Origin of the sequence: Pseudomonas sp. MYb60, from assembly GCF_002979555.1 — a bacterium.
Classification (GTDB): Bacteria; Pseudomonadota; Gammaproteobacteria; order Pseudomonadales; family Pseudomonadaceae; genus Aquipseudomonas.
This window is the reverse complement of sequence record NZ_PCOZ01000009.1, coordinates 1-112,424: the sequence shown is the minus strand read 5'-3', so window position 1 is coordinate 112,424 and position 112,424 is coordinate 1. Positions and strand designations below refer to the sequence as shown.

Here is a 112,424-nt window from a genome sequence, read left to right as displayed (position 1 = left end):
CGCTGATACTGACGAGCTGGAGCTGACGCTCAACGACGACGGCAGCGTGACGGTCAGGTGGGAGCAGCAGGAAGTCGAGGTAGCGGGGAGGGGAGAGGTCGAGTTTGAGCAGGAAGAAGAGGCGGCGCCGTTCTGACGGGCATGAAAAAGCCCGCAAATGGCGGGCGTCAGGATTACTAACTTTTCAGTTGTCGATGAAGACAAGCTTGGAAGAAATAGTAAAAAGTCTGCACGCGGCAGATTCTGTGAGACGTGGCTTAAGTTTCGCTTTCTAGGTCATTGACTCGACCAGGTCCGAGATGATTTTTCTTTGATTTTTCGTAAGCTTGGCGAAGTTCGCATTGAATTGCAGTGCATCAACGTCATCATCAGCATGGAACAATATAGAGCGGGTTCCGGTAAGGATGTAGCTGATGTCTACGCCAATTTTGATGAGGCGGACTAAGTAATAGGCTGTAGGGCTACGTTCCCCGCGCTCGTAGTTAGCCTGAGCATTTCCGAGTACACCGCCAACCTCACCAAACGCGCGCTGAGACATCCTGAGTCTGAGACGTTCGGTTTTGAGTCGTAATCCAATTTCATTCATGGAGCGCTTCCGTGCGTGCAAAATGATAGTCGGCTACTGATTTTGCATGATCAGATAGATAGCACAAACCAAAAGTCCCAATGTGCTGAACCCAGCTGAGACTCTCCCTATCATCCGCAGCTTCTTACGATACCTTGCAATGCCTCTATCTTGAATTCCGTAGGTGGTACGGCTCACTAAGTAAAAAGCAGCGATCGAAATGATTGGTGGGATCGCCAGGACTGCCCACACAATTCCATTTTCCAAAACTTGAATCTCCTTGACGAACTGGCCTGTCAGTTTGGGACTGCAATCCACTCGATGGCAAGGCGGTGATGCGCCAGAATTCATACAGAGAATTTCAAGTCGCTAGATGCAAGAAGCTCGGCGGTGGTATGGACGGATAAAGCGCAGACAACGCATGGCCGCGATCGGGAGGGCCGAGTGCATGGGAGGACCAGGGTAGGGCAGTCACAAGTAGACCTGCCCGGTTGAGGGCTAGCAAGTCGTTATCAGAGGGAGGTCGCGATTGCCCTGGCTAGCTGGGTGTCTGACATCAGCGGCGGTACGCCGGTAGAGCGGTAGTACCTAGAAGCCTGCTCAAACTGTGCGCCGCGAATCTCCCCATCCGACCCAATGAACGCCAGAGCGTCGGTCTTGGCAGATTTGAAAACCTTTGGTGGCTCGGTCGTGAGGGATGTGGTCGCCCCAATTAAAATGGTTGGCGAGGAAATTGTGATAAATATCGCGGCAGCGATAGGGTTGGCGCCATCACCTGATACGGCTTGAGTGCTGACCGATGCCAGCAAAGCGATTGTCAGAGCCTTCCATGAATCCATTCTTCGAAGCTTCCATTGCGGTCAGAGGTGGCCACCTTAGCAGAGCAGGGCTTGCCAGAAAAAAGAAGCCCGCTCAGTTGCGAGGTACGGGACCGTGATAGGGGGAGTATTAGCCGATTCCTAGGGCTTCTACCTAGTAAAGCCGTACTTCATACGCACGACGCTCTGGCCGACCGTCCCCCACCCTAGAACTGATCATTTCGGTCAGCGGACGAATGGGGGCGCGCGCGTGACTTCTATCGCAAGACAGTCAACTTGCTTTGGCCACAAAACAGCGGTTCGAAGTGGTGCTGAGTTTCTGCCCCCATGACGAAGCCACACTCAAGCTTCACTCTGGCTCCGTTCGGCAAGCTATCTCCGTCATCTAACGCGAACTGTACACGATCTGCAGTGACCAAATTTCCGATATCGGTTCGAACGGTGATCTGCTCATCAAGAACCAATACGGTGTATCCAATTTTTGCAGGAGATTTGATCTGCCCCTGCGGGTCGTTTGCCGCAAGCGTAAAAAACCGCCCCGTAAATTGCATGGGATTTGGCCCCGGCGGAGTAGGTGTCTCAGTTGCCGATACCGCAAATGAAAACAGCGCCGGAATTAGCAGAAAAAATTTCATGATTTCCCTTTCACAGGTGGAGTCCAGAGGCGTCGTCAGATATATGGCTATGAGCCATTGTGTGAGTCTATAGCATATACGGTTGATCGCTATGGCAGTCTGACACTATCCATGGCTTACGCCCATACGCATGTCTAGGACCGGGGCTAATTCGCCCTTAGGGGGGGCACCAGATACTAGAAGCCCGGCTCTGGGCCGGGCTTTCAAAGTTAGGCCGCGAGCGACCTTATATCTTCTATAAGCTGAGACGCGGTCTTGAAAACCAGAACGCTTGCGCTTTCTGCCAGTGCAGAAGCTGCCTTGCCAACGTCCTGAGGGTTGGCCGACTCAAGAATCACCAGGCGTCTTGCTTGTGGCGCGGCATTCTTAAGATCAACCATTTTCCCCAGGGTGCTGTAGACGGATAGCCAGTGCGGTTTGTCATCCTGAGCACTTACGGTTTGAATGATCTGCGGGTTGCCGGACTCGACGTCAAGCGCGAACTGGAACTTAAGGTTGTGGCCGCTCGCGCCCTGAACCTCATAGTCCCTTCTTACGCGCTTTGGAAAACCGGCGCGAAGAGCCTTCGAAACAATCTTCTCAAATTTAGATATGGGGGCAGGTCGCCAAGCATCGCAAGCTTGGCTGATCTGGCTCGCCGCTTCGATAAAACGAGCCATATAGTACGGCACATCTTTCTCGGCGCACGACGCATGCAACTCACCGCTTTCGGATAGTGCTATGTGACAGTCCGCAGCAATGTTGGCCAGTTTTGCGGCCTTATTTGCATTTGGGCTCACACCCATAGTCATCGCGTGGAACAGCGTATCTGCGTTGTCGGTGATGCGAACTCGACCTTGACCAATGTCCTGAACGTACGCCCCGATCAAGGTGCCGTCGAAGGATAGGGAGATAGGGCTTTCAAGGTAAACGAGGCCGCTATTGATATGCGTACACGCTAGACCGAAGGCCTCGGTAATATGTGTGCAGTTCATATCAACCTCATTTGTGGCTCATCGTTTTCCGTCGGAAGATTTATAGGTGGTGCGCCAATGATATTGGCACGACTTAGGAATACCTGCCACAAGCTTGAGACGGGCTGCGCTTCAAGGGGCTCGATGTAACCGTATGAAGCCTCAGGAACCGGCAAATGGATGTGCGGATGGGAAATTTTCTGCATGAAAAACTCCTTCCCGATACCGACCTTATTCACATGATTCGATGATCCGTTCTCATCTATCCCGAAGACGCGTGCGTTATTGACAAGCAGGGTCATGTAAAGCTTGTCCGGCACATCCTGAATTAGGCTTGGTTTGTAGTCGAGTTGCAGGAATAGCCCCTCTGGTCGCACATTGCCGACTAGAAGCGCGGTTCGGAATTTGAAGCTTGAAGGCCACTGCTTGACTGACGTTTGAACCCACTCGATGGAGTCGCCAGCAACCCAATGCTTTTCTACTTCAAGGCCAGCTATTGCTTCTTCATAGGATATTTTTGAAGGCTGTGCCATTCACGCAATGCTCCGCATCTGCATTCCTTTGGCATCCGCAATGGGCTGCGCTCGCATACATTAAAAGAAAACTACTATTCCGGTTTCGCCCTGGTGATGCGCTGATCCCTAACCTCATCCGCATACCCGGCGAGCTTTGCTTGCTGAACAGCGAGCAGGGCACACATCTTCATCAGGGCGATTGCTTCATCCTGTGATCTTTCGACCCCCGCGATAGCGGTCAGCTCGCTTACCGACCAGGCGATTACTGCCGAGGCGTCTTCAAGGTCGTAGAACAGTTCCTGCTGGGCGGTCCTGGGGCCGTCGAGCTTTTCCATGAGATCTGCCATTTACCTACGCTCCCCATAGAAGTGGTTCAGCGCTATCAGCTCAACCACAGCCACGATGGCACAGAGTACAACGAAGCCGGGGCTGAAGACTCGCTTGCGATTAGATGAACCATCACTCAGCCAGAACGCGCCAGTGCAGGCGATAAAGACGGTCATGAACGCCAGCCAGGCCCAGACCCAATACTTGCTCCAGAAGCTTTGCTCTCGCCATGCTGTCATTTGCGTTGTTCCACATCGCGATTGATACGCCCAGCTTTCACTTCCTTTGCATACGCCTCAAGCGTGTCAATGCACTCGTTGAGCTTTCCGATTCTCTCCATCTCTGAAAGGAATTCTGCGTCGGGGAGCTTCTTAGCCTTCGCAAACAAGGCTTGCGCTGCATCTTCAAGGAGTGCGGCAGCATTTTTCAGGTTGCGGCGTAGCTCTTGGTTAGGTTTGGTCAGGGACATAGCGTCACACCGGTTGTCCGTTCCACACGTAAAGCACTCGAGCAAGGATGTGCGTGTCATCCACCCGGATGTCCTCGGGATCGTGGTGCTTGTTGTCCGAAATCATCTTGAAGCGGTCTTTGCCTTTCTTCTGCAGGCGCTTCACGTACAGCATGTCATCGTGGGAGAAGAGATAGATGCCATCCCCGGTGAACTCCCTGATCGTAATGTCGACGAGCAACGGGTCGCGATCCTTGATCGTCGGCGCCATCGACTGACCCCAGCCGGTGATCATCTTGAGGTGGAAGTGTTCTTTGAAGGTGACGCCCAGGTCGCGCAGGTGCTTCGGGCTGACTCGTACGTCCTGAAGCATTTCCGGGTATTCGTGCGGGATCTGCCCGCCGCCCATCGCCGCACGCACGTCGTAGTGCGCAATCCACACCTCGTCGCCGACCTGGCCTGGGCGGGAGAAGTCGACATGGATAACATTTCCTGAGTCGCTTTGCTCTGCAGCTGCCAGCAATCTGGCGCGGGCGTCCTCCGAAAGGCTCTTGCCTTTCGTCGCCAACATCTGCCGAACCATGTCTGCCGCCGACAATAATGGGGCTTCCGCTGAAGACTCATCAGCAGGAATATCAATGCCAGGGGCAAAAGAAGCATCAGGCCCCTCGCCAGATCCGTGCTGCAACCACTCGACTTTGACATCAAGTGCCTGCGCAATAGCCTGCATTTTCGCAGGGCCTGGCATTGACTCGCCATTAAGCCATTTGCTGGATGCTTTCGGGGTGACCTTGGTTATTTCGGCTAAGCGAGCGCCTGCGCCCCACAGATCGATTCCGCGGGCGGCCAAGGATTTTTTCAGGCGCGCAACAAAGGCAGCGCGAATATCTTCTATCTGAACCATAGGTTCAATATCTCATGCGCTTGCATGTACTTTCAGTTCCGACATAATATGTACTGCAAGTTCATATTTCGCCTGGAGGCCACATGAGCCCGCTTAAAAAATCAATTGATGATGCCGGCGGCGTTCCGGTGGTTGCCCTGGCATGCGGCAAGACGCCTCGTGCCGTTTACAAGTGGCTCACAGCTGAATGCTTGCCCCGTACCGAATACACCGGAGAGACACGGTACGCAGAAAGAATCGCCGCCCTAGCTTCTGCGAATGGCAAGCCATTCGAGCCTTCTTGGCTTCTTTCAGAGGCCCATCCGAAGAAGACGGCAGCCTGAAACCCCTGTCCTCCGCTCCATTGACGCCAGATTAGAAGAGAGCAGTCCCCATGCAAACGTCCAGTTCCAGACACACCGTACAAACCCGTGATCAGGTGCTGGTCGCTCATGCTCAAAACCAGATCGCCCGCACCAGCTTGAGCCAGGACGACTTCGCCCAGGCGCTGAGCCGCGAACTGCACCTGTCGATACCAGATCGCGCCAAGAAGAAGGAAGTGCCGGATTTCAACTCGCCGGAACTGACAGGCGAAGTCGGCGAGTTCTTGAAGGCGACTAGCCGTTGGCTCAAGCGTGTACAGCGGTGGCTGAACGGCGATCAAGAAATGCCGTCCTGGCTGGAGGAGTCATGGGTCTGCGCCCTTGAGCCTGAATATCGAGATCACTGCCTGAACGAGCTGGCAAGCCGCCACGGCTTGACCGGCGCCCGCCAGATAACCAGCGACCAATGCGCCAACAAGAGCTTCGGTGCACTGATCCGCGCACTGGGCGATGTCATCGACACCGGCAGCGAAGTATTTGACGACCAGGTGATGTGCGAGCAGGACCTGCCGCACCTTCCAGCGTTCGCCAAGCAATGCCGCCAGGTTGAAGCGAAGGCTGGAGAGTTGCGCCGGAAAGCTGAGGCACTGCTCAACGCCAAGCCAGCACTGAAATCAATCGCCTGAATTCCAGACACAAAAAAGCCGACGGTCAAGGTCGGCTTCTTCTACAGCGGTTAGCGAGAGAAATCATGCCAAACATTGTTCCGATACACAACCCTCGGGGGTTCACCCGAATGGACAACAATTTGATGGAGTCTTTGGCGTCAGTTGATCTGCCAGCCAGAGAGCTTCGCGTCGTAATGGCTATTGCCCGTCAAACGATCGGCTTTCAGCTTGAGACTCGCCGCCTGACTGCTGATGACCTGGGCAAGCTGACGAATATGCGACGCGACGTTACTTCGAAGGCGATCAGCCATTTGCTCGAGCGCAAGATCATTTACCGCGTTGGTGGTAGCCGCGGTGAGATTGGCATTTCGCCAACCCGTGAGTGGTCCTTCTACGAAGAAAAGCCAGTCAATCTCACTGAGACCAAAACGTCTCACTCAGCCCAAATCGTCTCACTGAGACCTGATGTGAGTGAGACCAAAACGGCAACTTCCCTTCTTTATACAAAGAAAGAACCCCTATTAACTCTTTCTTCGAAAGAGATTAATCCGCCCCAACCAAAAACCGAACTGGCGAAGCTTGATCGCAAGGCTCCGTTCGGCATGGCGCAGTTGCTGGCCGACAACCCGCACAGTATCCCCGAGCAACTGCTGGCCGACTGGCTGACCCAGCGCAAGGCCAAGCGCGCCGCAGTGACCGCAACTGTCTGGTCGACCGTTAACGCCGAACTGGCCAAGTGCGCCGAGGCCGGGATCGCCGCTGACGCTGCAATCACCGAAGCGCTGAATTCGGGCTGGCAGGGTTTCAAGGCGTCCTGGGTGATCAAGCGACTAGCTGAATCCGCGCCGGTTCCGGCTTCGCAATCTCGCCACACCGGTTTCGCAGATCGCAACTACACCGACGGACTGATCCAGCGGGAGGACGGTTCCTATGCGATCTGAGCCCGCAGAGCAATCCACACCTGAGCTCCCACCAGGAACTCGCATCCAGCCAGGAGACTGTGAGCTTCACGGTGCTTTCGAGCAAAAGGTATTCCCGGTGCTTGGCAAGGAGTTGAAAAGTGCCTGCCCTGAGTGCAGCCGTCTCGCACGCGAGAAGACCGAGGCTGCCGATCTGGCAAACAAGGCGATGGAGTTACGCATGGCCATGGAGCGCAAGCTCGGTGCCGCACTGATTCCAAAGCGTTTCGCCAGTAAAACCCTAGATGGGTACATCGCCACAACCGCCGAACAGCGGAAGGCGCTCAACACCTGCCGCCGGTACGCCGCCGAGTTCAAGCAGATCGCCGAGGCTGGCCGCTGCCTGTTGTTGCTGGGCAAGCCCGGTACCGGCAAGACGCACCTGTCCGTGGCGATCGCCAACGAGATCATGGCCAGGTCCAGCGCCACTGCTGTGTACCGCACCATCGGCTCCGTGCTGCAGGCCATCCGGGCGACCTACGACCGCACCAGCGACCAGAGCGAAAGCCAGATCCTGTCGAGCCTGATCAGCCCCTCGCTGCTCATTCTGGACGAGATCGGCGTCAGCAAGGAGAAGCCCAGCGACTTCGAGCTGACCACGCTGTTCGCAATCATCAACGGCCGGTACGAGCAGATGCGCCCCACGGTGATTGTCTCCAACCTCGACGGCAAGGCTCTACCAGACGCCATTGGCGATCGTTGCATTGATCGACTTCGGGAGGGCGGGGTGATCGTCATCCCGTTCGAGTGGGAATCGCAGCGCGGCAAGGAGGGTTTCTGACATGACCGACTACACCGAGCTGAAGCGTGCAGCATCCGAGGCGAAGAACTGGGGTGGCGAAGTTGGAGAGGGGCGGTGGTACACCGCTGAGTGCTTCAAGCGTCCTTATTTCAGTATTCCGGATGCAGAGTTCATTGCGGCCTGTGGGCCCGGCGCGGTCCTGGCCCTGATCGCAGAGAACGAGCGCAACCAGCGCATGCTTCTTGCCGCTTGCATGGATATGGGCGCGATTGGCAATGCGCTCGACGCCGACATGAACAGCGACGGCGAAGCGTTGCTTGAGATGGTTGTTGAGCTCAAGGGCGAGCGCGACCAGCTCAAGGCCGAGAACGAGGCGCTTGCGTCAAGCCGCGCAAAGTTGGCTGGCGAACTGAGCCGCCTTCGGGCTAAGCACAAAGACTGGTCGGTCGACGCAGTCATGGGCAAGGGAGAGCAGCCATGAAGGAATTTCTGAGGATGTACAAGAAGACCTTCACCGGCTTCCCGTCCTACTGCCGAGACCTCGCGTTCGCCATCGTTGACCTAGGCGCTGCTTTGCTGATCGTAACCCTGCCGCTGACGTACCCAATTTTGTATCCGGCGGCTCAGCTTTGGAAAAAGGTGACGCGCAAATGACAGACAAGATCAGCGTCAACTGCCGCTCCATGCTCACCGAGGCCATCACCCGCATGTCCAAGATGTTCGAGGACAAGCACTTTGTGGTTGTGAGCCTTCGCCCGGGCAAGGACCGCACCCTGGACCAGAACCGCCTGTGGTTCGCGATGTACAAGCGCATCTCCGAGATGACTCAGATCGGCGAGCCGGAAGATGCGCGCCGGTACTGCAAGTTGCACTTCGGTGTACAGGTCCTGCTGAACGAGGACGCCGGGTTCCAAGCTGACTGGTACCAGGTTATGCGCCACCTGACGTACGAGCGGAAGCTTTCGCTGATGGGCGGCTGCAATCTGTTCGGCCCTGACGGGATGCCGGTAACAAGCCTCTTCAATCGATCCCAAGGCATTAAGTACACCGATCGCATCGTCAACTACTTCACCGGGCAGGGCGTGTACTTCTCTGACCTGCTTAGCCAGGAGGCCGCATGAGCCATAACTTCAAGTCGGGCGACCTGGCAATGATCGTTGATCGCCGCGCACGTGAAGCGAACGTAGGTAGAACTGTCTCCTTGGTGGAAAGCCTCGGTTCACCAGCTGTGTATTTCTGGGAAGGGGTTGAGTACCGGAATACGACTGGGAGCCAGATTTGGGTTATCGAGGTCGGTGGCGAGCCACTGGAGGCGCGCCGCAAGGCCCACGTCATGCGCGGGCCAATTTGCGAATACAAGTTGATGCCCCTCCGCGGCAACTTCACCTCAGAGCAGCAGAAAGCCAAGGAGGCGGTATGACCATCGAACGGAAGCCGGCCAAGCCGAAGAAGTGCCGCGTCGCTACGTGCAGGGCCTCATTCGTCCCTTCGCGCATGGGGCAGGCGGTGTGCAGCCCGGCCTGCGCAATGATCGACGCCCCAAGGCATGCACCGAGGGCACGTAAGGCCTTGGCCGATATCGAGCGCAAGGACATCAAGGTCCGCAAGGAGAAGCTGAAGAACAGGGCGGATCATTTGCGGGAAGCCCAGGCGGCGGTGAACGAGTACGTGCGCCTGCGTGACGCCCACTTGCCATGCATCAGCTGCGACTCGACGCCGAACGACAGCGACCTCATGACCGGCAGCCGCTGGGACGCAGGTCATTACCGCTCCGTCGGCGCCTGCCCAGAGCTGCGATTCGAGCCGCTGAATATCCACCGCCAATGCGTGAAGTGCAACCGCAACCTATCCGGCAATGCCGTGCAATACCGCATTCGCCTGGTGCAGCGCATCGGCGCCGAGAAGGTGGCCTGGCTGGAAGGCCTGCACCCGCCTTGCAAGTACACCGTGGATGAGATCAAGGCCATCAAGGCCAAATACCGGGCAATGACCAAAGAAATCAAGAGGACTGCAGCATGATCTATCCAGGCGTACTGAACGCAGTTGTTTCGGCCCTGGCCGCCGAAGCCATCGACAACACAAGCAAGCAGGCATGGCAGAAGCTGTACAACTCTGCCGACGAGGATGAGGGCGGCGACCTGGCGACACTGGTCCGCTCCCGTGGTGCCGACACAATCGACCGCACCCAGGTTGATTGCTGGGTATCAGCTCGCCTGCACAGTGCGCTCCAGCCCAAGCACTGGGATGCGCTTGTGGCGAAGTACAGCACGCACCGCGGGCGCAAGGTTCAGGCTATATCGGCCCTACAGTCCCTAATTAGTACCCCGGCGCCGAAGCTGTTTCTGTTCAAGGCGACCACCGCCTGGGCAGTGCCACAGCTGAAGGGCGCGCGCCTCAAGGTCGCCACGTCGGTATCCGTCGATATACCGCTGGATACACCTGACTGGCGCCGTGAGGCGGTAGTGAAGGCAGCGCTGGCCGCTGGCAAGTCGAAGGCTCGCAAGGATGAGTCGCGATCTGCTGACATGATCGTGCTGAAGGACAGCTTCTACGACATGAACACTTGGGACAACGACGGTACGCCAGAATCTACCCGTCGCCGGTGGCGCCAGGACATTGGCAAGGCTGCTGATGACCTAGTGAACGAAGCCCTGGCGCATGCTGCTGAGATTCTTGACGGGGAGGGATTGTTGATTGAGCGGGCGGCATGATTGCCTGTTGACATCAGTGAGCGGATGAGCGAAATTATCTACATCCTGTCATTCCTGCGCGTGTTGAGGAGTGAGCCAAGAGCCCAACCGCCTAAGTTGGGCTTTTTTGTGAGCGCAAAAAAATTCGAAGTATCGGCATTCACCACTTTAGTCTCACTGGTTGCAGTATTGGGCCCGTTCTCCTATGGGGTCCTTGCACTGTATGAAATCGGGAGATTAGGATATTTCAACGCGCCAGTTGATTTTCTGCAGTTGGGGTCGTTTGGCTTCGCCGATGTGATCCTGAAGGTATATCCAGCGGTAATGCCAATGGCCGCCGTCATTGCTCTTGCTTTCAGATTCCTATGGCTGAAGGGCATTCACCGAGCATATGCGGCGGTGCACTCAGTTGGTATGTTGTCTCTTTTGCTCGTGTATTTGGTTAGTACCCCCAGCTGGAAAGTATTTTGGGGGGTCATTGGTTTCGCTGCAGTGCTCTTCTGTGTTTTTAAAAATCCGCCATTACTACCTGACTTTGGTAATGAACAGGAAGACGCTGTAAAGCATTTGGAAACCCGTGATGAGAAATTTTGGCGAATTATGCAGGTGACGCCATTCGTTATCGTGATCGCTTTGATATTAGGCTGGATGATCTCTGCTTATGGGGCGAAGGCAGCGGAAGAACAGACTTACTACTGGTGCATTAAGGGCGAGGTAGTCCTTGGGTTTTATGGCGATAAGGCGGTCACAGCGCAGCTGGTGGAGGGCAATGTAGGTCATACGTTTTCGATAAAAGACATCAAAACATTGTCTGAACTCAGCTATCAGAAGATCGGGCCTCTGAAGGTCGCGCCACTTTGGAGGCCGTCAATCGGACGATGACTAGATCAGCATTTCGACTCTCAGCGTAATTTCAAGATCAATTTAAATTAGACCATTGCCCGCTTACGCGGGCTTTTTTTTGGAGTTTTAAATGGACCCTACCGACCTAGGCCCAGGCACAGCTACCTGGCTGGGCGGTAGCGCCACCGTAGTACTGGGCGGCCTTCTTTGGTTGCGCAGGTTTCTCTCCAAGGACGCAACCGACCGGGCAATGGATAGCGCCGACATCGGCACCCTGAAGCGGCTGAACGAACTTCTGAACCAGGAGCGCGCCGCCCGTAAAGAGGCTGAGTCCCGAGCCGATCAGTTCGCCAAGGAGCGCAACGACCTTGCCGCCGCAGTAGGCCGCATGGAAGGAAAAATCGAAGCCCTCACCAGTCAGGTGGGCCAGCTCACCGAGCGTGTCACAGAGCAGAGCGAAGAGATTCACCGCCTGCGCACCAAGCTTGGAGGTATCGCGTGATGGAGAGATGCGCAATCAACTTCATCGCCCGCCACTGGTGGAGACGATTCGAAGTGTGGGTAATAGCGCTGCTGTTGGTTGCTGGCGGGTTGATCCTTGGCTACCAGGCTGGTGTGTGGTCCGCCAGTAGCGAGCAGACCAAGCAGCTTGCCGAGGTGCGCGCCGCTTACGACGCTGCCCTGGGCAAGCGGGATGTTCGCCTGAACAGTTTGGCCGAGAAGACCCAGGACGCCGCAGTGAGGGTGCAAGAGGCGTCGAACTCTGCCGTCCAGGCCGCTTACACCGCAAGCAAGGCAGCCGAAAAGGTCAACGAAGCGGTAGAGCGGTAGAGCGGCAGGCGCCGTAATCCGCGCCACGTTTTCGAATGCGCCAAATCGTGGCGCGAGGTTTTGCAGATGAGCAATATCACCCGGCTGCGTCACGCATTGCCCATGAGCCAGGACATCAACAAGGTCCTGTCTGATCTGGATATCGCCATAGCTAAGGCTGTGGACGCCGCGAAATCAGCAGGCCTGCCCCAGGGCATCGTCGTGGCTATCCTCCACGGACAGGCACATGCTGAAACGGCTAGGATGGTGAGCTCGTAACTCAGGGCGTGCCGTATGAGTTAACGCTTCATCTTTGCGATCAGTGTGCAGCGGCAGTATTCACAGCTGCAACTCTGATCAGCCAAGTCATCAAAATCTTGTGTCACGGCTACCGACTTTCCATCCATAGACTTACACCAAGCACAATCGCGCTCATCCCCACAGCTAAGGACTGAATAGCTGTTGAGGCCAGCAGATTTGATACGTGAGATGCCTTCCCTGCGCAAATGTTTGTGAGTGGCTCTTAGGTAGAGACGATGCAGTACAGGCTTTGGCCCGATTGCAAGCCCTTCATCTGTAAGGGTGGCCAGATGCCCTTTAGTAATTTTCATTCGGGCATTGAGGCCCAGTGCACGTTTCTGTTCAGTAGTAAGTGCTTCTTCATCTGCAAGTTTTTTTGTGTGAAGAAAGTCGTTCAGGACTGCGAGCCTCCCCGACTCCTTGATGTGCGGAGAGGCCGCGATCTCTTTCCTAAAATACTCAGTGAGCTGGTTCGGAGCTTCGGTGGCGATCTGACGATTAATAGCGGGTCGACTAGATGGTTTGGGGCCGAACAGCGTTGCTAAAAGTTTCCTTAACATGGCGCCTCCTTTTTGTTTTCTCGACTGGGTGACTTGTAGCTAGTCGAAACTCTGTCGATTGGCGAGATGGGGGGGGCCGCAGGTGAGTGCGGCACGGCCTTAATTATTTGTCGGCGAAGGTAATCTTTGTGCTGACGACTATCTTCCCATCAACGGTGATTTTGCAGGCGGTCTCAGGGGCTGACTTATCGGCGTGGGTCTTGAGGGGGTCGCATTGAAGTAGCCCAGTCTTGTCGCCGAGCGGCACATTAATCCCTTTTGTCGTCTCACTTAGGCGCACTTTGAAGAGGCGGTGATAAGCGGGGCCAGCCATGATCACTGGATCGCCATCAGTAAGAAGTCCATTGATTGGTGCCGCGCATAGCATTCCGAAAACCCGTTCGCCGCCAATGATGTTGGCGTCTGCGTAGCAGGCTCTTTGCCCACGCTCTGTGGCAATTTCGGATGGGCCTTTATTGGTCCAGGTTTCCTTCGGGGCAGAGGCGCATCCGAGGAGAGTTGTAGCTGCCAATAGGCAGGTTGCAGCGGCGCGAACAAGAGCAAAAGACATGAAGGTGAGCTTCCTTACTTATGGAAGCCGCCATCAATACCGGCAACGCGCCACTATTTCAAGCTCAAGGTGATCCATGGATAGGCCATACCCTCCATCGTCACTGCTTGAGCTGTCCGACCTATCCGACTTCGGCATTCGCCTAACTCCAGCTCCCGATGTATGGGAATGGATCCAGGCCGGCATCCTTGCCGACACCGGCAGCATTCACAATGTAGACCATGCCCACCTGCTGGATGCAGACATCCGGATCATGTGGGCGTCGTCGAGCTTCGCCAAGCAGGGCCGCACAGTCCTGGGCCAGGCCGAACAGGTAGCGTTCCGCGCCGGTGGCTGGCAGAAAGCCCGTATGGAGCAACAGATGCGTGATTGGTTCGGCGACGTACCGGCCTTCATCATCACCCTGGCTGCTGACTACTGCGCCGAGTGCAGCGACACCGACTTCTGCGCCCTAGTGGAGCACGAGCTGTACCACATCGCCCACGCCACCGATAAGTACGGCCAACCAGCCTTCACCAAGGACGGCGCACCCAAGCTTGAGATGCGCGGCCACGACGTAGAAGAGTTCGTCGGTGTCGTCCGCCGCTACGGTGCAAGCCCTGACGTTCAAGCGTTGGTGGATGCTGCAAACAGTCCTGCCGAGGTGGGGAAATTGAACATTGCGAGGGCCTGCGGAACCTGTCTGCTCAGATCGGCCTGATTCTTGACAGGCTCTAGACGGATGAGAATTTATGGCAGTCCTGAAAAATGAGGTGAAGAGCTTCATCGTTCAGGCGCTGGCGTGCTTTGACACACCGTCTCAGGTGGTGGAAGCCGTCAAGAACGAATACGGGGTTGTGGTGAGCCGCCAGCAGGTGGAGACGCACGACCCAACCAAGTCTGCGGGCAAAGGGCTTGCTGTGAAGTGGGTGACCTTGTTCGGCGACACCCGCAAGCGCTTCCGCGAAGAGACTGCCGAGATCCCAATCGCCAACCGTGCGTTTCGACTCCGGGGCTTGGGACGGATGGCCGAAAAGGCCGAGAACATGCGAAACCTGGCGCTGACCGCTCAGCTGTATGAGCAGGCCGCGAAAGAAGTGGGCGACGTCTACGTGAATCGCCGCCTTGAACCTGAAAAACCTCTTGGCTCCCACGCGGACCAGCAGCACGCCGTTGCTGAATACACGCTGGAGCCTGATGAGTATGTCCCGACTTCCCCGCACCTTTGATCCTCCGGTCAAGCTGACGCCCAAGCAGGCGAACATTTACTGTTGGGGCTTTCAGCCTGAGGCCCGCTTCCGTGATGCAGTGTGCGGCCGTCGGTTCGGCAAGACGTTCTTGGGCAAGGCTGAGATGCGCCGCGCGGCAAGACTGGCTGCTGAGTGGGGTGTGAGCGTCGAGGATGAGATCTGGTATGGCGCACCGACCTTCAAACAGGCCAAGCGCGTGTTCTGGCGTCGGCTGAAGCAGGCCATTCCCGACGCATGGCGCGCTCACCGTCCGAACGAGACGGAATGCTCGATCACGCTCAAGTCCGGTCACGTCATGCGTGTGGTAGGGCTCGACAACTACGACAACCTACGCGGCTCCGGTCTGTTCTTCGTCTTGGTGGATGAATGGGCGGACTGCCCGTGGGCTGCATGGGAAGAAGTGCTGCGGCCGATGCTCTCGACCTGTCAGTACACGGTTCCAGGTATCGGGGTGCGAAAGGGCGGCCATGCGCTGCGGATTGGTACACCCAAAGGCTTCAACCACTGCTACGACACGTACTTGGACGGCAAGCCAGGTGGCGAGCCTGATCACAAGAGCTGGCAGTACACGTCATTGCAGGGTGGCAACGTTCCTCCTGAAGAGCTTGACGCTGCCCGTCGCAAGATGGACCCACGGACTTTCCGACAAGAGTACGAGGCCGGGTTCGAGAACTATGCCGGTGTCGTTTACTACACGTTCAATCGGACTGAGTGCCGCACCAGCGAACGAATCAAGCCAGGTGAGGCGCTGCACATCGGCATGGACTTCAACGTCATGAAGATGGCGTCCGTGGTCTACGTCGTGCGGGATGACCTGCCGATGGCATTGGATGAATTCCACGGGGTGCGTGACACGCCGGAGATGATCGAGAAGATTCAGGCGCGGTTCCCTGGTCACTCGGTGGCGGTCTATCCCGATGCCAGCGGACAGAACACCAGCAGCAAAAACGCGAGCGAGTCCGACCTGTCGCTACTGAAGAAGGCCGGGTTCACTGTGGTCGTTGACTCCACGAATCCAGGCGTTAAGGACCGCGTTAACTCAGTGAATGCCATGTTCCTGAACACCTACGGTGAACGCCGGCTGAAGGTCAACATCGATCAATGCCCACAGCTAATGCTGTGCCTTGAGCGACAGACCTACACCGACAAGGGTGAGCCGGACAAAGACCCGAAGAAAGGTCATGACCACATGAACGACGCCGCCGGCTACTTCATTGCCAAGCGCTACCCGATCAAAACACGCACAGGCGGAACACGCCGAATTGGAGGCTTGGCCTGATGCCAGTGCAATCGACAAACCCCGACTACGACTTGCACATCGTCGAGTGGGAAATGATGGACGCCGCGCTGGAAGGCGAATGTGCCGTGAAGCGCAACGATCGCAACCTGCCTAAACCGAGCGGTATGGTTGAGGCCGAAAAGCTCGACGCCGCCGGCAACAAGTACCTCTACGAGAACTACACGAACCGGGCTCAGTACGAGCACTGGGTGCGGGACTCTCTGCGCTCGATGATGGGCTTGGTCTCGCGGTTGATACCGGAAATTGAGCTGCCCACCGGCCTGAAAGGGCTGGAGGATAACGCCACGGCGGACGGCTTCGGCTTGAAGCAGTTGTTCTTCCGCATGGTGCGCCAGGCCATTTCTCACGGCCGGGTCCCGCTGGTGGTGAACATCGACGAGAGCGGCGAGCCGTACTTCTCGACGTATGCCACGCGCAACGCGATCAACTGGGACACCGCTGATCAAGGGGGGCGGCAGGACCTGGTTCTCTCGGTATTCCGCGAATTCCGCAAGAAGGGCGGCGATCGCTACAGCCATGACTGCGACACGGTGTTTCGTGAGTTTTTCATGCTGGGCGATGTTTGCTACACCGCAGTGCGGAATGAAGGCGGTGAGCTGGTCGAGGACGAGAGACCGCTGGGTACAACAGGTACGGACAACCGCCTGGTCAAAGGCCTGCCTTATTTGCCGGTGATCTATTGCGGCTCGACCGACAATTCTCCAGATGTCGATGAGGTGCCGCTGCTGACCATGGCGCGCGCTGCGTTGAAGTCCTACCAATTGAGCGCTGACTACTTCACGTCGCTGCATCAGACCAGCCACCCGCAGCCATGGGTCTCTGGCCTAGATGAGGCGGTGGAGTTGAGCGTCACCGGCCCATCGGCGGCATGGGATCTTGGGCCTTCCGGTTCCTGCGGCTACCTGGAGTTCCAGGGCGCCGGCATCGAAGCCGTGCACAAGGCCATGGATGACCAGAAGAATGCCGCACTTGAAGCCGGTGCGAAGGTCATGGACGTGGGCGGCACCGAGTCGGGCGAGGCGCGAAAGACGCGCCAGAACGACCAGCACGCCACGCTGCATAGCATCGTCATCACAGTGGCTGAGGCAGTTGAGCAGGGCCTGCGATACGCCGCCGAGTGGAAGGGTTACGACCCGAAGCAGGTCAAGTTCAAGGTGAGCCCTGAGTTCGTGACCCCAGAGGTCGACGCCCAGGTACTCGCCGAGCTGCTCAAGGGCGTCATGGCTGGCACGATCAGCGCCGACACCTACTGGCAGTACCTCACTACCGGCAAGCTGCCGGAGCGCCCCTACGACGAAGAAGCCGAACTGATCAGCGATGAGCGCGAGTCGGCCGGCATCAACCTGGACAAAGACGATGCCATCGACAAACCTGGCGCAGGCGGACAGCCAACTGCTGGAGCAGACGACCCGTCACTCGGTAATGCTGGAGCGACTTAAGGCCGGCGAGGTCAAGAAGTTTGAGAAGTACCTGCGTCAGATCGACAAGCTGGTGCGGGAGCAACTCACCCGCAAGGAGCTGACCACCTACAGCCGTAACCGCCTTGAGCAGTTCCTGGCCCGGGTGGACGGCAAACTGCTGGACATCTACAAGGCCTATGGCGAAGTGGTCCAGGCCGATCTGGTCGACATCGCGCTGTATGAGTCGACCTTCGAGGCCAACAGCCTGAGCAATGCGCTGTCCATCGATGCAGTGGTGCCCAGTAACACGGTGATCCGGGCGGCGGTGTTCTCGTACCCGCTGCAGGTGAAAGGGATCGACGGCGGCAAGCTGCTCAAAAGCTTCGTCAGTGGCTGGACACGCACCGAGACGATGCGCGTCACGAACACTATCCGGCTCGGCTTCGGCCAGGGCCAGACCAACGCCCAGATCATCCAGGCGATTCGAGGCACCGCGGCGCAGAACTTCACGGATGGCGTCCTGGCGGTAAGCAACCGCAACGCTGCCGCCGTGGTGCAGACGGCAATCCAGCATGTGGCCACCACGGCGCGGATGGAAACGTTGAAGGCGAATAGCGACGTGGTGTTGGGCTACCGCTGGGTGTCGACGCTTGATCGCAAGACCTCGCAGCAATGCAAAGGCCTGGACGGCATGCGTTTCGACCTTGGCAAAGGCCCGCTGCCGCCGGCGCACATCAACTGCCGGTCAACTACAGTGCCCACCACCAGGCTTTCGGAGTTGTTCGCAAAAGACGCCACGCGCGCCTCTGTAGGCGACAACGGCGGGGCGCAGGTTGACGCCGGACTGAATTATTACGAGTGGCTGGCAACCCAGCCGGCGAGCTTCCAGGATCACGCGCTCGGACCGGTTCGGGGCAAGTTATTCCGTGACGGCGGGCTTACGCCGCAGAAATTCGCCAAGCTGCAACTGGACAAGTCGTTCAAGCCACTGACCCTGGCACAGCTGAAGGCGGCAGAGCCTGACATGTTCATCCGCGCAGGCGTTACACTCGGCGCCCCACCAGGTTGAGATAGCCGATGCAGATCATCGTTGAGGACGGGAAGGGCAGGCCTGACGCCAACAGCTTCGTGCCGCTGGAGAAGCTCACCTTCTACCGCGACTACTATGGTTTCCGGATACCTGAGGCTGATGCTGAGCAGGTTGAACTGTTGCTGCGCGCTGCCGCTGACATCAACGGTCGCCAATGGAAGGGGCGCAAGTCCAATCTCGATCAGGCAATGGCCTGGCCTCGGCGTGACTGCAAGATCGAATACCAGACACTCTCCGAGACGTTCGTGCCCTTTGAGCTTGAATGGGGCCAGGTGCGGTTGGCGGTTGAGTTGTACGCCGCCGAGCGGGGCTTCCAGATCGAAGAGCCGACGCATTGCACTGAGCCCAATGGCCGGCGCGTCCGGCTGAATCGCGATACGCCCGGCCTGCGTATGCGGCCGCCGCCTTACGCACCCAGTAGGACGCAGTTCGCCGACTACCTGGTTATGCGCGGGCTCTCGATAGTCCGATAACCCACAGAATTCACACCAAGCCGCCCAATGGGCGGTTTTTTTATGCCCGTCAGGCGGGCCAACCAAGTCCCCAGGGGATACCCATGCCATTTGAATTTGACCCGGCCGCCGCTGGCCTCACCCTCGACGCAACTCAAACCGCAGCCCTCCAGGAGGCGCTTGGCGGAAAGGTTCAGGAATACCTGGACAAGGAAGTAACTGGTCTCAAGTCGAAGAACCAGGAGTTGCTTGGCTCTAACCGGACCATCAAAACCGAACTGGACAAGCTGAAAGGCCAGTTCGAAGGCCTGGATATCGAGGCGGTAAAAGGGCTGCTGGCGAAGGTTGGCCAAGACGAAGAAACCAAGCTCATCGCTGAAGGCAAGCTGGACGAGGTAATCACCCGTCGTACCGAGCGCCTGCGCAGCGATTACGACACCAAGCTGAGCGCCGAGAAGAGCCGCGCCGACAAGGCCGAGCAGTTCGCTGCCAAGTACAGCGACAAGGTGCTTGCTGATTCTATTCGCGCCGCAGCCATTAAGGCCGGCGCACTCCCTGAGGCAGCTGAGGATATCATCCTGCGCGCCCGGGGCACTTTCAAACTCAGTGAAGACGGTGAGGCAATTGCCACCGACCGTGACGGCGAGGTCGTTTACGGGAAGGACGGGAAAACCCCGCTGTCGCCGCTCGAATGGGCGGAATCGCTGCGTGAAACCGCAACACACCTGTGGCCAAGGGCCCAGGGCGCCGGACAGACCGGCGACAACGGTGGCAAGGCCACGAAAAAGTGGGGCGAGTACACGGAAACCGAGCGCGCTGCGATCGCCCGTGACAACCCTGAGCTCTTCAAGAAAATCCAGGCCACCAAAGGAACCTAATCCATGGCAACTACACAACTGACCGACATCTTCGTCGGCGACTACTACGCCTCCCTGGCGCCGGTTAACAGCCCGGAAAAGACCGCAGTATACGAGTCGGGCATTGTGACCCGCTCGCCTGTGCTGGACGCCATCGCCTCCGGAAGCCAGGGCACCGCCGAGATCAGCTACTGGCAGGATCTCAACGCCGATGAAGCCCCGAACATCAGCAACGACGACCCGAACGACCAGGGCGAAGTCGGCAAAGTAACCCAGGACAGCATGCGTGCCCGGGTCCTGTACCTCAACAAAGGCTACGGCGTTACTGACCTGACCGCTGAGCTGGCGAACAGCGAGCCTCAGCAGCAGATCCGCAACCGTTTCGGCACCTACTGGACCCGCCAGTGGCAGCGTTACACCCTGGGCGCGGCACGCGGCATCATCGCCTCGAACATCGCGAATAACGGCGGTGACATGGTCATCGACGCGGGTGCAACCATCAGCGCGAACGCCTTCCAGGATGCTGCGTTCACCGCTGGTGATGCCGCTGACCAGTTCGGCGCGATCGGCGTGCACTCGGTGGTGATGAACCAGATGGTCAAGAAGGACCTCATCGAGTACCTGCGCGACTCCGACGGCAAGATCATCCTGGCCACCTACCTCGGCAAGCCGGTGTTCATGGACGATGCTCTGGTCTACGGCGCGGGCAAGTACCTGTCCGTGTTCTTCGGCCAGGGCGCTTTCGGTTACGGCGAAGGCACGCCTAAGGTTCCGGTAGAGCTCGAGCGTAAGCCGGGCGGCGGTAACGGCGGCGGTGCCGAGGTGCTGTGGGAGCGGAAGACCTACATCCTCCAGCCGGCTGGCTTCAGCTGGAAGGGTTCCGAGGCTCAGAACCTCAGCCCGACCGCCACTCAATACGCCGCTGCTGCGAACTGGCAGCGCGTGTTCAGCCGCAAGCAGGTTCCGTTCGCCGCCGTCATCAGCGGTACCACCACGCCGTAATCCGGCCTACATAACCTGGCGTCTTTATGGGCGCCGGGGTGCTTTTGAGGTGACTCATGAAAGTGATCTACACGGACAAGCCGGGCAAAGAGCGCGGTGTTTGTTACCGGCTGCTGAGCGAATTCTTCGGTGTCATCGGCTCTGCTACCGAGGTGGTGGTCGATGGCGATGCCCCGGAGATCTTCGAAGCCTACCAATCGGCCGGCATCAAGGTGTCCGACGGCAAGGAGCCAGAGAGCAAAGAAACCGACCCTCTGAAAATGAAGGTTCCCGAGCTGAAAGAATGGCTGACCGAGAAGGGCATTGCCTTCGACCCGTCCGCCAAGAAAGAAGACCTGCAGGCCCTGGTGCCAGCGGAATAAGGACAAGCAAATGACCGACTTTATCACCGTTGCCGATGTTGACGCCCAGCTTGGTCCTGACTGGGCCGGCACGGGTGATCCGGTCCTTGCTGTGACCATGGCCAATGCCTGGCTCACAGCCAAGATTAAGCGGGCTGTTCCCGATCCGGTCCCGGCCGAGATCAAAACAGCCGGCGCCCAGGTCGCCAAAGAGGCGGCGGCGGGCAAGCTGTACACAGCAACGCAGAAGGAAGTGCAGAGCAAGGCGGTCTCGGCTCAATCCGGCACGTCGGTGAGCAAAACCTACGTGGCAGGCTCCACCGATCAGTCGGCGGGCGTGAACTTCGCCCTGGCGCTGCTGGAGCCGTGGATAAAGCGCTCCGGCGTGATGATGCTGAAAAGGATCTGACCATGGGCATGCGCGAAGAGATCCAGGCTGAATTGGCCGAGTCGTTCGACGATCCTGATGGCCTAGCCGATGCGGTCAAGCCGGTGGCGGGCGTGCGCAAGGTTGCGGGCGAGTATGACCCGGAGCTGGGTGGCGAAACACCGGAGACCACCGTGACGTACTCGGGGCGCGGAGTTCTGGGCGGCTACCTGTCCAAGGAAATCGACGGCTCCCTGATCCAGACCACCGACAAGAAGCTGCTGGTGCTGCAAAACGAGCTGTTCGTGTCGGAGGCCGGCGTTCCGACGGCGGTACCGGCTGCCCCGGCTATTGGCGATATCGTCAACGGGCTGCGGGTGATGAATGTGTCCGCCGACCCGGCTGATGCGACGTGGACGGCTCAGTTGAGGAAGTGACATGGCAAGTAAAGGCGCCGGCCAGTCCGGCAGCTTCGCCCTGAGCCTGGCGGAGTTCGCCGCCCAGGCCAGTGAGGCAATCGACGCGAGCCTGCGCGAAATCATTATCGAGATTGGTAGCAGCATCATCCGCATGTCACCGGTGGGCAACCCTGAGATATGGGCTGCCAACGTTGCTCACCGGGAATCCAATGCCCGGGCGGCTGATGACTACGACTTCAAGGTCGCAGTCCGCAACACGCTCATCAACCTGAATGAATCGAACTTCACGAAGGCGGGCAACCTCAAGCGCGGCGTGAAATATGCCAAACCGCTAATGAAGACCGAGCGCGACCAGAACTTCAGCGTGAATGGCTTGGTGGCTGGCCGGGACTATGTTGGCGGTCGCTTTCGGGCGAACTGGAATTTCTCCATCGGTTCTGTCGACAACAGCTTCCGTATTCACCCAGACCCGACAGGGACCGAGGCAACCGCAAGGCTTGTAGCGGGCGCTATTGAGTTCAAGGCCGGGCAGACAGCTTTCATCGTTAACAACTTGCCCTATGCGATCCCGCTGGAGTTCGGCCATTCCACACAGGCCCCTGGCGGCATGGTCCGGGTAACCGTGGCTCGCTTTCAGCAGATAGTGCTGGAGGCCATCAGGAACAACCAGGTATGAGTCACGCAATCATCGCCTCGATCTACGAGGCAAAGCTCATCGCCTGGAACGCTGCCAGGTCGGACAAGTTCAAGATCGTTTTCGAGAACACGGCCTACGCGCCGGCGGAGGGCGAGACGTACCTTCGGGCCTTCACCATCCCGGGCGACACCGCGAGCAACACGCTCGGCGGTGATCACCGACTGTTCACCGGCGTGTTTCAGGTCAGCATCATCGCGCCGGCGGGCACCGGCAAGATCAAGACCAACCCAATCACCACCGAACTTGTTGACCTGTTCCCGCTATACGCCAGGGACACGAAGGGCGCGGTGACCGTGGTGACAATGTCGCCAGTTGACCAAGGGCCTGGCATCACAGGCGATTCCACCTACACCGTGCCGGTCTCGTTCTTGTACCGAGCCGACACGAACTGATCCCGCCCATTGGGCATACCCAGAGACCCGCCCCTTAGCGGGTTTTTTCACATCTGCAAAGAGGAAATACCCCATGGGCTACAAACTCCCGAACGGCGGCACCTTCCAGCACGCCGCAACCTACGCGACCGCACTGGCGTTCACTGCCATCAGCAACGCTGCCGAAGCGGTGGCTACCGTTGTAGGTGGCACCATCGCTGCCGGCGACATTGTTCTGCTGACGTCTGGCTGGAGCAAGCTGGATAGCAAGGTGGTGCGCGTGAAGGCAGCCACGGCAACGGCGATTACCCTGGAAAGCATCGACACTACCGACACGCAGGTCTATCCGGTCGCGGGCGGCTCCGGCACGATGCGCAAGGTGCTGACCTGGGTGCAGATCCCGCAAATCTCCGACGTGGCCTTCTCCGGAGGCGAACAGAACTATCTGGATGTGGTGTTCCTCGAGGATGACCAGGGCAAGCAGATCCCCACCGACAAATCGGCGGCAAGCATGGTACTCACCATCGCTGACGATCCGGCCCAGGCGTTCAACGGAGTGCTGCTGAAGGCGGACGCCGGCAAGCAGATCGAGGCGGCTCGCTTGAACCTGCCCGGTAACGACACGCTGCTGTATGGCACTTACACGTCGTTCTCCAAACAGCCAGCGGTGTCCCGTAACAACCTGCTGACCCGCACCGTCAGCTTGGCGTTGCAGGCCGAGCCGACCCGCTACCTGACTGCGGTGGTTTAACCCATGGCTAAGATCCGTATTGCGCAGAACGCTACTTTCAATGCGCTGGTGCTGATTCCGATCGTCGGCAGCGCACCCGAGAAGGTCGAGTTCACCTTCAAGTACCGGGATCGCGCCGAGCTTGCCGCTCTGTTCGATGAATGGAACGAAAAGCGGAAGAAGGCACAGGCCGCATTGGGCGATAAGCCGTCATGGTCGGAAATTGTGGCTGTGGATACCGAGCAGCAGACTCAGCAGATCAAGGACCTGGTAGTCGGCTGGGGCTTTGACGACGAATACAACGACGACAACATCGTCGCATTCGTGAAGTCCTGCCAGGGTGCCGCCGAGGCTGTCGTTAAGGCTCATGAGGGCGCATACAACCAGGCCCGCCTGGGAAACTGACCGACGCTGCCCGCGCCATGTACTCGCCAAGCGTGCCCGACGCGATTATCGGCATGTTCGGCCTTGCCCTTGATGATCTGGTTGAGGAAGTGGAGGTCTGGCCATGCAACTGGCCGGCCTTCCTCCTTTTCAACCGCATGTCCACCCAGTGGCGAGCAGGCGCCGGCGGCGCGATCGGTCTCGACTACAGCTGCATACGCGACGTGGCCGGTTTCCTCGGCATCAAGAAAAAGAAACTCGCTGCAATCTTTCCTGATCTTCAAGTGCTGGAGGGGGAAGCCCTGCGCGTTATGGCAGAGGCAGAGTGAGCAAAGTGCCACTAGGTGCAAGAATCGTCATTGCTGCTTTAAAATAAGGGCTCCCTATTAATTCAAAGGAATGAGTTTGTGGTAAGTCAAAACTCCATCGCCTGTCCGCACTGCCAAGGTCAGAACGTCCAGCTTCTATCTGTCATCTACGCGGCTGGTACGTCTCAGATTCGGTCAACCCACCAAGCGCAATCCGGAATGGGCCCGAGTGTTACTGTCCAGACGACTGGTAGGCACCAGACAGACTTAGCCGCAAGCGTTTCACCTCCACCCGGTAAGCGCTTGCTCGGCCCCGTAATTCTTGCAGGCGTTGGCTCCATCATCCTTTACGACGGCATGAAGCTCATGAACACCTACTGGGGCATCGATTGGAGCAGATTCTTTATCGGTGTGGCGTTTATCGCAGTCGGTGTAATCGGCTTTGTTCGCCACTGGAAATTCAATGTCGCGCAATATGACAAATTAGAAGAATGGCGTCGTACTTGGCTGTGCCACGCCTGTGGTACGAGGTTCCAACCTTCTTAAAATGTAGTTTCCCCTATTTATACTTAAGCCCGCCTAGTGCGGGCTTTTTGTTGCCTGCCTGGAGCAGATCATGACCACAATTGCCGAACTGGGCATTCGGGTTGATTCCGGCGATGCAGTCCAGGCCGCTACTGACCTGGAGAAAATGACCAAAGCTGGCGGCCGGGCCGAGCAGTCCGCTGTTTCGCTGATGAACGAAATGCAGGCCCTGGAAAAGTCGCTGTCCACCAGTGCCAAAACCACCCAGGACCTGGCGAAGCAGCGTGACGCTCTCGCCAAGCTGACCAAGACCGGCGCCTATGGCGAGGCCGAGGCGGCGAAGATCTCCGCTCAGTTGGACAAGCAGCAGATCGCCCTGGCCAAGTCCGCCCTGGACGAACAGAAGGCCCTGAACAGCCTGCTGGGTGCCATCGACCCGGCCCGCGCTGCACTGGCGAAGCTGGATACCCAGGTCGAACAGCTGGGCAAACACCTGGACGAAGGACGCCTCAGCCAGGAGGACTACAACAAAGCACTCGGCAAGATCGACAAGGACTACGCCAAGCTCGAAAAGACGGCCACCGGTTTCGACAAACTGCGGCTCGGCACCCGCCAAGCGCAGGAAAACGTCGTTCAACTCGGCAATGCGCTGTCGTCGGGTGATTGGGGCAGTGGCGTGCGTGCCGTGGCTCAACTGGGCGCGGGTGCTGGTGCGTCTGCTGGTTCGCTGCTGGCGCTGGTAGCGCCGATTGGTTTGGTCGCCGCTGCCATCGGTGGGCTCGCGTACGCCTACTACAGCGGCAACAAAGAAACGGATGCGTTCAACAAAGCGTTGACGCTGACCGGCAACTTTGCCGGGACTACCTCCGGCCAGTTAAGTGATATGGCGCGCCAGGTTGCCGCGGTTGTCGGCACAACGGGGGCGGCGGCTGACGTACTGGCCACCCTGGCAGGGAGCGGAAAGCTCGCCAGCGGCAGCTTCGTGGATATCGCCGAGGCGGCTCTATCTATGGAGAAGGCCACCGGCAAATCGATTGAAGCAACCGTTGCCGAGTTCGTCAAAATTGCGGACGACCCGGTGGCCGCTGCCAAGTCGCTGAACGAGCAGTATCACTTCCTTACTGCCTCGGTGTACTCGCAGATCGTTGCGCTCAAGGATCAGGGCGACGAGATTGGCGCCACCAAGCTGTTGACCGAGACCTACGCCGACACCGTGCAAACCAGATCCCGCCAGGTGATCGAGAACTTGAACCTGTGGGAGCGAGCTTGGCTGGGCATCAAGAGTGCCGCGAGCGGTGCCCTTGATGGAATCAGCGATGTAGGCCGGCAGAAGAGCTACAACGACCAGATCAAAGAGCTGCAGTCCAAGCTAACTGGCTCGGAGGCGTTCGACGTTGGCGGCACGCGGATGAACGCCCAGGAGGTGAGCCCGAAGGAGCGCGCCCGAATTCAGGCGCAGATCAACTTGCTCACGCTACAACGCGATGCGGATGATGCTCGCGTTAAATACTTCGATGATCAGGGTAAGGCCCAGCAGGCGGCCATCGTCGCCGGTGAAAAAGTCGACTCGCTCACCAAGTCCTCACTGTCCAACGAGCAGAAACGAAACAAGGAGATTGAGGACTACAAGGGCTGGCTGGACACAATTCGCAAGGCAAACCCGAACGATGCGCGGCTTGAGGGTGGCTTGGTCACCAAAAACATTCAGAACATCAAGGACCGATACAAGGACCCGAAAACCGGCGGTTCGTCGGCAGTCGATCTCACCAGCTTCAACAGCGCCAAGAACGACCTGGCAGCCATCACCGACACCTACAAAAACTACCAGAAGGAACTGGAAGCAGCGCAGAAGGCCGGCCTGCTGTCCGAGGAAGACTATCTGCTGCGGCGTCAGGCGCTGATCGGAAACCAGCTCGACCAGACCACGGCAGCCTACGAGGCCGAGATTGCCGCGCTGGAAGCCGCCAAGGGCAAGAAGACCACGTCGGCCGCGCAGAGCATCCAGCTGGACCAGAAGATCGCCGACGCGCGCGCAGGGATGGTCAAGGCGCAGAAGGATGCGGATAGCCAGCTTGAAGTGTTGGCTGCCAACGAGACCGGGCGACTCGCCAAGCAGAAGCGGGCGATCAGTGCGTACGTGCAGGCGCTGGGGCAGCAACAGCGGGCCTTGGAGTTGGCCGGGCAACGCGCCGTACTGGGCGTAGGCCAGGGAGATCGCCAGAACGCGCTCAACGGTGAGCTGAACGGCCAGCAGGATCGGTTTGCTCAGCAGTCACTGGAACTGGAAAACCAACGCTCCGACCCTTCGCGCAACATGTCGGACGAAGAGTTCACCCGCAAATCGCAGGCACTTGCCGATGCGAATAAGAAAGCCACCGACCAGATCCGGCAGAACTATGCCGATGTGGAGGCTGCCCAGGGCGATTGGACCAATGGCGCTACGGCGGCGTGGGACAACTATCTGGATTCGGCGCGGGATGTTGCCGGCCAGACCAAGTCGCTTTTCGGCAACGCCTTCAGTTCCATGGAAGATGCCGTCGTCAACTTCGCCATGACCGGGAAGCTGTCGTTTGCCGACTTCACCAAGTCCATATTGGCGGACATGGCGCGTATCGCTACACGCCAGGCAAGTTCGGCACTGCTGGGCAGTCTGGTGGGGGCAGCAGCGAGTTACTTCGGCGGCAGTTCCGGCAGCGGTAACGGTATGGCGGCTGGGTCTGCGGGTGCTACGTCGTCGAACCTTGGCGCGTCGCAGGCTGGCTACTCCAGCACTTACTTTCCTCAGGCGCTGGGTGGGGCGTGGTCGGGCGGTGTGCAGATGTTCGCCGACGGCGGCGCCTTCACCAACTCCATCGTCAGCAAGCCCACGGCGTTCGGTATGGCCAACGGCAAAACCGGTGTAATGGGTGAGGCTGGGGAAGAGGCGATCATGCCGCTGGCCCGGACATCCGGCGGCAAGCTTGGCGTCATGGCGGTTGGCAGCGGAGGCGGGGGCGTGAACCTCAGGTTGAGCATGCCGATCATCATGAGCGACCAAGAGGCGGGGCGGCCGGACGGCGCCGAGTTCGACGCCGAGACCTTCCAGCGCAACATGGAGACGCGAACCCGGCAGGTCGCAGTCGAAGAAATCGCCAAATCATGGCGCCAGGGCGGCATCAGCAGCCGAAACGTAAAAGGGTGATCTATGGCAATTGAACGGTTCACCTGGGCAACGGAGAAGGGAGCGGAGGGCGAGATCACTCAACGCGTCCGCACCAAGCAATTCGGCGATGGATATGCCCAGTCGGTTGAGGATGGAATCAACAACCGGTCACAGTCCTGGCCGGTGACCTTCACCGGCCTGAAGGGACGCATCAAGGACATCATGACCTTCCTCGATCGGCACAAGGGGGCAAAGGGTTTCTTCTGGGAGCCGCCCCTCGGCGAGCTTGGTCTCTATAAGTGCTCCGGCTACAAGCCTGTGCACCGCGGCGGCCAGGTTTACGCCATCACCGCGACCTTCGAACAAACCTTTCACCCTTGAGATAATCGCCCATGGCACTGATCACGGACATCCAGAAACTGGAGCCCGGCGGCGAGATTCGCCTGTTTGAAATAGACGGGACCGAGTATGGCGCCGATTACCTGCGCTTCCATGGGCACGCCATACCGCATACGCCCGAAGAATTGTTGCTCTACGAACACTCGGACGAGGATCTCCCGGCGAAATCGATTTGGTGGCAAGGCCAAGAGTACGCAGCCTGGCCGGTGCAGATTGAGGGTATTTCCTCAAGCAGCGACGGCACCGCCTCTCGGCCGACTTTTGCCGCCGGCAACGTGAATGGTCGAGTCACGGCGCTGTGCCTGGCCTTCGAGGACATGCTCAAGTTCAAGCTGACGGTCCGTGAGACGCTGGCCCAATACCTGGACGCGGCAAACTACCCCGAAGGGAATCCAACTGCCGACCCGACCCAGGAGGCGCTGGAAATCTGGTACATCGACCAGAAAACCAGCGAGGACGGCGAGGCGGTGGTCTGGGAGCTGTCCTCCCCGGGCGAGATCGACAACCACGGACTTCCCGGCCGGCAGATGACGACCTTCTGCCACTGGGCCATGACCAATGGCTATCGCGGGCCGGACTGCGGCTATACCGGCGAGGCCATGTTCGACGACGAGGACAATCCCACGGATGACCCGGCACTAGACCAGTGCAAGGGCTGCCTGTCGTCCTGCAAGCTGCGCTTCGGCGAGAACGAAGAATTGGGATTTGGGGGATTTCCAGCAGTGAGCCTCGTGTCCAGATCATAGTAGAATTGCCTTGTGGCTAGGGCATGCAACCCGAAAAGTCGACACCTAACCGACCCGCCACTCTTCTTCAGTTGGGTCTCACGCTTTAAGGGTGTGATTTGAAGATGAAATACCCAAAAGATTTGGTGGGCTTGCAGTTCGGCAGGCTCACGGTCATTAGCCAAGCGCCAAACGATAGACCCTACAGGGTCAGTCTTTGGAACTGCCAGTGCGTATGCGGCAATTCCCGAGTCGTCCAAAGATCTGCGCTCGTATGTGGCGTGCAGGTGTCTTGCGGCTGCTTTATGAGGATGCGCGTAAAGGAAACCCACACCAGCCACGGGCTACATAGGCACTCTGCCTACGGCACATGGAAAGCGATGATCGCTCGCTGCTACAACCCCGATTCCAAAGATTTCAAAGATTATGGAGGTCGAGGCATTCAGGTGTGTGATGAGTGGCGAGACATTGCAGGATTCGTCGCTGGGATGGGAACGAAGGAGAAAGGCCAGAGCATCGATCGGCTTGATGAGAATGGCGATTACGAGCCAGGAAACTGCCGATGGACTGATGCGCTCGGCCAGGGCCAGCATAAGCGGAACAATGCAATTGTCGCGCGCCTTGGTAGCCAGAAGCATATTGCCGGTGTTTGGCGCGAGGCGGGGATAAAAGAGTCTACGTTCTATAACCGCCTCAATGCTGGGATGACTCCTGACGAAGCTGCTTCCTTGCCTGTACGCAAGCATAACGCTACAGCGGTGATCGATGGTGAGGAGCGCACACTTGTAGAGTGGGCAAAAATTGCTGGGGTCGATTCCGCCACCATGCGCAATAGAGTGAAGGCGGGGATTGTAGGTAGAGCATTACTTGCGCCACCGCGATCCAGAAAAATATCTGCTTAACCCAAGGGCGCTACGGCGCCCTTTTTAGTGGGCGCGAATAATGCGAAAACACATCATTGCGGCTATCCAGGCGCATGCGGCGGCGGAGTATCCACGCGAGTGCTGTGGCCTGCTGCTGACTGTCGGCCGGGCGCAGAAGTATTTCCCGTGCCGGAACATCTCGACCGAGCCAAGCGAAGAGTTTCGACTTGATCCTGAAGACTATGCTGCTGCGGAAGATTTGGGTGAGGTGATCGGTATCGTTCACTCGCACCCGGATGCGACCAGCAGGCCGTCGCCGCATGACCTGGCCATGTGCGAGGCCACGGCCTTGCCCTGGCACATTTTGAGTTGGCCCGAGGGCGATCTGCGTACGATCACGCCAACCGGACATACGCCACTGCTCAAGCGTCCGTTTGTACACGGTGCCTGGGACTGCTGGCAGGTTTGCGTTGACTGGTATCTGCGGCAGTGGGGGGTTGAGTTTGAAGCCTTCCAGCGCACCGATGGCTGGTGGGAGAAGGCGGAGAACGCCAGTCTGTACGAGCAGCATTACGAGGCTGCTGGATTCGTGAGGGTGGACCAGCCGCAGCGCGGTGATCTGATCGTCATGCACGTCGGTCGGACGGTTCACCCGAATCATGCTGGGATCTACCTGGGCGCTGATCCGTCGCTACCTAGTGAAGAGTCAGGCACTTACGGCCCAGGCCCGTTCCTGCTGCACCATCTTTACGGCAGGCCGTCCGAGATCATCGTCTACGGCGGTCCCTGGCATGACCGGACACGCCTGATCCTCAGGCACAAAGATGCTCAGTCAAAACCGCCCAGCGAATAGATCGAAAATCCGTCTTTTGTTAGATGAATGACCTCTGTCGTCCCGCCTATATAAACGCGATCACCGGACTTTTCATCCTCCTGTCGCGACTGGGCACGCATGATGTCAGGCGCACACGCAGGGAACGAATTCCAATTTATTCCCGATTTGTCCATAAGCTCTGGCTTTACGCCAAGCCCATAATCCAAACGCTCGGATTTGAAGTCCGACCCAGAACGGTATGCGAATCCATGGACCTTTCCCGAGTCGTCGGAAATCCCGAAGTGATAGATCGTTGCAGTTTGGTCTTGGAGGGCGGGAACATGGTGATTCAGTTCGCTCCAGAGGGCCTGAAGCTCCTGGGTGGCATGTGCATCGACCGCATCTACATTGAGGGCAAAACCTTGGTTATTCACAAGGCCGATCCATCGATTGAAAAGCAGGGCCGATCCCGTGCCGGCAATGATCATACGGATGTGCGGGATCGAGATGGCTTTGCTGGCCAACCCTGGGGGCGTGTCGACGGAATAATGTAAAAGCGTGTCAGTGGCTACAATTGCTTCGTTTTCATCCGTGTAGAACAAGAGCGAGGACATAGGGCCTCCTGGCCGACTTTGAGTTGGCGGAGGCTACTATCGCTTCCAGATCAGATTCCACTGGCATTCCATCCACGCTGGATGCCCGGCCAGGTCGATAGCATGTTGCGCGTCCGCTTTCGACCCTAAGCTGTCGTTCGCGAAAGGCAGCAATCGGCCAAAAGCAGTCAGTCATGACCGGCCATTCGACCCATTGCAGTTTTACCGCTGGCGCTTTGCACCCGCACGTTAAATCATGTGTGCCGGGCCGAAAGCAGCCTGTTGAAACCGATATCGTCGCGACGATTCAGCCACAAAATTTTCAACCTTTACGCAATGCGCCTTCTCTTTTGCGGTCTGTAACCCTGACTCCGCAAAAGGAAAGGCTTCATGTCGATACGCCCTCTGCTCTGCCTGCTTGCATTGCCGTTGTTCGCAGGCTGCCAGTTTTTGCCCCATACCAACTACTTTACCGCGCCCGAAAACGAGCCCAACCCTGCCTGGGTACGTATCGTCGACTACACGCAGCACGCCGAAATTTACCAATACGAAAACGGCAAACGTTCGGGCGGCGCCGTTCGCACCGGCCCCCTGCCATTCACACACACACAGGACGTGGGCATGCCAAAGGCAGGGCAAGACCTTACATGGGACTATTACGAAACGCAGATCCGACCCGGTATCGAAACGCAAGTGGATCTATTCTGGGAGGGGACACGCACTCGTTCCTGCTATGTCTCGACGAAGTTCACGCCCCAAGCCGGACGCTATTACCAGTTCAGGCTGACATCCGGCTCATCAGGCAACTGTAGGTTATACGCATCACTGATCGAGCGCGACAAGGAAGGAAACGGTTGGCATCTCACGCCAAACCCGCAGGTGACCTATAACGACGATGGACCTACGGCCAAAACCCATTACGAGAACAGCAGCTTTGAGAACCCCAATTATCGTCCACCCGCGGATCTCTATCCGGGGATAGACGTTTACTAAACAGGTAAACGACTACAAGGAATCGTTGATTGGCTAGCGCAAAATACTTCCGAATGATCGGTGAGCGAGCCTCAGAGGATCTGTTTGCATGGTCGGCATTTGTCGTGCAAACAGAATTCCTGTGGCAAGACACAGCGTCAGTCCAGGACGCCGTCGCTTGGCAGCGTGTTTGGTTCGAGCTGGAAATACTCAACGCGCTTGCATTGGCGCAATGGGAGGATGAGGGAAAGCCTGATAACTGGTCGTGCCGCTGGAACTTCGACTATCGACAAGAAGCGGCGGCCCTGGCGAATGAGTTGTTGGAGCTGCTGTGCGATTCATTCGACCCGTAGCGGTCACTGCGGAGAGATGCAACAAGAGTTCACTCCAGCCTCCCATACCGAGGATCAGCAGCTAATTAATAAGCTAAATTCCTTTCATCCGACCCAAGGGACGCGAGTCATGATTTCGACACTAGAGCTTCGCCACATTATTGAATGTGGATTCCAGCCGCTTTCCTGCACATGCTCGGCCAATCCGGACGGATCTTTGATGATCAAGGTATTCGATTCGACCTCTGGCCGGGTCGATCTTCTGGTCACTGCGGTTACGACCAGCAAACTGACGTCCAGCCGGGCCATTGCAAAGTTGATTGGTGAGCTTCGTTCTGAAATGGCAGCGCACCAAGCGACGGGCACGGGTGTATTAGCCAAATAGAGATCAGGACCATAAAATGGTGCTGCCGAAGAGATCGATAATGTCCAATCGCTAGCTACCGAGAAGGGCCGCGATCAACTCAAAGGTGTCGTTTGTCTCTCTCAATTAAGAGACATTTCTTCGCGGACGTCGGATCATTAGTTTCTCAAAAAATGGCTATACGGGAGGCGTCAAAACCGCATATGGCGACATTCGAGCAAGGAACCATTGGATGAACATAGAATGGGAAAAACTCTCACCCATACCCGGATGGGGGATCGTTGTTGAGGACGACCCAATACTTCGCGTGTTGATGGTCGATATTTTGGCCGAGATTGGTCTCCACTCCTTGGACTTTGAAACCGCAGATGAGGCTTTGATTTACCTGCTGAGTAGGCCGAATGATTGTCCGCTCGTCATCGCGGATCATGGTTTGCCAGGTCAACTGCAAGGCGCCGAATTTGTCGCGTTGGTCAAGACGAAATGGCCGTCCATCGCTACGATCCTCACTTCCGGCTACGCGCTGGATGCCTCAACTGTTCCCAGCTCAACGACGTACTTGGAGAAACCTTGGTCTTTGGAAGATCTGGTGATGGCTGTAGCAAACCTACTTCAACCTGGTCGCCCACTCCAAAAAACATCGTGACGACGGAGGAGGGATCGGCCAACAGCAGACGGTCACGACCGACCGCTTATGGCCGAAAGCTGTCTTTGGAATAGCCCAGCCCCGCGCTGGGCTTTTTACATCTCCCCCCTCAGTGCTACAGTCCCACCATACCAAAGAGGGAGCGACATGCGCGTGGCGTGGCATTTGATCCCAGACGGGTGGACACATGGATAGACTTGATCGTCTGAACGATCTGCTGCGAGAGCAGAACTGTGTTATGGCAATCGACATCAAATTCAACGACTTCAAATACGATTTGGAGTTGGTGCTGTCTGACAATGAGTTAGGTTTGGATGCGGTGTCGCTAATTTTTCATGATGTCAGCGCTCTTGAGCTGAACGGATTCGGTGGTGGTCTGACCCAGTTCATGCGCCTTGAAGCCTCTCGAGTAGATAATGGGCTCGACAGAATTCGCTTTGAAATGAGAGATGCGGGTGACGATAAAATATCGTTCAAGTTCTTCACTTTCGGCGGATCAATTTTTTAGGAGCAGGCATGCGGATTTTGATAGCGGCGGTAGCGGTGGCGATGCTGGCGGGGTGTGCCTCATCGGCGATCTCGGTGCGGGATGCGAAGCCAGTCCCGTCGGACGAGGTCTATGCCTTCCAGACTAAACCAGTTGGCGAGAGCGGAAAAATCACCGTGGTGCGCGACTCCGGCGCGGTTGGTTCTGGCTGCGACATCGTTGTTTATGTCGATGGCCGCAGGGCTGCAAAAATCGGGACTGGTCAGCGCGCCACATTCTACCTTCCACCGGGGTCGCCCAATCTCGGCGCAGGCCTGGCTGGCTCTGGCTTGTGCGCGGGCGCTGCAATTCGGACCATCGCAGCAACGGTGCAGCCAGGCAAGGAAAGCCTGTACCGTATCAGCGGCGACATGGCTGGGTTCTACATAGGGCCTTATGTCGATTACAACTGAATCAAATAAATCTTGAAGCCGCCTACGGGCGGTTTTTTATTGCCCCGGAGAAAGTGATGCAGGCATCAGCGATCAACTACCAACCCATGACGACGATTCGCCTGCACGGGCAACTCCGACAGTTCGGAAAGTCCTTCCGGCTCGCGGTGAAATCGCCGGCGGAGGCGATCAAAGCACTATGCGTGCAGATCCCTGGATTCGAGCAGTTTCTTTCGAATGCCAAGTCGCGCGGCCTTGAGTTCGCGGTGTTTCGCGATAAGCGCAACATCGGAGAGAAAGAGCTGAGCTACAACGGTGCCGGAGACATCCGCATCGCGCCGGTGGTCGTAGGCAGCAAGCGCGGCGGTGTTCTTCAAACCATCGTCGGTGCGATCTTGATTGTCGTGGGTGTTATTTTCTCTGCAACACCTTTCGGCACCCCGCTCATAGGTGCGGGAATTGGCCTCGTCGCCGGCGGTGTAATTCAAATGCTCAGCCCCCAGGCCGGCGGCCTCAAGACCAGCGCGGCGCCAGAAAATACGCCCGGCTACGCCTTCGGCAGCGCCAAGAACACCACGGCCTCCGGCAATCCTGTGTCGCTGTGTGCCGGCCGCCGGCGCTGGGGTGGCGCGATCATCAGTGCCGCTATTTACGCCGAAGACCAGATGTAGCCAACACCCGAAAAACTGAAGCTGCCTTATAGGCGGTTTTTTTATGCCTGGAGAAAAGCATGGGCGCAGCACGCAAGATCGATGTTTACGGCGCCAAGGGCGGTTCCGAGAAGCCTAAAACCCCAACCGAGGCACCAGACAGCCTCCGCTCCGTCGCCATTGCGAAAATGCTTATTGCTGTGGGTGAGGGCGAGTTTGACGGTGCTCCTACCGCCAAGGACATCTTTCTCGACAACACGCCGCTGCAAGACCCGCAGGGGAACATGAACTTCCCGAACGTGAAATGGGAGTGGCGCAGCGGGGCTGTGGACCAGTCCTATATCCAGGGCATTCCATCGATCGAGAACGAAACAACCATTAGCACCGAGCTGCGCAGCGGCACGCCATGGGTTCGTGCGATCACCAACACGCAGCTCTCAGCTGTCCGTGTGCGCTTTGCCTGGCCTGCGCTCCAATCGGTGGACTCCGGCGGCAACATCAACGGTTACACGATCGGGTACAAAGTCGAGCTCGCTACGGATGGGGGTACGTACCAAGAGGTTTTGAACGAGGCCGTGTCCGGCAAGACCACCAGCCTTTACGAGCGAACTCGCCGTATCAATCTGCCGCACGCGACAACCGGGTGGCTGCTGCGCATCACTCGACTGACTGCAAACCAGAACAACAACAAGATCTCCGACACCATGCAGATTGCTGGCTTCACCGAGGTGATCGACGCCAAGATCCGATACCCGAACACCGCGCTGCTTTACATCGAGTTTTCTGCCGAGCAGTTCCGCAGTATCCCGGCAGTCACGATCGAATGTGATGGTCGGAAATGGCAGGTGCCGAGCAATTACGACACCAGGTCGCGCACCTATACGGGAGTCTGGGACGGCACGTTCAAAGAGGCCTGGACCGACAACCCCGTTTGGCATACTTACGGCGTCACCACGAACGACCGTTTCGGCTTGGGCCGTCGCATCAAGCCGTGGATGGTGGACAAGTGGGAGCTGTACCGAATCTCTCAGTACTGCGACCAACTGGTTCCGAACGGCAAAGGCGGCATGGAACCGCGCTTCCTCTGCAGCTTGAACCTGCAGAGCAAAGCGGATGCCTGGTCGCTGCTGCGCGATATCTCGGCGATTTACCGCGGCATGACCTACTGGGCTCAAGGCCAAGTATTTACGCTTTCGGATATGCCGCGCGCTACCGACTTCGACTTCGCGTACACGCGGGCGAACGTCATCGACGGCAAGTTCACCTATTCGAGCGCATCGGAGCGCACGCGCTACAGCCGGGCACTGGTTAGCTACGACAACCCACTGAACAATTACGACACCGATGTTACTGCTGCGACCGATGCCAAGCTGCAGCGGCGCTACGGTGACAACCCGTTGGAAATCAGCGCAATCGGCTGCACCCGCGAATCCGAGGCTCAGCGCCGCGGCAAGTGGGCGCTGCTTACGAACTCGAAGGACCGGGCTGTCAACTTTAAGGTCGGCCTCGATGGCCGCATCCCTCTCCCGGGCTACGTGATCCCAATCGCAGACGAACTGCTGGCGGGCCGGCCGGTGGGCGGACGCATCTCGGCAGTGAACGGCAAAGTCATCACCCTGGACCGCGACACCCAGGCCAAGCCCGGCGATCGGCTGATCCTCAACCTGCCCGACGGCAAGTGCGAGGGCCGCACTGTGCAACTGGTCAGCGGCCGGCAGGTCGCAGTGACTGTTGCCTACTCGGTGCCGCCTGAGCGCGAACTAGTTTGGGCGTTGGACGCCGATGACCTGGCAATCCCGCTTTATCGCGTGGTGAGCGTGGCACGGCCTGAGCCTGGCGTGTTTGAAATCTCGGCCGTCCAATACGACCCGAGCAAGTTCGATCACATCGACACCGGTGCCCGCCTGGAGGAGCGGCCTATCAGTGTTGTTCCGATCACCGTGGTACCCGCACCGGCGAGCGTCGATATCACGTTGAACTATTCCGTGGATCAGGGTCTGGCGATCAGCACCATGAACATCTCGTGGCCCGCCGTGAATGGCGCGGTCGCGTATGACGTTGAATGGCGCAAGGATAGCGGCAACTGGATCAAGCTGCAGCGCACTGGCGCGACAAGCGTTGACGTTGCGGGGATTTATTCGGGTGCGTACCTGGCCCGGGTGCGTTCGGTCAGTGCGTTTGAGATTTCTTCGATCTGGAAAAGCTCCAACCTGACCAATCTGGAAGGGAAGGTCGGTTTGCCGCCGGCGGTAGCATTCCTGTCTACCACCAGCGAACTGTTTGGGATCGGAATTCGTTGGGGGTTCCCGGCCGGCGCCGAGGATACCCAGCGCACCGAGCTTTGGTATGGCGCTGCCAATGATTTGTCGGTAGCCACCAAGCTCGCCGACCTGGCGCACCCGCAGGCGGACTACAGCATGCAGGCCCTAAAGGCCGGCGCGCAGTTCTTCTTCTGGGCTCGGCTGGTCGACCGCACCGGCAACATCGGTCCGTTCTATCCGCTCGGCAACGGGGTGATGGGCATGGCAAGCGCCGATGCGGCGCCGGTGCTGGAGTTGATCGCGGGTCAGATTGGCCGCAGTGAGCTGGGCGACGAAATCAACGACGAGATCGACAAGATCCCGGGCCTGCAGGCGCAGATCGATGCGCTCGACGGGCTGTCAGCCTACGACCCAGAGGCCGTCTACCTCGAGGGTGACCTCGTGGTGGTCGGCAAGCGGATCTACCAGGCTACCCAACTGGTGCCAGTCGATACGTCGCCGCCGAACGCCGCTTATTGGGTGGATGTGGGCCAGGTGCTGGTTACAGCCAACGGATTGGCGCGGCAGGTGGAGATCAACACTACCAGCATCACCGAACTGGACGGCGTGGTCACGGCCAATGCGTCGAGCCTTCAAGCCCTTCAATCGGCTTATCGGGACGATACCGGCGAGGGCGACCTGGCTGACGCGCTGCAGGGCTACAACGCTTCGGCCAGCTTCGCACAGGAGGTGAAGACGCGCGCCACGCAGAACGCGGCGATGGTGCAGAGGCAGACCGAACTGTCCGCTGAGGTGGGCGATGTCAGCGGCTCTGTGAGCGAGTTGGAAAGCGTTGTCGTCTCTGATCGCGAGGCAACGGCGCGGGCTATCCAGCAGGTCAGCGTTGAGGTCGGCGAAACCTCGGCGGCTGTCCAGGTCGTGAGTCAAGCCCAGGCCGACACCGACGGCAAGCTATCAACCATGTACTCGGTGAAGATGCAGGTCAACGCAGACGGTCAGTTGGTCACCGCCGGCATTGGCCTGGGCATTGAGGAAAACGAGGAGGGCATCATCCAAAGCCAGTTCCTGGTGAGCGCTGATCGCTTCTCGGTTGTCAGCACGCTCGCCGGCGGGCAGACGTTTACGCCGTTCACGGTTGAGGGCGGCCAGGTCTTCATGCGCGCCGCGTTCATCCAGGACGGCAGCATCACCATGCTCAAGATCGGGCAGGCCCTGCAATCCGACGACTACGTCGCCGGCATTCAAGGGTGGCGCCTGGATAAGGCTGGAAATCTGGAGTTCAACGGCCCAGCACCTGGGGGTGGACGCCTGACGATGACGAACCGGGCGATCAAAGTCTACGACGAAAACAACGTGAAGCGGGTCCAGCTTGGAGATCTGACGGCATGAGCTTTGGCATGAGGATATGGGGGCCAACAGGGAAGTTGGAACTGGATGAAAACTCGTTCACGGTCCGGATCATTTATTCCGGCGTAGTTGCATTTATCACGGGCGGGAATAGATACATCAATATTTCCATTCCGGGAATTACTCCGGCAACGCATTCAGCAATTTGCATTCCCATTGGTGCATACCCTCAAGATCCAAATGCACAGAATAACTATGCGATCCAGTACGAGCCTTCAGTTTACAACGGTGGTGTAACAGTTTGGTTCGGCAATAGGTCCGCACCGTTCGACGCCATCAACGGCCTGGGTCCCCAGCGGCTGCTGGTTATGAAGGATAGGTAAATGGCATTCGGACTTGAGTTCGTAAATAACAACGATGTTGTCACTCTCGACTCTGAGTTCTCACGCCTAGTTGTTCTGCAGCAGGGAAGGTATTCAGGCGGGGCGTCGTTTTCTCCCCCTATCACGACCGTTGAACCTCCGCTGGTGTTCGTGCGACCTGACTCGACGACTACGTTTCAGTACACAACCATCAGCGGAGGGCCGGGGAACTGGACGGGGTTCTCTTTCAACTCTGCGGGCGCTGGTAATTACTTTTGCGCTGCTTTCAAGTCGCGTGAGCTGGCAACGTATGGTCTCCGACTTTGGGGGGCAGCCGGAAATCTTCTTTTCGATAGCGGTACTCCATGTGCCCAGTTTACCAGAACGATTACGGGTTGGACTTACATCGGGTCAAGCAACACTGGGCAGGGAACAACCAGATCTAACTGGACTGCGTACTCGCCGTTGGATACTGGTGATTACATGATGATAAATAATGTGGGTATGGACGTCGGAGGTAACTCAAGCAGAGCGGCAAAACTATACGTTGTTTGGAATTACGGAAATAACCGGCTTGAGCCCTACATTATCGGCGTGAATAACTCAGTTAACTTTTACATTCCTATTGTTTTCGCTAAACCTATTTCCTAGGGGCGCTCTATGAGCTGGTACAAGGTCGGAACGGTAAGTGTCACGCCTGGCAGCAATGCTGTGATCGGCACGGGAACATCCTTCATCGCCAACTCTCGTGTCGGCGATGCTTTTCGTGGGCCCGATGGTGGCTGGTACGAAGTCACAAACATTGCCAGTAACACAGCGCTGTCGATTTCACCCGGTTATCAGGGAGCGGCTGACGCTTCTGGCACCTATGCCCTCGCGCCTATGCAGGGATACGTCAAGGAGTCGGCTGATGCGCTTCGCGCCGCCACGCAGGTGATAGCGAGCGGCGTTGCCGACATGGAGCAGCAGGTCGCAACGGCTACCGAAGCAGCCCAGTCGGCCGCGCAATCGAAGGCTGGAGCTACGGAGCAGGCTGGTATAGCCACGTCCGCGGCTGGCGTGTCGACTGAAAACAAAAATGCCGCACAACTCGCGGCGGAACAAAGCCAATCCTCCGCTCAAGTTTCCGGTACGGCAGCTGATCGATCTGAGGATGCCAGGGATTCGATTGTCCAGTCAGAGCAGGCGGCGGCGGCCTCTGCTGAAGCAGCAGAGCAGTCTGCTGCCCAGGCTGAGCAGGTAACGATTGGGAAGGCGGACAAGGGCGATAACAACGACATTACCTCGCTACTGGCTCTGAGCTCAGACGGTTTTGACAAAATCAGGCTGGGCTTGTCGCCAGTGGTTGGAGCCACTGCAACGGCTGCAGGAAAGAAGGGACTTGTGCCTGCGCCAGGTATCGCAGACCGCGATAAATTCCTTAAAGGAGATGGGACCTACGGTGAGGTCGGTGGTGGTTTGCCGGTCGGCGCGATGACTCAGTGGAAGTTCAGTCGCGCAACGATCCCTGGCGGACAGCTCGCTTTGGATGGCCAGATCGTAACCAACGGTCGTGCGCTCTATCCTGAGCTTTGGGCACTGCTTCAACCCTTCTGCGTGACCGATGCCGTATGGCTTGCAGCGCCTTACACCAGTCGAGGTTTGCCGTCTTCGGGTAACGGGTCAACTGACTTTCGCCTGCCGGACGATAACGGCAAGCATCCGGACGGACTGACCATCGCGGCGATGGTTTTCCGGGGTGACGGCAAAAACTCCGCAGGAACGCCGGGACTGCATCAGGCTGACCAAATGCAAGGATTCAGGGTGGCCGTACCTTTTCACGCATTTCCAGGCGCGGCAGCTCAAGATTCATTCGGTAAAGTTCCCGCCTCCGAGGTGGACGGGACCGGAACCTCCGAATACGGGGCTGGCAACACAGCGGTGACCAACGGGTACAAGCGCTCAAGTAAGGCGGTTAATGACGGGGTTAACGGCGTACCGCGCACCGGGACGGAAACGCGGTCTGCAAGCACCACCGGTATCTGGTGCATTGTTGCAGCCAAGACCGCCGTTAACGCTGGCACTGTGGATGTTCCTGCGCTGGCCACGGCGGTCGCTACGCAAGGCGCGCAAATTCAATCTGTCGACAGCCTTATTGCAACGACATTTGTTTATCCGAACGGGGGAAGTGCGGCAACCCCAGCAAACGTTGCTGCGGGCGCACGATACATAGTGTCGAACCCCTACCCTGGATTCCAAGTTATCTGTGAGGCCCAGATTTTCTATAACAATACGTGGGGTACAACTGGTTATGCGGGAAATATCGGCTCAGGGTCGACCGCTCTCGGTACTTTTGCATCGCAAACAAACAATGGCGACATCGTCACTCAAGTATGTCAGAGCGGCACGATGTTTGGGCTTTCCGCTGTTACTGGCGGGTCGCACGGGTCTACAACAAACTCTGCGGTCGGAACGATGCCTTGCCGCGTCAAAGTGACAAAAACGAGGCTGCCATTATGATGAGATTCTACGGGGTCGTTGGGACGCCTTATTGCGAAACTGACGAAACAGATAAAGGCCCAGACGAGGGCTGGTTAGAAATGAAATATCAGCGGCCAGACTCAACGGACTATACCGCTCAGGAGGACGGAACCTGGGCGATAACCTTGGAAACCATCAATGGCAAGCTGATTCCAATCGAAGACGAATGGCGTGAAGCGGAGATGGGGCGGATCGCGGAGCAGTTGTTGATGCTCGAAGATGATGACCCAGGTGCTCAACCTGGCACAGCTGTGCAATGGCGAGCCTATCGAATTGAGTTGCGCAAGTGGACGACGGACAACCCCAACTTCCCTGACATGAACAAGCGGCCGATCCAGCCCAGCTGAAAGTCGCTTTACACCGCAACCCGCCCTGAGCGGGTATTTTTTTGTCTGGAGAAAAGTGATGTCTCGACTTTCTGAATCGCTCGCCGGTGGGCGCAATGTATTGGCCTTCCTCGATATGCTCGCTTGGGCTGAGGGAACCAGCACGTCACCGGCCACGGCCCTGGATGGCTACGACGTTATCGTCACCGGAATCGACCGCAAGCCTGAGGTGTTCAAGGGCTTCACCGACCACCCGTTCGCCCAAGGACGCCCGTCGAAGATCATCAACAGTAAAGGCCTGAAGTCGAATGCATCTGGCCGGTATCAGCAAATGCTGAAGGATTGGCCTTACTACAAGGCCTTTCTCAAACTACCGGACTTCAGCCCGATCAGTCAGGACCTGCTGGCTATCCAGCACATTCGCGAATGCCGGGCACTGCCAGACGTAGTCGCCGGCCGGATCGAGACTGCTATCTCGAAGTGCAGGAACATCTGGGCGAGCCTGCCAGGTGCTGGATATGGACAACGCGAACACCGTCTAGAAGATCTGCTCAGACAGTATCGGCTGGCGGGCGGGGTGATGTCTTGACGTCCGGGCAGATCCTCGCTGCGTTCCTGCTGGCCATGGCGCTTTCGGCGGGCGGCACCTGGTGCGTGCAGGATTGGCGCTACGGAAAGCAACTGCTCCAGATCGAGCTGGACCAGGCGATTGCCCTAAAGAATGCCGGCGACGTGGCTCGCCAAGAAGAACAGCGCCGCCAAGCGGCCGTGAACAAGGAAGCAAGTGATGCGCGAGAACAGAACAAGGCTGCAGCTGTGGATGCTGGTGCCGCTGACGTTGCTGGCGAGCGGTTGCACGTCGAAGCCGGCAAGCTTGCCGCCACTGCCTGCGTCGATCCCGGAGCTGCCCAGCGAGGCGCGTCAGCCACCCGCGCCGCAATGGTGCTATCCGAACTGTTCCAGCGGGCTGACAAAAGAGCGGGAGAACTGGCAGCTGCGTATGACCGAGCCCGAATAGCTGGACTAGCATGCGAGCGAAGCTACCAGTCGTTGGGCAATTGATGCAGATATTGCAATTCGGTCAGGCCTAGCGTTGACCTTGGAAATCGCGAGCTGGTCCTAGTGAACTACTCTTGCCTCTGGAGTTCGTATTGCGATTGGTGAATCTCTGAATGGGGTAACATGGATAAGCGGCTTGCAGGTCTTTCATTTCTGCTCACCCTCAGCTGGGTCACTGCCGTGATCTTTGTGATGTGGTTTTTCAGTTAAAGGTACCTGCTTTGTAAGTTTCGGCCCATGGTTTCGGACATAGCTCAAGGCTCCGTCAACAGGTAGATACCCAAAACCTGATCAGTAAGACCGTTGACACCTAATGATGCCAGCGCCTAAGAAACGTTGCGAGCAAGACAGTTCTTGCAAGAAGTTGCGCGTTTCTATCCGAATAAGAAGCCAGAGCTACATCACGACGCTGGATCTGCTGTAATCGATTGCCTACAAATAGCGATTATTCCGGCGCCATGAGGACCGCTAGCGTCAGCTTGATAAATTCTTCGTTCTCATCAATGGTGTGCAAGGCACCTCGAATATTTTCAGCCACGTCGGAAGAACCACGTTGTTCAACCCAGTTCGATAATTCCATGATGGAAGCTTCGAGTGCGAGTTGGTTGTCGTAGAGCTTGGAGAGCAGCGTAGGGATCAGGTCTGAGTTGGGCATCGGCATTCCTCTGGTGTAGTGAACAGCCTAGCAGTTGGCGATTGGGAGCCCATTCCAAGGTCATGAGTGTCTGCTTTCGGCCGAAAGCGGACATCAAGAACGTGTACGAAACCCACGGCTACTCACATTGCCTCGAGCTGCTACAAGCTACTCCGAACCTAAGAGATTTCTAACCTCGGCGATGATTAAATCGATATTAAATGGCTTTGCCAACACGGCATCAAACAGATCCGATCTCTGCATACCGATGTGCGCCTGGGCACCGCTCATCAAGATGATCGGCAAATCGTTAGCGGAAGGAAGTGCTCGTACAGCCGTCGCGAATTCAAGGCCGTCCATGACCGGCATCATAAAGTCAGTAATGATTAAGGAAGGCCTTTCCCTTTCGAGCACCTCGAGCCCCTTTCGACCATTGCTGGCGGTTACCACCATGAACCCCTCATCCTCCAGCGCGAAGCCGAGGATGTCAGCGATCAAATACTCGTCGTCGACGACTAGGATGGTGGTCATGTTAATTCAATCCGCACAAAGGCTTAGGATCTTGAACCGGGCAATGTCTCAGTGGGGACTGATGGTTCATGTCTTGAAGCCTTTTTCAGGAAAACATCATGATCGCGGATGACGACCTCAAATCGTGAGGGATCGTAAGAGCTGTCTCTTACTTTAAGAATGGATAGCGTCCGGCTTAGTTCAGAGTGATTCTCAGAAAACCGCATCAGCATTAGGTTGTCCACGATGCTAGACAGATCAGAGTTCGGAGCGCTGACCTCGGAGCCAAACAGATCGCGCATTTCCCAGGAGGCAAAGACAGTTACGCCCCTGGCTCGCAGCTCGTTCATCAGTGCACTAAAGAAGTCAGTAATCCGTGCGGGATTTGTCGAGACTCGGGTCATACCGCTAAGGCTATCGATGAACAGTCGCTTGATGCCCTTTTCTTCAACGATACTCAGCAGTCGTGCGCCTAACCCATCCAGCAAGCCTTCGGTAGTCGGCTGCCATGCAATGCTCAGGGCGCTGCTGTCCTCCATACCTTTGATATCGATGCCCAATGATTGGCCTTTGAGTCGCAACCGTTGTGGACTCTCGTAAAAGCCAAAATGCAGTCCTGGAGCATCCACCGTCGACTCGGCAAGAAACTTGAGACCGAGAGTCGTTTTACCTATGCCGGAGGGGCCCATGACCAGAGATACACTGGAACTGTATAGGCCCCCACCCAACATGCCGTCCAGTGAGCCAATGCCACTCGGAATGCGCGTCATGTCGGCGCTATCTGGGGCGGACGGGTGGCTGTAAAGGCTTTCGAGTCGAGGGTAAACCACCAATCCGTTATCGGTGATCTCGCACTCGTGAAGCCCAGTCATCGCTCCACTGCCGCGAGTTTTACGCAGTTGAATACGACGTACCGAGCGAGTACCAAATAACTCTTCGCCCATTTCAATAACGCCATCAACCATGGTGTGCTCAGGGCTGCCGTCGTCGAGACGGGAGCTGGTGAGAAAAAGCACTGTGCAACCAGCGAAAGCAGCGTGCCCTTGCAGCTCAGAAATGAATTTCTTAGTGTCAATGTGCGAGTCGGCTTTTGAGCGAGCATTGAGCAAGCCGTCTACCACCATCACTGTGGCTTTCTGACGGCTTATCTCTCGCCGAAGCAGTTTCACCACCTCGTCCAATCCTTCGTTTTCCAGAGTGTCGAACGCGCTGACAAACTGAATTTCAGCGCCTACTTTGGATGAGTCGAAAAAGCTCAGAGTGGAAAGAAACTGAAAAAGACGGTCGTGTGACTCGGCCAGCAGTGTGGCGACTAGAACCCGACCTCCATTGTTCGCATGATGGAACCCAAGTTGGTTGGCTAGGATCGTCTTGCCAGACCCTGGCCGCCCCTGAATTATGTATGAGGCGCCCGCGACCAGCCCTCCCTTGAGCAGAGCGTCGAGCCCTTCAATTCCACTTTGGAGGCGTTTTAGCTTTTCCACGATGCGACCCTGATCTGAAAAACAGGCTGTTTAAGCCAAGTGAGGCGGAATGCTAACGCCATTTTCGCTCTGGGGCCATTCTCGCCTAGAACGTGGCTGTTTAAAGGAGTGATAAATTGCAATTTAACCGCCTCCACCTCTGACTTCCCCCCTAAAGTTGGGTGAAATCAATTTTGCTAGTAGATGCCCCTTTAATCTCGCAGTGATTCAATTGTAGTAATTGACCCCAAGCATTTGCGTCCAAAACGCAGGGTAGAACCTGAACCCCTGGATTTCTTAAATGTGTTCGAGCGCTTCTGGTCGGAAGCGGCCATACGGACTTATCTCACGAGTTGGGGTTATTGGTGGCTTGTATTCGTCGGCAGGACGCCGAGGGAGGGGTTATGCATCTCCGGCATGGCCCAAAATCCCCCCGTTGGGACCACTTCTGGGACCAACGGGTGCATTTCGGTGCTTTACGAGTGATGACTCACGACGACTTCGCCCAATAAACGCTGATCACCGCTAATCACCAGTATGCGTTTCAGACCGCATGGTGATGTTAGCTGTGGAGATCAATTACTTTACCTATCAATGGGTTGCGAGCATGGCGGCAGGAGCCTTCAGGCATGCATCAACAGCGACATCGAGGCGCGAAACCCGGTCGCTGAGCAGAAAATGGGGGATGTCTGTTGGAATTTGGCGCGCATTGTCGCATATGTGAGGCGACAGTTGTATGGCAGGCGTCGATGGTTTGGAAAGCCCCCCTTTTCAATAGACCCCTGTGATCAGGGCTTGCCCGGGCGCAGGTGCGTTCAAGTGCCCCCTTCAGAAGAGGCAACCTCGGTGTCGAAACGTTCGCCCCCTTGGGAAACCGGAAGATCCCGGTAATGAGGGGGACGTCGTTGATGTATCGCGTTTGATACCGTTCGTCGGAGTCAAAGCACTATTCGAGAACCGCACGGGTCGATGAGTCACCACAATAAGTAGGCTGATATGCGATCCCTAATTCTTGAAATGCCCAATGGCCGCGAGCTCGTCGACGAGCTCGATGTTGCGACTGAATTGATGATGTCCATTCCCATCGAACTGGTCGGCGGAGAGGCGTGGCAGGCCGCATTTGCCAGGCAGCAGCAAGCGTTCAAGCAGTGGCGGTCATACCTCCTGTGCAAGGCCACGCATCCGATTCTCGGGGGGATGCGCAAGAGTGCTTGAGCGTGTTGTTCAGGTGGGGGCGGTCGTTTCGGCAACCGCGGTACGGTGCTCCGGAGCCTCTTTCATCAATGTCTCCGGCATCGCCAGCCACAACAACACCAATGCCGCGGTCGCAACACCCGCCAATGTCAGGAACGCAGCGTTGTAGCCCGCCTGTTGCACCACGAAACCCGCCAGGCTGCTGCTCAGCGCCGCCCCCAGGCCAAACACGGTGGACAGCGCGCCCAGGCTGACGTTGAAGCGCCCGGTGCCTTGGGTCAGGTCCTTGACGATTACCGGGAACAGTGCGCCGAAGACCCCGGCGCCGATGCCGTCGAGCATTTGTACGGCGACCAGCCAGTAGGGGTCGCTGGACAGCGTGTACAGCACGCCCCGTAGCGGCAGGATCGTGAAACCCAGCAACAACAGCGGCTTACGCCCCCAGATGTCAGCCTTGATACCCACCAGCCAAGCCATCGGCACCATCACCAATTGCGCCGCGACGATGCATGCCGAGGTCAGCGGCGTGGCCAAGTGCAGGTTGATCTGCGAGAGCTTCTGGCTCACCAGTGGCAGCATCGCGGCGTTGGCCAGGTGGAACAGCGCGCAGCAGATGGCGAACAGCAGCAGGGGGCGATTGGCCAGCAGCACGCGCAAGCCGGACGGTTGCTCGTGCTCGGTGGCGTGGGCAGGGTCGAAGCCGCGGGCGACGTCATGGTCAATGGCGTCGGCCGAGACGCAGCTGACCGCGACCACACTGGCCACGGCCATGAAGGCCATCAGGTAGAACACCACCACGGGTCCGAACAGATACGCGAGGCCGCCTGCCAGCAATGCTGCGGTCGCATTGCCGGCGTGGTTGAAGGTTTCATTGCGCCCGGTACGGCGGGTGAACGCACGCGGGCCGGTGATGCCCAGGGAGATGGCAGAAATCGCCGGGGCAAACACCGATGCCGCAACGGCACTGGCCGCCTGAGTCAAGGCCACCAGGCTGAAGGAGCTGACCCACGGCAGCAGCACGCAACTGGCCGTCACCAGCAGCGCCGCGATTGCGACCACTGCGCGCTTGCTGCGGGTGCGATCAATCAGCGCACCGGCCGGGCCTTGGGTCACCAACGCGGCAATGCCGGCAAGGGTCATGACCACGCCGATACTGGCGGGGTCCCACTGGTGCACGGCAAGCAGATAAATCGCGAGATACGGTCCAAGCCCGTCGCGTACGTCCGCCAGAAAGAAGTTCAGACTGTCCAGGGAAAGGGTATTGCGCAGGTCGGAGTGTCTGGCCACGGTGCGGTCTTCGAAGGCAAGCGTTCAACGGCTGAACACCCATTGCGTAAGTGACCTGCAGGCACGCGGTTAAGTTTCGCCAGGACCTCCGGGCGGCGGGCAAAAAAAAGCCCGCGAGGAGAGGCGGGCTAAGGGATTCACTGGAGTAGGTAGGCTTCACCCTATAGACCTGAAAGTGAAGGCTTTGTGAAAATGGTGTCGCCGATTCGGATGACAGGCAGATCAGCCTCGTCGGACGAAAGTGCGCATGGTTTGACCTGGGCCCGTCTTGAAGTGGAGGGGCCTGGGCATACGTTCATCCGCGGCGATGAACACAAACGCATCGCCATCAAGCCGATAGCTGGCGGGCAAGTGCTTGCCGGCGTCCTCTCCCATGGCATCGACCCAGGTGATGCTCTTGGGGGCGGTGCTGCTGTCCAGGACAAAACGGCCTGCCAGCAACACCTCGCCGCTCACGGTTTTAACCTCGAACTGGTCACCGGAAATCGTGGTGATTGCACCGGGTGCGCTGTGAGCATCAATCGGATTGAGGACGCCACTGTCCTCAAGCGAGATTTGTTCCCAGTGGCCTTGAAGGGCATGCAGGTCGGGATCTGAAATAGATGACATATAAAATCCTTTTTGTTGAAGGGTTACTTACCGTCCGTGATGGACAAAGGCACTTGTTCCACGCCTGTCGCGTAGCCAAGCGTAGGAAGGGTCTTATTTTTTAGATTTTTAACGCGAATCTCCTTTCAATACAGGCATTTATCGTTAGATAGCCTGGCGCAGGGCAACGTCTTGCAACGGAACGTCTATGCTCACAGCACCTGTCAGTAATGCCACCTCAGCCCCAGGCCATTGAGGTTCAGGGCTTCACTCAAAAAAGGTGCATTTCGTAACGGCAGAGGGCGCGCGTATCGCGGGCCCGGACGTTGCCCCCTGTTTATTCAGTTGTTATTCAGGCTTGTGATTTAGGGCGCTGGATTTCGACTCTCAGGGTGTATGAAATTTGAACAACACTCCCCAGCTGCATCGACATTTACCATCGGACGAAATCGACCTGTTCGAACTGTTTCACGCCATCTGGCAGCGAAAGAAACGGGTACTCGCGTGTACCGCGCTCGCTGGCTTGCTGGGCGTCGGCTATACGGTACTGACACCGGCAGTGTACCAAGTGAGCAGTGTGCTGCTGCCCGCCGCCATCAATGAACTCGATGCACTCAACCGCTCCGAGGTTTATACGCTACCGCCTGAGGATGCGCTGGCCAAGGTCGGCGCGCAACTGGACTCCTACGAGGCCCGTCTGAACTTCTTCAAGGCCAACCCAGCCCTGTTCGAGCCTTTCCAGCGTCCAGGGCAAAATCTGGAGCAGGGTTTCGAAGAATTCAACCGCAACGCCTTCAGCCTGATGTTGCCTGACCCAAAAAAGCCCGACCCACTGGGTCAGTTTGTACGCCTGGAAATGAACTACCCCCAGGGCATCGACGGGGTGGCGATTCTCAACGGTTTCATCGATTACGCCATCAACCTTCAGCGCGAACAGGTGGGCGCCGACCTCAAGGTCATCGTCAATAATCGTCTCAACGAACTGCAGGGCAAGATCGAAGCGGCACGCGCCAACTATGAAGCCGCCAAAGCCTCGAAGATTGCCCTGTTGCTGGAGCGCGACAAAGTCAGCCGGGCGCAATTGCACGACGAACTCACCGCCTTGCGCTTGCAGATGAAGATTGCACGCACCAACCGGTTGGCGGAGTTGGACGAGGCCATCTCGATTGCGCGGGCCATCGGCATCAAGACTCCGACCACGCCGTCTGCCATGGGAGCCGTCGCATCGCGCAGCGCTGGCCAGATCATGCGTACCGAGGTGACGAATCAGCAGATCCCGTTGTACTTCATGGGAACCGACGTGCTGGAGGCCGAGCGCAGAGCATTGCAACAGCGCACCAACGATGACTTCACCAGCGCTCGCGTGGCCGAGATAGGCAAGGAGTTACGGATGCTCGAGGTCAACCGTGACGTGGAAGTGCTAAACAACCGCAAGGATGAAGACCTGTTTTTGCAGGACGTCGAGCGCCTGCGAACAGAAGCGTCTCGTTTGCGCGCGCTGAACATTGATATGAGCACGTTGAAGCTGGTGACGGTGGACCGCCAGGGCCAGGAGCCTCTCAAGCCGATCAAGCCGCGCAAGGCCTTGATCATCGCGCTGTGTCTGGTGGTGGGGCTGATGGTGGGCACGCTGGCAGCGTTGATTGGACACTTTGTGCAGATACGCCGTGAAAACGGACCGTTCTCCATGGGCAGTGATCCGCGCCTGCCCGTGCGCTGAATCGCCTGACAAGGCCACCGGTTCGTCATCCGACGAGCCCGATGGCCTTGTTCTTCAAGACACAAATTCACAATTCTAGATTAACTTTTGGTTACAAACTGTGGCTAAATAACCGCCAATGGCCATGAGCCTGTTGTAAACCAACCGCTCATGCCGACTGTGTGAATTGTGATTTCAGGTGCTGCCATCCATCCTCGGCCGTCGTGGGCAGGCAGGGGCAGCCTGTTCTCTTCTGACGTGTGACGAAATCCCTTGAAACTCATTATTGTAGTGCTCTACGTTGCCTCCATTGCGTATGTACACCTGCGTGGCCGGGTGCGACACAAGTTGGGCCGCCAGTTGAGCGATCACTCGACGTTCCTGGCCCCGATCAACTGCTTCCTGTATCTGTTCTCCAAATTCCCGGGCCGCCCCTACCTGTCTCCCAGCGACTTTCCCGACCTGAGCCCGCTGCAGGAGCACTGGGAAGAAATTCGCCAGGAAGGCCAGGCCTTGATGCGTGCCGGTGAGATCAAGCGTTCGGACCAGTACAACGACGTGGGTTTCAACTCGTTCTTCAAGTCGGGCTGGAAGCGTTTCTACCTCAAGTGGTACGGCGACAGCCATCCCTCGGCAATGAAGCTGTGCCCGCGCACCACGGAGTTGGTGCAGAGCATCGGCTCGATCAAGGCCGCCATGTTCGCCGAGCTGCCACCGGGTTCCAAACTGGTGCGCCACCGTGATCCGTATGCGGGCTCCTATCGCTATCACCTGGGCCTGGAGACGCCGAACGACCCTGGCTGCTACATCAACGTGGACGGTGAAAACTATTACTGGCGCGATGGCGAGGCGGTGATGTTTGACGAGACCTACATCCACTACGCCGAAAACACCACCGGGCAAAACCGCATCATTCTGTTCTGCGACGTTGAACGCCCAATGAAGTACCGCTGGGCGACCGCCTTCAACCGTTGGTTCAGCCGCACCGTGATGGCGGCGGCGGGCTCGCCCAACGATGACGGCGACAAGACCGGCGGGTTGAATCGCGCCTTTACGCGTCTGTACAAGATCCGCTTACGCGGTAAAGAGCTGAAAAAACGCAATCGCACACGTTACTACCTGGAAAAGTGGGCGATCTTTGCCGCATTGGCGGCGATCTTCCTGCTCATCTAGTGCCCGTGCCTTGGGCGCCTCTCACTTTGGTGGGTGGGCGCCCAACTTGTCCCACATCTTCTTGCTGATTTTCTGCCGATTGGCATAACCCTCCCAAGGATCCGCCTTCAAGCTCTCCAGGCGCGCCATCACGTTGGCAACTGTCCATTGCTGGGCACCGCGCAAGGTCTTCAATTCTTCACGACTGACTGGCACCGAGACCGGCAGGCCCGGCCGCGCCCGCACCGAGTACGCCGCGACCGTGCTGGCGCCCCGCGCGTTACGCAGGTAGTCGACGAAGATCTTGCCCACGCGGTTCCTGGGCCCTGAGGTCGCCGTGAAGCGCTCGGGCAACTGCGAGGTCATGAAGTGGGCGATGGCCTTGGCGAATGCCTTGACGGTGTCCCAACCATCTCGACGTGCCAAGGGCACCACCAGGTGCAGGCCCTTGCCGCCGCTGGTCTTTACGAACGCTTGCAGGCCAAGTTCATCGAGCACTGACAGCGTCAGTTGCGCGGCCTCTACCATGGCCTTCCAGGGCAGGGCCGGGTCGGGGTCAAGGTCGAGCACGAACAGGTCCGGGGTTTCGATCTTGTCCGTGGTAGCGCCCCAGGTGTGAAACTCGACGCTGCCCATTTGCACGGCACCGACCAGCGCATCGGCGCTGTCGATTTCCATCAGCCGTGCGTGGCCCGGGTCGAGTGTCGGGTCGAGTTGCCTGATGTGGGGGATGGCCAGCCGTTCAGCGTGTTTCTGAAAGAATTGCTCGCCCTCGATGCCCTCGGGGGCTCTGAGGAGCGAGACCGGGCGCTTGCGCAGAAAGGGCAGGATCCACTCGCTGATGCTGGCGTAGAACTGCGCCAGCGCCTGCTTCTGCGTGCCGCTGAGGGGGTCGATGATGCGGTCGGGATGCGTGATAGCGATATTGTTTCGCGCTTTTGTCGCGGGTTTCGACGGCTGGGCCGTCAGCGGCCGCTCATGAATGATTTGACCGGCCGGTTTGTCGCTGCGCAGTCCGACAAAAGCCGCCTGGCGGACCACGCCCTCGCGTGTCCACTCGGCAAATTGCACTTCGCCGACCAAAGTCGGTTCTACCCAGTGCACGCCACGGGCCTGGGCACTGGTGAGTGGCTTCGACAGGGGCGAGGCCTTGCGTTCCAGTGGCTTGAGCCGCGTGTGGATGCTGTCGAGTGCAGCCTGATCGAATCCGGTGCCCACGCGTCCGGCGTACACCAGGCCTGCGGCGTCATTCACCGCCAGCAACAGCGCGCCGAACCCGCTACGCGACCCCCGTGGACGGGTATAGCCGACGATCACGAACTCCTGGCGCAAGCGGCATTTGAGCTTGATCCAATCGGCACTGCGACAGGACGTATAAGGGCTGCCCAGCCGCTTGCCGATCACACCTTCCAGCGCCAGGTTGCAGGCGCTTTGCAGAATGTCCTGATGGTGGGCGGTGAAGGCTTCGGAAAATCGCAGCAGTGTGCTTTTGCTGCGGTTGACTACCGCCTTGAGCGCCGCGCGGCGCTCTTCGACGGGCGCCTGGCGTTGATCCTCGTCGTTGAGGAACGGTGCATCGAACAGGTAGTAGACCAGGTCGAGGCTGCGACCGATGTCAAAGGCGTTTTGCAGCGCCTGGAAGTCCGGCAGGCCGTCATCGTTGAGGCTGACCACTTCGCCGTCGAGCCAGCTGTCCTTGAGCTTGAGGGCCTGCAGGGCCTTGACCTGGCGCGGTAACCGTTCGGTCCAGTCGTGCCCATTGCGGGTAAACAGCCGCGCCTCGCCGTCGCGAATGCGCGCAAGCATGCGGTAGCCGTCAAACTTGATTTCATACTGCCAATCGCCGTCGGGCGCGCGATCGACCAGCGTGGCCAATTGCGGCCCGAGCTGATCGGGGAGGGCTGCCGTGGTTTTTCGGGCTTTTGCACGGGTTCCGGTTTTACCCACCGTGGCGTCGCTGAGCACGCTATCGGGCTGGGCCTGGACGATATCGTAGTCCTTGCTCGATCGGGCCTGGGGGTCATTTTCCTTGATCAGCAGCCATTGCTCTTTATCGCCGCTGCCCTTCAAGCGGGTGCGGACCAGCGCCCAGTCGCCAGACAGTTTCTCGCCAATCAGGGTGAACTTGAGTTTTCCGGCAGCGTAGGCCTTGTGCGGGTCGTCAAGGGGTTGCCACACGCCGCGGTCCCATACGATCACATCCCCTGCGCCATACTGGCCCGCCGGAATATTGCCTTCGAAATCGCCGTAGTCCAGCGGGTGGTCTTCCACATGGACGGCGAGGCGCTTCTGGCTGGGGTCGAGGCTCGGCCCCTTGGGCACCGCCCAACTGAGCAGCACGCCGTCGAGCTCCAGGCGAAAGTCATAGTGCAGGTTGCGCGCGTCATGCTTCTGGATCACGAACGACAGCGCCGAGGCTGTGCGTTTGCCGGCGGGAGCGCTGCCCGACGGTTCGCCAGTGATGCCGAAATCGCGCTTGCGGTGGTATTCGCTGAGGGGCTTGGACATGGCTCAAGAGGCCTTGGTGGATTTCTTCGCGGCGGGCTTCTTGGCGGGCTTTCCGGCCAGGCTGCGTTTGAGCAGTTCCGTCAGGTCGATCACGTCGGCGGACTTGCGCTCTTCGCTGTCTTTGCGGGTTTCCACATCCTCGACCTTGCCGGCCTTGGCCTTTTTGGCGACCAGCGCCATGATTTTTTCCTGGAAGCTGTCGCGGTAGTCGTCCGGCTGCCAATCGGCGCTCATGTCTTCCACCAGGCGCTTGGCCATGTCCAGCTCGCCTTTGGCCAGGGTCGGCTTGGTCACGTCGCTGCCCAGTTCGAGTTCATCCAGGCTGCGCACTTCAGCGGGCCAGCGCAGCATGACCAGTACCAATGCAGAATCCAGGGGCATCAGCGCCGCCAGATGTTGCTTGGTGTGCAGCACCACATTGGCGAGGGCGACCTTGCGGGTTTTCTTCAGGGTTTCCCTTAATAACGCGTAGACCTTGCCGCCGCGTTTGTCCGGCGCCAGAAAGTAGGGGGTATCGATGTTCTGAAGGGGAATCTGATCGCTGGCGACGAACGCGAGGATCTCGATGGTCTGGGTCGACTTGGGATGCGCCGAGCGGATTTCTTCTTCGCTGAGCACCACGTAGCGGCCTTTCTCGAACGCCACCCCTTTGACAATGTTGTCTTTGGTGACTTCCTTGCCGGTGGTCTTGTTGATGCGCTTATAGCCCACCGGGTCCATGCTGCGCTTGTCCAGCCAGTCGAAGTCGACGCCCTGCGAGGACGTGGCCGACACCAGTGATACCGGGATGTGAACCAGTCCGAAGCTGATGGCGCCTTTCCAGATTGCCCTTGGCATGGCTGCGGTTCCTTGAACAGTGGGGGTGTTCTGGTGACTCGCCGCCCAGGTTAAAAGTTTCGAGGGATGGATGTGCGGACAGATTCAGTTACACCTGATGAGAAAGTATTTAGTTACCAAAGCCGAACCCTGGGGGTAGCGTGTTATCGAAAGCAGGTACTCCTCGCCCCAGAGAGGCTTTGTCATGAATAGCTGTGTGCGTCACGTTGCAGCCCTGTTGTTGGGCCTGGCCCTGGTTCCGCTGGCCCAGGCGCAGAACGGGCCGGGCAACAACACCTCCAACAACGGTCCCATTCACCGCGCCAACCCCAACAGCATGCAAGGCACCCAGCCCAATGCACCGGCGGTGCGTGGTATCCAGACCGGGCCGACCACGCGTCAACCCACCCTTGAAAACGGCGGTATCGGCAATCGCTATCCCAAGCGCGACGCGCCTCCCAGTCGTCCCGCTACCGAACCCAAAGCCCCCACCTATGATGCCAACGGCAATCGCCGGTAAGGATTCGTCTTATGCATGTACGTAAAACCCTTCTAGCCGTCCTGTGTGCAACCACGCTGCTACCCTTGGCCGCCGTCCACGCGGCCGATGCCCAGCAATTCCCCAGCGAGCAGGGCAGTGTGACGGCTACCCCGATTGCCAAGGGCCTGGAACATCCCTGGGCGGTGGCATTCCTGCCGGACCAGCAAGGTTTCCTGGTCACGGAAAAGCCTGGCAACCTGCGTGTGGTCAGCCCGGACGGCAAGCTCTCGGCGCCGTTGACGGGCGTGCCGCAAGTCTGGGCCAAGGGGCAGGGCGGTTTGCTGGATGTGGTGTTGTCGCCTGACTTCAAGCAGGACCGTCTGGTCTATCTCTCCTATGCCGAAGGCGGTGGCAAGGGCGGTACGGCTGGCACGGCGGTAGGACGCGGGCGCCTGGCGGCGGACCTCAGTGGCCTGACGGATTTCAAAGTGATCCTGCGCCAGGAGCCCAAGCTGTCCACTGGCAATCACTTTGGTTCGCGCCTGGCGTTCGACCGCGACGGCTACCTGTTCGTGACCCTGGGGGAAAACAACGACCGCCCGACCGCACAGGACCTGGACAAACTGCAAGGCAAGGTCGTGCGTATTTTCCCAGATGGGCGTGTGCCGGATGACAATCCCTTTGTCGGCCAGGAAGGTGTACGACCTGAGATCTGGTCTTATGGCCAGCGCAACCCGCAAGGCCTGGCGCTCAACCCGTGGAGCGGCACGGTGTGGGAAAACGAACATGGGCCGCGTGGTGGCGATGAGATCAACATCATCGAGCGCGGCAAGAATTACGGCTGGCCGCTGGCAACCCACGGCATCAACTATTCCCTGACGCCGATCCCCGAGGCCAAGGGCAAGACAGCTGAAGGTACCGTCGCGCCCCATCATGTCTGGGAAAAGTCACCGGGCATCAGCGGCATGGCGTTCTACGACGCAGACCGTTTCAAGCCGTGGCAGCACAACGTGTTCATCGGCGCGCTGGCCAGCCAGGAACTGATCCGCTTGCAGTTCGATGGCGACAAGGTGGTGCATGAGGAGCGCTTGCTCGGCGGGCTGAAAGCCCGGATCCGTGACGTACGCCAAGGCCCGGATGGCTACCTTTACGTGCTCACGGATGAAGACAACGGCGCGCTTTATCGCGTTGGGCTGAACCCCGATTGAATCAGGCCGGGAACCACGTCACCCTGTGATTGCCGGGCTTGCCCGCTCCCACAGGGGCTTTGTGGCATGGACCTACAGTCCCAGTTCTGACAACCCCGGATGATCATCCGGGCGCCGTCCCAACGGCCAGTGAAACTGGCGTTCACTTTCAAGAATCGGTAGGTCGTTGATACAGGCAAATCGATTGGCCATCAGCCCGTTGCTGTCGAATTCCCAATTCTCGTTGCCGTAGGACCGGAACCAGTTTCCCGAGTCGTCGTGCCATTCATAGGCATACCGCACGGCGATACGGTTATCGGTGAAGGCCCACAGTTCCTTGATCAGCCGGTAATCGAGTTCCTTGGCCCATTTGCGGGTCAGAAAAGCCTTGGCTTCTTCGCGGTTGTGCACGAACTCGGCGCGGTTACGCCACTGTGTATCCGGGGTGTAGGCCAGCGAAACCCGTTGCGGGTCCCGGGAGTTCCAGCCGTCCTCGGCCAGGCGGACTTTTTCAATCGCGCTGGCACGCGTAAAGGGGGGTAGCGGTGGACGGGTTTCGACGGTGGATGACATGGGGCGGCTCCTCAAGACAGTGGTAGGTATTTAACGTTGCCTGGCCTTGGCACTCACAGTGCCAATAACGTGCGCGCCATGCTCTGCGCTTTATCGGCGGCCGTTGAATCGCCCATCACCAGGGCAACGGTGATGGCGCCATCGATCAGGATCAGCAAGTGCGCGGCCTGCTGCTGCGGGTCGGGGGTGCCATGTGCTTTACACAGTTCAAGGGCGTACTCGAACAACTTTTGTTTGTGCGCCTTGGCCAGCAGGCGTACCGGGTCATGCGGGTCGCCGGTTTCGCCACTGGTATTGATGAAGGCGCAACCGCGAAAATCGGTGCTGTCGAACCAGGCCTTGAGCGCACTGAACAACGCCAGAATCCGCTCGCCACTGCCCTCGCTGCGTTCGACTTCACGGCGCAACCACTGCATCCAGCGCTCATCGCGTCGTTGCAGGGCGGCAATCACCAACTCGTCTTTGTTGGCGAAGTAGCGATAGATGCTTTTTCTCGAGACGCCGGCGGTTTTCACCAGCAAGTCCATGCCGGTGGCAGCGATGCCGTGGCGATAGATCAGCTTTTCGGTGACGTCGAGGATAATGTCGCGGGTTTCGTTGCCGGGTATGTCGTTCATATTGTTAAAGTAGAACGATCGTTCTTCTTGGTCAAGTCTATTTTCCCTCCCGGGTGGCGAGACCTGAGCACCCCCATGGTGTAAGCTCGGGGCCTCTTCGGATTCGACCCATTGCGAGCCTTATGCCGTCGTTCTTCAAACGCTCACTGTTGCCCAAACTGCGTGGCTTTCCACTCAATCCAGATGCCATCGAGGTGCTGTCCGGCGCCGCCGAGTATCGTCGCTGCCTGTTGGAGATGATCCCCCAGGCTACCCGGCGTATCTACATCGTTGCGCTGTATCTGCAGCAGGACGAGGCGGGGCAGGAGGTCTACGAAGCGCTGCACGCCGCCAAGGCTGCACGGCCGGCGTTGGACATCGTGGTGGTGGTCGACTGGTTGCGCGCGCAGCGCGGCTTGATCGGTGCGGGCAAGCAACCCGGCAACAGCGCCTGGTACCAGGCGATGACCCAATCCCATGCCACTGAGGTACCGGTGTATGGCGTGCCGGTGCAAACCCGCGAACTGTTCGGCGTGTTGCACCTCAAGGGCTTTGTGATCGACGATGCGGTGTTGTACAGCGGTGCCAGCCTGAACAATGTCTACCTGCACAAGTTCGACAAGTACCGCTTCGACCGTTACCACTTGATCCACAACCAGCCGCTCGCTGATTCCATGCAGCACTTGATCGAGCACGGCCTGGTGGCGTCCAAGGCCGTCAACCGCCTGGACCTGCCCAACCCGCCCACCACACGCAGTCTGCGCAACGACATCGGCGACTTGCGGAGCCGGCTGAAACACGCCACGTATGACACCACCGCAGGGCAGATGCCCAACGGCCACTTGTCGGTCAGCCCGTTGCTCGGGGTGGGCAAGAACAACCCGCTGAACCGGGTGATCCTCGAACTCATCGCCAGTGCGCAGCACCAACTGACCATCTGCACCCCGTACTTCAACCTGCCGCTGCCGGTCACCCGCGAAATCAACCGCGCCCTGGCGCGTGGCGTGAAGATCGACATCATCGTCGGCGATAAAACCGCCAACGATTTCTACATCCCGCCGAGCGAGCCGTTCAAGGTCATCGCGGCGCTGCCGTACCTGTACGAAATCAGCCTGCGCCGTTTCGCCAAGCGCCACCAGCCGATGATCGACAGCGGGCAGCTTAACCTGCACCTGTGGCGTGATGGCGACAACACGTATCACCTCAAGGGGATGTGGGTCGACCAGCGCTACACACTGCTGACCGGCAACAACCTCAACCCTCGTGCGTTCCGCCTCGACCTGGAAAACGCCTTGCTGATCGATGACCCCAAGGGCCAATGGCTCGAGCCGCGTCGTGTCGAACTGGCGCAGATTTTCCAGCACACCACTCGTATCGAGGGGTATCAGCACTTGCAGACGTTGCCGGACTACCCGGAAGCGGTGGGCAAGTTCCTGCGACGGGTCAGCCGGGTGCGTATCGAGCGGCTGTTGTACCGGATTCTTTAGCGCTCACGCGTTGCAACACTGTAAGCGGAGTGTTTCAGACTCCGCTTACAGTGCGCTCGCGGTTGTCTTTCTAATTTACTCCCCGACCGTTCAGGGAGGTACGGCATTTTCCACAGGGAATCAGCCAGTTAGAGGACCTCGTTATGCTTCCGATATCGCCGCATTCCCGACTCCCAAGCTTGCCCGCTGCCTTCCAGCCCCCGCTTGCCGCTCCTGCTACCTTGATGCGCAGCAAACGTTCCCCACCCGCCCCGGAGCCGGCGATTCCAACGCCTACCTGGACGCTGCTTGATTCAAGCACGGGTCCGCAGCCGGCTCCCGCTGGCAACGCAGCGTTGGCAGCGCGCCTGGCAGGTGCCTTGAAGACCGGCCAGACACGGGTCGCCGTACCCGGTCACAGCGGCGTGGCTGATGCATTACAGATCTACGCGCAAATGCTCAACCACGCGTCCACGCGCGGCTGGTTCACCAGCAAGGGCCTGGAGCTGGACACGCTCACACTGCATAAACACGGCGTCCAGGGCTACACCAGCCGCGACGGCGTGCGCAGCGCTGTAAGTTACAGCACGACTGATGACAGTGGCTGGTGGCAGGCGTCGGTCAAGGTCAGGGCGCTTCGCGATGTGCTTGATCCAGGGGACAGGGGCCTGCCTCACATTGATGTCGGCGAGGACCGAGTGCCGCTGCATATGATCGAGCAGGCCTACGGACTGGCGGCTGGCGAAGTGCCCGTGGGAGAGTTGACGTTATCAACGACGCTGGCAACAGGCCTGGAGGCGGTCAAGTCCGTTATCGCCGATCTCGACGAGCGTGAGTTTCTCGCGACCTTGCTGGAGCAGCGGGTACAGGGACTGGCCAATGGCCGGGCCATCGACTGGTCAACGCAACCTATCGCGATATCCCGGTTCTCCGCCCAGGGCATCGGCACGCCTGCGCCCCACACCGTGGCTCAATTGCTGGCGCACAAGGGCTTGGGGGCGCCCGTCAATGCCGGCGAGACGCGCAATGTGGTGGCGTGGTTGCGCACGACATTGCCGCCAGCCCCCGCGTTGGGTGATTACAGCGCGCCGGCCCTGGAGACGCCCGGCATGGCGGCGTTTCGAGCGCTCGAGAGCCCGCCCGGCACCGTAGGCGGTTTCGCGCTCTATGCTCCTGCGCACGCGGGACGCACGTTGGGCGAAGTGCGCAGTTCCCTGGCGCAGCATATGCGTGAGCAACATGGCCTCGATGCCAAACTGGCCCACCAGGTCGCGCAGATCGGTCTGGCGCAAAACGCGCCGGAATTTCTGGTGCGCGAGGTACCGGACGCCGTGAAGATCGGCACGCCGGCGTGGATGGAACTGCGTCTGGGCTGTGCGATGGCAGAGGCCGTTGCGCCGGGTACGTCGCGGGCGATGAATGAAGAGCAGGTCACCGCGCTGACGACACTGACACCGACCTCCAATGACCAGCGCACGCTGTTGCAAGTGCGAGGCACGGGCATGTTGCTGGATTGGGCAGTCCTCAACGGAATTGTGCCCGCCAGGCCCCAGGGGCAATTGACAGCACAGGACTTGAAAAAGGCGTCGCAGGTCTTCACCCGGCAACGGGCGATGGCCACCCGGGCGTTCACGGCGACCTGCACACCCGTGCCGACCCGCCGGCGCTTCGCGGTCAAGGAGCTGCTCAAGATGTCGCCGGGTACCAGTGCCGCACAATTGGAGGCGATGCGGGTCGAGTTGGTCGATCCCAATGAGCGTAGAAACTCAAGAACCTCCGAAGGGGGGAGTCGATCGTTGGTTGAGGCATACATGAGCGGTGACCTGGTGCCCGGCAAATGGATCTTGTGCAGCGATGTGCCCCAAAACGGTCGTGTCACGACGTCGCGAACGCCTTTTCAATTTCAGGACGATGCGACGTTCTCGGTGGCCGACCGCCACAAACTCGACAACCTGATCGAGCGTTTGCCTGCACTGGACGGGCTGCTCGAAAAAGCCGTCGACGTCCACTATCAGAAGCAGCAAGCGGCATTCGTAACCAAGCTCAAGCTGATGTTTGCCGGATTGCCCCTGGCGGATCGGCAACGAATAGAGCTGGGCGCGGTGGACCTGTTTACCCTGCGCAAAAAAACCGGCAAGCAGCAGGTGTGGGAGTCCGACGATGACCGTGCGGCCGTCACCGGGCGCCAAGGCACGTTGATGCGCGTGTTGCACGATCAAAACGTGACGTACTACGAAGTGCTCAACAGCGGCAAGATCATCTGCCAGGACGATCCAGCGGTCACCGGCTCGCTGGACCGGGTAGTGCGTGATACGAGCCACGTGGGCCAGTACAAGTTGCAGGGCGCTCATTACATGCGCGTTGGCCATGAAGTGCCGCTGGACTTCGAAGCCTATGGCAGCGGCAGTCTGCCTCGCAGCGGCGTCACATCCGCCGATGTCATCATCGACCGCCTTGGGCGATACGTAGAGGCGGGCTCACTGCCTGAGAACCAGACCTTGGCGTCCTTCGTGCCGGACACTTACCAGTCTGACCGCACCGAGTTCATTGCGTGCGAGATCGCCGAGAACAACTTCTACGAAACCCAGGCACAGATGCTCAAGCGGGCCAAGGGACAGTTGTCTATCGAGAAGAGCCGGGAGGCCCATGCCCGGGACGTGAACCTCGTGCTGTCGCTTGTGCCCTTCATCGGCGCCTATCAGGACTTTGCCGATGGCAACGTGGGCAAAGGTTTGCAGAGCCTGGCACTGGATGTTGGAGGGGTGGTGATAGGGGCCGGTGGCCAGGCTCGCGCACTGATACGGTCAACGAACCAGTTGGCGCGAAACACCTTGCGGCCTACGCTTGGCCGGTTCAGCGCCAGTGTCGCACCCCGCACACCCAAAGTGGCCTGGGCGTGGACGGATCCCAAGGCACGCTTCAGCGATGCCGCCTTCGATTTTTCCAAACAGACAGTGCAGTTTTTCAATGCGGTCTTCAACCCTGCAGACGGTTATCCACGCCTGATCAGCGCTGTCTCACGGGGCCTGGGCAAACTGCCGTCGGCGCTGGCCTCGGCCAATCTGGGATTGAGCAAGGCAATGCCGCACCTGATGTCGGTCGAGGAAAAGCTGAGGTGCTATTTACTGGTCTGCACCGGAGTGGTTGATCCCACAAAACCACCCGGCATGGCCAATCCATGAACCGAGGGCCGCTGCGGCAAGCAACGCTGAGCGGCCCCAACGTCGTCAGTTCAGGCCCAGCTTGCCACGCAGGGTGGACAGGTCTTCGGCCAGGGTGTTGACCGGTCCGACCAAAGCCTTGCGGTCGTTTTCCTTGACCTTGTCGTAGGTTTCAAAGCCGCCGCCCGGGGTCTTGTACTTGGCCAGGACCTTGTCCACGGTGGCGAAGTTCTTGTCGACCTTGGCCAGGAAGGCCTGGTCTTGCCTGTCGATCTGACCACGGAACAGGTCGACGATTTTTTTCGCGCCGTCGATATTGCCCTGGAAGTCATACAGGTCGGTGTGGCTGTAGCGGTCTTCTTCGCCGGAGATCTTGGTCGCGGCAACCTCTTCGAGCAGCGCTGCGGCACCGCCCACGACTTTCTCGGGTGGGAAGGTCAGCCCGTCGACACGGGTCTTGAGGTCATTGACGTCGGCATTGAGTTTGGCGGTCAGTGCCTCCAGGCCCTTTGTGGAGTTCTGTGAGAACAGCGCGTATTCGAGGCGGTGGAAGCCTGTGAAGTCTTCGGCGGTCACGCCTTTTTCATGGTCATCGACGCGGGAGTCGATCGACGCATCCAGGTCGCTGAACAACTCGGCAATCGGCTCGATGGACTCATAGTGCACACGGGTCGGCGCGTAGAGCTTTTTGGCGGTCGCCAGGTCGCCCTTGTTGATGGCGTCGGTGAACGCCTGGGTCTGGGTGACCAGCTCGCCGATTTCTTCGGTGACGTAGATCTTGTAGTCCGACACCGGGCCAACCAGGTCCAGCGGCGCCGTGGCTGCGAAGGCGGCCAGGGGTGAGAGGGTGATCAACAACGACAGCGCAAGGGTCGACTTCTTCATCATGGGAGGTTTCCGCGGTGGGGGTTGGTGTCAAACGTGAGGGTGAGAGGCAGCCAGCAACGTGCGCCCAATGAAATCCTGGGGTCCTATGACACCCGGCAAGGTAAAGAAATACCCGCCGCCGACCGGCTTGAGGTATTCCTCCAGGGGCTCGCCGTTGAGTCGGGTTTGCACGGTGATAAAACCTTTTTCCAGGTCAGCCTGGTAGCAGATGAACAACAGCCCCATGTCCAGCTGGCCGTTCTTGTTGACGCCGTTGGAGTAGTTGAACGGCCGTCGCAGGATCAGGTTGGCCTGGGTCTGCGCGGTGCGCGGGTTGGCCAGGCGGATGTGCGCATCCAGTTTGGTGAGCTTGCCGTGTGGGTCCTTGCTGTAGTCGGGGACCTGGCTTTCGCGTTGGCCGTCCATGGGCGCGCCCGAGGCCTTGACGCGGCCAATGATGCTTTCCTGTTCTTGCAGCGGAGTGCGGTCCCAGCGCTCGACGAAGTTGCGAATCAGGCGCACCGCCTGGTAGCTGCCGTGGGCGGCCCAGGCCGGTTCATCGCTGCCGGGTTGCACCCATACCAACTGGTCCATGGCCTTGTTGTCGTTGGAGTCCGGGTTGGCCGAGCCGTCACGGAAGCCCAGAAAGTTGCGCGCGCTCTGTGCCGGTTCACCGGGCTTGCTCGGCGCCTGGGGCGGTACGCTGCCTTCCTGCTTCCAGCGCACCAGCAGCAGGTCGGGCAGGTTTTTCACAATGTCGCGCAGGGCGTGGATATTGGTGTCCGGGGTGTTGGAACTGAACTGCAGGCTGAGGTCGCCATGGCACTGCGCGGGCTCCAGCGCGTCGTTGGGAAAGCCGACCATGCGGCTCAGGCGCTTGGGCTTCACGGCGGTCAGGCCGAAGCGTTCGTCGAACAGCGATTCGCCGACGGAAACGGTGATGGTCAGGTTGTCCGGGGTCACCACCGGGCCGAGGATGCCGGAGTCGGTGGGCGGCAGTTTCGGATCGACCTGAGGCACGGTGCCGCCGGTCATCAGGAACGCGATGCGCTCGTTCAGGGTGCGGAACAGGCGCTCCAGGTCTTCGCGGTCGCTGGCGAGCACGTCGAACGCCACCAGCATGCCGCAGGCCGGGCGCGGGGTGACGATGCCGCTCTGGTGCTGGCCGAAAAAGTCCTGGCGGTCCTGGGTCTTGTCACTGCGCGGCGCGGTGGTGACTTGCTCGGCCGCAGCGGCCATGGCCGGGCAGGCGAGGGCGCTGCCGGCTATGGCGGCGCCCGTGGCCGCCATGCCCAGCAGGACACGGCGGCGTTGCAGGTTGGTGCTGTCGGAATCACTCATGTGTGCGGTCGTCTTCACTGCAGGCCGGATAGGCCAAGGGCGGGGTCGATTCCATCGAGTGCGGCGGCCAGAGCCTTGGCCTTGTCGGCGATCTGCTGGCGCTGATCGGCGGTAATGCGGTCATACGTGCTGTAGGTGTTGCCGCTCTTGAAACCGGCAAGTTCGGCATCGAACGCGGCGAGCGCGCTGTCGAGGTTCAGCAACAGGTTGGCGGCGGATTTGCTCAGCAGCGGGCGCATCAGGTCCACGACTTTGTGCGCGGCGTGCAGGTTGGCAGCGAACCCGTTCAGGTCGGTGTGGCTGTAGCGTTCCTCTTCACCGCTGGTAGCCCGTGCATCCGCCAGGCTGTGGAGGTTGCGCACGACAATGCCGACCAGTTGTTCTGGGGGCAGGGATTGGGCCAGCAGCTGTTGCTTGAGTGTGGTGACGTCAGTGACCAGGCGCTGGGCAATCGGTGCCAGGCCGTCGAGGCTGCGTTGCTGGAACAGCCCATATTCGAGGCGGTGGAAGCCGCTGAAGGCGGGGTCCTGTTCGCGCTTTTCGAAATAATCGGCGCGGGCGTTGATGGCGTTGTCCAGTTCCGCCAGGCGTTGTGACGCCGGGGCGAGTCGCTGGTAAGCCTCGCGGGCCGGCACATAAAGCGCTTGAGCCTGGGTCAGGTCGCCGGTGTCGATGGCGTGCTGCAATGACGTCGCTGCCTTGATCAGCGCGCTGCCCTGGCCGCTCAAGTACACGCGGAACTCCGACAGCGGCCCGATAAACGCCACCATCGACGGCTTGGCCTTGGCCTGCGCATCGGACTCAGCGGTGGGGGTGACATGCAGGGTGCCGCGCGGGTTGCTCAGCAGGCCGCAGGTGATCGCGTAATCGCCGGGCAACAGGTTGGCGTTGATCACCTGGCTCAGGCCGGGAGCGATGTTTTCCCGTTCTTCCACCACCAGCACACCGTCGAGGATTTCCCACTCTACGGCCCGGTCGGAGCGGTTGATGATGCGGAAACTGGCGCGCCCGGCGGGCACCGTCAGCGCATTCGGTTCGCAGGCGTGAGCGCGGATGGTCACCGCGATTTCGTTGTGGTTGGTCTGGCGTTTGCTCGCCGCCAGTTGGGACGCGTAGTAGAACAGGCCACCGGCAGCGATCATCACGACCACCGAACCTGCCACGGCCCAGCGCAGTGCGCGGGGCGGGGAGGCCGGCTGAGGAGTTGGGTTGGACAAAGTACGGCCCTTACTGACTGGAAACGGAAGAGGATGTGACGGCAGGCTTGGCCGGCGGCGCGGGCAGGAAGAACATCACCAGCGCCACCACCAGATAGATCAGGTAGGCGCCCAGGGTGCTCACCGTTGGCGCTTCCTGATAGCCGAACATGCCGGCGAGGACCGAACCCAGCGGGCTGTCCATCGGCAGTACGGCGCTGAAGTCGAACAGTACGGTTTGCAGGTGGTTCCACACGCCGGCTTCGTGCAATGCCTGCACCGAGTTGGCAAGAATGCCGGCGGCGACCACCAGGATGAACAGGCCGGTCCAGCGGAAAAACGCACCGAGGTTCAGGCGCATGCTGCCGGTGTAGATCAGGAACCCGACGATCACTGCCAGGATCAGCCCCAGCAGGGCGCCGATCGGCGCCCCCGGGCCTTCGCTCTGCTGGAACACGGCCAGCAGGAAGAACACCGTCTCCAGCCCTTCGCGGGCCACGGCGAAGAACACCATCAGGATCAGCGCAGTGACCTGGTGTCTAGAGCCAGCCAGTGCGTGATCTAGGGATTGATGCAGAGAGTGTTTGATCGAGCGTGCCACCTTGCGCATCCAGAACACCATCGAACTGAGGATGCCCACAGCGACCAGCCCGACAATGCCTTCGAACAATTCCTGCTGCTTCTGCGGAAATTCCGCGCTCACCAGTTCCAGCCCACCGCCGACCAGCAGCGCGAGCGCAGCCGCGAGGAATACCCCGATCCACACGGCTGGCATCCACTGGCCGCGGCCGGTCTGTTGCAGGTAACTGGCGATAATGCCAACGATCAGTGCGGCTTCAATGCCTTCGCGCAGCATGATGAGAAAAGGAACGAGCATTCAGCACCGCAGGGTAATTAGATAGGGTGCTAAGTTGTAACATAATGATACTCATTGCTAAACAGGAAATCTTGACGTTTGCTGAACCCTGGCTGAACGGTGGTGGGGAATCCTCAGCGGCTTTATGATGCGTGCCACCTCGTGCACTGTCGGAACGTCCAACCTCTCATGTCGGAAAAAGACACCATCTCTACCCACCTGGTGCGTGAAGCCCTGTTGCAGGGTTGTCCGCCAGGGGCTGCCAGCGTTGAGCTGCTGGTCAAAGCCGGTATTGATCCCGTTTTGCTGGACCAGCCAGAGGCGCGCGTACCGGCGCTGGCCTATGCGCGTCTGTGGCGGTTGCTGGCGCGGCGTACGGACGACGAATTTTTTGGCATGGACCCGCGCAAGCTCAAGTCCGGCAGCCTGGCCTTCCTCTGTCGCACCGCCATTGCTCAGCCGACTGTCGGTAGCGGGCTGGAAACCTGCCTGGCGTTCTTGTCGTTGATGCTGGATCACCTGCCCGCCCAGTTGGTGCGCCAGCAGAACCTTGCGGAGATTGTGTTGCCGCAGACGCGACCGGATCCGCTACGGGCCTTCACCTATTTCACCTATTGGATGATCGTGCACGGTGTGGCGTGTTGGCTCGCGGGCAGGCGCATTCCGATCCTGGCCATTGAATTGCGGGGCCCGCGGCCGGTTTTCTGTGACGACTATCAGGTGATGTTTTCCGACAACCTGCGTTTTGATCGGCCACGCACCCGCATGATCTTTTCCGCCGACTGCCTCGACCTGCCGATCAAGCGCAGTGCCGAGGAGCTCAAGCGCTTTCTGGCCCACGCGCCGGCCAACATCCTGGTCAAGTACCGCGACCCGGACAGTCTTGCCTCGCGCATCAGGTACGACCTGCGCCAAATGCCGCCGGATACCTGGCCGGAAACCGATGGCCTGGCCGCCACCTTGTGCGTCTCCGCTTCGACCCTGCGTCGTCGCCTGGCGGAGGAGGGGCAGACCTATCAGGGGATCAAGGACAGTGTCCGCAAGGAGCTGGCGATTGTGTGGCTGGCGGAACCCCACATCAGCTTTGCGGACATTGCGGTGCGCTTGGGGTTTGCCGACACCAGCTCTTTTTACAAGGCGTTCCGCAAGTGGGTGGGATCCAATCCGGGGCACTATCGAAGTGTGATTCTGAATGAGTTCAGCCGGGGTTGACCGCTGGCATTGGCAACCAGGAACTACAACGTCCTGCGAAAAATCCGATAGGCCAGACAGGTCAACTCCGTAACGCTTGAGGGATCCTTTCTCACTCAAGAATGCGTCCGATGCCGCTGTCGATCAGTTCCACCCATCGTCCAACCGAGGGAGCGGCGCCAGGTGCCGGTTCGTCACTTCTGCGTACCGAAAACACAGCGCCAGGCGTCCCGACTGAAGCGCAGGCACTTCAGGCGGAACTGCGCGAGTTGAGCAAGGAAATCAAGCAGGTTTCCAATGCGCATCGCCAGCATCTGCGCCATGCGCGCTATGAGGATGTGCGCCAGTACCCGTTGAGCACCGGTCAGAAAATCAAGGACTTGTGGGACGGCTTTAAAATGGCCGGCTCGGGTCACAAACCCGGGCATCTTCCCAACCGTTCAATGCAGGCGGCATGGAAGGCCGAAGAGCGCCTGCGGCAATTGAACAAACGCTACATACCCCTCGCCACCGCGCAAGCATTGGCGCAGATGGGCGAACAGGTGCTGGATGCGGAGAGTTCGCTCAAAGGGCTCAGCGCCGACAAGGCTGCGGTCGTCCAGACACAGATCGATCGATTGAAAGAACGTTTTGAAGCCGCCAAATTCGCCTACGCCATTGACATCGGCCAGGCGCTGGCAAAAGACACGGCGCCCTTGTTGCCGTTGATCAATCTCACGACCTACCGCGGGCTGCAGGAGGCCGGGCAGGGCATCCAGGCGGCAGCAGACGCCGCCTGGGGGTTATACAACCAGCAATGCACACGCCCTGACCGCCTTCAAGAAAACCAGGCCGGATTATACCTTGACGATGCACGGCGGGCGGCAGCCGTGGATCACGGCAAGAATATTGTCGATGACCTGAGCGAAAAGCGAGCCGCCGCCATGCCAGCGGATAAGCAGTGGCTGGAGGCATTCACCGCCCAGGCCCGCCAGCTATTGAGCCCGGTTGATGCAGCGCTCAGTTTGCCGGGTGCTGAAGCTGCGGATCTTGAGGAAGTCCGGGTGCTGCTCAGGGATCTGGTGGGCAAGGCGAGCGCTGCGCCTTCTGGTGGCTATGGTGTGGCCAATGAGGTGTACCGGGAAACCACGTTGATCTCGCAGGCTCACGGCGCTGGGCACGAGATCCAGCACATGGCGGGCGCCTTGGGCGCCTGGTTGCTCGGTCGAGGACTGCTGATGACGCAGCGCGTGGGCCAGGCCATTGAGCAAAATACGTCATTGGCGTTGATGACCCTGCTGACCTATGGAGCCGTCAGTACTTTTTACAGCCATTGGTGCCTGCCGCCATCCCCGGGCCTTGAAGAGCCGGTAACACCGGGCGGGCTGACAATGTTGGATAAGGACGTGGACATCGCGCTTGCCACGCCAGTGCCCGGCCATCCTGATGCGTTACTCGGACAGTTGCTCAATGAGGCGCTGAACACATACGCATCGCGCGAGCGGCGCAGCGCTGTGCAACGTCATGAACCGGCTGCAGGGTCGATGGCCTCGATACTCAACCGCAGACTTCCGGGCAGCACCCTGACCTATGGCGAGTTGCTTCGCACGTCCGGTCACGTCGACACTTCGATCGATGACACGTTGCTGGCCAACGCCACCGCCTCCGGGATGCAGCGGTTCCAGGTTCGGGAAGCCGCGCAGCGGGCAGGCTACGAGAAAATCCTGGTGAGCAAGATGGACGGCGCCATCGATCAGGCGGTTGCCTGGATGAATACGTTGTATGCCCCAATCCTGCAACCTTCGGCCGTTGTAGATGCGGCTATCGAGGCGTCGATCCGTGAGTTTCAAAACAGCACCGGGACGGCTACGAACCTGAATCCTCAGAGTCGAATCAAGGTGGTCTACAAAGAAGCCCAACCAGATGATCCGAATCTGCACATCACTGCGGCCGTGGCAAAAACCAAGTCCTACACCCTCAAGGAAGTCGTGACGGGTACCTATTTGAATGATGTGCGTCTGATGCGTGATCAATTTGGGCGGCGTTTCAAAGTCGTCAGTATCGAGCAAAAGCCGTTGGTGGACTTCATTGACAAAGGCAAGCTCAGGGGCCGTCTGGAGGCCGATTTTTCAGCTTACAAACAACGGCCTGGTCTCGAGGAGTCGTGGCTGACCTTTTACGGGGCAAGGGTGAACAATGCGGCCAGCAACTACGTGGCGTCCACTCACGTCGACCACCCGGGTCATGTGTTGATGGCTGACTTTATGAATGGCGACCGGCAGGCGTCCCACGTCAAATTCCATGGTGCGACGGTCAACGGTGTATTCGCGGTGACCCAAGGGCAAACGGCCGTGCTGTGCAGCGTGGACGACGATAAATGCTTCTACATTGGCGAACAGACCAACGCTTATTGGAAACTGGGTGAGCGCCGCAGCGAGAACGCGCCCGTTTACCCTACGGATTCTGAATTCAAGCAGTGGATACAGATAAAACTCGATCTTTTCGAACAATTGAAAACCGCAAGAAATCCCGCTGCATTCGACGTCAGCAAAACGCAGTTCTCAAACAATGCCCTGATTGGGATGCCACTCAATGGCGGCCAGGTCAACGTCAAGCCGTTTTCCTTCGAGCCGTGTGAAAACATCATGGAGCTGAGCCAAGGGCTTTACGATTCCAGCATGGATCGTATCCGCTCGGACATCGACACCCTGATTTTCACCGATTGGGAGCAATTCGGGCTTGAGGCGCTCGAAGTGATCAAAGGCATAATGGACCTCTACAGTTACTCGCTCATGTTCATGGCTCCCGGGACGGGAACACTCTTGTCCCGGGCCATGTTGGCTGGCGCGGGTGCTGGCGTCAGCTTGGCCAGCAGCGGTGTGAGCCACCTTCACGCCAGCATCAGTGATGAACCGATCGAACGCGACGCCGCCCAGCGTCAAGCCGTGGGATCACTGGTAGCGGCAGGGCTGCAGGTGGCATTGCCTGTGGCGGTGGAGGGCTCAGTCAAGGTGGTCCAGGGCGCGAGCGTTGCCAACCGTGTGGCTTCGCAGATCGGCTATCAGCGTTTCGCCAACCGATACATCCAGAGCAACATGCCGCGGGTGCTCAAGGAAGTCGCGGCAAAACGTTTGGCAACCGGTGCCGGCCCGTTGCCCCGCGCGCCAGCCATCGACGCCAAGGCGTTCGGCAGTGCGGCTTCCGTGTCGAATACGTGGCAAAGGATGGGCGTTGCCGTCACCCAGGGGGGTAGCAAACCCGTGCCAGGTGCGGGTTGGCTGCAACTGAACGATGTGCAGCGAGGCACGTATCTCGCCGACAAACTGTTGGATACCAACGTGGGCAGGCGACTTGCCCTGGAGACCACTCAGCAGAGTGTAAGGCAGTCGGTGACCCATAACCTGCGGCAGGTCACCACCGATGCCGGCCAGCCATCGTTGAACCTGGCGGGTGAGCGTGTAGCCACCCAGCGTGCGCGCAGCCTGCTTGAAGATGAGTGGACCCGACTGGAGGCCAATAACAAGTTCCTGCGCACAATGACCCGCCATCCACCGACCTTGCAACCGCTCGAGGCCAGTGGCCCGCCAACGCAGGCTGCGGCGTCCTGGATTGCTGCGTCCAGCCGTGTAAAGGTGCCGGAAGGAAGGGTGCGTCAGGTTATCGAACAGTTTCGAAACGCCGACTTGACCAGTATCAGCACGCTCGATGAGATAAATCGCGCGATGTCCGGTACGTCAGCCAGCACGATACCGCAGGTTTTTCGCCCCTCGGGGCGGGACGGCCTGATGGGGTCTGATATCGCTCATGGTGCTTTCGCTCGAAATCTTGACTCCCTAGCCGTCCCAAAGGGCATGTCCCGCGCCGAATGGCTGTTTGCGCTGACCCAGACTCTGCAGCCTTATCCCGCCCACAATGATCCGACGGCCAGAATATTCTATGCCTTGGCTCAGCTTCAGGACGGCAGAGGCGAGGGTTTCAAGTCCCTCGTCAAATTGGCCGAGCAGCAACTGTCGCCTCCCGTGGCCGCAGTCAAGAAGAGCATGCCGGTGAAACCTGTCGCGCCAACGGCCAAGGCTGTCATTGATACCCGGGTAGAGCCCTTGCGTCAGATAGATGCTGACTCTTCGGCAGCGTTACCACCGGCCATGCGTGGCTTCATGGACCATTTGCGCCGTAATCCAAGGCTGGAGAAGGCGTTCATCGCGCCAGCGGGCGATTGTGCAAATGCCGCGGACATCGTCGGTGAATTCATGAAGGACAACGGGTTCGAGAACATCAAGTACCGCTCGATGCTGATCTGGAACTCGCGCAATCCGGACGGCGTGTTTAATCACTTCTTCCCCATCGGCGATTACCAGGGCAAGACCTACGCTTTTGACCTGACCGCGCCGCAATTTGCCAGTAAAGGCATGCCTTCGCTGGCGGAGCCGATGATTTTGCCGGAGCCTGCGCTGATGCGGGCCTATCGGGATGCGAGCGCCAAGGCACTGATCAAGTACAAGGACTTTTCCAACCTGCGTTCGGCCGAGGTGGCGTTCAAGGATTTCCTCGCGCCTGCGCCCGGGGAGTTTATCGAGGGCGGGCACATTCTCAGTCGTGGCTGGAGCCAACCGTCCGTACCACCAGCGGTCGCTGCGCGGGCACCATCTAGCAGGGCTGCGTCTGTCAGCAGCCAAGACATTGCTGCTCACCGTGCAGCCGCCACCGTTGGCTCGAGGCAACCCGCGAGGCAAATGCGCAGGGTGGACAGAGGAAGTATCGCCACACCGAGCACGGTGCCCCCATCGCCATTGTCCATCACTGAGCAAAGCCGCCAGGCCATCCAGCGTTCGTTGCCGATTGCGCGGGCAAGGCTGGATGCCGCGATTCGCACAGCCCAGGCCCCGGGTCACGTTGAAGACACTAAAAAAGTCGCCCGGCTGTTTTACGGTTCCGACACACCTGAAACGCTCAAGGCGCTGCAACGCAAACAGCAGCTTATGAAAGCTGACCTGGGCCAATTGAAAATGGACAACATCGACTTTATACACAGCAGTGAGCCCGGCTGGTCGGCCCAACTGCAACCTTCCAGTTATGCGGACTACAAGGCGGGTGCGCTCAATGAGAAATACATCGAAGTCAATGTCGATGGGGCGATGCAGTATTACCGCGACATGGGCAGCAGTGATGACACCTTGGCCAATACGCTGATTCATGAGGTGAGCCACGGTATGCCGGCCGATGACGATTTTGTGTACGCCGGCAAGTTGCGCGGCGCGCGCGAAGACATCGTGGACTTGCTCAACCTGGGCAAGTCCACCAACCCAAAGGACTTCCGTTACGTGAGCGGCGATGTCGAGGACGGCACCGTCAGCCTGTTCGCCCGCGATCCCCAGATGCACAACGCGGACTCCACCGCATTTGTTGCGGCCCTGCTCGACCAGGCCGCGAACAATCGCCCCTTGTTCGAGGCCAATATGGCAGCCATCGACGGTGCCGTCGCACGGTCCGGCGGTGGTCTTATCAAGGAAACGGTGGCGGTGCGCATTATTGACAAGCGGTCCGTGTCCGACCGACCACCACCGGGTTATTTGCTCGCCCGCAATGAACGGAATGGGCAGATTGTGGGCGTGTTTGGCAAAGTACCCGCACCGGGCGAAAAAACCGTGAAAATAGTGGATGTGGTGCGATCCGTTTTCCAATGGCGCTGACGGCGAGTGTGGATGAAGTGACGCGGCAAGGCGGTATTAGGACATTACCTACGTAGTGCTTCTCCCGTACTACAGAATGTTCGTTCAATAGTTTAGGAAGCGGCCGGCTTACCCTGTGTGATAAGTCGTGCATAGTCGTCAGCATAGTTCCTGCTGTTGACCTTGTTCGGTTTATCCGGGGGGCGCGTTATGCCAAGGCAGATGCGCACCGTTAAATGGAGGGTGGCCTATGCGTGAATAACACTGCCTGTTGATTTGCCAGAATCGCAAAAATCTTGATGGGTTTACACGTGAGGTGAAATCATGAAAAGTCTTTTTGCAATACCGTTATTGGCGTTGGCGCTGATGTCGTTTCAGGCGAATGCGGTGTGTTTGTACATTACCGATAGCTTTACAGGGATAGTGCCGGGTGATAGTGAGCAAACGGCCCATGGTCCGTTTACTGTCACGTCATCGGGTGGATGCTCCCATGCGAATATAGAGACGCGCATTTCCGCGTTAGGCGTCGGTAGAGCGCCCGAGCTTTATATTGAACGCTTGGTAAGCGGTTCATGGAAGCGTGAAACCTTCGGGATAAGCAACAGTGCATCGTATAATGGGCCACTTGGCTCATATCGAGTGAGGGTAAAAAATAATGAGCCGCTTCCAAAGGCTTATTCAGGTACAGCGCGATATGGTAGGTGACCTCTAACCGTCTGTGTGCGCCAGATTTTCTGGCGCATTTGGTGGAAATGCACTGCTAGATATTTTCGTCGATAGAGAGGTTGCTGCGGCTAGAGTTGATAAAGTATGAAAGTGCATTAATTGCATGGTTTGCATTGATCATACCCTGCAAATGATCGGTTGCTCCTTCTCGTCTGATAATGCTTGGGTCACTGTTGAAGTAGGCAATTGTGTCTTCAAGCTTTTCATTGAAAAGGGCGATTGCATTGAATTTTATGTGGGTGTCGGTTTGATTTCCCTTGATGTCAGAGGCGCCATTTCCCGAAATAAACATGCCGAACGATCGTTCGTTGATCATTTTGCTGTCATAGAGTCGCCTGCCAACAGCTTTGAGCTCATCTGTGCTAATGGAGGTCATGTCATAATTCTTCAAAAACTTTTTCAGTTCGATGATTTCTTCCTTGTCACCCAACTTCAATGTCTGCGCAGCCTTGTCCCCCTCTGTTATCGTAAACTGATTCGTCACCCGCTCAGGGTTCCTTATCTGAAAAGGATTCGACGCTTTGGTATGTCGCATTTGCTCAGCCGTCAACAGAATAGCCATGATGGAAACGCTCCGAAAAGTTAGACGTTACATCCGCTTGTCGACGCTCATGATGGTTTCTTTAATTACAAGTTTGAGCCTATTCCAGCGATGTCAGTAACGCCAGGTTGGCCAATATTCGCTAATCGGTGTCACCCAGGCGGGACTAGGAAACTACCCACGTTTTAATTCCTCATGTCCTACAGTTAAATCCCTCAACTATTTAAGACCAATCCCACACTCAATCTAAAAAAAAGCCCCACGTCCGAATGGGCCGCGGGGCTAAAAATTGGCTGGATGCGACCAACCAAAGGAGCTCTTTACATCACTTGCTGCTGGCCACCACCGTGTCCGGCTGCCAGCCACCGCCCAATGCTTTGTAGATCGCCACGATGCCGCGATACAAATCGACTTCGGCCTGGGCCTGGGCGTCTTCGGCGGCCAGGCGTTCGCGCTGGGCGTCGAGCAGGACCAGGAAGTCCACGGTGCCTTCGCGGTAGCGAATCGCAGCCAGGTCGGCGGCGGCGCGGCTGGATTCGCTTTGGCGGATCAACGAGACCAGCCGCTGCTGGCGCTTGCCGTAATCACTGAAGGCATTTTCGGATTCTTCCAGTGCCAGCAATACCTGTTGCTCGTAGGTCGCCAGTGCACCCTCGGCCTGCGCATCTGCACCACGCAGACGGGCGCGCACGCTGCCCAGGTCGAACGCAGCCCAGGTGATGCTCGGGCCGAGTGCCCAGGCATTGGCGGCAGACGAGCCGATCTGCGAACCGCGCCCAGCGGTAAAACCAAGGAAGCCGCTGAGGCTGACCCGTGGGAACAGATCGGCCTTGGCCACGCCGATGCGCGCGGTGGCGGCGGCCAACTTGCGTTCGGCGCTGAGGATGTCCGGGCGACGTTGCAGCAGTTGGCCGGGGTCACCGATCGGCAAGGCCTTGGCAATCGCCGGCAGGTCTTTGGGGCTCAGGTCGACCGTCAGCTTGTCCGGGCGCTGGCCGAGGAGGGTGGCGATGCGGTTACGCTCGCGCACTTGTTCGGCCTGCAGTTGCGGCACGCTGGCTTCAACCCCGGCGAGGCGTGCGTCGGCGCGTTCCACGTCGAGCTGATCACCGACACCGGCATCCCGCAGGCTCACGGTGATGGTGCGCGATTCCTGCTGGTTGTTCAGGTTGTCCAGGGCGATGCGTTCACGCAGCTGAGCGCCGCGCAGTTGGCCGTAGGCGTCCACCAGTTCCGCAATCATGGTGACTTGTAGCTGGTACAGGTCGGCTTCGGCCGCTTGCTGGTCGGCGTCGGTGGCTTCCAGGTTGCGCTGGATGCGGCCGAACAGGTCCAGCTCCCAAGCCATGTCCAGGCCCAGGTCATAGCGCTCGGTCTTCACCCGGCTGGTGGTCTGGCCCGGAATCTGGCCTTTGCCCTGGTCGCTGCTGACGCGGCTGGTGATGGTCGGCATGGCGTCATTGCTGGCGTCATCGCGGATCGCCCGTGCGGCCCGAAGGCGGGCAAAGGCCACGCGCAGATCACGGTTGCCTTGCAGCGATTGAGTCACCAACTGGTTGAGCGTCGGGTCCTCGAACTGCTGCCACCAGATGCCTTCGAACTTGGCATGGTCATACTGCCTGGCATCGGCAGCGGCCGTGATATTCGCCGCCTCCGGCGTCTGGGTCTTGTAGTCAGGGCCTACGGCACAGGCGCTCAGCGCCAGTACCAGCAAGCTCGGGAGGAATACTTTCACACTCATTGCTGTGTCTCCAGCTTCAAGGCCTTGGCCGCTTTGCGTGCTTCCTGGCGCTCTACATATCGACGGATCAGTACGTAGAACACCGGTGTCAGCAACAGGCCGAAGAAGGTCACGCCGATCATCCCGGAGAACACCGCCACACCCATGGCATGGCGCATTTCGGCACCGGCACCGCTGGACAGTACCAACGGCACCACACCCATGATGAACGCGAACGAGGTCATCAGGATCGGCCGCAGACGCAGGCGGCAAGCTTCCAGTACCGCCGCCAGCGGGTCCAGGCCCTCGGCCTGTTTGTCCTTGGCGAACTCGACGATCAGGATCGCGTTCTTGCACGCCAGGCCCACCAGTACGATCAGGCCGATCTGGGTGAAGATGTTGTTGTCGCCACCCGAGATAATCACCCCGGTGATGGCCGACAGCAGGGTCATCGGTACGATCAGGATCACCGCCAGTGGCAGGCTCCAGCTCTCGTATTGGGCGGCCAGTACCAGGAACGCCAGCAGCACGCAGAGGGGGAACACGAACAGCGCGGTATTGCCCGAGAGGATTTGCTGATAGGTCAGGTCGGTCCACTCATACGTCATGCCGTTGGGCAGCTCTTCTTTCAGCAGTTTCTCGATCGCCGCCTCAGCCTGGCCCGAGCTGTAGCCCGGAGCAGCGTTGCCGTTGATTTCTGCGGTGATAAAGCCGTTGTAGTGCATCACGCGGTCCGGCCCCGAGGTGTCGCTGACCTTGATAAAGGTCGCCAGCGGGATCATCTCGCCTTTGTTGTTGCGTACTTTCAGCTGGCCGATCTGGTCTTCGTCCTGGCGGAACTGCTGCTCAGCCTGCACGTTGACCTGGTAGGTGCGGCCAAAGCGGTTGAAGTCGTTGGCGTACAACGAGCCCAGGTAGATCTGCAGGGTGTCGAAGATGTCGCTGATCGCCACGCCGTGGGTCTTGGCCTTTTCGCGGTCGATGGCGGCATCGACCTGGGGCACGTTGACCGTGTAGCTGGTGAACAGGCCGAACAGCTCCGGCACGTTGTGGCTCTTGGTGATGACGTTCTGCACTTCTTTGTACAGCTCGTCATAACCCAGGTTGCCACGGTCTTCGATTTGCAGGCGGAAGCCGCCAATCGTGCCCAGCCCCTGTACCGGCGGCGGCGGGAAGATCGCCATGTAGGCTTCCTGGATGTCGCTGTACTTGCCATTCAACGCACCGGCAATTGCTCCGGCAGACATGCTTGGGTCTTTACGCTCGTCGAACGGTTTCAGGGTCACGAACACGATGCCGCTGTTCGGGCTGTTGGTGAAACCGTTGATCGACAGGCCCGGGAACGCAATCGCGCTTTCCACGCCCGGCTGTTTCAAGGCGATGTCGGACATGCGCTTGATCACGTCTTCAGTGCGGTCAAGGCTCGCGGCGTCCGGCAGTTGGGCGAAGGCCACCAGGTACTGCTTGTCCTGGGCCGGTACGAAACCGGTCGGGGTGTGGGCAAAACCCAGCCAGGTCAGCACCATCAGACCGGCGTACAGGAACAGCGCGATGCCACTGCCACGGATCACGCGGCGCACGGTACCGACGTAGCCATGGCTGGCCTTGTCGAAGAAGCGGTTGAACGGTTTGAACAACCAGCCGCCGAGCATCTTGTCGAGGAACCGTGAGAACCCGTCTTTGGGTGCGTTGTGCCCCTTGAGCAACACCGCTGCCAGAGCTGGGGACAAAGTCAACGAGTTGAATGCCGAGATCACGGTCGAGATCGCGATGGTCAAGGCGAACTGCTTGTAGAACTGCCCGGTCAAGCCGCTGATAAAGGCGGCCGGAACAAACACCGCGCACAGCACCAGGGCGGTGGCGATGATCGGGCCGGTCACTTCGCTCATGGCTTTTTCAGTGGCGGGGAAGGGCTCAAGCCCCAGCTCGATGTTGCGCTCGACGTTTTCCACCACCACGATGGCGTCGTCCACCACGATACCGATCGCCAACACCAGCCCGAACAGCGACAGCGCGTTGAGCGAGAAGCCAAACAGGTGCATCACCGCGAACGTACCGATCAACGAAACCGGCACCGCCACCAACGGAATGATCGAGGCACGCCAGGTCTGCAGGAACAGGATCACCACCAGCACCACGAGAATCAGTGCTTCGAACAGCGTGTGCACGACCGCTTCAATCGAGCCCCGCACGAACACGGTGGGGTCATAGGCGATGCGGTAGTCCATGCCCTCAGGGAAGCTTTTCTTCAGCTCCGCCATCTTGGCGCGCACGTCATTGGAGATGTCGATGGCGTTGGAGCCAGGGCGCTGGAAGATCGGGATCGCCACGGCCGGCTGGTTGTCGATCAACGAGCGCAGCGCGTATTGGCTGGAGCCCAGTTCAACCCGTGCGATGTCTTTGAGGCGCGTGATTTCGCCATTGTCACCGGCGCGAATGACGATGTTTTCGAACTCTTCCTCAGTGACCAACCGGCCCTGGGTGTTGACCGACAGCTGGAAGCTGGTGTCGTTGGGTGCAGGCTGCGCACCCAGCGCACCGGCTGCAACCTGACGGTTCTGCTCACGAATGGCGGTCACCACATCGGTGGCGGTCAGGTTACGCGAAGCGGTCTTGTTCGGGTCCAGCCACACACGCAGGGAATAGTCGCCCATGCCGAACAACTGCACATCGCCCACACCGCCCAAGCGTGCCAACTCATCCTTGATATTGAGGATGGCGTAGTTGGACAGGTAGAGCATGTTGTAGCGCTGATCCGGTGAGGTGACGTGCACCACCATGGTCAGGTCGGGGGAGGCCTTGTCCACGGTAATACCGATGCGCGTCACTTCCTCTGGAAGCTTTGGCTGCGTCCGGGTCACACGGTTCTGCACCTGCACCTGCGCGTTGTCCAGGTCGGTGCCCAGGGCGAAGGTGATGGTCAGCGTCAGCTTGCCGTCGGCGGTCGACTGCGAGGACATGTACAGCATGTTCTCGACGCCGGTAATGGCCTGCTCCAGCGGTGCGGCCACGGTTTCACCGATCACCTTGGGGTTGGCGCCGGGGAAGTTGGCGCGCACCACCACGGTCGGCGGAACCACTTCCGGGTATTCGCTGATGGGCAATTGGAACAGCGAGATTGCGCCGGCGATCAGGATCAGCAGCGACAGCACCGCTGCGAAGATCGGCCGCGAAATGAAGAACTTGGAAAAATTCATCTTGAGTTGTATCCCTTAACCGCGTGGAGCCGCAACGGCTGCGAGCTTGGGCGCGGTTTTTTCCGGCGCCACTTGTTCGAGGTTGCTCGCTTCAAGCGCTTGTCGTTGTTGGGCCAAGGCGGCGAGGGTTTCCTTGCTGGCCATCGGGATGGTTTCCGGGGTGACCGGCGAGCCTGGACGTGCGCGTTGCAGGCCCTTGACGATCACGGTGTCGTCCTTGGTCAGGCCGCTGCGCACAATGCGCAAACCTTCGATTTTCGGCCCCAGTTCCACTGCGCGATAAGCCGGCTTGTCGCCGTCCATCACCAGTACGAACTTCTTGCCCAGGTCGGTGCCGACGGCTTCGTCATTGATCAACACGGCGGAGTAGGTGCCGCTGCCGACCAGTTTCAGTCGGGCGTACAGGCCAGGGGTGTACTCGCCCTTGCTGTTGTCGAATACGGCGCGGCCACGGATGGTGCCGGTGGCCGGGTTGACCTGGTTGTCGACGAAGTTCATCTGGCCCAGGTGCGGGTTGCCGGTTTCGTTGGACAGGCCCAGGTACACCGGGGTAGTTGCACCGCGACGGCCTTGGCGGGCCAGTTCGGTGTACTTGAGGAACACGCGCTCATCGGCGTCGAAGTAGGCGTAGACCTTGTCGGTGGAGACCACGCTGGTCAGCGGGGTGACGTCGGCGGTCACCAGGTTGCCGGCGGTGATGTCGGCACGGCTGACGCGGCCACTGATCGGCGAGGAGACGCGGGTGAAGCTCAGGTTCAACTTGGCCAGGTCCAATTGCGCCTGGATCCCGGCGACGGCGGCGCGGGCTTCCTGGGCTGCGGTGGTGCGCGAGTCGGCGAGTTCGGCGGAAATCGCGTTGCTCTGGCGCAGGCGCTCGCCGCGCTGGGCTTCATTGTCGCTGCGGGTGGCCGCGGCTTTGGTTTGGGCAAGCTGGGCTTCGAGGCGACGCACTTCAGCCTGGAACGGACGCGGGTCGATCTGGAACAGCAGGTCGCCTTTCTTGACCAAAGCGCCTTCGGTGAAAGCGACTTGGTCAATCTGGCCCGAGACCCGTGGACGAATCTGTACGGTTTCCGGTGCTTCGAGGCGGCCGGTGAACTCGTCCCACTCGTTGACCGGCTGCTCCAGTACCTTGGCCACGCTGACTTTGGCAGCAGGCATGGCGGCCGTTTGATCCGGGGTCTTGCCGCACGCGCTCATCACCACCACGGCTAAAATCGCCAGGGGGAAGCGCAAATGTTTGAGTGACTGTTCCATGAGGTGCATCCGCCAATGTATTTGAGATGGGCGGATCATGCGCGGCGGGGTGCTATGTCACGAATCGAATGAAGCGAAGGTAACTATCATTCGGAATGATATAAGTGCGAACGAAGCCCCCTAGAATGGGGGCTTCGTTAGGGTGCTATCAATATCAGTGATGACAAAAGACTGTTACCCAGTCGGGCATAGTTGGCGGAGCAGGGCATCTGAAGCGTGCACGATTCAAATGTGGGCGCTGGCTTGCCTGCGATGCAGGCGACTCGGTGCATCAGGTTCACCGCGTCTCCTCCCACAGTCGTTACAAGCACGCCAGTATGCCCAGCAGCGGCCAACTCAAACCGCCGATCCACAACCCTGCACGCGGCGCATAGGGCAACACAAATACCAGCGCCAAACCCGCCAGCGAGAGCAGGCCCAGCCAGCCCACGGGCCCCATTGCCCATCCCCAGGCCAGGACGCAGCCGGAGAGACTGGCGGCCAGCGCGAGCCAGCCGGCACTGCGCCACACGCGCAGCAGACCTTTGGCAGGCAGGCGATAGCCGAGGTGTTTGTAATGCCGTTCCAGCCCGAAACACAAGCCCAACATGCCGCAGTAGGCCAGCAACAGACTGGCGATCAACGTGAGGTTCATGGCGCCTCCACGGCGTGTCGGGCGCTGCGCGCAGCCGTTCGTTGTGCGGGCGGTTGGCTGAGTTTCCAGCAAAGCCAGGCGAACAGGGCACCCAACGCCACCGAGGTGAGTTCCAAGTAGAACGCGTCGCCCCGGTTGACGACCACGAGGTTCAATAACGGCACACTCAGGCACAGCAGCGCGGTGACGCCCAGTTGTTCGCGCCAGGCTGCGCGCCAAGGGCGCACGATGGCGTGGCCGAGGCTTGCCAGCCAGATGAGGAAGAATACGCGCACCTCCCACGCACCACGCTCGGCCAACTCAAGCGGCAGCAGGCGATTGGCCCACAGCAAGCCCACGCACGCCAGGCTGAGCCCGGCGACGATACTCACGTTGAGACGTTCCGCCGCGTGATACAGCAGCGCGCCTATCACGCCTTCCTGATCGTGGCGTCGACGCCGCTTGACGGTGAACAACACCAACCCGCTGGCAATCATTGCGCAACTGGCCAGTCCGCAGATGAAGTACAGCCAACGCATCGGGTAGCCGCCGAACTGCGCGAAGTGCAACCCGGCCATGACTTTTTGCGTGAGCAGGCTCGGTCGGCTCACGGTCGGCAGGCGCAGCACCTTGCCGGAGACGCCGTCGAACACCATGCTCATGCCCTTGGTCAGTTCGATGCGATTGCCCAGCACCGGGCGCGCCTCGATGCGTGCGTCGCTGCGTCCCGGGTTCTGGATCGACAACCCCGCCACCGGGCCCATGACACGCTCGGCTTCAGCCAGCACCGGCGCGAGGTCCGTCAGTGTTGCGCTGTGCGCCGCGGGCCTGGCCCGTTCCCCACGCGCTTCACCGCCGGGGCGGCCGGCATGCTGTTCGCTGGGGGCGCCACGCAGGGCTCGGCTGGCCGCGTCACGGTCACCGTCGAACAGCGCGTTCATCGCCGCCGGCATGTAGATCAGGTAGAAAATCACCAGCCCCGTGTAGGTGATCATCAGGTGGAACGGCAACACCAGCACGGCCGTGGCGTTGTGCGCATCGAGCCAGGAGCGCTGGCCCTTGGCGGGACGGAAGGTGAAGAATTCCTTGAAGATCTTCTTGTGAATCACGATGCCGCTGACCAACGCCACCAGCATCGCCATGGCCGCCAGGCCGGTGATCCAGATACCGATAGCGCGCGGCAGGTTGAGGGTGAAGTGGAAGCGGAAAAAGAACCCGCCGCCCGCTGTTTCGCGGGTCTTCACCAACTCGCCGGTGTTGGGGTCGAGGGTCTTGCCGCCGCCCCGGCGCTGTTCGCCGCTGGACACGGTCAACTCCGGCGAGCGCTCGGTGGGCAGGCCAATGTTCCACGCGCTGGCGCCGGGTGCCTGGGCTTGCAGGTACGCGAGCGCGCGTTGTGCGGCTTCGGCCTGGCTGAAAGGGTGGGTGGGTACTTCCGGCTGCATCCAGGCGTCGATTTCCTTGTCGAACACCGCCAGGGTGCCCGTGAGGAAAATCGCAAACAGCAACCAGCCAAACAGCAGGCCGCTCCAGGTGTGCAGCCAGGACAGCGATTGGGTAATGGTCTTGGTTTTCATCCCAGGTACTCCAGCCCGTTCGACCAGAACCCGATGATCGCCAGCGGGATCGCCAGCCCCAGTCCAGCCCAGGCGCGGCGGGCGCTGCGGCAGGCGAAGGCCCACAGGACCGCGCCGGTGTAGACCGCGAAGGAAAACAGGCTGGGAATGATCAGGGCGTCGACCTTGTCCAGCGGCAACAGGCGCGCGAGGGCGGCGGTGAAGGCATACGTGAAGCAGTAGCCACCCAGCACGGCGGCGATGATGCGCGATACGGTTGGCCAATAATGTGGGGTGCTTTTCATCGGGGTGGCTCATCAGTGGACGCGGACGGTTTTGTTCAGCGGTGGCTCACGCAAAAGCCCGGCCGTGGAAACGGCCGGGCTTTTTTGGCGGCGTTGATCAGAACGAGGTCGTCACCGACGCATACACGGCGCGCCCCGGCTCGTTGTAGGTGCTGGCCCCGGCGCTGGTGCCGGCACCTTCGCGGTACACACGCTTGTCGAAGATATTGCTGATACCGGCGCCGAACGAAAGGTGCTTGTTCAGTGCATAGGTGCCGCCCATCCCCCACACGTGGTACGGGTCGAGGGTTTTCATCTCGTTGGTGGCGGTCACCGCCACGTCACGGGTGGGGTTGAAGTCGCGGGGCTCCTGTTTGCCGTAATAGGTGCCGGTCAGGCTCAGGGCCAGGGCCTCGGTGACCTGCCAGTCGAGCATGGTGTTGACCGTGTACTTGGGCACCACGGACAGTGGGTTGCCGTCGCTGTCGGTGTTGTCCTGCATGTAGGTGAAGTTGGTGTTCCAGCTCAGGGTCTCGCCGTTCTCGCCCAGCAACGGCACGCCGACGCTGCCTTCCCAGCCCTTGACCACCGCATCCTTGGCGTTGTCCCACTTCAGGATCGGCTCGTTGGCGGCGGTGCGGCCGGTCTCGCTGTTGGACGAGACAATCTTGTTTTCGTAGTCATTGCGGAAGTACGTCAGGCTGGCGCTCCAGCCGCTGCGCGCAAAGCTCAGGCCCAGCTCTTTGTTGATGCTGATTTCCGGGTCCAGGTTGTCGTTGCCCAGCACGTAGCAGCCGGTGCCGTTCAAGGACGGTGCGCAACCGTTGCCGTTGCTGCGATACAGGTAGTTGGGGTTGGACTGGTACAGGTTCGGTGCCTTGAACGCGCGGGCGATACCGCCTTTGAGCGTCAGGTCATCGGTGAGCTTGTAGGCGCTGTTGAGGCTCGGGCTCCAGTTCGCGCCGAATTGGTCGTGATGGTCCAGGCGCACGCCCGGGGTCAGGAACCACTTGGGTGTCAGCTCGATGTTGTCTTCGACGAACACCGCCATCATGGTCGCGTCCATGCTGGTGGATCGCGCACCGGCGGCGGAGTTGGGCAGGGTGGTGCCGATGGCGCGGTCGAAGGTGCTCGGGTCGTCGAGTTCCTGGCGGTTCCACTCCGAGCCCAGGGTCAGGGTCTGCGGCAGCAGCACTTCCAGCGGAATGTTCAACTCGCCCTGCAACAGATAGCTGTTGTAGGTGCTGGTGCTTTTGCTCGCATTCGCGCTGATGTCGCCATCGACCGAGCCGGTCTGGCCTTCGAGCAGGCGGCTGTTGCGGGTTTTCTCGTACTGCGCGAGCACCTTGGAGGAGCCAAAGGCCCAGTCGCCGCGATGGGTGACGGAGAAGTTCTGACGGTACATCGTGTTGGTTTCACGGCCCAGCCAGCGGTTGATGGTACTGCCGGCGGTGAGGGATTCGGTGCCGCCGGTGCCCACGTCGCCCGTGTAGATGTTGCCTTGGCGGCTGAAGCCGGCTTCGAAGTCGAGGATCTGCTGCTCGTCCAGTTCCCAGCTCAGCAGGCCGTTGACGTCCTTGTTGCGCACACCTTCGCGGCCGGCGGCCAGTGAGGCGCCATTGGCCACATCGGTGTGGGCCTTGTTGATGTCGGCGTCGTCGGCATCGGTCTTGTTCAGGTTGCCGTAGACGCGGAAGGTGAGGGCGTCGGTGAGCGGGCCGGCGAGGCTGAAGGTGGTGCGTTTGGTCACGCCCTCGGCATCGTCCTCGGGCAGGTTGGTGAACGCCGAGATCGAACCGGTGAGGTCCTGGGTCGGGCGCTTGGTGATGATGTTGACCACGCCGCCCATGGAGCCTGAACCGTAGCGCGCCGCCGCCGGGCCGCGCAGCACTTCGATGCTTTCCACTTCGTTGGCCGGCACCCAGTTGCTGTCGCCGCGTGTATCACGTTCGCCGGAGCGGGTGTAGCGCACTGCATTGCGCGAGGTCACCGGTTTGCCGTCGATCAGGATCAGGGTGTTTTCCGGGCCCATGCCGCGCAGGTCGATCTGGCGGTTGTTGCCCCGGGTGCCGCTGGCGCTGTTGCCGGTGAGGTTGACGCCGGGCATCTTGCGGATGATCTCCGACAGGTCGTTGACCGGCGGGCGCTTGCTGATGTCTTCGGCCGTGATGATCGAAACCCCGGAGGCTTGCTTGAGCGCTTCTTCGGCGGTTGCCACAACGTGGGTATCACCCAGGACCAGGGCCGTATCGGCAGCTTCGGCCGCCAGCAACATGCCGGGGCCAGCAGCCATCAATGCGAGAACGAGGTGATTGAGTTTGAACCTGGGGGACATCGATAACACTCCTTGGGAATCGGCCCGATGGAGTGTGTGAGCGCCGGCTCACCCTGAGTCTCCATGGGTGGCGCAAATAATATTGATTCTCAAGTGTGAGTAAATGCGATTTACAAATTATACACTTGGCAGCCGCAGGTTCATGCGCAGGCCGGCGTCCGAATGCTCGGCCCACAGTTCGCCGCCTTGCAGTTGCACCACGCTGCGCGCAATCGACAAACCCAAGCCAAAGCCACTGCCACCGGGGCGTGCAGCGTTGAGGCGGCTGAAGGGCTGGAAGATGAATTCGAGTTGGTCGGCAGGCACACCGGGGCCCTGGTCCTCGATCCACACCTGCCAGAACGCGCCGTCGTGATGACCGCCGATAGTCACCATGCCGTCGTCCGGTGAGTGGCGAATGGCATTGCGCAGGATGTTTTCCAGGGCCTGGGCCAGGCCATTGAGGTTGCCGAGCACCCGACACTCCGCCGGCAGCTCACAAGGAAACCGCTCCATGGCCCAGCCGCTCTCGAAGCTGGCATCGGCGCACAGCACCGACCACAGGTGATCCAGCTCCACCGGTTCCAGCACCGGGGCAGGGCGCTCGGTATCCAGCCATACCAGCTCCAGGGTGTCGCCGATCAACTGGTTCATGCCTTGCACTTCGCGCTCGAGGCGCTGGCGCATGGCGGGCATGTCCTGCTCGCGCTCGCCGGCCACCCGCAGGCGGCACAGCGGCGTGCGCAGCTCGTGGGACAGGTCGCGCATCAGGCGGCGTTGCAGGGTCAGGGTGTTCTCCAGGCGCTCGGCCATGTGGTCGAAGGCGCGCGCCAGCTCGCCGAGTTCGTCGCGACGTCCGGCCACCGCCGGGCCTACGCGCGCGCCCAGGTCACCGGCGCTGAGGGCGTTGGCCTGGCGCCGCAGGATCACCACCGGGGCGATCAGCACCCGGTAGAGCAAGAAGCCGAGCATCAGCGCGAGGGCGGACGGCAGCACCCACTGCAGCAACACATCCCACAGCTGGTTGTGCTTGCGCGGGTCGAAACGCGGCGGCAGCGCCATCACCAGCCGGGACTTTTCGTCGCTGAACGGCACGTAAAAGGTCGGTCGGCCCCCAGGGCGGCCCACCGTCCAGCCCATCGGCCGGACGAAGTCCAGCTTGCGCCGCTCGGCACGCGTCAGCGGCACGGATGACAACGAGCGCGAATGCTCATCCACCACCGCCGCCCATACCTGTTCGCGTCGGCGTAAATCCTCAAGAAAGCGGTCGACCCCCCGGCTGCCCTGGGTAGTCCAGGCCGCTTCGGCTTGCCTGGCGTAATCGCTGTAGGCGAGCTTGACCGAGTCGGGCAACAACGCGGTCGCTTCGTGCACGCGCCGGCTCAGGTCCGCTTGCAGGCTGATCACCAGCAGGCACAGCAGCGCGAGCACGCCGGTGAGTTTCCACAGCAGCGAGTGCCGGTCCGGCAGCGTCATGATTGCAATGGCGTGAGCAGATAACCCATGCCGCGCACGGTCTCGATGCGCCCACCGGTGTAGCCGATGGCCTGCAATTTGCGCCGTACACGACTGACATGCATGTCCAGGCTGCGGTCGTGTTGGGAGTAGGCGCGATGCATCACCTGCTGATAGAGAAACGCCTTGGTCAGGACTTCGGCGGGGTGCTGGACCAGGGTTTGCAGCACCCGGTATTCCGTGCTGGTCAGGTTGGCCCAGGCGTCGTTGCGGCTGACATCGGCGCGCTGTTCGTCAAACAGCAGTTGCGGGTCTGGGTTCACAGGCGCCTGGCTCGCATGCTCGTAGGCCACGCGGCGCAGGATCGCGTCGATGCGCACATCCATTTCCATCAGGCTGAAGGGCTTGGGCAGGTAGTCGTCCGCACCCTGGCTGAAACCGCTGATGCGGTCCTGTTCGGCGCCCAGCGCCGACATCAGGATCACCGGTGTACGCTGACGCTTGCGCAACTGGGCAAGCAACTCCAGGCCATTGCCGCCTGGCAGCATGATGTCCATCAGGATCAGGTCGAAGGCTTCGTCGCGCAGCAGGTTCTGGAGGTCCTGGCCGTCGTGGCGCAGGGTGACGCAAAAGCCGCGCTGCAACAGGTGGCTGTCGAGGTTGGCGGCCAGCACCGGGTCATCCTCGATTGCCAGGATGCGGGCGCCAGCGCGGGGCTGAAGGGCGGAGTGCATGGAAAGGGTCGCTAATGAGAATGATTATTGGGCGCTATCCTACGCAAAACCGCCGGGTATATCTATTGATCACGCGGCCTGTGTCATGGACTGCCCCGGAATGGCCGCGATCAGCTCACGGGTGTAATCGCTGGCAGGGTGATTGAAAATCCTCTCGACAGTGCCTTGCTCGACCACCCGGCCATTGCGCAACACCAACACCTCGTGGGCGAAGTTGGCCACCACCGACAAGTCGTGGGACACCAGCACATAGGCGATGCCCATTTCCCGTTGCAGTTCTTCCAGCAGGGCAAGGATATGCGCCTGCACGGACACATCGAGGGCGCTGACCGGTTCATCCAGCAACAACACGTCCGGTTTCAACGCAAGGGCGCGGGCGATGGCGACCCGTTGGCACTGGCCGCCGGACAACTCCCGTGGCAGACGGTCAAGGAAACTCACCGGCAAGTGCACCCGGCTGATCAGCTCGCGCGCCGCTTGCTCAAGCGCCGCGCCCTTGAGCAAGCCGAACGACACCAGCGGTTCGACGATGCTGTCGAACACGGTGAAGCGCGGGTCTAGCGCCGCAAATGGATTTTGCTGCACCAGTTGCAAGCGTTGGCGCAGCGGGCGGAACTCGCGCCAGCTGAGGTGTGTCACGTCCCGCTGTTCGAACCACACTTGACCATGGCTGGGTTTTTCCAGGCCCAGGGCGATGCGCAGCGCGGTGCTTTTGCCCGAGCCGGACTCGCCGACAATCGCCAGGGTCTGGCCGGGGTATAGCTCCAGGCTGAGGTCCTCCAGCGCCACGAACTGGTGGTCTTCGCCCTTGACCCTTGGCAGCGCAAACGTCTTGCCGACGTTGTGCAGGCTGAGGATCGGCGTCTCCATCGGGTCGATGCGGATCAACGGTTCGCGGCGTTTGGCGAACGCCGGCGCGGCGGCGATCAGCGCGCGGGTGTACGTGTGCCGGGGTGCAACCAGGATCTGGCGCGGCGGGCCCTGTTCAACCACCTGGCCTTGTTGCATGACGAGCACACGGTCGGCACGGTCGGTGGCCACGCCAAGGTCGTGGGTGATGATCAACAGAGAAATGCCGCGTTCGCGGACCAGGCGCTGCAGGTGATCGAGAATCTTGCGCTGCACCGTGACATCGAGGGCGCTGGTGGGTTCGTCGGCAATGATCAGCCGGGGGTTACCAGCCAGGGCGATGGCGATCAGCACGCGCTGGCGCATGCCGCCGGAAAGTTCATGGGGGTACTGGCGGGCGCGCAGCACCGGTTTGTCGAGGCCCACTTGTTGCAGCAACTCGACAATGTCCGCGTCGACGCCGGGGTAGCGCTTGCCCCGGGCGACTATCAGCGCCTCGGCAATCTGCTGGCCAACGCGCAGGGTCGGGTTGAGGCTGACCATCGGGTCCTGGGGCACCAGGCCCACGGTGCGCCCCCGTACTGCGCGCTTCTGGCGCTCGCTGGCGCGCGTCAGGTCGTGGCCGTCCACCCATAATTGACCCGCGCTGATCTGGGCGCTGTCTGGCAGCAGGCCGAGGATTGCGTTGGCCAGGGTGGATTTGCCCGAGCCGGATTCGCCGACAATCGCCACCGTTTCGCCCTGGTCGATGCTGAGCGAGAGGTCGCGCACGGCTTGATTGAGCTGCCCACCGGAACGGTAGCTGACACTGAGTTGGCGAATATCCACTAAAGCGCTCATCGCTGGGTCTCCTCGAAGGTGCGGGCGATATGGTTGAGGCTGAACACCACGGCCACCAGGAACAGGCCCGGTAGCAGCGATACCCAGGGGGCGGTGATGAGGAAGTGGCGGCCGTTGGCGATCAGCGTGCCCCATTCGGCAGCCGGCGGCACGGCGCCAAAGCCGAGGAAACTCAGGCCTGCGGTGGCGAGTATCGCGGCGCCGAAGTCCAGGGTGGCCAACACCGCCACCGGCCCCCAGGCGTTGGGCAAAATGTGCAGCAGCAAGGTCCGCCCCCAGCTCGCACCGCCCAGGCGGGCGGCTTCCACGTAGGGCAGGGTCTTGACCCGCAGCACTTCAGCGCGGGTGGTGCGGGCGAATCCCGGAATGATGCCGACGCCCACCGCGATGGCCACCGGCACCGTGCCGAAGCCGATCGCGGTGACAATCGCCAGGGCCAGCAATACGCCGGGCAGCGCCAGCAGCACATCGACGAAGCGCATGATCACCGAGTCGATGCGTCCGCCGGCAAACCCGGACAGGATGCCCAGTCCCAATCCGCCCAGCAGCGCGATGCCCACCGCCAGCGACGCGGCGAGCACCGACAGGCTGGCGCCGTAGACCACCCGGGTAAACAGGTCGCGGCCCAGCTCATCGGTGCCGAACCAATGGGTCAGGTTGGGCGCGCGCAGTTTGTCCACGGGGGAGGTGGCGTAAGGGTCGAAGCTGGTCAGCACGTGTGGCGCCACGGCGGCCACCAGCGAGAACAGCACCAGCAGCACCGCCAGGGTAAATCCCGGCCGGCGCAGCAGGGGCAGGACCACGGCTGCCGTGCGTTGCAAGCGTGTGCGGCGGCGCCACAGGGTGGGCCGGGGGCTGGTCGAAATCAGGTTCTGCTCAAGGAGGGTCATGGTTCAGGACACCTTTGGCGTGTGGGAGATACGCGGGTCGAGCCACGGGTACAGCAGGTCCACCAGCAGGTTGACCAGCACGAAGGCGGCCGCCGACACCGCGACAATCGCCAGCACCACCGGAATGTCCTGGCGCAGCACGGCTTCCTGGGCCAGGCGGCCGATGCCGGAACGGGCGAAGATGGTTTCCACCAGCACCGCGCCGGATACCGTGTTGCCCACCTGCAAGCCGATCAGGGTAAGGATCGGCAACGCGGCGTTCTTGAACCCGTGGCGCGCCTGCACCTGAGCGCGGCTCAGGCCCTTGGCGTAGGCCGTGGCAATGTAAGGTTGCTGCCACACGCCGTGGAAACTGCGTTGCAGCACCTGGGCGTACACCGCCGCGCTGGGGATGGCCAGGGTCACGGCCGGCAGGATCAGGCTGTCGAAACCGCGACTGCCGGTGGCCGGAAACCAGCCCAGGCCGAAGGCGAACACCTGGATCAGCAGCAGTCCCATCCAGAACACCGGCACCGAGAAGCCCAGGGAGGGCAAGCGTGTCAGTGCTTTCTTCAACGGCTGCCAGCGGATATAGGCCGTCAGATAGGCCAGGCCGATGCCGCCGAGCAACGACAGCACAATCGCCAGGCCGGCCAGGGACAGGGTTTGCGGCAGGCGCTCCACCAGCAGGTCGGCGACCGGACGGTTCATCGACAGCGACTGGCCGAAGTCACCGTGCAGCGCCCCCGACAAGAGGCTGAAATACTGCTCGAACACGCCTTTGTCCAATCCGTAGTAAGCCCGCGCCTTGGCCAGGTCTTCCACTGATAGCGCGTCGGCTTCCATGCCCGAGGCGCTGAGCATCAGCGACAGCGTATCGCCCGGCAGCAAGTAGAGGATGAAGTACGTGATGCTGTAGGCACCCCAGAGCACCAGCAGGGCCTGGCCGACACGGCCGATCAGGTAGCGGCTCATGGCGTGCCGATCTCGATGTCGCCCAGCAGCGCAAAGCCCTCGGCGGTCCAGCGGAAATTCTTCACCTTGGCCGCCGTCGCTGCTTGCCACACACGCTCATACACCGGGAATGCGGCGCCTTCATCCACCAGCAGGTCCTGCAGGGCGCCATAGGCATCGGCACGTTGCTGGCTCTGGGTGGCGGTGATGCCGGCGTCAAACAGCGCCTTGGCCTGGTCGATGACCTGGGGTTCGAAAATGTTGGTGGCGACGGTGGCGCTGTTGGCGCTGCGCGGGTCAAGAATGGTTTGCAGGATGATCGGGTCGGCGCGGGTCATGTAGTTGATGGTCAGGTCGTAGTTGCCGGCCGAGTTGTTGGCCACCCATTCGGCGCGGGTGACGACGTTGAGCTTGACCTCGATGCCGACCTTGCGCAGTTGGTCCTGCAACAGCACATCGCCGGCGGTTTCGGCCGGGCTGATGTTGTAGCTCAGGCTCAGGCGCTTGCCGTTCTTATGGCGGTAGCCGTCGGCACCCTTGGCCCAGCCGGCGCCGTCGAGCAGGCGCTCGGCACCCGCCGAGTCATAGGTGAGCTTGTCGCCCTGGCTCTTGAAGTACGGCGTGGTCACATCGAAGATGCCATCGACCACCGCAAACTCGGAGTTGTAGACGGTACTCGCGTAGCTCTTGCGGTCGATGGCTTTTTGCACGGCCAGGCGTACCTGCTTGTCTGCCAGGGTGCGACCGCCCCGAGTGTTGGGGAACAGGTTCAGCGACGGCCCCGGCAGCGAGCGGCTCTGGATAGTGGCGCCCTTGGACTGGAACAGTTTCAGGTCGACTTCGGAGAACGGGTTGCGGGGCCACAGGATGTCGGCCTTGCCTTGCAGGAACAGACCGTTGCGCACGCTCTCTTCAGGGATGTAGGTGACGTCCACCGCATCCAGATGGGCCTCGCCCTGGTTTTTCATATTCGCCGAGGCCCAGGCATAACCCTTGCGCTTGACCAGATGGGCGCCGACTTCCGGGGTGTAGCTTTGCAGCACGAACGGCCCGGTGCCGATGATCTTGCCCAGGGAGCGTTCCTTGACGCTCAGGGCATAGGACGCCGGTGCCAGGATCGACAGATTGGTGGTGGAGGTGGCTTGCAGGAAACCCGCGTTGGGCTTGTTGAGCACCAGCTTGACGGTGAAATCATCCACCACTTCGGCATGGTCGTAGCCCGCCAGGTAAGTGGCGCCAAAGGTGGCCGGCAGCGCGGTGGCCAGGGCCTTGTCGCTGTCGAAGGCGGTCTTCACGGCGTTGGCGTCGAAGCGTTCGCCGTTGCTGAAGGTCACGTCGTTGCGCAGGTGGAAGGTGTAGGTCAGCGCATCGTCACTGACGTCCCAGCGCTTGGCCAGCCAGGGGATGATCTTGCCGGTTTCCGGATCCTGGTCGGTCAGGGATTCGGCGACGTTGCGCAGCAACACGCGGTGCTCCAGCCAATACACCTGGAAGGGGTCGACGCTGACCAGAATGGTGTTGTCGCCGAAGAACGCGATGTTCAGGGTTTTGCTGGCCTGGGCCTGCTCACCCGAAGGCGAGCAGGCGGCCAGGGCCAGGGCGAGTGCGCAGGGGGCCAGCAGACGGCTCATCAATGTGGCGGTATTCAATGGGGTGCCCTCGTATGGCGGTTCGGGTGCATGCACGGTGTGGATCAGAAGTCGTAGGCGAGCTTGGTGTACCAGTAGCCGCCACCCGGGTAGAACGGTGGATTGCCGTAGGCGGCCAGGCCCAGGTTGCTGTACACCGCGTGTTTGTCGGGGCGTACATCGAAGATGTTGGTGCCGCCGACGCTGACGGTCAGGCTGTCGACGAAGGTGTAGCTGATGTCCAGGTCGGTGATCCATTTGGCGCCGAAGCTGCGGTCGCCGCTGGGGTTGACCGCCAGGGTCTTGACCGCGCCGTAGCGTGCGGTCTGCAGGTTCACCGCCAGGTCGGAGACCTTCCAGTTGGCGCCCAGGATCCATTTGGTTTTCGGCGAAGCATCGGTGAGGTCGCCCTGGCGATCGCGGCCCACCAGGGTCACGCCGGAGTTGGCCAGCGCGCCGGGGGTGTCGCGGGTACCTTCGATGGTGGTCTTGTTCCAGTTGAAACCGAGGCTCCAGCGCACGTCGCCGAATGCATCCAGCGAGGTGGTGTGGTCAGCGACCACGTCCAGGCCCTTGGTGCGGGTGTCGAAGGCGTTGGTGTAGTAGTTGACCCAGGTGCCGGAGGGCACGCCCTGGGCGGTGAGGATCGAATTGATCGCGCCGTTGCCGCGGTCATAGATGTTGCTGGTCAGGGCGATGCGGTCGTCGATGTCGATCAGGTAGGCATCAGCGGTGACGCTGGTGCGCGGCGCCGGTTGCCAGGTGAGGCCCAGCCCCAGGTTGCGGGATTTTTCCGGCTTGAGGTCATCGCCGCCCAGGGCCTTGGCCAGGTTGCTGCCCGATGGCGTCAGGCGGGTCACGGCCGGTACCACGTTGCCGTTGGCGTCCAGGGCCACGCGATTGTCGGCGACGGTGTAGCCGATCTGCGTCAGCGACGGGGCACGGAAACCCGTGCCGACGGTGCCGCGCACGGCCACGGTGTCGGTGAGTTCGTAGCGTGAATTGAGCTTGAGCCCGAAGGTGTTGCCCGAGTCATCGTCGAAATGCTCGATGCGCCCGGCGAGGTCGAGGAACCAGCGGTCGGTGAGGTCGAAGCCCAGGTCCAGGTAGCCGGCGTAGTTGTTGCGGATCAGGCTCACTTCGTCTTCAGGGCGAATGGTCACCGCTGCCTGCGCACCGGAGGCGGCCGGGTAGGTGCCGGTCACGTAGCCCTCGGGATCACCGGCAAAGGTGCTGAAGTGCTCCCAGCGGTGTTCGATGCCGGCCGACACCTGCACCGGTGACGTCAGGTTGAACAGGCTGTCGTAGCGGCGGGTGAAATCGAGGTTGTTGACCCACTGTTCGAAGCGAAAGGTCGCCAGGTTGTCGAATCGGGTCGGCGATGCGGTGCCCAGGGACGGGTTGATGTTCAGGTCGCTGGAGTGGTGCACGTTGTTGCGTCCGTAAGTGGTGCTGAGGTCCCAGTTCCACTCGGCCCACTCGCCCTTGCCCCCGAACAGCAACTGATAGTCGCGGTCCTTGATGTTATTGAGCGGGAAGTAGCCATCGGGGAACACCTCGGGTACCGCGCCGGTGCCGGTGGGCAGCCGGAAATAGTTGGCCGCTTCGGCGTCGCGTTCGCCGTAGGTGGAGAACGAGTACAGCGTCAGGTCTTCCAGCGGCAGTTCGGCGTTGTAGGCCAGGTTGAAGGCCTTGAGGTCCGGGTCGCCGTTCTTGATCGCCACGCGGTCCCAGGCCGCTTCCTTGGCGGGGTCGTTGAAGGCGCGCACGCTGCTGTCGGCCTTGTCGTTCCAGGAGGCCGAGCCACGTTTGCGCGCGTCGGCCGAGAAGTGGAAGAAGCCGCCTTCGCCCAGTTCGAAACCCTGGTCGCCCGCGACCTTGATGGTCTCGCCCTGGCCGGAGAACAGCTGGCCGTAGCTGGTTTCCAGGTGGCCGCCGCTCTGGGTGTTCTTGAGGATGATGTTGATCACACCCGCCACCGCGTCCGAACCGTACTGGGCAGCGGCGCTGTCCTTGAGCACTTCGATATGGTCGACGGCGCTCACCGGGATCAGGTCGATGTCCACCGCGTTCGCGCCGCTGTTGTCGATGGAGCCGCGCTGGCCGGTCGCGCCGTTGTGGCGGCGCTTGCCGTTGACCAGCACCAGCGTGTACGCCGGGCCGAGGCTGCGGTTGCTCAGCGGACGTGTCACCGAGTTGTAGCCAGCGATATTGGTGCCGAAGTTGAACGACGGCAGTAATTTGGCAATCGCCTCGGACAACTCCGCGCGGCCGGTCTTGAGCAATTGGTCGCTGTTGATCACGTCAATCGGCGCCGGGCTGTCGGCCACCGTGCGCTGCTGGCCACGCAGGCCGGTGGAAATCACCGTGACGGTGTCGAGCTTGGCGTCTTCCTGGGCGGTGTCGGCGAACGCGGGCACAGCGGCCAACAGCACGGAACTGGTGAGCAGGGACAGGTGCAAGGTTTTGCGGGGCGAAGAGGAGGGGACGGACGTCATTACAGGTTCCTGGCGGTAGTGGGGGCATCCTCCACCAGGTATGGGGTCGGTCTGTGATGTGAAGATATTCCTATAAAAAACCTGAGTGAAAGTCTTTTTTGGAATAAGCTAATTATTATAAATTGTTATCTTGTGGTTCTATAAGATCATCTATTTTTATTATGTCGTCGGCGCGGGCAGCACGTTCACCGGGCGTCTGTCAGCAGCAATGCATATCGCACCTCTGTCAGCGTGACGCCGCCCCTTTGGAGGTTACGCCCACTCCCTGGCTCTTCACTGCAGCCTGCCCGGCGATAAAAACGAATGGCTCTTTCGTTGCCGGCCAGCACCCACAGCGTTGCACGTCGATGGCCTTGCTCCCGCAAATGCTCCAGGCCTGCTTTCCACAAGGCCAGCCCGACACCCGTTTGCCAAGCGCCGGGTGACACGTAGAGGGCCGAGACCTCACCGATGTGCGTGCCAACGGCATCGTCGTCACGGCTTGCGCCGACGGCTATCCAGCCGACGACCTGGTTGTTCGACTGCGCGACGAATACGACCGACTCGCCTGATTCAATCGAGCTGGCCCAACGTGATTCGCGTCGCGCCAACGTGGCGGTCAGTGCGTTCAGGTAATCGGCGGGCATCAGGTCGGCATACGCGGCTTGCCAGCTGCTGATATGCACTTGGGCAATCGCATGGGCGTCGCGGGTCAGAGCTTTGCGAATCATCGGAAGTGAGCCTGTTTCAGACAGTCAACACTCAGGATGGCTGATCGAGTTTGCAGGCCGATGACGGTCTGGGCGGGGGCGGGAAAAGCCAACGCGCCGGCCACCCCACATGGGGTAGCGCGGCGCGTCAGGCGTGGGGCGGGGTGGCTGTCAGAAACCGTAGACCAAGGTGGCCGTCGCGCTGCGCGGCGTACCGTACCAACCGCGTGAACCGATGGCGGTGTAGTAGTTCTGGTCAAACACGTTGTTGAGGTTCAACGAGACGCTGGTCTGCGGTGTAATCGCGTATTGCGCCATCAGGTCAACCACGCTGTAGGCGCCCTGGTTGAACGTCTCCTTGTTGGGACCCGCGTTCTTGTAGTACTCCGCCCCCTGCCAGCGTATGCCACCGCCCACTTTCAGTGGCGGCAGCGACGACAGGCGATAGCTGGTGAACAGTTTGAGGGTGTCGCGTGGCACCTCGGTACGCAGGCGCTTGCCTTCCGAGTCCTCGACCACCGCGTAGGTGTAGCTGGCCGATACTTGCCAGTCGGGCAGGATTTCCCCGGCCATTTCCGCCTCGAAACCTCGGGTTTTCGTGCCGGACTCGGCGCGATAGGCCTGGTTGCCGTCCGGCGCCAACTGGCTGCCGTCGGCCACGGCGAGGTTGTCCTGACGCACTTCGAACACGCTGAATGCCGAGGTCAGGCGTTTGTCCCAGAATTCGCTCTTGAGGCCCAACTCGTAGTTCACCCCTTCTTCGGGGTCTAGGTAGCTGCCGCTGACCGTCTTGTTGCTTTGCGGTTTGAAAATGGTGGTGTAGCTGGCGTAGGCCGACCAGTTTTCATTGAGGTCGTACACCAGGCCGAAGTAAGGCGTCACGACCCCGCTTTCGCCCCGCGAGGTGCGGGTGATGTTGCCGGTTTCCAGGTTGGTGGACGCCTCGTCGCGTTTCCAGTCGATCACCCGTGCCCCGGTAATCAGCGACAGATCATCGGTGAGGCTCCAGCGCACCGACCCCACCAGGCCGGTCTGGTTTTCATCCAGGGCATCTTTCGAGGATTTGGTGTGGATCGCATCCGGGGTCGCCAGCGAGCCGTCCCAGGTGTAGATGTTGTCGATGGTCTGGAACGCCCAGAGTGGGAAACCGTCGTTACGGTAGTAGGACCTGTAGTAACTCGCGCCGAGGTAAGCCTGGTGTTCACGGGTCAGCAGCTCGAAGGGGCCGGAGGCGGACAGGTCGAACGATGTCTGGCGTGGCTCGCCTGCCCAACGGCCGGTCCAGGTGCCGATGCCGCTGCCATCCGGGTTGACGGTGCCATTGGCCGCCGTGGCAAAGGCATCGTCATAGCTGCGGCGACTGTGCTCGGCATTCAGCTTCAACTGCCAGCCATTGTCCAACTGATGGTCCACGGTGGTGAACACGGTCTTGGTGCGGCGCTTGTGGTAGCTCCAGTCCGAGGCCGAGTTGAACGAGCGTGAAGGGCTGAAGTGACTGCCATCGGATTTGTACATCGGGAAGCCATGGTTGCCGGCGCCTTCGCTGTCCATTTCCGAATATTCGGCGCCCACGGTCAGCATCGTGTTATCCGTGACGTCCCACTCCAGCACCCCGTAGGCGGCCTGCTTGTCCAGCGACTGACGATCAATGTGGCTCTGGCTGTCAGTGTTCGAGGCGACGAAGCGTCCGCGTACATTGCCGCTCTCCGAGAGCTTGCCGGACACATCCAGCTCGGTGCGGTAGTTGTCCCACGAGCCGGCCTTGAGTGTCAGGGTGCGCTGGGTCTCCAGGGTCGGTTTCTTGCGGATCAGGTTGACGGTCGCGCCGGGGTCGCCGGTCCCGGACATCAGCCCCGTGGCACCGCGAACCACCTCGACACGGTCATAGGTGACCATGTCGGCCAGGTCATCACGGGCGCCAAAGGTGTTTGGCCGGTTGACGCCGTCGACCTGGATGCTGCCGACTTCAAACCCGCGCACATAGATATGATTGGCGTCGCTGCCGGCGGGGCCCATGCTGTCGACCACGACGCCGGGCGTTTGCTCAAGCACTTGCGCCACATCCGTGAGGTTCTGGTCTTCGATCTGTTGGCGGGTGACAACCGAGATCGACTGCGGCGTCTCGCGCGCTGACAGGCGCAGCCCCGTGGCGGTGTTGGCCGAGCCGGTGGCGTAACTGCCGGTACCTTCGGTGGTGGCACCCAGTTGTGCCGTTGAGATGGTCGTGGCGCCCAGCTCCATTGCGCCGCCCTGGCTGGGCATGACCAACACGTAGCGCTTGTCACCCGCTTGCTGGACCTGCAGGCCACTGCCCTGCAACAGGCGGGTAAGGCCCTGATCCAACGCGTAGTTGCCCTGTAGCCCCTCACTGCGCAACCCAGCGGTTTCCTGAGTGCTGAAGCTGACGGTCACACCGCTGGCGGCGGCGAACTGATCGATGGCGTTCGCCAGGGAGCCGGCTGGAATGCTGTAGCCAACGGGCGCGGCCCAGGTAGCGGTACTGACCAGCGAGCTGAAAAGACTGACGGCGATGACGGTTTTGCGCATGCGCAGGGGGGAGGGAGGATGACAAGCAGACATCGGTGATTCCTTTGCAAATAGATACCGGGCATTCTCAATACGAAACCAGTGCAGGTGAGAATCCTTCTCGTGAAGCGGCGCGATGTTCTATTTTCTGTCTGCAGGTTGTCAACCGTTTGTTGATTTGTCAGCGCAAGGTCTTCGCGAAGTCCTACATGCCGAAACGATCTAACGGCACGCGGTGTGAGGCGTACAGTTGGAAGGCTGTCATCCCGCCAAGCTGTCTTGGGGTAATGGCCTTGGGCTTGGCTCTCCAGGCTCATGTTCGCTTCAGGTAGGGGCGTATTGGCTGGCTCCTGCTGAAGGAGCTACCGTGCTGTCCACCCTGGAACTTCGACACGTCATTGAATCCGCTCTGCTTCCCCTGAGCTGCAACTGCCAGATTGATCCGTATGGGTCACTCCAGATAAAAATCCTCGACCCTGACTCGGGTGGCGTGGAGCTGCTGATCCTGGGGCCTCCTACGGCCACACTGAATGGGCGTGAGCCTATAGCGAGGTTGATTATCGAAATTCGGGATGAGTTCGACATGGTGCAGCGCATGCGACGAAAGTCTGCAAGCCCGCCGATGGCGTATCCCTATGAGTGATGATCAGCGGCGTGCCGCGCTCAAGGCCTGGCGCGAGATTCTGCTGCAGCCTGATGCGGCAGGGGACGCTGAGGACCGGTACGGCCAGTTGTTGAGGTCTGCCGATGACATGGAAAAAGCCCAGCTCATTGGGCCTGATGAGTGGAGAAAGCTGGTCCAGGAAGCCAGCACTGCGTTTGCCGACAGTGCTGATCCCAGGACGCAAGGGTGGCGGGCGTGAAGCGGTGCCCGGCCTAGCGTGCGTCACCCTGCGTTGCAGGCTCGCCGCTGAATGCATCGACCATCGGCGGATGCTCTTCGGCGGCCTGACGCAAGTCTTCGGTCACCCGCAGCTCGGCGCCGGTGGGCGAGAAGGTGGCCGCCGCGGCAAACGGCGCAGGGTTGGCCGGCACAGGACGCTTGCCACGGCGCCACAGGAAGAAGGTGACCATGCACAGGTTGACCATCGCGAACACCCAGAACAAACCATTCGCGCCGAAGCCATTCATGACGGGCGAGATCATCATCGGGCTGATCGCCGACCCCAGCGAGTTGATCAGCAGCAGGCCCTGGATCATCGGCACCAACGCTTCGGCAGGCGCGCGGTCGGCAGCATGACTGACGGCCACCGGGTACAGTGCGAACACGCCACCGCCGAGCATGAACAACATCACCGCCAGCAGGGTCGTCGACAAGGGCACGAGTACGATCACCAACGACAATAGGGTGCAGGCCAGCGTCAACAGGGTCAGCACCTGCAAGCGGTCCTTGTGATCGGACCAGCGTCCGACCGGGTACTGCAGGAGCATTGCGCCGAGAATCGTCCAGGCCATCATGCTGCCGACTTCGCCCACGCTGAGGCCGGCGCGTTGCAGGTACAACGGGAGCAGGGTGTAGATCGCTGCAATGGTGACGCCCGAACCGAAGCAGCCGACCAGCCCGGTCGGCGTCACTCCCAGCAATTGCCGGGGCTTCAACGGCTCAACCTGGTCCAGAATCGGCGACACCCGGGGCAGGATCACGATGGGCAGCACCGATAACGAAGCGAGCATCCCGGCCACCATGAACGGGGCGCTGTCGCTCAAACCGGTGATTTTCCCCAGCGCGGCCTGGCCCAGCACACCGGCGCCGTACAGAACGATCATGTAGAGCGCCAGCAAGCGCCCGCGGATCTTGGCATCGCCGGCCAACAGCAGCCAGCTCTCGATGACCAGAAACACGCCGACCGTGGCCCAGCCATTGATCAGGCGCAGCGCGAACCATCCCCAGGTGTCGTAAAACAGCCCTTGCAACAGGATGGTCACGGCGATCAGGGACGCAAAGCTGCCGTAGGCGCGAATGTGCCCGATGCGCAGAATCAAGCGGTCATTGAACACAGCGCCCAGCGTCAACCCGATGAAGTAGGCCGATGAAACGATACCGATCATCGTGGCTGACGCGCCGGCTGCGTCGAGTCGAAGGGTGGTCAGGGAAGAGAGAAAACCGTTGCCCAGTGCAACAATGAACAGCCCAAGCAAGGGCGCCAGCGCCATGGCCAGCAAACGCGGAGACATAAAAACCTCGGGAAAAAGACGAGCGCGACGTGCGCCTCTGCGCATGCTGATTTCAAGCCGGTGCAAGAGAGCGCGGGATTCTAAGGCTTGTGGTTTTTTTTCCAATAGCTGTCGGCTGCGACGTTAGGACGCAGGCGGGGCATGCCCCATGGCACAACCGCAGTGGATCGCTTGCACGGCGAAAATGTCCTTTATGGCCCCGGACTTTCTCGTTAGCCTCAGCGGTCAGGTTGAGATGGGTGCCAGGGGGCAGGATGCAGGTCAGGGGTGAGCGGGCAGCGACGGTGTGCGGTTTGGTGGCGATTGTTTTATGGAGCACCGCGGCCGGATTGATCAGGGGCGTCAGCGAACAGTTTGGCGTGCTGGGCGGCGCCGCGATGATTTACTCCCTGGGTGCGATCCTGCTGATCGTGTTTTTGGGGCGGCCGCGGATTCGTTCGACCTCGCGGCTGTACCTGGTGCTCGGCAGCGGCCTGTTCGTCGCTTACGAGGTGTGCCTGTCCCTGGCGCTCGGCTTTGCCAGTGATCGTCAACAAGCCATTGAACTGGGCGTGGTGAATTACCTGTGGCCCTGCCTCACGGTGGTGCTGGCGATATTCATGAATGCCCAGAAAACCCGCTGGCTTATCATTCCAGGCTCGGCACTGGCGCTGTTCGGCATCCTGTGGGTGGTCAGCGGGGATGGGTTGTCGCTTCCAGGGATCGTGCGGAACGTGCAGTCCAATCCGCTCAGTTACAGCCTCGCGCTGGCCTGTGCAGTGACCTTTTCGCTGTATTGCAACGTCACGCGCCGCTATGCGGGAGGACAGAATCTGGTCGTGCTGTTTTTTGTGCTGACCGCGGCTGTGCTGTGGGTGAAGTGGTGCCTGAGCAGCGAACAACTCCCGGCGTTTACGTGGGCAAGCGCGTTGGAGCTTCTGGCCGCCGGAGTCGCCATGGCGGGTGGCTACGCGTTGTGGAACATCGGCATCCTGCGCGGAAGCCTGACGCTGCTGGCCACCGCGTCCTATTCGGCCCCGGTATTGTCTTCGGCATTTGCTGCCGTGTGGCTGGGCGTCAGCTTGCAGGCGCAGTTCTGGCAAGGCGCCGTGCTCGTAACCGTCGGCTCGCTGCTGTGTTGGCACGCAACCCGATTCAAGGCGGAATCGACGAAATAACCGGCTGGGGGCGGGTGTCAGCGGTTGACACCAAGGTTGGGGTTTGCGGGGGAGTGATGTCCTTGGCGCGGGCTCGTCAAAAGACGTATTACAGTCAGCTAAGGAAGCCAATGCTCTGTTCACTCATCTCGAAGGGTCAGCCACAAACGCCTGACCGGCTGGAACTGACGGTACCCTGGTGGAGTTTCACGAAAACAGTCCTGGCCGCCACAGCCCTGACGCTGGTACGCGACGGGCTCATCGGACTGGACGAGCCCCTTGCGGACCAGCCCTTCACGTTACGCCAGCTCCTGCGGCACGACGCAGGTCTGGCTGACTACGCCGAACTGGCGGATTATCACGCCGCCGTTGCCAACCATGAGTCAGCCTGGCCGGCAGACGCAATGATGCAACGCCTGGACGTGGCCCGACTCCGCTACAGCCCCGGCACCGGTTGGCGCTACTCGAATGTCGGCTACCTGCTCATTGGCCGCCTTATCGAGCAACTGACCGACCTGACGCTTGACGCTGCTGTGCATCAACGTGCGCTCAGCCCACTGGGCCTCTCCAACGTTCGTTTCGCCCACACACGAGCAGACCTGGGAAGCACCTCAGATTATGACCCTGCCTGGGTGTATCACGGCCTGTTGATCGGCCCGGTGTCGCAGGCCGCACTGTGCCTGGATCGGCTTCTCGGCGGCGACCTGCTCTCCCAGAACCTGATCCGGCAAATGCAGACAGCCCGCACCGTAGGCGGCCCCATCCCCGGCCGCCCATGGATCACCCCGGGCTATGGCCTGGGTGTGATGCAGGGGGGCATCGAGGGCGGATATTCCATGAGCGGTCACACCGGCTGCGGGCCGGGGAGTGTTATTGCGGTCTATCGGATGGGCGAGGGAGATGCGTCGGCGTGTTGCGCTGTTTTTGAGGCGGGAGGGGGTGAGGGTGATGTTGAGGCGAGGGTTGTTGGGCAGTTGGTGCGGGCTATACGGGAACTGAGCTGACCATCAGGCTGGCGCGCTTCACCTTCAAGCGGCCAATGTAGTGTAACGAACTTGAAGCCCGCATTTTTCAGCGGGCTTTTTATTTTAAATCACTGTCCTGACACGCAGTGACCTATTCAGCAGATCCGAAAGATGCTCCCGGTCATGTACGAAATTCGTCTACTGCTTTTGCGGATCGAATTGTTTGTCTCGGATAAACAAAGCCGGAATCACGCCGCAAATAAAGTACGCAGCACCCATCACCAGAAAACCTACGCCAATGGAGCCGTGGGACGCCAGGAAGCCAATGGCGGCTGGGGCGATCGCCGCACCCACTCGGCCTATGTTGTAAGCGCCACCGACCGCCGACCCTCGTAGTTTCGCCTCGAAGCTTTCGGTCATGTACGTCGCATTCACCCCATACGGAATACCATACAAAAACCCGAACACCACCAGCATCCAGAGGATGTTTTCCTGGCTTTGGAACAGCACGATCACTGGCAGAAAAACAGCGGTACCCAATGCGCCGAAGGCAAACACGCTTCGACGGCCGATACGGTCGGCGGCCATGCCTGCGAGTATTTTGCCGAGGATCATGGCGGTGTAGGTGCCTACCATGTAGCCGGTCATGGACTTGAGGTTCATGCCCAGTTCACTTTCCAGGTAGGTTGGCATCCAGTTGTTCACGCCGTAATAGCCGAACTGGAGAAAGCCGGCCGTTAGTGCCCAACACAAAAACATCCGGCGTGCCTGCGGATCACTGAAAATCTGCTTGTACATGCTCTCGCGCTTGACGACTGCCCCATGGCGGATGCCTGCGAGTTTTTCTTTGGCGCGCTCGGCTTGTGCATTGATCCACGCCTGCGGTTCCGGTACGAACCGTTGCATGACCAGAGCAAGTATCACCGGAATAATCGCAATGTAGAAAAGCCAGCGCCAGCCGTGAATCGGCAGGATCCAGCCGGCCAGCAGGGTCGCGACGATGTAGCCCACGGACCAGCCGGCCTGCAGGGTGCCAAGGACCGTGGTGCGATAACGGGTTGGGACGTACTCGGACATTAAGGTGTTGCACGCTACATACAGCGCGCCGATGCCCAATGAAGCGAGAAACCGGACGGTCGCAAACTGCCAATAGCTGTGCGTCAAGCCCAGGGCAGCAGTGCCGATGGAGAACAGCAAAATACTCCAGACCACGGTTTTGACTCGGCCGAACCTGTCACATGCCCAGCCGCCGTAGATGCCGCCGATCGCCATGCCTGCCAGGGTGAAACTACCCAGGCTGCCAGCTTCGACATTGGTGAGGCCAAACTCGGCCTTCAGGCTATTGAGGCTGTATGACAGCAGCATCAAGTCGGCGCCGTCGATCAACAAACCCAGAAAACAAAAAATGAACACCAGTACCCATGTACTGGATTTGGCGTGCGCAGTCGCGCTTGCCTGAACAGTCGCGTCCATAGAAGGCCTTACCTTTATTGTATTTATTAGGGTGGAGTAGAACAGGGAAGGGCGTGCCTTAGCCTTGAGCGGCGCGAATCATGTTCCGCGCAATCACGATCTGTTGAATCTGGGTAGTGCCCTCATAGATGCGAAATAGGCGTACATCGCGGTAGAAACGCTCAATCGCGTATTCACTGACGTAGCCGGCGCCGCCATGGATCTGCACGCAGCGATCGGCAACGCGCCCGCACATTTCCGTTGAGAACATCTTGGCGCAGGAGGCTTCGGTGCTCACGTTATGGCCATCGTCACGCTTGCGGGCAGCATCGAGGACCATGCAGCGGCTGGCGTAAATTTCTGCCTTGCTGTCGGCCAGCATCGCTTGGATCAGTTGGAACTCGGCGATAGGTTTGCCGAATTGTTTGCGTTCGAGCGCATAACGCAAAGCATCGTCGAGCATCCGTTCAGCCGCGCCCACGCTCAAGGCCGCAATGTGCAGGCGGCCTTTATCGAGGACTTTCATGGCGGTCTTGAACCCCACGCCTTCGACGCCGCCAATCAGTTGGCTGGCGGGTACACGAGCGTTTTCGAAGATAACGTCACAGGTGTGCGCGCCTTTATGACCCATCTTGTGGTCGGGTTTGCCCAAGGACACACCGGGTGTGCCGCGTTCGACGATAAACGCGCTGATACCACCAGCGCCCTTGATCTCAGTGCTCGTACGCGCCATCACGGTATAGATGCCGGCGTGGGGCGCGTTGGTGATGAATCGCTTGGTGCCATTGAGGATGTAACTGTCGCCATCCCGTACGGCAGTGGTCTTGAGCGAGGCGGCATCAGAGCCGGCATCGGGCTCTGTCAGGCAGAAGGAGCTGAGCAGCTCGCCGCTGGCAAGCTTGGGCAGGTAGTGCTGTTTCTGCTCCGCGGTGCCATCCAGGAGAATACCGATGGAGCCAATCCCGTTGTTGGTGCCGATATACGAGCGAAAGGCCGGGGAGGTGCGCCCCAGCTCAAAGGCGATATTCACCTCTTCCTCCATCGTCACGCCCAGCCCGCCAAACTCTTCCGGCAGCGTCAGGCCAAACAGCCCCATGGCTCGCATATGCTCGACGATGTCCTGGGGGATCGCGTCGGTGTCAGCCACCTCATTTTCGCGAGGAATCAGCACTTCACCGACAAATTGGCGAAGTGAGTCCAACAGAATCTGCAGGGTTTCGGTATCACGGATCATGTGCGCTCCTAACGCTCGCAGGCGAGCGGTTGTTTTATCAGGGCGCCGTTACTCCGTTGCGTCAGCGAGCAGCGGCACCAATGTTGTTAACCATGTTGATCAGGCGCGGCCCGATATCGTCCATCAGTCGTTCGCGCGGCAGTTGAAAGCTCGGTCCGCCGCAGTTGAAGGTCAGCAACCCGTACTGCGGGTGCAGCAGCGGTACCGCCACCGAGTTCACGTCGCGATGCCACTCGCCGATCGACAAGCAAAAGCCATAGTCGGCGTAATCCCTGAATGCTCGGTCCAGCCCCTTGCGAATGGTTGGCCACTGCTCCGATTCACGCTGGCGGATGTGATCAAGCAAAAACTCCCGCTCGGTTTCAGGCATTGCCGCCAGGCACGCGCGGCCAACCGAACTCTGTGCCAGTGGCAAGTAACTGCCGGTCTGACGGCGCATGGTCATGTTGCCCTGACCCTGAACCACGTCCAGGTACACCATCTGCAGGCGATCGCGGGATGCCATCGCGACAGCTGCCTGCGCATGGTTGGCCAACTCTTCCATCAACGGATGGGCTACCGTGCGAATCGCCAGGTTCGACAGCATCGCGTAGCCAAAACCCAACACCCCAACATCCAGCTGATACTTGCCGGAATGCACTTCTCGTTTCAGGCAGCCTAAACGCATCAACGTATTGGTCAGGCGAGTCACAGTCGGCTTGGGCAGGCCCGTCATGCGTGCCAGTTCCTGATTACCCAGCACGTTGTCGCGCGGAGTAAAACAGCGCATCAACTCCAACCCGCGAGCCAGCGCCGTTACGAACTGGCCGCTGTTTTCGTCGTCGCTCAACGCGCTGGCGGGGTCGAGCATGCCCATCTTCAGTAACCCGATTTCATCCGCTCCCGTTGTCGTGCTGGCGACCTGTTGATCTGCCTTGATGCGAGCCATGGTAGAACCTCACTTTAAAAAAATGCAAGAAAATAAAACGTGGTTTCGTCAGGCGAAATTATATTCGCTGGCGTGTTAAAAACCAACTCACTTATCTATTGCTCATAATTGCCATTGATATAAGGGCTTTAAGCATGTTTTTTCTTTTTTGGTTTACAGGTCTTTATGAGGTTACCTATGATTGATAGTAAATATGGAATCCAGTTTCGCCTAGCGAAACAATAATAAGAGGTCGATATGAACTCCCATCAAGAGCCCGTCGTGCACCTTCACGTACAAGACGATGCCGTCGCAGTCGTGCGCATTGAGAGGCCCGAAGTCAAGAACGCCCTTAACGGCGCCGTACGCACGCAGCTCGCCGACATCTTCCGCGCCTTGGCCGGAAATGACAGCGTGCGTTCAATCGTCCTCACTGGCGGTGAGCAGTGCTTCGTCGCTGGGGCTGACATTCGCGAGTTTGCTCAGGCCAGCCCTGTCGAGATGTATCTTCGCCACACGGAACTGCTGTGGGAGGCTATCGCTCGCTGTCCCAAACCGATCATCGCCGCAGTCAATGGGTTCGCCTTGGGCGGCGGCTGCGAATTGGCTATGCACTGCGACATCATTGTTGCCGGCCAATCGGCGCGCTTCGGCCAGCCCGAGGTCAAACTTGGCCTGATGCCCGGAGCCGGTGGCACTCAACGGCTTATCCGCGCAGTCGGCAAATTCCAAGCGATGCGAATAGCCCTGACGGGATGCCTGGTGCCCGCGCCCGAGGCACTCGCCATGGGCATGGTCAGCGAAGTGGTCAGTGACGAGCTCACACTGCCCCGAGCCCTCGAACTGGCAGCGCAAATAGCCGCGTTGCCGCCGCTGGCCGTCGCGCAGATCAAAGAAGTCATGCTGCTCGGTGCCGACCTGCCTCTGGAAAGCGCACTGGCGTTGGAGCGCAAAGCGTTTCAATTGCTGTTTGATTCCAGGGATCAAAAGGAAGGCGCCAACGCGTTCCTTGAGAAACGCAAAGCAACCTTCACAGGAGAATGAGCCGTGGCACATGAAATCAACCGTATGGCTGTTGTTGGTGCGGGTGTGATGGGTACGGGTATTGCCCAGATTGCGGCCCAGGCCGGTGTAGAGGTCCTGCTGTTCGACAACCGTGAAGGCGCCGCGCAGACCGCTCGCGAAAACCTGCACCAGACCTTCGACAAGTTGGTCGCCAAAGGCAAAATACCGGCCAGTGATGCCCAGGCAACCCTTGAGCGCGTGCGTGTTGCCAGCGCATTGACTGATCTCAGCGACGTTGACCTGGTGGTCGAAGCCATCATCGAACGCCTCGATGCCAAGCAAGCCTTGCTTGCCCAGCTTGAGGCCGTCGTTCGTGACGACTGTATTCTTGCCACCAATACGTCCTCACTGTCGGTTACCAGTATCGCTCGCGAGTGCAGCAAGCCTGAACGTGTGGCGGGGTTTCACTTTTTCAATCCGGTGCCGCTGATGAAAGTGGTGGAGGTCATTGATGGCCTGGCCAGTGACCCTCGCGTCGGTGACAGCCTGCAGGCATTGGCCAAGCGGATGGGGCACCGCGGGATCCGCGCAAAAGACACCCCTGGCTTTATCATCAATCACGCAGGGCGCGCTTACAGCACCGAGCCCTTGCAGATCCTCAAGGAAGGCGTCGCCGAGCCCGCCGAGATTGATCGCATTCTGCGTGAAGGCCTGGGTTTTCGCATGGGCCCGCTGGAGTTGTTCGACCTGACGGCGCTGGATGTCTCCCACCCGGTGATCGAGTCTATTTATAACCAGTTCTACCAGGAGCCCCGTTATCGTCCTGCCGCGCTGACCCGTCAGATGCTTGAGGCTGGCTATGTGGGACGTAAGGTTGGGCGTGGGTTCTACCGCTATGCCAATGGCCAAATGGTCGACGCGCCGCAACCTCAGTCCGTGCCAGTCGTGGAGGCTATGCCACCGGTGTGGTTGGGGGCTGAAAACGATGCCGATCTTGTCAGCCTCAATACGATGCTGGAGCGACTGGGTGCCCAGGTAGAGCAGGGCAGCGCACCTTCCGACGCTGCGCTTTGCTTGTTGGCTCCTTATGGTGTCGACGCTACAAGCGCGGCCCAACGTTTTGGCGTAGACCCGACGCGCACGGTCTGTATTGACCCGCTGTTGGATTGCACGCGCTACCGCACGCTGATGGTTACACCGGCGACCCGCACCGATATGCGCCACGCCGCGCATGCATTGCTGGCTCGCGACGGTGTGGGCGTGAGTGTGATCAATGACAGCGTCGGGTTCGTCGCTCAGCGCGTACTGGCGCTTATCGTCAACCTGGCGGGCGACATCGTCCAGCAGCGCATTGCCAGCGTTGAAGACCTGGACGAGGGCGTGCGCCGTGGGCTGGGTTATCCGCAGGGCCCGCTGGCCTGGGGCGACAGCGTAGGCGCGCAGCGTTTGCTGACCATCCTCGAACGCATGACCGAATTGACCGGAGACCCGCGTTATCGGCCCGGCCCGTGGTTGCGCCGTCGCGCAGCCCTGGGCTTATCGCTGTGCCATCCAGAACCGACATTGACCTGATCTTTCAACGCTTAGGAAACTGCCATGCTCGATGCTTATATTTTTGCGGGGTTACGTACGCCTTTCGGTCGCCATGCGGGCGCACTCGCGCCGGTACGGCCTGACGACCTCGCGGCTCACGTGATTCGGGAACTGCTCGCGCGCAATGCCATCCCTGGCGACGCTATTGAGGACGTGATTCTCGGCAATACCAATCAGGCCGGTGAGGACAGCCGCAATATTGCACGTCACGCGGCGCTGCTTGCCGGGCTGCCCGTGACTGTGCCTGGGCAGACGATCAACCGCCTGTGCGCCAGCGGGCTGGCAGCAGTGATTGACGCCGCACGCGCAGTCAGTTGCCAAGAAGGCGAACTGTTTGTGGCGGGTGGGGTGGAGAGCATGTCGCGCGCGCCCTTCGTCATGGCCAAAGCCGAGGCGGCCTACAGCCGGGATTTTACCGTCTACGACAGCACCATCGGCGCGCGTTTCCCGAATCCGAAAATTGTGGCGGAGTTTGGCAACGACACCATGCCGCAGACCGGCGACAACGTGGCGCAGGAATATGGCATCAACCGTGAACAGGCTGACGTCTTCGCAGCCCGCTCGCAGGCCAATTACGAAGCCGCGCGGGCAAGCGGGTTCTTCGACGACGAAATACTGGCTGTCAGTGTGCCCACTGGCCGTAAAACACCACCCAACCTTGTGGAGCACGACGAACACCCACGCCCGCAATCTGACCTCGCGGCCTTGAGCCGTCTGCGTCCTCTGCACGAGGGGGGTGTAGTCACCGCCGGTAATGCATCCGGTGTTAACGACGGCGCGGCAGCGTTGTTGATCGGCACGCGTGCGGCCGGCGAGCGCCATGGTTTGGTGCCCATGGTGCGTATCCTGTCGAGCGCGGCTGCCGGTGTCGCCCCTCGTATCATGGGCGTGGGCCCGGTGGAGGCAATCAATAAAGCACTGGCCCGCGCTGATCTGACGTTGGCGGACATGGACATCATCGAAATCAACGAAGCATTTGCCAGCCAGGTGCTGGGTTGCCTCAAAGGGCTCGGCGTGGCGTTTGACGATCCTCGCGTCAACCCCAATGGCGGCGCGATTGCGGTGGGTCACCCCTTGGGCGCCTCCGGTGCGCGTCTGGCGCTGAGCGCTGCGCGAGCCTTGCAGCGCAGCGGTAAGCGCTATGCCGTGGTGAGTCTGTGTATCGGGGTCGGCCAAGGGCTGGCGATGGTCATCGAGCGTGTGTAATCGCTCAAGCAAAGGTGAAATAACATGGGTGCTTTGACTGGATACCGCGTACTCGACTTGAGCCGTGTGCTTGCCGGCCCCTGGTGCGGGCAAACACTGGCCGATCTGGGCGCAGAAGTGATCAAGGTCGAACGGCCGGGCGTGGGCGACGATACCCGTGGTTGGGGCCCGCCCTGGATGAAAGGCCAGAGCGATGAGTTGACCTCTGAAGCCTCGTATTACCAATCGACCAATCGCGGCAAGTTATCCGTCGCGCTGAACCTGGCCAGCCCGCAAGGGCAGGAATTGGTGCGAGCGTTGGCGACCGACTGTGATGTGCTGATCGAGAACTACAAGGCGGGATCCCTGGCCAAATACGGGTTGGATTATGCCTCGCTGTCGCAGTTGAACCCTCGGCTGGTGTACTGCTCCGTGACAGGCTTTGGGCAGACTGGCCCGCGCGCGGCCGAACCGGGTTACGACTTCATTGTGCAGGGCATTGGCGGGCTGATGAGTATTACCGGTGAGCGTGATGACTTGCCTGGCGGTGGCCCCCAGAAGGTTGGCGTAGCCTTCTCCGATCTGATGACCGGCCTTTATTCCACGGTTGCCATCCAGGCGGCTTTGCTCAGCCGGGAAAAAACCGGTGTCGGTCAACACATCGATATGGCGCTGCTGGACGTGCAGGTCGCTACCTTGTGCAATCAGAGTCAGAACTATCTGGCTTCGGGCAAACCACCAGGGCGCTACGGCAATGCTCACGCCAATATCGTGCCGTATCAGGTGTTTCGTGCCAGCGACCAGGACTTCATCATCGCCTGCGGCAATGACTCGCAATTTGTCGCACTGTGCGACGCCATCGGCCTTGGGCATCTGCCGGCGGACCCACGCTTTACGCGTAATGCCGACCGTGTGGCCAATCGCGAAGCGATCATTGAGATCTTGTCAGGGCACTTCATCGAGGGGCGTGCGCAGGAGTGGATTGATCGAGTCCATCCGCGTGGCGTGCCTATCGGCGCGATCAACAGTATCGCCCAGGCCCTGGATGAACCTCAGGTCAAGGCGCGCAATATGCTGGTGACAATTCCACATCCCTTAAAAGCGGACTTCGTGACAGTCGGCAGCCCGATCAAGATGTCCGGCACACCGGTGGAGTACCTGCGCCCGGCGCCGATGCTGGGTGAGCACACGGATGAAGTGCTCAAGCGTCAGCTCGGGCTGGATGACGAGCGATTGGCGCAGTTGAAGGCCAGTGGCGTGATCGAGCAACTGGGCGAGCACTGATCTTTTTTCCCGGTATGCCGGTGGCATATCGGGTTCACTAAGTTGCTATGGAGTTATTCATGAAAGTCCTGGTAGCCATCAAGCGGGTGGTCGACTACAACGTGAAAGTTCGCGTCAAGGCGGACAATTCCGGCGTCGATCTTGCTAACGTCAAGATGTCGATGAACCCTTTCTGTGAAATCGCCGTGGAAGAAGCTGTACGCCTGAAAGAGAAAGGCGTGGCGACTGAGATCGTCGTGGTTTCCATCGGCCCGACCACTGCCCAGGAGCAACTGCGTACCGCCCTGGCACTGGGTGCCGACCGCGCCATCCTGGTCGAGTCCGCCGACGACCTGACCTCCCTGGCCGTGGCCAAGCTGCTCAAGGCCGTTGTCGACAAGGAACAGCCTCAGCTGGTGATCCTCGGCAAACAAGCCATCGACAGCGACAACAACCAGACTGGCCAGATGCTGGCTGCACTGACCGGTTAC

The 112,424-nt window shown here is 59.8% G+C and carries 113 protein-coding genes and 2 pseudogenes (1 of these 115 running past the window's edge); 69 read left to right on the top strand and 46 right to left on the bottom strand.

The features are described from left to right. Positions 1-136, top strand: partial view of a DUF1654 domain-containing protein gene (locus CQ041_RS17355; protein WP_105523620.1) — the 3' portion only. 176 nt of this gene lie to the left of the window's left edge; the window shows 136 of its 312 coding nt (coding positions 177-312); its start codon lies off the left edge, out of view; it ends in the stop codon at positions 134-136. 135 nt (positions 137-271) lie between these two features. Here CQ041_RS17355 and CQ041_RS17350 read toward each other — a convergent pair whose 3' ends face one another. From CQ041_RS17350 to CQ041_RS17305, 9 genes are all read right to left on the bottom strand, one after another. Further along, on the bottom strand, positions 272-586 hold the full coding sequence (locus tag CQ041_RS17350; protein WP_105523619.1) for a helix-turn-helix domain-containing protein: 315 nt from the start codon (positions 584-586) through the stop codon (positions 272-274). Between the two features lie 491 nt (positions 587-1,077). After that, positions 1,078-1,404, bottom strand: a complete 327-nt coding sequence (locus CQ041_RS17340; RefSeq protein ID WP_105523618.1) for a DUF2388 domain-containing protein — start codon at positions 1,402-1,404, stop codon at positions 1,078-1,080. A 236-nt stretch (positions 1,405-1,640) separates the two neighbouring features. Next, on the bottom strand, positions 1,641-2,018 hold the full coding sequence (locus CQ041_RS17335; RefSeq protein ID WP_146116074.1) for a hypothetical protein: 378 nt from the start codon (positions 2,016-2,018) through the stop codon (positions 1,641-1,643). Positions 2,019-2,227: 209 nt separating this feature from the next. Continuing rightward, a complete protein-coding gene (locus tag CQ041_RS17330) occupies positions 2,228-2,992 on the bottom strand; it encodes a DUF1828 domain-containing protein (RefSeq protein WP_105523616.1) in 765 nt (254 codons plus the stop codon). Beyond that, complete coding sequence (locus CQ041_RS17325; protein ID WP_105523615.1) at positions 2,989-3,504, bottom strand: hypothetical protein; 516 nt, start codon at positions 3,502-3,504, stop codon at positions 2,989-2,991. Before CQ041_RS17325 ends, CQ041_RS17330 begins: the two co-directional genes overlap by 4 nt. A gap of 74 nt (positions 3,505-3,578) precedes the next feature. Continuing rightward, positions 3,579-3,833, bottom strand: a complete 255-nt coding sequence (locus CQ041_RS17320; RefSeq protein WP_105523614.1) for a hypothetical protein — start codon at positions 3,831-3,833, stop codon at positions 3,579-3,581. Continuing rightward, a complete protein-coding gene (locus tag CQ041_RS17315; RefSeq protein ID WP_105523613.1) occupies positions 3,834-4,052 on the bottom strand; it encodes a hypothetical protein in 219 nt (72 codons plus the stop codon). Beyond that, entirely contained in the window at positions 4,049-4,282 is a 234-nt protein-coding gene (locus CQ041_RS17310; RefSeq protein ID WP_105523612.1) for a hypothetical protein, read from the bottom strand. Before CQ041_RS17310 ends, CQ041_RS17315 begins: the two co-directional genes overlap by 4 nt. Before the next feature lie 4 nt (positions 4,283-4,286). Further along, positions 4,287-5,165, bottom strand: coding sequence for a LexA family transcriptional regulator (locus tag CQ041_RS17305; RefSeq protein WP_105523611.1), 879 nt, complete (start codon positions 5,163-5,165; stop codon positions 4,287-4,289). A gap of 83 nt (positions 5,166-5,248) precedes the next feature. On the opposite strand from CQ041_RS17305, the gene CQ041_RS17300 reads away from it, so the two are divergent. The 14 genes from CQ041_RS17300 (at position 5,249) to CQ041_RS17240 (ending at position 12,458) form a co-directional block, all read left to right on the top strand. After that, a complete protein-coding gene (locus tag CQ041_RS17300) occupies positions 5,249-5,488 on the top strand; it encodes a hypothetical protein (protein WP_105523610.1) in 240 nt (79 codons plus the stop codon). Between the two features lie 50 nt (positions 5,489-5,538). Then, positions 5,539-6,153, top strand: a complete 615-nt coding sequence (locus CQ041_RS17295) for a hypothetical protein (protein WP_105523609.1) — start codon at positions 5,539-5,541, stop codon at positions 6,151-6,153. 110 nt (positions 6,154-6,263) lie between these two features. Further along, a complete protein-coding gene (locus tag CQ041_RS17290; protein ID WP_371923022.1) occupies positions 6,264-7,076 on the top strand; it encodes a replication protein in 813 nt (270 codons plus the stop codon). Further along, positions 7,066-7,875, top strand: a complete 810-nt coding sequence (locus tag CQ041_RS17285) for an ATP-binding protein (protein ID WP_105523607.1) — start codon at positions 7,066-7,068, stop codon at positions 7,873-7,875. Before CQ041_RS17290 ends, CQ041_RS17285 begins: the two co-directional genes overlap by 11 nt. Position 7,876: 1 nt before the next feature. Continuing rightward, a complete protein-coding gene (locus CQ041_RS17280) occupies positions 7,877-8,317 on the top strand; it encodes a cell division protein ZapB (protein WP_105523606.1) in 441 nt (146 codons plus the stop codon). Beyond that, the gene (locus tag CQ041_RS26305) at positions 8,314-8,490 is read left to right on the top strand and encodes a hypothetical protein (RefSeq protein WP_156088630.1); all 177 of its coding nucleotides are present in this window, start codon (positions 8,314-8,316) and stop codon (positions 8,488-8,490) included. The genes CQ041_RS17280 and CQ041_RS26305 overlap by 4 nt, the downstream gene beginning before the upstream one ends. Further along, complete coding sequence (locus CQ041_RS17275) at positions 8,487-8,957, top strand: hypothetical protein (protein ID WP_105523605.1); 471 nt, start codon at positions 8,487-8,489, stop codon at positions 8,955-8,957. Before CQ041_RS26305 ends, CQ041_RS17275 begins: the two co-directional genes overlap by 4 nt. Further along, complete coding sequence (locus CQ041_RS17270; RefSeq protein ID WP_105523604.1) at positions 8,954-9,256, top strand: hypothetical protein; 303 nt, start codon at positions 8,954-8,956, stop codon at positions 9,254-9,256. The genes CQ041_RS17275 and CQ041_RS17270 overlap by 4 nt, the downstream gene beginning before the upstream one ends. Further along, a complete protein-coding gene (locus CQ041_RS17265) occupies positions 9,253-9,855 on the top strand; it encodes a recombination protein NinG (protein ID WP_105523603.1) in 603 nt (200 codons plus the stop codon). Before CQ041_RS17270 ends, CQ041_RS17265 begins: the two co-directional genes overlap by 4 nt. Beyond that, a complete protein-coding gene (locus tag CQ041_RS17260; RefSeq protein WP_105523602.1) occupies positions 9,852-10,547 on the top strand; it encodes a hypothetical protein in 696 nt (231 codons plus the stop codon). Before CQ041_RS17265 ends, CQ041_RS17260 begins: the two co-directional genes overlap by 4 nt. A 24-nt stretch (positions 10,548-10,571) precedes the next feature. Further along, on the top strand, positions 10,572-11,408 hold the full coding sequence (locus CQ041_RS17255) for a hypothetical protein (RefSeq protein WP_146116073.1): 837 nt from the start codon (positions 10,572-10,574) through the stop codon (positions 11,406-11,408). 91 nt (positions 11,409-11,499) lie between these two features. Then, positions 11,500-11,871, top strand: a complete 372-nt coding sequence (locus tag CQ041_RS17250; protein ID WP_105523600.1) for a chemotaxis protein — start codon at positions 11,500-11,502, stop codon at positions 11,869-11,871. Continuing rightward, positions 11,871-12,200: a hypothetical protein gene (locus CQ041_RS17245; RefSeq protein WP_105523599.1), complete on the top strand. Its 330-nt coding sequence runs from the start codon at positions 11,871-11,873 to the stop codon at positions 12,198-12,200. Before CQ041_RS17250 ends, CQ041_RS17245 begins: the two co-directional genes overlap by 1 nt. A gap of 66 nt (positions 12,201-12,266) precedes the next feature. After that, a complete protein-coding gene (locus CQ041_RS17240) occupies positions 12,267-12,458 on the top strand; it encodes a hypothetical protein (protein ID WP_105523598.1) in 192 nt (63 codons plus the stop codon). A gap of 20 nt (positions 12,459-12,478) precedes the next feature. On the opposite strand, the gene CQ041_RS26215 is transcribed toward CQ041_RS17240, so the two are convergent. Together CQ041_RS26215 and CQ041_RS17230 are read right to left on the bottom strand one after the other, a co-directional pair. Next, the gene (locus tag CQ041_RS26215; RefSeq protein WP_146116072.1) at positions 12,479-13,039 is read right to left on the bottom strand and encodes a hypothetical protein; all 561 of its coding nucleotides are present in this window, start codon (positions 13,037-13,039) and stop codon (positions 12,479-12,481) included. A 103-nt stretch (positions 13,040-13,142) separates the two neighbouring features. After that, entirely contained in the window at positions 13,143-13,589 is a 447-nt protein-coding gene (locus tag CQ041_RS17230; RefSeq protein ID WP_105523596.1) for a hypothetical protein, read from the bottom strand. Positions 13,590-13,665: 76 nt separating this feature from the next. Here CQ041_RS17230 and CQ041_RS17225 point away from each other — a divergent pair, with 76 nt between their 5' ends. The 22 genes from CQ041_RS17225 to CQ041_RS17120 all read left to right on the top strand — a co-directional run bounded on the left by CQ041_RS17225 (position 13,666) and on the right by CQ041_RS17120 (position 31,043). Next, the gene (locus tag CQ041_RS17225; RefSeq protein WP_105523595.1) at positions 13,666-14,289 is read left to right on the top strand and encodes a putative metallopeptidase; all 624 of its coding nucleotides are present in this window, start codon (positions 13,666-13,668) and stop codon (positions 14,287-14,289) included. A 31-nt stretch (positions 14,290-14,320) separates the two neighbouring features. Continuing rightward, positions 14,321-14,797 (top strand): DUF2280 domain-containing protein, encoded by a 477-nt coding sequence (locus CQ041_RS17220; RefSeq protein WP_105523594.1) that lies wholly within the window; start codon positions 14,321-14,323, stop codon positions 14,795-14,797. Next, the gene (locus CQ041_RS17215) at positions 14,766-16,097 is read left to right on the top strand and encodes a terminase (protein ID WP_256586810.1); all 1,332 of its coding nucleotides are present in this window, start codon (positions 14,766-14,768) and stop codon (positions 16,095-16,097) included. The genes CQ041_RS17220 and CQ041_RS17215 overlap by 32 nt, the downstream gene beginning before the upstream one ends. Then, complete coding sequence (locus tag CQ041_RS17210) at positions 16,097-17,557, top strand: DUF4055 domain-containing protein (RefSeq protein ID WP_105523592.1); 1,461 nt, start codon at positions 16,097-16,099, stop codon at positions 17,555-17,557. Before CQ041_RS17215 ends, CQ041_RS17210 begins: the two co-directional genes overlap by 1 nt. Further along, entirely contained in the window at positions 17,475-18,587 is a 1,113-nt protein-coding gene (locus CQ041_RS17205) for a minor capsid protein (RefSeq protein WP_177429394.1), read from the top strand. Before CQ041_RS17210 ends, CQ041_RS17205 begins: the two co-directional genes overlap by 83 nt. Before the next feature lie 8 nt (positions 18,588-18,595). Next, the gene (locus tag CQ041_RS17200) at positions 18,596-19,081 is read left to right on the top strand and encodes a DnaT-like ssDNA-binding protein (RefSeq protein WP_105523590.1); all 486 of its coding nucleotides are present in this window, start codon (positions 18,596-18,598) and stop codon (positions 19,079-19,081) included. Positions 19,082-19,164: 83 nt separating this feature from the next. Beyond that, positions 19,165-19,938 carry a hypothetical protein gene (locus tag CQ041_RS17195; protein ID WP_105523589.1) on the top strand — a complete coding sequence of 258 codons (774 nt, stop codon included), beginning with the start codon at positions 19,165-19,167 and terminating at the stop codon, positions 19,936-19,938. A 3-nt stretch (positions 19,939-19,941) separates the two neighbouring features. Next, on the top strand, positions 19,942-20,919 hold the full coding sequence (locus tag CQ041_RS17190; RefSeq protein WP_105523588.1) for a major capsid protein: 978 nt from the start codon (positions 19,942-19,944) through the stop codon (positions 20,917-20,919). A gap of 56 nt (positions 20,920-20,975) precedes the next feature. Beyond that, positions 20,976-21,281: a HeH/LEM domain-containing protein gene (locus CQ041_RS17185; protein WP_105523587.1), complete on the top strand. Its 306-nt coding sequence runs from the start codon at positions 20,976-20,978 to the stop codon at positions 21,279-21,281. A gap of 10 nt (positions 21,282-21,291) precedes the next feature. After that, positions 21,292-21,669 (top strand): hypothetical protein, encoded by a 378-nt coding sequence (locus CQ041_RS17180; protein ID WP_105523586.1) that lies wholly within the window; start codon positions 21,292-21,294, stop codon positions 21,667-21,669. A 2-nt stretch (positions 21,670-21,671) separates the two neighbouring features. Continuing rightward, a complete protein-coding gene (locus tag CQ041_RS17175; protein ID WP_105523585.1) occupies positions 21,672-22,064 on the top strand; it encodes a hypothetical protein in 393 nt (130 codons plus the stop codon). Between the two features lies 1 nt (position 22,065). Then, positions 22,066-22,722 (top strand): hypothetical protein, encoded by a 657-nt coding sequence (locus CQ041_RS17170; RefSeq protein ID WP_105523584.1) that lies wholly within the window; start codon positions 22,066-22,068, stop codon positions 22,720-22,722. Next, a complete protein-coding gene (locus CQ041_RS17165) occupies positions 22,719-23,135 on the top strand; it encodes a phage tail terminator-like protein (protein WP_105523583.1) in 417 nt (138 codons plus the stop codon). Before CQ041_RS17170 ends, CQ041_RS17165 begins: the two co-directional genes overlap by 4 nt. A gap of 73 nt (positions 23,136-23,208) precedes the next feature. Beyond that, positions 23,209-23,865, top strand: a complete 657-nt coding sequence (locus CQ041_RS17160; RefSeq protein ID WP_105523582.1) for a phage tail protein — start codon at positions 23,209-23,211, stop codon at positions 23,863-23,865. Positions 23,866-23,868: 3 nt separating this feature from the next. Next, positions 23,869-24,249 carry a phage tail assembly chaperone gene (locus CQ041_RS17155; protein WP_105523581.1) on the top strand — a complete coding sequence of 127 codons (381 nt, stop codon included), beginning with the start codon at positions 23,869-23,871 and terminating at the stop codon, positions 24,247-24,249. A 17-nt stretch (positions 24,250-24,266) separates the two neighbouring features. Continuing rightward, positions 24,267-24,557, top strand: a complete 291-nt coding sequence (locus tag CQ041_RS17150; RefSeq protein ID WP_105523580.1) for a DUF1799 domain-containing protein — start codon at positions 24,267-24,269, stop codon at positions 24,555-24,557. Positions 24,558-24,839: 282 nt separating this feature from the next. Further along, the gene (locus tag CQ041_RS26210; RefSeq protein WP_146116071.1) at positions 24,840-25,082 is read left to right on the top strand and encodes a hypothetical protein; all 243 of its coding nucleotides are present in this window, start codon (positions 24,840-24,842) and stop codon (positions 25,080-25,082) included. A gap of 70 nt (positions 25,083-25,152) precedes the next feature. Further along, positions 25,153-28,242, top strand: a complete 3,090-nt coding sequence (locus CQ041_RS17140; RefSeq protein ID WP_105523578.1) for a phage tail tape measure protein — start codon at positions 25,153-25,155, stop codon at positions 28,240-28,242. Positions 28,243-28,245: 3 nt separating this feature from the next. Further along, positions 28,246-28,584, top strand: coding sequence for a phage tail protein (locus CQ041_RS17135; RefSeq protein WP_105523577.1), 339 nt, complete (start codon positions 28,246-28,248; stop codon positions 28,582-28,584). Positions 28,585-28,595: 11 nt separating this feature from the next. Beyond that, a complete protein-coding gene (locus CQ041_RS17130; protein WP_105523576.1) occupies positions 28,596-29,348 on the top strand; it encodes a phage minor tail protein L in 753 nt (250 codons plus the stop codon). Between the two features lie 359 nt (positions 29,349-29,707). Then, the gene (locus tag CQ041_RS17125; protein ID WP_105523575.1) at positions 29,708-30,229 is read left to right on the top strand and encodes a hypothetical protein; all 522 of its coding nucleotides are present in this window, start codon (positions 29,708-29,710) and stop codon (positions 30,227-30,229) included. Between the two features lie 40 nt (positions 30,230-30,269). Next, complete coding sequence (locus tag CQ041_RS17120; RefSeq protein ID WP_105523574.1) at positions 30,270-31,043, top strand: C40 family peptidase; 774 nt, start codon at positions 30,270-30,272, stop codon at positions 31,041-31,043. Here the strand turns inward: CQ041_RS17120 and CQ041_RS17115 are convergent. Beyond that, positions 31,019-31,618: a hypothetical protein gene (locus CQ041_RS17115; protein WP_105523573.1), complete on the bottom strand. Its 600-nt coding sequence runs from the start codon at positions 31,616-31,618 to the stop codon at positions 31,019-31,021. The two genes, CQ041_RS17120 and CQ041_RS17115, sit on opposite strands and share 25 nt — an antisense overlap. Positions 31,619-31,987: 369 nt before the next feature. Here CQ041_RS17115 and CQ041_RS17110 point away from each other — a divergent pair, with 369 nt between their 5' ends. The 13 genes and pseudogenes from CQ041_RS17110 (at position 31,988) to CQ041_RS17045 (ending at position 43,357) form a co-directional block, all read left to right on the top strand. Then, complete coding sequence (locus CQ041_RS17110) at positions 31,988-32,590, top strand: hypothetical protein (protein WP_105523572.1); 603 nt, start codon at positions 31,988-31,990, stop codon at positions 32,588-32,590. A 29-nt stretch (positions 32,591-32,619) separates the two neighbouring features. Beyond that, positions 32,620-32,922, top strand: coding sequence for a hypothetical protein (locus CQ041_RS17105; RefSeq protein WP_371923021.1), 303 nt, complete (start codon positions 32,620-32,622; stop codon positions 32,920-32,922). Positions 32,923-33,031: 109 nt separating this feature from the next. Then, the gene (locus tag CQ041_RS17100; protein ID WP_105523673.1) at positions 33,032-33,286 is read left to right on the top strand and encodes a DUF1652 domain-containing protein; all 255 of its coding nucleotides are present in this window, start codon (positions 33,032-33,034) and stop codon (positions 33,284-33,286) included. A 211-nt stretch (positions 33,287-33,497) separates the two neighbouring features. After that, on the top strand, positions 33,498-33,911 hold the full coding sequence (locus tag CQ041_RS17095; protein WP_105523570.1) for a response regulator: 414 nt from the start codon (positions 33,498-33,500) through the stop codon (positions 33,909-33,911). A 187-nt stretch (positions 33,912-34,098) separates the two neighbouring features. Next, on the top strand, positions 34,099-34,419 hold the full coding sequence (locus CQ041_RS17090) for a hypothetical protein (RefSeq protein WP_105523569.1): 321 nt from the start codon (positions 34,099-34,101) through the stop codon (positions 34,417-34,419). 8 nt (positions 34,420-34,427) lie between these two features. Next, entirely contained in the window at positions 34,428-34,850 is a 423-nt protein-coding gene (locus CQ041_RS17085; RefSeq protein WP_105523568.1) for a hypothetical protein, read from the top strand. Positions 34,851-34,906: 56 nt separating this feature from the next. Beyond that, positions 34,907-35,500 carry a tail assembly protein gene (locus tag CQ041_RS17080; protein ID WP_105523567.1) on the top strand — a complete coding sequence of 198 codons (594 nt, stop codon included), beginning with the start codon at positions 34,907-34,909 and terminating at the stop codon, positions 35,498-35,500. 59 nt (positions 35,501-35,559) lie between these two features. Next, positions 35,560-39,129: a host specificity protein J gene (locus CQ041_RS17075; RefSeq protein WP_105523566.1), complete on the top strand. Its 3,570-nt coding sequence runs from the start codon at positions 35,560-35,562 to the stop codon at positions 39,127-39,129. Further along, the gene (locus CQ041_RS17070; RefSeq protein ID WP_105523565.1) at positions 39,126-39,470 is read left to right on the top strand and encodes a hypothetical protein; all 345 of its coding nucleotides are present in this window, start codon (positions 39,126-39,128) and stop codon (positions 39,468-39,470) included. The genes CQ041_RS17075 and CQ041_RS17070 overlap by 4 nt, the downstream gene beginning before the upstream one ends. Before the next feature lie 639 nt (positions 39,471-40,109). After that, positions 40,110-40,377: pseudogene (locus CQ041_RS26845) on the top strand (hypothetical protein); the annotation flags it as partial. A 1,567-nt stretch (positions 40,378-41,944) separates the two neighbouring features. Further along, the gene (locus tag CQ041_RS17055; protein ID WP_105523563.1) at positions 41,945-42,316 is read left to right on the top strand and encodes a hypothetical protein; all 372 of its coding nucleotides are present in this window, start codon (positions 41,945-41,947) and stop codon (positions 42,314-42,316) included. A gap of 58 nt (positions 42,317-42,374) precedes the next feature. Further along, positions 42,375-42,884, top strand: coding sequence for a glycoside hydrolase family 104 protein (locus tag CQ041_RS17050; protein WP_105523562.1), 510 nt, complete (start codon positions 42,375-42,377; stop codon positions 42,882-42,884). Further along, positions 42,881-43,357: a DUF2514 family protein gene (locus tag CQ041_RS17045; RefSeq protein WP_256586808.1), complete on the top strand. Its 477-nt coding sequence runs from the start codon at positions 42,881-42,883 to the stop codon at positions 43,355-43,357. The genes CQ041_RS17050 and CQ041_RS17045 overlap by 4 nt, the downstream gene beginning before the upstream one ends. 442 nt (positions 43,358-43,799) lie before the next feature. Here CQ041_RS17045 and CQ041_RS17040 read toward each other — a convergent pair whose 3' ends face one another. From CQ041_RS17040 to CQ041_RS17030, 3 genes are all read right to left on the bottom strand, one after another. After that, positions 43,800-44,009, bottom strand: a complete 210-nt coding sequence (locus CQ041_RS17040; RefSeq protein ID WP_105523561.1) for a hypothetical protein — start codon at positions 44,007-44,009, stop codon at positions 43,800-43,802. 147 nt (positions 44,010-44,156) lie between these two features. Further along, positions 44,157-44,519, bottom strand: a complete 363-nt coding sequence (locus CQ041_RS17035; protein ID WP_105523560.1) for a response regulator — start codon at positions 44,517-44,519, stop codon at positions 44,157-44,159. A gap of 23 nt (positions 44,520-44,542) precedes the next feature. Continuing rightward, positions 44,543-45,985, bottom strand: a complete 1,443-nt coding sequence (locus tag CQ041_RS17030) for an ATPase domain-containing protein (RefSeq protein WP_177429395.1) — start codon at positions 45,983-45,985, stop codon at positions 44,543-44,545. 972 nt (positions 45,986-46,957) lie between these two features. Here CQ041_RS17030 and CQ041_RS17025 point away from each other — a divergent pair. Then, complete coding sequence (locus CQ041_RS17025; protein ID WP_105523558.1) at positions 46,958-47,176, top strand: hypothetical protein; 219 nt, start codon at positions 46,958-46,960, stop codon at positions 47,174-47,176. Between the two features lie 9 nt (positions 47,177-47,185). On the opposite strand, the gene CQ041_RS17020 is transcribed toward CQ041_RS17025, so the two are convergent. Together CQ041_RS17020 and CQ041_RS17015 are read right to left on the bottom strand one after the other, a co-directional pair. Then, on the bottom strand, positions 47,186-48,442 hold the full coding sequence (locus CQ041_RS17020; RefSeq protein ID WP_105523557.1) for an MFS transporter: 1,257 nt from the start codon (positions 48,440-48,442) through the stop codon (positions 47,186-47,188). Between the two features lie 222 nt (positions 48,443-48,664). Beyond that, complete coding sequence (locus CQ041_RS17015) at positions 48,665-49,051, bottom strand: TIGR03067 domain-containing protein (RefSeq protein WP_105523555.1); 387 nt, start codon at positions 49,049-49,051, stop codon at positions 48,665-48,667. 382 nt (positions 49,052-49,433) lie between these two features. Between CQ041_RS17015 and CQ041_RS17010 the strand changes: the two genes are divergently transcribed. Continuing rightward, positions 49,434-50,750 carry a Wzz/FepE/Etk N-terminal domain-containing protein gene (locus CQ041_RS17010; RefSeq protein ID WP_105523554.1) on the top strand — a complete coding sequence of 439 codons (1,317 nt, stop codon included), beginning with the start codon at positions 49,434-49,436 and terminating at the stop codon, positions 50,748-50,750. A gap of 252 nt (positions 50,751-51,002) precedes the next feature. Then, positions 51,003-51,902 carry a lipid A hydroxylase LpxO gene (gene lpxO / locus CQ041_RS17005; protein ID WP_105523553.1) on the top strand — a complete coding sequence of 300 codons (900 nt, stop codon included), beginning with the start codon at positions 51,003-51,005 and terminating at the stop codon, positions 51,900-51,902. 21 nt (positions 51,903-51,923) lie between these two features. On the opposite strand, the gene ligD is transcribed toward lpxO, so the two are convergent. Together ligD and CQ041_RS16995 are read right to left on the bottom strand one after the other, a co-directional pair. Beyond that, complete coding sequence (ligD, locus tag CQ041_RS17000; protein WP_105523552.1) at positions 51,924-54,389, bottom strand: DNA ligase D; 2,466 nt, start codon at positions 54,387-54,389, stop codon at positions 51,924-51,926. Between the two features lie 3 nt (positions 54,390-54,392). Next, entirely contained in the window at positions 54,393-55,226 is an 834-nt protein-coding gene (locus CQ041_RS16995) for a Ku protein (protein WP_105523551.1), read from the bottom strand. 184 nt (positions 55,227-55,410) lie between these two features. Here CQ041_RS16995 and CQ041_RS16990 point away from each other — a divergent pair, with 184 nt between their 5' ends. Both CQ041_RS16990 and CQ041_RS16985 read left to right on the top strand, forming a co-directional pair. Then, entirely contained in the window at positions 55,411-55,725 is a 315-nt protein-coding gene (locus tag CQ041_RS16990) for a hypothetical protein (protein WP_105523550.1), read from the top strand. A gap of 11 nt (positions 55,726-55,736) precedes the next feature. Then, the gene (locus CQ041_RS16985; protein WP_105523549.1) at positions 55,737-56,894 is read left to right on the top strand and encodes a PQQ-dependent sugar dehydrogenase; all 1,158 of its coding nucleotides are present in this window, start codon (positions 55,737-55,739) and stop codon (positions 56,892-56,894) included. A 72-nt stretch (positions 56,895-56,966) separates the two neighbouring features. Here CQ041_RS16985 and CQ041_RS16980 read toward each other — a convergent pair whose 3' ends face one another. Next, the gene (locus CQ041_RS16980; RefSeq protein WP_105523548.1) at positions 56,967-57,446 is read right to left on the bottom strand and encodes a nuclear transport factor 2 family protein; all 480 of its coding nucleotides are present in this window, start codon (positions 57,444-57,446) and stop codon (positions 56,967-56,969) included. Positions 57,447-57,499: 53 nt separating this feature from the next. Then, a complete protein-coding gene (locus CQ041_RS16975) occupies positions 57,500-58,063 on the bottom strand; it encodes a TetR/AcrR family transcriptional regulator (RefSeq protein WP_105523547.1) in 564 nt (187 codons plus the stop codon). Between the two features lie 122 nt (positions 58,064-58,185). Here CQ041_RS16975 and pssA point away from each other — a divergent pair, with 122 nt between their 5' ends. After that, a complete protein-coding gene (gene pssA / locus CQ041_RS16970; protein ID WP_105523546.1) occupies positions 58,186-59,529 on the top strand; it encodes a CDP-diacylglycerol--serine O-phosphatidyltransferase in 1,344 nt (447 codons plus the stop codon). A gap of 224 nt (positions 59,530-59,753) precedes the next feature. Then, a complete protein-coding gene (locus CQ041_RS16965) occupies positions 59,754-62,690 on the top strand; it encodes a hypothetical protein (protein ID WP_146116070.1) in 2,937 nt (978 codons plus the stop codon). A gap of 45 nt (positions 62,691-62,735) precedes the next feature. Here the strand turns inward: CQ041_RS16965 and efeO (CQ041_RS16960) are convergent, their stop codons facing one another. The 4 genes from efeO (CQ041_RS16960) to efeU are packed head-to-tail and all read right to left on the bottom strand — an operon-like array spanning position 62,736 to position 66,950. Next, the gene (gene efeO / locus CQ041_RS16960; RefSeq protein ID WP_105523671.1) at positions 62,736-63,554 is read right to left on the bottom strand and encodes an iron uptake system protein EfeO; all 819 of its coding nucleotides are present in this window, start codon (positions 63,552-63,554) and stop codon (positions 62,736-62,738) included. Positions 63,555-63,584: 30 nt separating this feature from the next. Next, positions 63,585-64,877 (bottom strand): iron uptake transporter deferrochelatase/peroxidase subunit, encoded by a 1,293-nt coding sequence (gene efeB, locus CQ041_RS16955; RefSeq protein WP_105523670.1) that lies wholly within the window; start codon positions 64,875-64,877, stop codon positions 63,585-63,587. Between the two features lie 14 nt (positions 64,878-64,891). After that, positions 64,892-66,094 (bottom strand): iron uptake system protein EfeO, encoded by a 1,203-nt coding sequence (gene efeO, locus CQ041_RS16950; protein WP_105523544.1) that lies wholly within the window; start codon positions 66,092-66,094, stop codon positions 64,892-64,894. Between the two features lie 10 nt (positions 66,095-66,104). Then, positions 66,105-66,950, bottom strand: a complete 846-nt coding sequence (gene efeU, locus CQ041_RS16945; RefSeq protein ID WP_105523543.1) for an iron uptake transporter permease EfeU — start codon at positions 66,948-66,950, stop codon at positions 66,105-66,107. 168 nt (positions 66,951-67,118) lie between these two features. On the opposite strand from efeU, the gene CQ041_RS16940 reads away from it, so the two are divergent. From CQ041_RS16940 to CQ041_RS26205, 3 genes are all read left to right on the top strand, one after another. After that, on the top strand, positions 67,119-68,141 hold the full coding sequence (locus tag CQ041_RS16940; protein WP_105523542.1) for an AraC family transcriptional regulator: 1,023 nt from the start codon (positions 67,119-67,121) through the stop codon (positions 68,139-68,141). Between the two features lie 110 nt (positions 68,142-68,251). Next, on the top strand, positions 68,252-73,789 hold the full coding sequence (locus CQ041_RS16935) for a hypothetical protein (RefSeq protein WP_177429393.1): 5,538 nt from the start codon (positions 68,252-68,254) through the stop codon (positions 73,787-73,789). 303 nt (positions 73,790-74,092) lie between these two features. Next, positions 74,093-74,473, top strand: coding sequence for a hypothetical protein (locus CQ041_RS26205; protein ID WP_146116069.1), 381 nt, complete (start codon positions 74,093-74,095; stop codon positions 74,471-74,473). A 55-nt stretch (positions 74,474-74,528) separates the two neighbouring features. Here CQ041_RS26205 and CQ041_RS16930 read toward each other — a convergent pair whose 3' ends face one another. The 17 genes from CQ041_RS16930 to CQ041_RS16850 all read right to left on the bottom strand — a co-directional run bounded on the left by CQ041_RS16930 (position 74,529) and on the right by CQ041_RS16850 (position 99,072). Next, complete coding sequence (locus CQ041_RS16930; RefSeq protein WP_105523540.1) at positions 74,529-75,056, bottom strand: hypothetical protein; 528 nt, start codon at positions 75,054-75,056, stop codon at positions 74,529-74,531. Positions 75,057-75,360: 304 nt separating this feature from the next. After that, complete coding sequence (locus CQ041_RS16925; RefSeq protein ID WP_105523539.1) at positions 75,361-76,776, bottom strand: efflux transporter outer membrane subunit; 1,416 nt, start codon at positions 76,774-76,776, stop codon at positions 75,361-75,363. After that, positions 76,773-79,952: an efflux RND transporter permease subunit gene (locus tag CQ041_RS16920; protein ID WP_105523538.1), complete on the bottom strand. Its 3,180-nt coding sequence runs from the start codon at positions 79,950-79,952 to the stop codon at positions 76,773-76,775. The genes CQ041_RS16925 and CQ041_RS16920 overlap by 4 nt, the downstream gene beginning before the upstream one ends. Before the next feature lie 15 nt (positions 79,953-79,967). Next, positions 79,968-81,209 carry a multidrug efflux RND transporter periplasmic adaptor subunit MexE gene (gene mexE / locus CQ041_RS16915; protein WP_105523669.1) on the bottom strand — a complete coding sequence of 414 codons (1,242 nt, stop codon included), beginning with the start codon at positions 81,207-81,209 and terminating at the stop codon, positions 79,968-79,970. Between the two features lie 301 nt (positions 81,210-81,510). Continuing rightward, positions 81,511-81,843 carry a DUF3325 domain-containing protein gene (locus CQ041_RS16910; RefSeq protein WP_105523537.1) on the bottom strand — a complete coding sequence of 111 codons (333 nt, stop codon included), beginning with the start codon at positions 81,841-81,843 and terminating at the stop codon, positions 81,511-81,513. Continuing rightward, on the bottom strand, positions 81,840-83,399 hold the full coding sequence (locus CQ041_RS16905) for a PepSY domain-containing protein (protein ID WP_105523536.1): 1,560 nt from the start codon (positions 83,397-83,399) through the stop codon (positions 81,840-81,842). Before CQ041_RS16905 ends, CQ041_RS16910 begins: the two co-directional genes overlap by 4 nt. After that, positions 83,396-83,683, bottom strand: a complete 288-nt coding sequence (locus tag CQ041_RS16900) for a DUF3649 domain-containing protein (protein ID WP_105523535.1) — start codon at positions 83,681-83,683, stop codon at positions 83,396-83,398. The genes CQ041_RS16905 and CQ041_RS16900 overlap by 4 nt, the downstream gene beginning before the upstream one ends. 97 nt (positions 83,684-83,780) lie before the next feature. Continuing rightward, the gene (locus CQ041_RS16895; RefSeq protein ID WP_105523534.1) at positions 83,781-85,997 is read right to left on the bottom strand and encodes a TonB-dependent siderophore receptor; all 2,217 of its coding nucleotides are present in this window, start codon (positions 85,995-85,997) and stop codon (positions 83,781-83,783) included. A 117-nt stretch (positions 85,998-86,114) separates the two neighbouring features. Continuing rightward, positions 86,115-87,452, bottom strand: coding sequence for a sensor histidine kinase (locus CQ041_RS16890; protein ID WP_105523533.1), 1,338 nt, complete (start codon positions 87,450-87,452; stop codon positions 86,115-86,117). Beyond that, positions 87,449-88,165 carry a response regulator transcription factor gene (locus CQ041_RS16885; protein WP_105523532.1) on the bottom strand — a complete coding sequence of 239 codons (717 nt, stop codon included), beginning with the start codon at positions 88,163-88,165 and terminating at the stop codon, positions 87,449-87,451. The genes CQ041_RS16890 and CQ041_RS16885 overlap by 4 nt, the downstream gene beginning before the upstream one ends. 69 nt (positions 88,166-88,234) lie before the next feature. Further along, positions 88,235-89,854, bottom strand: coding sequence for an ABC transporter ATP-binding protein (locus tag CQ041_RS16880; RefSeq protein ID WP_105523531.1), 1,620 nt, complete (start codon positions 89,852-89,854; stop codon positions 88,235-88,237). Beyond that, positions 89,851-90,744: an ABC transporter permease gene (locus CQ041_RS16875; RefSeq protein WP_105523530.1), complete on the bottom strand. Its 894-nt coding sequence runs from the start codon at positions 90,742-90,744 to the stop codon at positions 89,851-89,853. The genes CQ041_RS16880 and CQ041_RS16875 overlap by 4 nt, the downstream gene beginning before the upstream one ends. Before the next feature lie 3 nt (positions 90,745-90,747). Beyond that, positions 90,748-91,698 carry an ABC transporter permease gene (locus CQ041_RS16870; protein ID WP_105523529.1) on the bottom strand — a complete coding sequence of 317 codons (951 nt, stop codon included), beginning with the start codon at positions 91,696-91,698 and terminating at the stop codon, positions 90,748-90,750. Continuing rightward, positions 91,695-93,308, bottom strand: a complete 1,614-nt coding sequence (locus CQ041_RS16865) for an ABC transporter substrate-binding protein (RefSeq protein ID WP_105523528.1) — start codon at positions 93,306-93,308, stop codon at positions 91,695-91,697. Before CQ041_RS16865 ends, CQ041_RS16870 begins: the two co-directional genes overlap by 4 nt. A 62-nt stretch (positions 93,309-93,370) precedes the next feature. Next, positions 93,371-95,803 carry a TonB-dependent siderophore receptor gene (locus CQ041_RS16860; RefSeq protein ID WP_105523527.1) on the bottom strand — a complete coding sequence of 811 codons (2,433 nt, stop codon included), beginning with the start codon at positions 95,801-95,803 and terminating at the stop codon, positions 93,371-93,373. Positions 95,804-95,988: 185 nt separating this feature from the next. Further along, on the bottom strand, positions 95,989-96,513 hold the full coding sequence (locus CQ041_RS16855; protein ID WP_105523526.1) for a GNAT family N-acetyltransferase: 525 nt from the start codon (positions 96,511-96,513) through the stop codon (positions 95,989-95,991). A gap of 150 nt (positions 96,514-96,663) precedes the next feature. Continuing rightward, a complete protein-coding gene (locus CQ041_RS16850) occupies positions 96,664-99,072 on the bottom strand; it encodes a TonB-dependent receptor (protein ID WP_105523524.1) in 2,409 nt (802 codons plus the stop codon). Between the two features lie 313 nt (positions 99,073-99,385). Here CQ041_RS16850 and CQ041_RS16845 point away from each other — a divergent pair, with 313 nt between their 5' ends. Further along, complete coding sequence (locus tag CQ041_RS16845) at positions 99,386-99,661, top strand: DUF1652 domain-containing protein (protein ID WP_105523523.1); 276 nt, start codon at positions 99,386-99,388, stop codon at positions 99,659-99,661. Further along, positions 99,654-99,881: a hypothetical protein gene (locus CQ041_RS16840; RefSeq protein WP_105523522.1), complete on the top strand. Its 228-nt coding sequence runs from the start codon at positions 99,654-99,656 to the stop codon at positions 99,879-99,881. The genes CQ041_RS16845 and CQ041_RS16840 overlap by 8 nt, the downstream gene beginning before the upstream one ends. A gap of 13 nt (positions 99,882-99,894) precedes the next feature. Here the strand turns inward: CQ041_RS16840 and CQ041_RS16835 are convergent, their stop codons facing one another. Next, complete coding sequence (locus tag CQ041_RS16835; RefSeq protein WP_371923020.1) at positions 99,895-101,238, bottom strand: MFS transporter; 1,344 nt, start codon at positions 101,236-101,238, stop codon at positions 99,895-99,897. 209 nt (positions 101,239-101,447) lie between these two features. On the opposite strand from CQ041_RS16835, the gene yddG reads away from it, so the two are divergent. Both yddG and CQ041_RS16825 read left to right on the top strand, forming a co-directional pair. Further along, complete coding sequence (yddG, locus tag CQ041_RS16830; RefSeq protein WP_105523519.1) at positions 101,448-102,350, top strand: aromatic amino acid DMT transporter YddG; 903 nt, start codon at positions 101,448-101,450, stop codon at positions 102,348-102,350. Between the two features lie 110 nt (positions 102,351-102,460). Further along, positions 102,461-103,333 (top strand): serine hydrolase, encoded by an 873-nt coding sequence (locus tag CQ041_RS16825; protein ID WP_105523518.1) that lies wholly within the window; start codon positions 102,461-102,463, stop codon positions 103,331-103,333. Positions 103,334-103,492: 159 nt separating this feature from the next. On the opposite strand, the gene CQ041_RS16820 is transcribed toward CQ041_RS16825, so the two are convergent. From CQ041_RS16820 to CQ041_RS16810, 3 genes are all read right to left on the bottom strand, one after another. Continuing rightward, positions 103,493-104,767 carry an MFS transporter gene (locus CQ041_RS16820; RefSeq protein ID WP_105523517.1) on the bottom strand — a complete coding sequence of 425 codons (1,275 nt, stop codon included), beginning with the start codon at positions 104,765-104,767 and terminating at the stop codon, positions 103,493-103,495. Between the two features lie 58 nt (positions 104,768-104,825). Beyond that, positions 104,826-105,980 (bottom strand): acyl-CoA dehydrogenase family protein, encoded by a 1,155-nt coding sequence (locus CQ041_RS16815; RefSeq protein WP_105523516.1) that lies wholly within the window; start codon positions 105,978-105,980, stop codon positions 104,826-104,828. Between the two features lie 61 nt (positions 105,981-106,041). Beyond that, entirely contained in the window at positions 106,042-106,908 is an 867-nt protein-coding gene (locus CQ041_RS16810) for an IclR family transcriptional regulator (protein ID WP_060765940.1), read from the bottom strand. Between the two features lie 237 nt (positions 106,909-107,145). Between CQ041_RS16810 and CQ041_RS16805 the strand changes: the two genes are divergently transcribed. The 5 genes and pseudogenes from CQ041_RS16805 to CQ041_RS16785 form a co-directional block, all read left to right on the top strand. Next, a complete protein-coding gene (locus CQ041_RS16805) occupies positions 107,146-107,931 on the top strand; it encodes an enoyl-CoA hydratase (RefSeq protein ID WP_105523515.1) in 786 nt (261 codons plus the stop codon). A 3-nt stretch (positions 107,932-107,934) separates the two neighbouring features. Then, on the top strand, positions 107,935-109,464 hold the full coding sequence (locus CQ041_RS16800; protein ID WP_105523514.1) for a 3-hydroxyacyl-CoA dehydrogenase: 1,530 nt from the start codon (positions 107,935-107,937) through the stop codon (positions 109,462-109,464). Between the two features lie 24 nt (positions 109,465-109,488). Then, positions 109,489-110,691 carry a 3-oxoadipyl-CoA thiolase gene (locus CQ041_RS16795; RefSeq protein WP_105523513.1) on the top strand — a complete coding sequence of 401 codons (1,203 nt, stop codon included), beginning with the start codon at positions 109,489-109,491 and terminating at the stop codon, positions 110,689-110,691. A gap of 24 nt (positions 110,692-110,715) precedes the next feature. Next, on the top strand, positions 110,716-111,954 hold the full coding sequence (locus tag CQ041_RS16790; protein WP_105523512.1) for a CaiB/BaiF CoA-transferase family protein: 1,239 nt from the start codon (positions 110,716-110,718) through the stop codon (positions 111,952-111,954). A gap of 59 nt (positions 111,955-112,013) precedes the next feature. Continuing rightward, a pseudogene (locus CQ041_RS16785) lies at positions 112,014-112,424 on the top strand (electron transfer flavoprotein subunit beta/FixA family protein); the annotation flags it as partial.

Coding starts and splice junctions, on each gene's coding strand:
- CQ041_RS17350 (WP_105523619.1), bottom strand. CDS start 586: ATGAATGAAATTGGATTACGACTCAAAACCGAACGTCTCAGACTCAGG.
- CQ041_RS17340 (WP_105523618.1), bottom strand. CDS start 1,404: ATGGATTCATGGAAGGCTCTGACAATCGCTTTGCTGGCATCGGTCAGC.
- CQ041_RS17335 (WP_146116074.1), bottom strand. CDS start 2,018: ATGAAATTTTTTCTGCTAATTCCGGCGCTGTTTTCATTTGCGGTATCG.
- CQ041_RS17330 (WP_105523616.1), bottom strand. CDS start 2,992: ATGAACTGCACACATATTACCGAGGCCTTCGGTCTAGCGTGTACGCAT.
- CQ041_RS17325 (WP_105523615.1), bottom strand. CDS start 3,504: ATGGCACAGCCTTCAAAAATATCCTATGAAGAAGCAATAGCTGGCCTT.
- CQ041_RS17320 (WP_105523614.1), bottom strand. CDS start 3,833: ATGGCAGATCTCATGGAAAAGCTCGACGGCCCCAGGACCGCCCAGCAG.
- CQ041_RS17315 (WP_105523613.1), bottom strand. CDS start 4,052: ATGACAGCATGGCGAGAGCAAAGCTTCTGGAGCAAGTATTGGGTCTGG.
- CQ041_RS17310 (WP_105523612.1), bottom strand. CDS start 4,282: ATGTCCCTGACCAAACCTAACCAAGAGCTACGCCGCAACCTGAAAAAT.
- CQ041_RS17305 (WP_105523611.1), bottom strand. CDS start 5,165: ATGGTTCAGATAGAAGATATTCGCGCTGCCTTTGTTGCGCGCCTGAAA.
- CQ041_RS17300 (WP_105523610.1), top strand. CDS start 5,249: ATGAGCCCGCTTAAAAAATCAATTGATGATGCCGGCGGCGTTCCGGTG.
- CQ041_RS17295 (WP_105523609.1), top strand. CDS start 5,539: ATGCAAACGTCCAGTTCCAGACACACCGTACAAACCCGTGATCAGGTG.
- CQ041_RS17290 (WP_371923022.1), top strand. CDS start 6,264: ATGGACAACAATTTGATGGAGTCTTTGGCGTCAGTTGATCTGCCAGCC.
- CQ041_RS17285 (WP_105523607.1), top strand. CDS start 7,066: ATGCGATCTGAGCCCGCAGAGCAATCCACACCTGAGCTCCCACCAGGA.
- CQ041_RS17280 (WP_105523606.1), top strand. CDS start 7,877: ATGACCGACTACACCGAGCTGAAGCGTGCAGCATCCGAGGCGAAGAAC.
- CQ041_RS26305 (WP_156088630.1), top strand. CDS start 8,314: ATGAAGGAATTTCTGAGGATGTACAAGAAGACCTTCACCGGCTTCCCG.
- CQ041_RS17275 (WP_105523605.1), top strand. CDS start 8,487: ATGACAGACAAGATCAGCGTCAACTGCCGCTCCATGCTCACCGAGGCC.
- CQ041_RS17270 (WP_105523604.1), top strand. CDS start 8,954: ATGAGCCATAACTTCAAGTCGGGCGACCTGGCAATGATCGTTGATCGC.
- CQ041_RS17265 (WP_105523603.1), top strand. CDS start 9,253: ATGACCATCGAACGGAAGCCGGCCAAGCCGAAGAAGTGCCGCGTCGCT.
- CQ041_RS17260 (WP_105523602.1), top strand. CDS start 9,852: ATGATCTATCCAGGCGTACTGAACGCAGTTGTTTCGGCCCTGGCCGCC.
- CQ041_RS17255 (WP_146116073.1), top strand. CDS start 10,572: ATGAGCGAAATTATCTACATCCTGTCATTCCTGCGCGTGTTGAGGAGT.
- CQ041_RS17250 (WP_105523600.1), top strand. CDS start 11,500: ATGGACCCTACCGACCTAGGCCCAGGCACAGCTACCTGGCTGGGCGGT.
- CQ041_RS17245 (WP_105523599.1), top strand. CDS start 11,871: ATGGAGAGATGCGCAATCAACTTCATCGCCCGCCACTGGTGGAGACGA.
- CQ041_RS17240 (WP_105523598.1), top strand. CDS start 12,267: ATGAGCAATATCACCCGGCTGCGTCACGCATTGCCCATGAGCCAGGAC.
- CQ041_RS26215 (WP_146116072.1), bottom strand. CDS start 13,039: ATGTTAAGGAAACTTTTAGCAACGCTGTTCGGCCCCAAACCATCTAGT.
- CQ041_RS17230 (WP_105523596.1), bottom strand. CDS start 13,589: ATGTCTTTTGCTCTTGTTCGCGCCGCTGCAACCTGCCTATTGGCAGCT.
- CQ041_RS17225 (WP_105523595.1), top strand. CDS start 13,666: ATGGATAGGCCATACCCTCCATCGTCACTGCTTGAGCTGTCCGACCTA.
- CQ041_RS17220 (WP_105523594.1), top strand. CDS start 14,321: ATGGCAGTCCTGAAAAATGAGGTGAAGAGCTTCATCGTTCAGGCGCTG.
- CQ041_RS17215 (WP_256586810.1), top strand. CDS start 14,766: ATGAGTATGTCCCGACTTCCCCGCACCTTTGATCCTCCGGTCAAGCTG.
- CQ041_RS17210 (WP_105523592.1), top strand. CDS start 16,097: ATGCCAGTGCAATCGACAAACCCCGACTACGACTTGCACATCGTCGAG.
- CQ041_RS17205 (WP_177429394.1), top strand. CDS start 17,475: ATGCCATCGACAAACCTGGCGCAGGCGGACAGCCAACTGCTGGAGCAG.
- CQ041_RS17200 (WP_105523590.1), top strand. CDS start 18,596: ATGCAGATCATCGTTGAGGACGGGAAGGGCAGGCCTGACGCCAACAGC.
- CQ041_RS17195 (WP_105523589.1), top strand. CDS start 19,165: ATGCCATTTGAATTTGACCCGGCCGCCGCTGGCCTCACCCTCGACGCA.
- CQ041_RS17190 (WP_105523588.1), top strand. CDS start 19,942: ATGGCAACTACACAACTGACCGACATCTTCGTCGGCGACTACTACGCC.
- CQ041_RS17185 (WP_105523587.1), top strand. CDS start 20,976: ATGAAAGTGATCTACACGGACAAGCCGGGCAAAGAGCGCGGTGTTTGT.
- CQ041_RS17180 (WP_105523586.1), top strand. CDS start 21,292: ATGACCGACTTTATCACCGTTGCCGATGTTGACGCCCAGCTTGGTCCT.
- CQ041_RS17175 (WP_105523585.1), top strand. CDS start 21,672: ATGGGCATGCGCGAAGAGATCCAGGCTGAATTGGCCGAGTCGTTCGAC.
- CQ041_RS17170 (WP_105523584.1), top strand. CDS start 22,066: ATGGCAAGTAAAGGCGCCGGCCAGTCCGGCAGCTTCGCCCTGAGCCTG.
- CQ041_RS17165 (WP_105523583.1), top strand. CDS start 22,719: ATGAGTCACGCAATCATCGCCTCGATCTACGAGGCAAAGCTCATCGCC.
- CQ041_RS17160 (WP_105523582.1), top strand. CDS start 23,209: ATGGGCTACAAACTCCCGAACGGCGGCACCTTCCAGCACGCCGCAACC.
- CQ041_RS17155 (WP_105523581.1), top strand. CDS start 23,869: ATGGCTAAGATCCGTATTGCGCAGAACGCTACTTTCAATGCGCTGGTG.
- CQ041_RS17150 (WP_105523580.1), top strand. CDS start 24,267: ATGTACTCGCCAAGCGTGCCCGACGCGATTATCGGCATGTTCGGCCTT.
- CQ041_RS17140 (WP_105523578.1), top strand. CDS start 25,153: ATGACCACAATTGCCGAACTGGGCATTCGGGTTGATTCCGGCGATGCA.
- CQ041_RS17135 (WP_105523577.1), top strand. CDS start 28,246: ATGGCAATTGAACGGTTCACCTGGGCAACGGAGAAGGGAGCGGAGGGC.
- CQ041_RS17130 (WP_105523576.1), top strand. CDS start 28,596: ATGGCACTGATCACGGACATCCAGAAACTGGAGCCCGGCGGCGAGATT.
- CQ041_RS17125 (WP_105523575.1), top strand. CDS start 29,708: ATGATCGCTCGCTGCTACAACCCCGATTCCAAAGATTTCAAAGATTAT.
- CQ041_RS17120 (WP_105523574.1), top strand. CDS start 30,270: ATGCGAAAACACATCATTGCGGCTATCCAGGCGCATGCGGCGGCGGAG.
- CQ041_RS17115 (WP_105523573.1), bottom strand. CDS start 31,618: ATGTCCTCGCTCTTGTTCTACACGGATGAAAACGAAGCAATTGTAGCC.
- CQ041_RS17110 (WP_105523572.1), top strand. CDS start 31,988: ATGTCGATACGCCCTCTGCTCTGCCTGCTTGCATTGCCGTTGTTCGCA.
- CQ041_RS17100 (WP_105523673.1), top strand. CDS start 33,032: ATGATTTCGACACTAGAGCTTCGCCACATTATTGAATGTGGATTCCAG.
- CQ041_RS17095 (WP_105523570.1), top strand. CDS start 33,498: ATGAACATAGAATGGGAAAAACTCTCACCCATACCCGGATGGGGGATC.
- CQ041_RS17090 (WP_105523569.1), top strand. CDS start 34,099: ATGGATAGACTTGATCGTCTGAACGATCTGCTGCGAGAGCAGAACTGT.
- CQ041_RS17085 (WP_105523568.1), top strand. CDS start 34,428: ATGCGGATTTTGATAGCGGCGGTAGCGGTGGCGATGCTGGCGGGGTGT.
- CQ041_RS17080 (WP_105523567.1), top strand. CDS start 34,907: ATGCAGGCATCAGCGATCAACTACCAACCCATGACGACGATTCGCCTG.
- CQ041_RS17075 (WP_105523566.1), top strand. CDS start 35,560: ATGGGCGCAGCACGCAAGATCGATGTTTACGGCGCCAAGGGCGGTTCC.
- CQ041_RS17070 (WP_105523565.1), top strand. CDS start 39,126: ATGAGCTTTGGCATGAGGATATGGGGGCCAACAGGGAAGTTGGAACTG.
- CQ041_RS17055 (WP_105523563.1), top strand. CDS start 41,945: ATGATGAGATTCTACGGGGTCGTTGGGACGCCTTATTGCGAAACTGAC.
- CQ041_RS17050 (WP_105523562.1), top strand. CDS start 42,375: ATGTCTCGACTTTCTGAATCGCTCGCCGGTGGGCGCAATGTATTGGCC.
- CQ041_RS17040 (WP_105523561.1), bottom strand. CDS start 44,009: ATGCCCAACTCAGACCTGATCCCTACGCTGCTCTCCAAGCTCTACGAC.
- CQ041_RS17035 (WP_105523560.1), bottom strand. CDS start 44,519: ATGACCACCATCCTAGTCGTCGACGACGAGTATTTGATCGCTGACATC.
- CQ041_RS17025 (WP_105523558.1), top strand. CDS start 46,958: ATGCGATCCCTAATTCTTGAAATGCCCAATGGCCGCGAGCTCGTCGAC.
- CQ041_RS17015 (WP_105523555.1), bottom strand. CDS start 49,051: ATGTCATCTATTTCAGATCCCGACCTGCATGCCCTTCAAGGCCACTGG.
- ligD (WP_105523552.1), bottom strand. CDS start 54,389: ATGTCCAAGCCCCTCAGCGAATACCACCGCAAGCGCGATTTCGGCATC.
- CQ041_RS16995 (WP_105523551.1), bottom strand. CDS start 55,226: ATGCCAAGGGCAATCTGGAAAGGCGCCATCAGCTTCGGACTGGTTCAC.
- CQ041_RS16990 (WP_105523550.1), top strand. CDS start 55,411: ATGAATAGCTGTGTGCGTCACGTTGCAGCCCTGTTGTTGGGCCTGGCC.
- CQ041_RS16985 (WP_105523549.1), top strand. CDS start 55,737: ATGCATGTACGTAAAACCCTTCTAGCCGTCCTGTGTGCAACCACGCTG.
- CQ041_RS16980 (WP_105523548.1), bottom strand. CDS start 57,446: ATGTCATCCACCGTCGAAACCCGTCCACCGCTACCCCCCTTTACGCGT.
- CQ041_RS16975 (WP_105523547.1), bottom strand. CDS start 58,063: ATGAACGACATACCCGGCAACGAAACCCGCGACATTATCCTCGACGTC.
- pssA (WP_105523546.1), top strand. CDS start 58,186: ATGCCGTCGTTCTTCAAACGCTCACTGTTGCCCAAACTGCGTGGCTTT.
- CQ041_RS16965 (WP_146116070.1), top strand. CDS start 59,754: ATGCGCAGCAAACGTTCCCCACCCGCCCCGGAGCCGGCGATTCCAACG.
- efeO (WP_105523671.1), bottom strand. CDS start 63,554: ATGAAGAAGTCGACCCTTGCGCTGTCGTTGTTGATCACCCTCTCACCC.
- efeB (WP_105523670.1), bottom strand. CDS start 64,877: ATGAGTGATTCCGACAGCACCAACCTGCAACGCCGCCGTGTCCTGCTG.
- efeU (WP_105523543.1), bottom strand. CDS start 66,950: ATGCTCGTTCCTTTTCTCATCATGCTGCGCGAAGGCATTGAAGCCGCA.
- CQ041_RS16940 (WP_105523542.1), top strand. CDS start 67,119: ATGTCGGAAAAAGACACCATCTCTACCCACCTGGTGCGTGAAGCCCTG.
- CQ041_RS16935 (WP_177429393.1), top strand. CDS start 68,252: ATGCCGCTGTCGATCAGTTCCACCCATCGTCCAACCGAGGGAGCGGCG.
- CQ041_RS26205 (WP_146116069.1), top strand. CDS start 74,093: ATGAAAAGTCTTTTTGCAATACCGTTATTGGCGTTGGCGCTGATGTCG.
- CQ041_RS16930 (WP_105523540.1), bottom strand. CDS start 75,056: ATGGCTATTCTGTTGACGGCTGAGCAAATGCGACATACCAAAGCGTCG.
- CQ041_RS16925 (WP_105523539.1), bottom strand. CDS start 76,776: ATGAGTGTGAAAGTATTCCTCCCGAGCTTGCTGGTACTGGCGCTGAGC.
- CQ041_RS16920 (WP_105523538.1), bottom strand. CDS start 79,952: ATGAATTTTTCCAAGTTCTTCATTTCGCGGCCGATCTTCGCAGCGGTG.
- mexE (WP_105523669.1), bottom strand. CDS start 81,209: ATGGAACAGTCACTCAAACATTTGCGCTTCCCCCTGGCGATTTTAGCC.
- CQ041_RS16910 (WP_105523537.1), bottom strand. CDS start 81,843: ATGAACCTCACGTTGATCGCCAGTCTGTTGCTGGCCTACTGCGGCATG.
- CQ041_RS16905 (WP_105523536.1), bottom strand. CDS start 83,399: ATGAAAACCAAGACCATTACCCAATCGCTGTCCTGGCTGCACACCTGG.
- CQ041_RS16900 (WP_105523535.1), bottom strand. CDS start 83,683: ATGAAAAGCACCCCACATTATTGGCCAACCGTATCGCGCATCATCGCC.
- CQ041_RS16895 (WP_105523534.1), bottom strand. CDS start 85,997: ATGTCCCCCAGGTTCAAACTCAATCACCTCGTTCTCGCATTGATGGCT.
- CQ041_RS16890 (WP_105523533.1), bottom strand. CDS start 87,452: ATGACGCTGCCGGACCGGCACTCGCTGCTGTGGAAACTCACCGGCGTG.
- CQ041_RS16885 (WP_105523532.1), bottom strand. CDS start 88,165: ATGCACTCCGCCCTTCAGCCCCGCGCTGGCGCCCGCATCCTGGCAATC.
- CQ041_RS16880 (WP_105523531.1), bottom strand. CDS start 89,854: ATGAGCGCTTTAGTGGATATTCGCCAACTCAGTGTCAGCTACCGTTCC.
- CQ041_RS16875 (WP_105523530.1), bottom strand. CDS start 90,744: ATGACCCTCCTTGAGCAGAACCTGATTTCGACCAGCCCCCGGCCCACC.
- CQ041_RS16870 (WP_105523529.1), bottom strand. CDS start 91,698: ATGAGCCGCTACCTGATCGGCCGTGTCGGCCAGGCCCTGCTGGTGCTC.
- CQ041_RS16865 (WP_105523528.1), bottom strand. CDS start 93,308: ATGAGCCGTCTGCTGGCCCCCTGCGCACTCGCCCTGGCCCTGGCCGCC.
- CQ041_RS16860 (WP_105523527.1), bottom strand. CDS start 95,803: ATGACGTCCGTCCCCTCCTCTTCGCCCCGCAAAACCTTGCACCTGTCC.
- CQ041_RS16855 (WP_105523526.1), bottom strand. CDS start 96,513: ATGATTCGCAAAGCTCTGACCCGCGACGCCCATGCGATTGCCCAAGTG.
- CQ041_RS16850 (WP_105523524.1), bottom strand. CDS start 99,072: ATGTCTGCTTGTCATCCTCCCTCCCCCCTGCGCATGCGCAAAACCGTC.
- CQ041_RS16840 (WP_105523522.1), top strand. CDS start 99,654: ATGAGTGATGATCAGCGGCGTGCCGCGCTCAAGGCCTGGCGCGAGATT.
- CQ041_RS16835 (WP_371923020.1), bottom strand. CDS start 101,238: ATGCGCAGAGGCGCACGTCGCGCTCGTCTTTTTCCCGAGGTTTTTATG.
- yddG (WP_105523519.1), top strand. CDS start 101,448: ATGCAGGTCAGGGGTGAGCGGGCAGCGACGGTGTGCGGTTTGGTGGCG.
- CQ041_RS16825 (WP_105523518.1), top strand. CDS start 102,461: ATGCTCTGTTCACTCATCTCGAAGGGTCAGCCACAAACGCCTGACCGG.
- CQ041_RS16820 (WP_105523517.1), bottom strand. CDS start 104,767: ATGGACGCGACTGTTCAGGCAAGCGCGACTGCGCACGCCAAATCCAGT.
- CQ041_RS16815 (WP_105523516.1), bottom strand. CDS start 105,980: ATGATCCGTGATACCGAAACCCTGCAGATTCTGTTGGACTCACTTCGC.
- CQ041_RS16810 (WP_060765940.1), bottom strand. CDS start 106,908: ATGGCTCGCATCAAGGCAGATCAACAGGTCGCCAGCACGACAACGGGA.
- CQ041_RS16805 (WP_105523515.1), top strand. CDS start 107,146: ATGAACTCCCATCAAGAGCCCGTCGTGCACCTTCACGTACAAGACGAT.
- CQ041_RS16795 (WP_105523513.1), top strand. CDS start 109,489: ATGCTCGATGCTTATATTTTTGCGGGGTTACGTACGCCTTTCGGTCGC.
- CQ041_RS16790 (WP_105523512.1), top strand. CDS start 110,716: ATGGGTGCTTTGACTGGATACCGCGTACTCGACTTGAGCCGTGTGCTT.